Origin of the sequence: Pseudomonas sp. rhizo66, from assembly GCF_031931925.1 — a bacterium.
GTDB lineage: Bacteria > Pseudomonadota > Gammaproteobacteria > Pseudomonadales > Pseudomonadaceae > Aquipseudomonas.
This window is the reverse complement of sequence record NZ_JAUJWZ010000009.1, coordinates 1-115,343: the sequence shown is the minus strand read 5'-3', so window position 1 is coordinate 115,343 and position 115,343 is coordinate 1. Positions and strand designations below refer to the sequence as shown.

Here is a 115,343-nt window from a genome sequence, read left to right as displayed (position 1 = left end):
CGTGATGGCAATGCGTCATCACGCTGCTCAAAAAGTTCAACGATTATACAAAAATATAAAGTTGTACAAGTTTTCGCAAAATTAATAGCATCCCTCCAGACACCTTTGCTGAAACGATAAATCCAGCGTGCAGACGCTCTGTTTGCGACGTGACGGGTTTGTCTGCCGGTGCTCGCGTCGGGTTTGTTTTCGACGCTTCAACAGCATCGGCATTTGCATTTCAGGGACAGCTGGAGCGTCCCGTATTACGCCTTGGATGACGACCCCCGAATGTCTGGACGGTGACTGCGGTTGCCGGAGATCTATTTTTTTGTGCCCGGCGTTTCGCGTCTGGGCGTTTGAGGCTGAATATGGCAGTTGCATCGAATTTCCTGGGTGACATCAAGGTTTCCCGCAAGCTAGGAACCGGCTTCGGCATTCTTCTGCTGGCCGTTTTGGCGGTTGCCTTCATTGGCTATAACAGCAACAGCGTGCTGGTTGATCGTTTGAGTACGACGCGTCTGATCGGCACGTTGAATGACGCGACGCAAGATATGCGGCTGTCCGAGAAACAGTACGAAGCCGCCGCTGACGCAGCGTTCGCCGAGTCCTATAACGCTCAGCTGAATGTCTTGCAGGGTCTTGTGAGCAAGGCGCTGGACACGTTGACCCGTGCTGAGAACCAGCAAGCCCTGAAGGCTTTGCAAGCCACGATTGTTGCCTACGATCAGAAGGTCAAACGGTTGATCGCTGCCGATCAGTCGACCACGGATGCCCTGAAACCGCTGACGGCGCTGTCGGACAAGTACGCGCAAACTTTTGCCGGCATGCTTGAAGGCACCACGACCAGTGCACTGGCGTCTGCCGATGGCGAACGCGTTCGGGAGCTGCGCACGGTGGCCGATTTGCGCAATGGCATGACCACGTTTCGCCTGATGTTGCGTCGTTACATCGCGGTGCCCAACGACGTGAACAAAAAAATGATGATGGAGACCATCGATAGCTTCTTGAGTGATATCACCAAGGCGCGCACCAGCCTGCCGACGGCCCTGTCGAGCCAACTGGAGGAAGCGCACGCCGGCATGCGTCGTTATCGCGAAGTATTGGTGGAAGTGGCCGGGCTGTTTGAGCAGAAGCAGACCATGCGCGAGCAGGTCGACCAGGAAAGCAAGGCGATGGACAAGATCATGACTGGCCTGATGGACACCCAGCAGCGCCTTGCGCGTGAGGATCAGCATTCTGCCTTTATCCAGATGGCCGGATTGACTGTGTTGGCGCTGGTGATCGGGCTGTTTGCTTCGGTGGTCATCTCGCGCCAGATCACGGCGCCGCTGGCGCTGACGGTTGATCTGGCTCGACGTATAGCCAAAGGCGACCTGACGGTACAGGCCAAGTCAAACCGCAAAGATGAGTTGGGCGATCTGCAGAATGCGATGCAGGACATGGCGCAGAACCTGAACACGCTGGTGCAAGGTATCGGCAATGGCGTGACGCATATCTCCACCTCTGCGGAAAAGCTTTCGGCCATGAGCGAGCAGACCAGCGCGGGTGTGCGTCAGCAAAAAAGCGAAGTGGATCAAGTCGCCACGGCGATGCACGAAATGGCCTCGACCGTGCAGGAAGTGGCGCGTAACACCACCGATGCCTCCGCTGCCGCGACCCTGGCCGATCAGCAGGCGCGCCACGGCAGTACGGTGGTGAAGCAGGCGACGATGCAGATCAGCGAACTTGCTATGGCCATTGAAGAGTTGGGCGGTGCGATGAACGTGCTGACTCAGGACAGCGAGCAGATCGGCAAAGTCATCGATGTGATCAAAGCCGTCGCCGAGCAGACCAATCTGCTCGCGTTGAACGCCGCGATCGAAGCGGCGCGGGCGGGGGAGCAGGGCCGTGGTTTTGCCGTGGTGGCAGACGAAGTGCGCTCGCTGGCGCAGCGCACGCAGGACTCGACCAAGGAAATCGAAGCGCTGATCGTCACCCTGCAACAAGGCACGCAAGCGGCCGCGACGCTGATGGCTTCCAGCCGCGAGCGCACCCTCGATACGGTGGAGTTGGCGCAGAAGGCCGAATTGGCGATTACCGAGATCAACCAGTCCATCGGTACGATCCAGGAAATGAGCCTGCAGATCTCGGCCGCCGCCGAGCAGCAAAGTGCCGTGGCCGACGAAATCAACCGCAGTATTGTCAGTGTGCGTGATGTGGCTGATCAGTCGGCTGTCGCCAGCGAAGAAAGTGCGGCGGCGACCATTGAGTTGGCGTCACTGGGGCAGGACCTGCAGCGAATGACCGCGCATTTCCGCACCTGATCTTTTCAACTTGGCGCACGCGGTGCCTTCAACTGTTCAGGCGCCGCAGGGCTACAGTTATCGCCTCGTTTGCAGATAACCAAGGCCAGCAGCTGTTTTATTTATCGCCATGGAAGGTTGCACGCCGTCATCAGGTGGTTCATGACCGACTTTCCAAAATCATTCGCGTCTCCCGGAGGCTGCCAGGGCTGTAAGAACAAAGGCGTGCCGGACATGGATTTCGCCTTCGCTTTTCAGCCCATTGTGGATCTGCGTGATCAAACGACGTTTGCCCATGAAGCCTTGGTTCGTGGCGTGAACGGTGAAGGCGCCTTGTCTGTCCTGGAGCAGGTGGACGATCAAAACCGTTATCGATTCGATCAACTGTGTCGTGTGCGGGCGATTTCCACGGCGGCTGAGTTAGGCATGACGCAGTACCTGTCGATCAATTTTCTGCCGAATGCCGTTTACCGCCCGGAAGTGTGCATTCGCAGCACGCTGGAAGCGGCGCGCACTTACGGCTTTCCGCTGGAGCGGCTGATCTTCGAAGCCGTGGAAGGCGAGCACGTTGAAAGCAACAAGCATTTGATGAGCATCTTGCGTGAGTATCGTGAGTTTGGTTTCAAGACAGCGATCGACGACTTTGGCGCAGGCTATTCCGGCCTTAACTTGTTGGCGGATTTTCAACCGGACTTGATCAAGCTGGATATGGCGCTGATCCGCAATATTCACCGCGACCGGGTGCGCCAGACCATCGTGCGTAACGTGGTGAACATGTGCAGAGAGTTGGGCGTGGAGGTGATCGCCGAGGGCATAGAAGATGCTGAGGAAAGAGACTTTCTCGCCGATTGCGGCATTTATCTGATGCAGGGCTACTGGTTCGCCAGGCCTGCCTTCAAATCCATCGCGCAGATCCCGACAAGTGCGTGGCTGAAGCGATGATCGCTTTCAGCTCGCGCTGATCCGCTCGATAACTTGGCTCAGCGCCGTACGTTTGTTGAGCCATTCAGTGTTGGTAGTCCCCCTGTCGATGAGCAAAGTTTCATCTTGCCGTGTGTGGCGCAGGCCTAGGATGTTGGCACAAGATCATCGCTTTTTATCCCGAGGGAATCGTGCCATGCGCCTGAATGTCGTCAAAGTGCTGTTGGTTGCCGCAGCGATATCGGTGTTGAGTGCGTGTTCAGGCGCAGGTGGCTTGACCACTACCAGTTGTTTCTCCGGCGACTGTCAGTCGCCGGAGGGGCGCAACGCCAATACGTTGAAGTTCGGCGGCAACAGTATCGGCAGCAGTCTCAATCAGTACAGCTCCGGCATGTTGCATGACGATTAAGGATTACTGCGCGGCAGGTACGGCGATCCACTCGCTCAGGGTTTGCTGATATTTGCCGGTAACTTTGCTCAAGTGCAGCCACTGATCGACGTACAGTTTCCAGCTGATGTCATCGCGCGGCAGCAGATACGCCTTCTCGCCATATTGCATGTACTGATGCGGATTCACCGCGCACAAGCCCGGTTTGAGTTTCTGCTGATACAGCGCCTCCGAGGCGTCGGTGATCATCACGTCGGCCTTGTTGTCGAGCAGTTGCTGAAAGATCGTCACGTTGTCGTGCAGGGCCAGTTGCGCCTTGGGCAGGAAGGCGTGGACGAAGGCTTCGTTGGTGCCGCCGGCGGGTTCGACCAGGCGCACGTTGGGCTGGTTGATCTGTTCCACCGTCTGGTACTTGCTGACATCGGCGCAACGCACCAGCGGGATTTTGCCGTCAGTGTCGAGGGTGTTGCTGAAGTAGGCTTTTTTCTGCCGTTCGAGGGTGACCGAGATGCCGCCCATGCCGATGTCGCACTTGCCGGCCTGCATGTCCGGCATCAGGGTTTTCCAGGTGGTTTGCACCCATTCGACTTTGACCCCGAGGCTGTCGGCCAGTGAGCGGGCCATGGCGATGTCGATGCCTTCGAATTCGCCGTCGGTGCGTTTGAAGGTGTACGGCTTGTAGTCGCCGGTGGTGCACACGCGCAACTGGCCTTGTTGCTGGATGCTGTCGAGGTGCGAAGCGCTTGGCTCGGCGTGGGCGCCGGCGGCGACGCTCAGCAGGCCGCAGAGGATCATTGTGCTTTTTAGTGTTGTCATTGTGATCGGGCTTCCGGGAAGGACGGTGGCCCAGTGTAGTGAAAGGCTTTGTCGGGTGTCATCCCGGGTCCGGACTCAACGTGCCGAGCCACGCCACCAATGCAACGATCAGCAAGGCCATTGCCAGTTCAACCACCACGCTGCGTCTGAGCGCATTGGCCGCGATGGCATGCTGCCCATCGCGCAACGATTGTTGCAGGGACGGGCCAAGGTGAAAGCGGTTCAATGCCGCCAACACCAACATCCCGGCAAACAACACGACCTTGATCGCCAGCAGCATCCCGTAAGTGCCGAGCAACACGTCATCCAGCCTCGGCCCGACGATGAACAGGTAATTCACTGCACCGGTAATCGACAGTGTCAGTACGATCACCGCGCCAATCCATTCGAAGCGCTTGACCGAAACAACCAGCGAACGAATACGCGATTCATCGATCATTCCCCGCGCCATCAACACCAGCGCCAGCATCGCACCCAGCCATGCGCCCGCCGCGAGCAGGTGCAGAATGTCGCTGAGAAAATGCCAGAACCGCAGCGCGCCCTCGTCCATCGCCCCATGCCCGCTCCACGCGAGAGAGGCGAGGGCGACGGCGCCGGCCATCGATGCAAGCCCTGCGCCGGGCCTGATCAACACCACGATCAGCGCGCTCATCCGCAGCGCCCACGCCAGCCCGACGTCGGTTTCCAGCAACATCATCTGCAGATGCGGCCACAGCGCCGCGAACGTCGCTTCGCCGCTCATGGCGCGGGTCATCAACACCAGTCCGGCGCCTGACAACAGCGTCCCGATCAACGCCATCCCGCGCAACATCGGCCGAAACCGCAGCAGTGTCTCAGCGCTGTACAGCGCAAACAACGCCAGCCCGAACAACAGCAGCAAATCCACATACAACGCAAATCGCAGGAGGATGTTGATCAGTTCAGCCATCGCTCACTTCACTTTGAACGTGACATTGCCGGTGATCGGGTGCGTATCGCTAGACACCGCGCGCCATTGCACTTGGTAGGTGCCGGCGGGCAGCGGCGCGAGCGGGGTGATCAGCATGCTTTTCGGGTCGCTGCCGGCACTGACTCTGGCTTTCATCGGCATCGGTGAGTGGGCCATGCCGGGCATCTCGGTCATGACCAGTTTGGCGCCGGAGAACTGCGTCAACAGGTTCTCGGAAAAGTGCAGTTCTATCTTGCCGGGCGCGGCGCCGTCGGCACCTTCGGCGGGGGTCGACGAGAGCAGTTTCGGGTGGGCCTGGGCGAGGCTGCTCAGGAGCAAGCCGCTGGCGAGTGCAAGGGTGATGTTCAAGGTGCGCATGCAAGACCTCTGGGTTGTTTTCCAATGGGATTCAGAACCACATCCGCACGCCGAGGACGAGGCGCGCTTCGCTGCGATCCTCTCCTTCTTCGCGGGCGTAATCGGCGGTGTTGCCGTAGGTACGGTTCCACGTCACGCCGATGTAGGGGGCAAATTCGCGGCGGATTTCGTAACGCAGGCGCAGGCCCGCCTCGGTGTTGGCAAGCCCGGAACCGATGCCCCGTTGCGCATCGTTCTTGCCGTAGACGTTGACTTCGGCGGTGGGTTGCAGGATCAGGCGATTGGTCAGCAGGATGTCGTAGTCACCCTCGAACCGCAGCGCGCTCTGGCCGCCTTCACCGATAAACGCAGTGGCCTCGGCTTCGAAGTTGTACAGCGCCATGCCCTGCACACCGAACGCGGCCCAGGTCTGCGGCGCGCCGGGTTTGAAGTCCTGCCGCACGCCGCTGACCACGTCCCACCACGGTGATATTGCATGGCCCCAGAGCGCCTGAATCTCGGCGTCTTCAGTCTTGCCGTTGCTGCGTTCGCCTTCGGAGCGCAGCCACAGACGATCGATATCTCCACCGATCCAGCCGGACAGATCCCAGGCCAGCGCGCTGCCGTCATCGGTGTCCTGCCATTCGAGTTTGTCGGCAAGAAAGTAGCTGTTGATCGCGCTGTCGTGGACCTGATGGCCGCCGGGGCTGGTGAACACGGCGGCGCGGTCGGCGTCGGTCAGGGGCGGGATCGGCGTGCGGCTTTCGGTCGGCGCGGCGGGCTGCATCATGCTGTCGTCCATGCTTTGCAGTGCCGAGTGATCCATGCCGGACATCTGGCTGTGATCCATGCCCGGCATGTCGCTGGCGGCCATCGCCGAACTGCCGATCAGCAGCAAGGAAAATGCAGTGAGTCGAGTCATCAGCGGCCCCTTCATTCTTCCACCCGCACTTCGCGGAACATGCCCGTTTCCATGTGGTACAGCAGGTGGCAGTGATAGGCCCAGCGGCCGAGCGCATCGGCGGTCACGCGATAACTGCGGCGCGTGCCGGGCGGCATGTCGATGGTGTGTTTACGCACCTGGAACTCACCGTTTTCGTCTTCCAGATCGCTCCACATGCCGTGCAAGTGAATCGGGTGGGTCATCATCGTGTCGTTGACCAGCACCAGGCGAATGCGCTCGCCATACTTCAGGCGCAAGGGCTCGGCGTCGGCGAATTTGATGCCGTTGAACGACCAGGCGAATTTCTCCATATGCCCGGTCAGGTGCAGTTCAATCGTACGGCTCGGATCGCGGCCATCCGGGTCTTGGAAGCTGCTGCGCAGGTCGGCATAGGTCAGCACGCGACGGCCGTTGTTGCGCAGGCCGAGGCCGGGGTCGTCGAGTTTTGCCGCAGTGCTCATGGCTTGCATGTCCACCAGCGGATTGTCTTTTTCGCTGTCGGGATGGGACTGCATCGGGCCCATTGCCGAGTGGTCAATGGCGCTCATGTCCATTGAGCCGTGATCCATGCCGCCCATGCCCATGTCGTCCATGGTCACCAGCGGGCGAGGATCCTGATCCGGTACGGGTGCCGAGAGCCCGGCGCGAGTGGCGAGGGTGCCACGGGCAAAACCGGTTCGATCCATGGCCTGGGCAAACAACGTGTAAGCCTCGGCGTCCGGCTCGACGATCACGTCGTAGGTCTCGGCCACCGCGATACGCAATTCATCGACGCTGACCGGTTTGACGTGCAGACCATCAGCCGCCACCACAGTCATTTTCAGCCCGGGAATGCGCACGTCGAAATACGTCATGGCTGAGCCGTTGATCAGGCGCAGCCGCAGCTTTTCGCCGGGGCGGAACAGCCCGGTCCAGTTGTTATCCGGCGCGTGGCCGTTCATCAGGAAGGTGTAGGTGGCGCCACTGACGTCGGCGATGTCGGTGGGGTTCATCTTCATGTCTGCCCACATCTTGCGATCGGCGACGGTGGCGCCCCAGCCTTTCTCGCTGACGTCATCGAAGAAATCGCCGACGGTGCGTTTGTGGAAATTGTAGTAGTCGGATTGTTTTTTCAGGGTCTTCAGCAGGCTGGCCGGGTCTTCGTCGGTCCAGTCACTGAGCATCACCACGAACTCGCGGTCGTAGTGGAACGGCTCAGGCTCCCTGGCGTCGATCACCAGCGGCCCGTAGACGCCGGCCTGTTCCTGCAAACCGGAATGGCTGTGATACCAGTAGGTGCCGTTCTGTCGCACCTTGAATTGATAAACGTACACGCCACCCGGTTCGATGCCGTGAAAGCTCAGGCCCGGTACGCCGTCCATGTTCGCCGGCAGCAGAATGCCGTGCCAGTGAATCGAGGTGCTGGCGCTGAGCCGGTTACGCACCCGCAGCGTCACGGTGTCGCCTTCGCGCCAGCGCAGCAACGGGCCGGGCAGGCTGCCGTTGATGGTCATCGCCGTGCGTGGGCTGCCGGTGAAGTTGACCGGGGTTTCGCCGATGAACAACTCGAACTCGCTGCCGCTCAGTTCATGCAATTGACCGGGGGCATTCAGCGCCCAGACCGGCGTGCGCCACAAACCGAGGCCGCCAAGCAGACTGCCGGCGGCTAGGCCTTTGACGAAGGTGCGTCGTGAAGGGTTGGAAGGCATGCGCTGGAAATCCCCGTTTGACTCATGACGGGGAGGTTAACCAGCGCCAGCTTTCAGTTGGCTGAGTAGGGGATTACAGTTTTGACAGGTTCAGCCAATTGCTCAATACGGCGTTGGAGTTGGAAGACCTGTGGCGATAGGTGAATCGGCTTGAGAATGGCTGAGCGCAAGTGATCCCAGCCAACGACGTGTTCAGCACGCTGCTGCCAGCTGAGTATCGGCGCAAGCCCTGGACGCAACGGTTTCTGAGTGACCTTGCTATTACGTGTGGCGATGCACAAGCGGGTGTAGCGAGGCAGGTCATACAGGTTCAATCGCTGCAGGTCTCTGCTGCACAGCAGCAAGATGTCGCCAAAGGCGAACAATGGAAACGCCGTGACTTCGACCTTTTGTTTTTCATTGAGTCGGGTTTGCCACTGCCGGTTATCGACATCGCTCAGACTGATGTTTTCGTCGAGTATGAAACGCGCCGGCGGTTGACGGATGGCCAGTTTTCCAGCGGCTGCATAGGTGATGCTTGGCATCGCACTTGGCCATAGCAGTAGAAACCCGCAGAACAGCACCAACGCGGCTGCGAATCCATTGGTCATCCGCGTGTAGACATGACCTTTGCTGATGTAAAAAATGAAAACCGGGATGAGACTGAAAACGAGTGTGCCCAAGCAGAACGAGCCGACTACCACGAGTGCGTGAGGGGTGTCTTCGCCGACGTAGGTTGAAATAATCAGTAATGCCGGCAGCGACGCAAAAAACACGGCGAAGACGATGATCAGGCCGATAAAGATTCGAAAGCCGTTTTTCTTCCAGGCATTCATTCCCTTGGTGTTTTTGTTGAAAATCTTTCGAAAGGGTTTGCGAAGGAAAAGTGCGAAATAGGCGATTTCAGTAACCAGAAAAACGATCGCCATCGAACTCTCTGCACTGAATCTGTTTGAGAACATGAAAAGCAGAACAGTGAATGCACAAAAGCCCAGATAAAAGGGCACCAGCAACCAACTGGCAATCCGATTGTGTTTTTTGGGTACTTTTTCGAACATCGACACGGTGAGGCCGTAGAAGCAGGCGCTGCTGGAAAGGACGACCAGATAACCCAACATGATGGCTACAATCAGAAGTAGCCAGATGGCAAGCACCGACTTGGCATCGATACCGGCCAGGAAAAGATCCGTACGACCGATCGCGCGCGTATACGCATACAGCGCATAGATTGCCAAACCTGCACCAAGGAAGCCTAGAGTAACGGTGATCTGGCTCCAGTAATCAAGAATACGTTTCAAATTGCGCTTGAAGAACTGCGTAGACGTTGGTGCGGTTGAAGCATCCATGCGATCGGGATTTCCATCGGGTTTGATTGGTGGTTCTGTAACGACAAATGGCCAGATTTCTTTAGAAATCTGGCCATTTGTCCTTGTTCTTTGCTCAGGGCAAGAGGCTTTGTCAGTGATGGAGAGAGTCTAAAGTCCCAACCCTTCCTGCACCGCCAGCAACAGATTATTTTCGGTCAGCGCGATGGCATCCAGCTGCTGGCCTGTTTCAATCGACTGCACCCACCAATGGCTCTCACCGTGCTCATCTACGGTGCGCAGCAGATAGGTGTCCGTGGCTGACGGGATAATCTGCACCCGGCCTGCGCCATCCTCGGTAAACCGGGCAATGGGATCAAATGTCAGACTTTGATGATTGGCCTCGATCACCAGTTGGTCGATGGCGTAATCGTGGGGCTCACCATCGGGTGAGGTTTCGCAAACGTGGGTCGGATTGCGCCGAATCTTCAGGCCGACTTCGGTGACCGGCTGCAGCCACGCCTCGATGCGGTGGTACAAGTCGTACACCTGCGCCGGCCAGCAATCGATCTCCAGCGCGGCATCCGCGTGGGTGTGCCGGGTTTGCTTGAGTTTGGCGGCGAGTTCGTCTGCTTTACTCATTTCGGATCCCTTGGTTTGATGTCTGCCTGTTAATCGTAGACCTTTCAACGGCGTACGACGTTGCCTTGCGTCATGCGCCTGCAACACAAGCGTGTCGAAATCAGCGCTGGCCAAGTCGGGTCATGATCGAAAACCACGGACGCAGGCGTCCCAAGGAGCGGGTGGATGAAAAAGCTGTTTACAATTTTGGCAGTGATTGCGCTGACGGCCGGTAGCATCGGTTTGAGTTCGGCACGCCAATCGCAGTCGAGCAAGATCCAGGCGGAATCGGTGGCAGGGGTATTCGATTACTACCTGCTGACGCTGTCCTGGTCGCCGACCTTTTGCCTGACCCATAAAGATGACTCGCAGTGCACGGGCAAGGGCTACGGCTTTGTGCTGCACGGCTTGTGGCCGCAATACGCCAAGGGTGGCTGGCCGCAATCCTGCCCGCCGCTAACCACGCTGAATGCGGCGCAAACCAGCAAAGGCCTGACACTGTTCCCGACCAAAAAACTGCTCGACCACGAATGGGCCAAGCACGGCACCTGCAGCGGCCTCGGCGCGATGGGTTATCTGGATGAAGCGGACAAAGCCGTTGGCGCGGTGAAAATTCCGCAGGAGCTGCAACCGCTCAGCTCTTCGTATTACTTCGAAGCCCAGGAAATCGCTGACCTGTTCCGCAAGGCCAACCCGGGAATCCCGGCCGATGGCATTGCGGTCATTTGCAGCGGCCCGGAACTGTCGGAAGTGCGCGTGTGCATGGGCAAGGATTTGCAGTTCGGCGCCTGTGGCAAAGGCGTGAAGACCCAGTGCCGGGCGGGGGATATTCGCGTGCCGCCGTCGCGTTGAAGTGAGCGGTTTCCATGCATTGAAAAGGCGCCTGATCGGGCGCCTTTTTTCGCCTGAAGGTTTGAAGCGCCTGGAAAATTCCCGCATGCTTGCGCGCCCCAAAAGGATGACCCGCAACATTGCAAGGAGCTGTTCATGAGCGGAAAACCCGCCGCCCGCGTCACCGATCCAACCGCCTGCCCACTGCCGGGACATGGCACCAATCCCATAGCCAGTGGCTCGCCGAATGTGAATTTCGACGGTCTGGCGGCTGCGCGAATGACAGACAAATCTGCCTGCGGCAGCCCGATTAGCGGCGCTGTGGCTTCGACGGTGTTCATCAATGGCTTGAACGCCGCCACGTTGGACAGCACCGGTGGTCACGGCAATGTCGTCATCGGCGGTTCAGGCACGGTGATCATCGGTGACACGGTGACTGCGGCGCCCTTCAGTGGTTTGCTGCCGATGCCGGTGCATTTCACGGACAGGTTGAAACTGGTCAATGACGTGACCGGTGAGCCCATGCCTGATCATCCTTACGTTATTCAGCGCGCTGACGGGCGTCTGGAACATGGAGTGTCTGACGCGAACGGATTCACCCACCAAGTCAGCTCGCATCTGCCGGAAACCATCAAGTTGTTTTTGGAGGAGTAAGGCATGACTGCTGAAACGGTAACGTGCGCGAAGGGCAACAATTACAGGCTGCACAAGGAACATGCGCTGACAGACAAGAAAGATGTCAGTGACAAGCCTGTGCCAGTGGAGAGTACCAAGGCGATTGTGGTTTTTATCGGAGGTGCGGGAGATAAGGAGAGTTATTATTTTTCGGGGCCTTATGAAAACATCCAGGATGCACGACGTGCATTTGATAGGCGCACTGAGACATTAAAGGGACAAGGAAAATATAAATCGGAATGGTTGGGTTACAACGAAGTCAGAGGAAAGCAGGACATTCAACGGCACGTGCTAAGCCTTATTCCGTATAAAAGCTGTCCCGTCTATATCGTGGGCCATAGCCTCGGCGGCTGGAATGGTGCGCACCTGTCCAAAATAATGTCGGATTGGGGTTACAGGGTTCAGATGCTGATCACCCTGGATCCTGTGGGTGAAGGGGCTTTGGTTTGGCTGGGCTCAGACATTTATCGCGAACGTCCCACGCCAGTTTCGGTTGATTGGATCAATATCAAGGCAACACCTTCCAAGAGAGACCCATCAGACGGGGTCGCGGACTTCGGGGAAAAATGGATGATCTCCTGCGGACCGTCAATTAACGTAAATGTCGACACCAATCACGCTAACGCACTGGGATTGCTAAACGCCCCAATCGCTGATGGTAAATCTGCAAGTGACTTGTTGTTTGATTCAATCATGAAGGAGTTTTCGTGATGTATAGATTGTTCCTTTGTATGGTTCTGGCTGTCTGTTCGGGATGTGCAAAGGACCATTCACAGCCTCCGGCAAATTTGAGTTATGTGTCCGTAGATAGGTCGAGTTCCCTTTTATATGTCATCAAATATCAATCCGATGTGGATGTTTTGAACCTGTTTGGGCGGGGCGAAAGGCAAGGGATGGCTTCGGGGACATTGAGGTGCGCGTTTGCGGATGACCACGATTTTTCGGTTGGCAAAGCTATTCAGTTTTCTGCAGTGGGGCTTGTAGATTCTGATATACGCGAAAACGGCAACTCCGAATTCTCCTTTTCGACCAGTACATTTATCACTGAAACCTCCAGCGACCGAAGTACGGAGAGAGATCTGTCAGTGGCAGAACTGAACCACCTCCTTGCCAACAAACAACAAATCCCCTGCAAAGTCGTCGTCACCGCCTACGGCTACAAACCCTACTACTCAAACACCATGAACATTCCCGTCGCGGATCTGCTGCGGGAAATCAACAAACCCTGATAGCAGAGGCGGGTGGATTTCAGGCGAATCCCCCCGCATCCATCCCCAACTTCCCACGCAAAAACTCCACCAAGCCACGCTGCAGCCCGCTCAACACACCCTCACGGCTGACCAACGCCAATTCCGTCGGCGCCAGTTCCGGCAAATCCGTACACACCTGACCGCGATCCCGAAAATGCCGCCGTTTCCCGAGGTGATCGAAACCCTGCGTGAATTGAAAACCACGGTGTGATCGTTGCCGCCCCGACCATCGCCGAAGCCTGGGACGACCTCTATTACCTGGAGCGCGCCGCCCAGGTGCAACTGCTGGCGATGGCCACGCAACGCGAGCTGAAACCGGTGCCCCACGCCATTGCGCAGTGCGCTTGTGAGCAGATGCGCGAGGGCGATCCACAGAGTGCGCGGGCGCATCTGCACAGTGCGATGCGGCGCCTGGCCCTTCACAACTGACTAACCCTAAAGAGGCTATCGAAAATAAATCTGCGAACAGCGATCATCCAAATGCGCTGGGCGCCGATATACCTGGGCGGGAGCGGGGCGTTTGCCCCGTAGATTCCGGTGGGCTACGCTCACAAACATAAGGGTTCCCCGCTGGCGCCCTTGTCGTACCTGCCCAGGACTTGCTTTTGCCTATCCCCATTCACGATCCGTACCAAGCCCCCGGAGGCACCCTTAAACGCCTGCCGCTGCGCAAAGCGGCGGTGCTGTTTATCGTTGCGGTGGCGTTGTGCCTGTCCGGTTTGCTGTACCTGCAACTGGAGCAATCGCGGCGCCAGGATCTGGCCGTGGCGAAAGTGGCGTCGAGCAACCTGACCCGGGCGATGGCCCAGCAAGCTGAAGACACCTTCCTGGCTGCCGATCTGGTGATGACCAGCCTGGTCGACTGGATTCAGAATGACGGTTACGGCGCAGCGCAGAAGCCGCGTCTGCAGAAAACCTTCGCCCGGCGCGTGCAGCAACTGGAACAGTTGCACGGCATTTTTCTCTTCGACACCCAGGGCCAGTGGGTGATTACTTCGTTCCCCGATCTGCCCCATGGCAACGGCGTGGCGGATCGCGAGTATTTCAAGTTCCACCAGCAGAACGCCTCGACGCTGGCGCACATCGGCCCGGCGATTCGCAGCCGCGAGAACGGCGAGTGGGTCATCCCGATTTCCAAACGCGTCAATGATCACGCCGGTAATTTCCAGGGTGTGCTGATGGCAGGGATCAAGATGGCGTACTTCGACCGCTTCTTCGAAAGCTTCAGCCTCGACGATCAAGGCATCATGTTTCTCGGCTTGAGCGACGGCACCTTGCTTGCCCGCCGACCGTTTGATGAAAGCCTGATCGGGACGTCGCTGGCGCAGGGCCAGATCTATCAAACGTTGTTGCCGGAGGCGGCGGCCGGCACGGCGATGATCGATTCGGTGGTCGATGGCACTGTGCGGTTGTACGGCTATCGGCGCCTGTCGGCGTATCCTTTGGTAGTCTCGGCGGCGACGTCGCGCGACACGATTCTCAAGGGCTGGTACGAGCGCGCGTTCCAGTCGAGTTTGATAGTCGCGCTGGTGATTCTCGGCGTCGGCCTGTTTGGCTGGGTGTTCATTCATCAGGTGCGTGCCGGCGAACGGATCGAGAAAAACCTGCGCAAGGCCCAGCGCGCACTGGAGCAGATCGCGACCCACGACAGCCTGACCGGGCTGGCCAATCGACGTCTGTTCGAGCGATCCCTGGAGATCGAATTCGCCCGTGGCGCGCGGCAGGTGAGCCCCGTCAGTCTGATCATGCTCGATATCGATTTCTTCAAGCGCTACAACGATGCCTATGGCCACGTGGCCGGGGATCATTGTCTGACCCAGGTCGCTCAGGCGCTGCAGGCTTGCTGCCAGCGCAAGTCGGATCTGGCGGTGCGTTACGGTGGCGAGGAGTTTGCTGTGCTGTTGCCGGACACCGATATCAACGGTGCGCTGGCGATCGCCGGGCAGATTCGCCGCAGCGTGATCGACAAGCACATCATCCACAGCGGCTCGCCGACCGGGTATCTGACGGTGAGTCTGGGCTGCTATTCGTTTATCCCGAGCGGCAATGACAGCCTGGAAGTGTTTATCCAGCGCGCTGATGCGGCGTTGTATCAGGCAAAAAATGCCGGGCGCAATTGCGCGGCGGTGTTGTCGCTGGACAGTGAACCTGCCGAATTGATGCGCTCAGACCGCTAACCCAGAGCCTGGCACAAACCCTATGGGTGAGAGGGGATTGTGTGATTGTCGCAGGAACCTGTGGGAGCTGGCTTGCCAGCGATAAAGGTCGGTCAGTCAAGGAAGATGTTGACTGTGCTGACGCTATCGCTGGCAAGCCAGCTCCCACAGTGATTTTCATCAAGCCAAGGTTATGTGAATACCCATACAACCGAGGGTTTTCACCACGGGTGGCTCTTGTTCGTTCAGCCGCCAGTGCCACCGCCCGCACCGCCAGTCCCGCCACCCGCCGAACCGGTGCCGCCACCAGCCCCCGAGCCCGAACCGCTGGCCCCGCCATTGGTGCCAGTCCCGGAACCCATGCCCGAAGAACCGCTGCCACCGGAAGGCGCCCCTGGCGTGTTGTCGGGCGGCGTGGTTGTGCTGGTCGGTCCGCCGGATTTTGTGCCGGTAGCGTCAGCGCCGTCGTTGACGGCGAAGCTCGCGGTCGATGCCGTGGCCAGCAACCCGGCGAGGAATAACGAAGTGAGTTTGCGCGTGATCATGATCCGTCTCCACAAAGGGTCTGTACCTGACATTGGTCTGATGCGCCGAACCCTTGGTGCCGAATGGCTGACGAGCGGTCAGCGGGAGAACCGAGTGGCCTCCTGATCTTCGGCCATATTGGCTATTTGTCGAACCGGGTGGGAGGGCTAACGTAGCCACACATTCACTTGTTACCCGGAGCTACCATGCAACCTCGTGCCGATTTCTACACCGCTTCCCCTGACGCCCTGAAAGCAATGATGGCCCTGGAAACTGCCGTTTCGAAGCTGCCGCTGGAAAAGACCCTGATCGAACTGGTCAAGCTTCGTGCTTCGCAAATCAACGGCTGCGCCTTCTGCATCGACATGCACACCACTGATGCGATCAAGGGCGGTGAAACCCCGCGTCGCCTGTTCGCGGTGACCGCCTGGCGTGAAGCGCCGTTCTTCAGCGACCGCGAACGCGCCGCGCTGCTGTGGACCGAATCGCTGACGCAACTGAGCCTGACTCACGCCCCGGACGAAGATTACGACGTGGTTGCGGAGCAGTTCACGCCCAAAGAAATGGTCGACCTGACCGTGGCGATCAACACCATCAACAGCTGGAACCGTCTGGCGGTGGGCTTCCGCAAAATCCCGCAGGCTTAAGCTTCAACGCATAACCCCTGTGGGAGCGAGCAGGCTCGCTCCCACAGGGGGCAATGGGCATGGCGAGTTGCTCACTTGAGCCAGTGGCCCGGTGTGCTGCCAGTCATCGATTTAAAGAAGGCGATGAAGGCGCTGTCGCTGGCGAAACCCGATTCGAACGCGCAGTAACTCAGGCTGCGCCCGGTGGCGAGCAATTCCATCGCGCGCATCAAGCGCCACTGCTGGCGCCATTGCTGATAACTCATGCCGGTTTCGCGCTGGAAGATTCGCCCGATGGTGCGGCTGCTGGCGCCGATCTGTTGTTCCAGCACTTGCAGCTCCGGCGGCAGCCGTTCGGGCGTTTTCAGCAGTGGCGCCAGGCGTTTGTCCCGAGGTAATGGCAACAGCATCGGCTGCTGCGCCGCTTCAGCGATTTCGCTCAGGCACAGGCCGAGCAGGTGGGCGAGTTTGCCTTGCTGCCAATCGCTGGCGAAATCCGCCAGCGCCATCGGTTCCAGCACCGCACGCAACAACGGGCTGACTTCAATCACGCAAACCTGCTGCGGCAGTGCGCTGCACAGTTCGGCGATCAAGTAGATCGAGCGGTAATCGACGCTTTGCTGCATCACCGCGCGATGGCTGACACCCGGCGGAATCCACGCTGCCCGCGATGGCGGCAGCAGGCACAGTTGCTGCGCCAGGGTAATCCGCGTGCAGCCCTGGCGCGTGTACAGCAGTTGCCCGCGTTGATGGCGGTGCAGGCCGGAATCGTGATCGCCCAAGGTCGAGGCGATACCTATCACTGGCGCGTCATAGCGATCTGCATCAAACGTTGCGTGGGCGTCGAGCCAGGCCATGGGTTGTCCGATTTCAGCGATAAATTGGCAGGATCTGGATAATACGCCAGTCAGCGATTCTTAAACTCCTCGGCGGTTTATGAGAGGAGTGATGAAGGATGCACAACAGAAATTTCTTGCTACTGACGATTGCGCTGCTGATGTTCCCGCAAATCGCGCAAACCCTGTACAGCCCGGCGCTTGGTGATATCGGGCGGGTGTTTAACGTTGGCCCGCAAGCCGCCGCGCAGACGTTGTCGGTGTATTTCCTCGCGTTTGCCGTCGGGGTGGTGGTGTGGGGACGTTTGTGTGATCGCATCGGTCGACGCCCGGCGATGCTCGCCGGTTTGGCGATCTACGCCGCTGCCACACTTTTCGCTCTGCGGGTCAGCACGTTCAACGGCTTGTTATTGGCGCAGATGTTGGCGGCGTTCGGTGCGGCGGTAGGCTCGGTGGTCACCCAAACCGTGCTGCGTGATCGTTACAACGGCGTAGAACTGGCGCAGGTGTTTTCCCTGGTGGGCATCGCGCTGGCGGCCAGCCCGGCGCTCGGCTTGTTCAGCGGCGCCAGCCTGGTGCAGGCCTTCGGGTATCGCGGTGTGCTTGGCGCCTTGTTGTTATTGGCAACGCTGTTGTGGTTGTGGAGTTGGTACACCTTGGCGGAAACCCGGCCACAGCCAACTCTGCATGTCGGTCTGTTCGAAACCCTCGGGCGCATGCTGGGTGATCCGGGTATCTGGCGCTCGGCACTGTGGATCGCTTCCTTCAACGTGGCGCTGTTCAGCTATTACAGCCTGGCTCCGTTCATGTTCCAGCGATTGGGTGTGGACGCCAGTGTGTTCGGTTACAGCGGTGTGATCCTCGCACTGGGCTCAGGTTTTGGCGCATGGCTCAACCGACGTTTAATAACGGCCGGGATCAAGGCATTGCAGCTGATTCGTCTCGCGGCAGGCATCGCTTTGCTCGGTGGAGTAGGGGTGTGGTCGCTGCAAGGCAGTGTCGCGTTCGTACTGCCGATGCTGCTGGTGGTGTTGGCGTTTGGCCTGGCGATCCCGAACATTCTTGGTTCTGCCCTGACCGATTACGATGATCGGTTGGGCACCGCCGGGGCGTTGTTGGGCTTGATGTATTACCTGCTGATCGGCGCCGGGCTGATGCTCGCTGGCTGGTTTCAAGCCCTCGGGGAAACCCTGATAACGTGCAGCGCCGTGGCGTTGCTGCTGACAATAAAGCCAGGCAAAGCAATTGTTTAAGAAATGTAAGCGCTGTAGGAAGCGTCTTGCTTTTGTGTGGGATGGCTCCGACTATCACGATCATTGATGACATGGCATTACGCCATTTGATGATCGCAAGGAAGTTGCGTGCCGTTTCCGTTTTGCGCTGTTTTTCGTCGTTGTTCCACGCGTTGCCCGCTGCTGTCGGCCTTTGTGTTGAGTGTGTGTGTCTCCTCGATTGAAGCTGCCGAACCTGTCGCGCCGGGCCAGGAAGTGCTGCGCCAGCAGCAACAGCAACAACGCGATTTGCAACAACTGCAACTTGAGCAAAGAAAGCGGCAGTTGCAGCGCGGCGCGTTCGGCCCGGCGCCGGTCACCCCGGCCATACCGCCAACCGTCAGCGCCGATGAGCGTTGCTGGCCGCTGAGCGGTGCGCGCATCGGTGGCGTCACGCTGATCGACAGCGACAAACTCAACGCGCGGATCAAACCTCTGCTGACGCCGTGCATGGGCGTCGGCCAGATCAATCATCTGCTGGCGACCATCACCGCGATCTACGTCGACAAGGGTTACATCGCCAGCCGCCCATACTTGGTCAGCGCGCCGGCAGCGGGGCAGTCGCTGGATATCCGCATTGACGAAGGCTACATCGAGTCCATCGAACTGGCCGATCAGAGCTTGCCGGTGTCCCTCGGCGGGGCGTTTCCGAACATGCTCGGCGAGCCGTTGAACCTGCGCGATCTGGAGCAAGGCCTGGATCAATTGAATCGCCTGCGCTCGATTGATCTCACCGCCGACATCGCCCCTGGCAGCCAGCCCGGTGCTTCGCGGATCATCCTGCGTTCGCGCACCGCCGCGCATTCGCGCTGGGCCTTGAACGCGGGGTTCGACAACCTCGGCAGCGCCAGCACCGGACGGGATCGCGACACGGTCAGTCTGAGCTTCGACAGCCCGCTGCAACTCAACGACTTGTTGAGCCTCAGCGTCAGCGACACCCTTAATCAGGGTGACCGCTACAGCCGCAACGCCAGTCTGTATTACGCGATCCCTTACGGCTACTGGACCTACAGCGTGTTCGCCAGCCACGCCGAATACCGCGCGCCGTTCAAACTGCCGAGCGTGACCTTTCACAGCACCGGCATCACCGATCAACTCAGCCTGCGCGCCGACCGTGTGTTGTGGCGCGACCAGAGCCGTCAGCTCAGCGCCAACCTGCAACTGGCGCACAAGGATGTCGACAGCTACTTGCAAGACGTACGCCTCGGCATTCAGAGCCCGACCCTGACCGTGGCCGAGGCCGGACTCAATCTGTTCTGGCTCGACCGCGCGGTGTGGAACCTCGACGTCAATTACGCCCAAGGGCTGCGCTGGTTTGGCGCCGACGATGACTCGCGGCATCAGATCAACAACCTGCCCAAGGCGCAGTTTCGCAAGTACCGCGCCGGCCTCAGCCAGTGGCGCAATGGTCAGCTTGGCGCGCAGGTCTGGCAGTGGCAGAGCCAACTCAATGTGCAGTACAGCCCGGACCCGTTGCCGGCCATCGAACAGTTGCTCGGCACCGACGATTCGGCGGTGCGCGGCTATCGCGTCAGCAGTGCTTCCGGCGCCAGCGGCGCGATCTGGCGCAACACCTTGCGCTTGCCGCTGCGCAGTGAATGGCCGCTGCAGATCACCCCGCGCGTGGGCCTCGATCATGGCTGGATCAAGGCTGATCACGGTGCGCAGGGTCAACGCCTGAGTGGCGCCAGTGTCGGCCTGAATCTGGGCTGGAAGAACCTGCAAGTGGACGTCGATTACCAACGCGCCCTCAACACCACGAGCGGTTTGCAGCACGAGCCGCAAACCTGGCTGATGCGAGTCGGCCTGCAAATCTGAACAACGCAGTGAACAAACAGCCGTCGGAGCTGAGCGCGTCAGCCACGGCCAAGACTAAACGCGCGACGTGATGCCGTACTCACATGGAGACGTTTTTATGCCAGCACACACCTTTGCATTTCATCTTTCGCCTCGGGGCAAATTGCGCTGGGCGATTGCCAGCCTGTTCTTCGCCGTGCACCTGCCGAGCGCGCTCGCCGGCGGCGTCGTGGTCGCACCTGGCCCCGGCGGCACCGCGCAATTGCAGACCCAGGGCGGTGTGCCCATCGTCAACATCGTCGCGCCCAACGGTTCGGGCCTGTCGCACAACCAGTTCCTCGACTACAACGTCGACCGTCAGGGCTTGGTCCTGAACAACGCCTTGCAGGCCGGGCAATCGCAACTGGCCGGGCAATTGGCAGCCAACCCGCAACTGCAAGGTCAGGCGGCGAGCGTGATCCTCAACGAAGTGATCAGCCGCAATCCTTCGGCCATCAACGGTGCGCAGGAAATCTTCGGTCGTCCCGCCGATTACGTGCTGGCCAACCCCAACGGCATCTCGGTCAATGGCGGCAGCTTCATCAACACGCCGAATGCCAATCTGGTAGTCGGTCGCCCGGAATTGAATGACGGCAAACTGCAAAGTCTGAACAGCCGCGACGCCAGCGGTCAGTTGCAGATTCACAGCGGCGGTCTGCGTAACGGCGAAGGTTCGATCAACCTGATCGCGCCGCGTATCGACAGCCAGGGTGCGATCACCGCGCGCGATCAGTTGAATCTTACGGTCGGGCGCAATCAGGTCGACTACGCCAGCGGTCAGGTGAAAACCGTGGATCCAGCGGGCAACACCGCTGATCAACGCATCGACGCCAGCCTGTTCGGCGCGATGCAGGCCGGGCGCATCAATATTGTCAGCACCGCCGAAGGTGCCGGCGTGCGGGTGGGCGCGGTGCAAGTCGCCGGGCGTGACGGCGTGCAGATTCGTTCCGCCGGTGACTTGAGTATCAGCGGTGAAGCCGTGGCCAACAGCCTTGACGTGACCCGTGCCGGTATCCGTAGCAGTCAGGGCGATGTCGGCTTGCACAGCGGCAAGGATCTGACCTTGGCCGCTACTGACGTCAGCGCTCGCGACGTCACCGTCGAGGCGAAACGCAACCTGACTCTGTCCACGGTCGAAAGCCGCAAACTTCAGGAAAAGCGCGAAAACTGGAACAACAGCACCATCGGCATCACCTGGGAAACCTACGACCGTACTCAGACCGACAGCGAGTCGCGTCAGCACGGTAGCCAGATTATCGCCAGTCGCGACACCAGATTGTTGTCCGGTAAAGACACCGAACTGAAAGCCGCCAAGGTCGAAGCGACGAAGCATCTCGACGTGCACAGCGGCGGCGATCTGCGCTTGAGCGCCGCCACTGAAAGCCACACGCAAACCGATCAAGGCAACCACCGCAAACACCTGTGGAAAGCCGATTGGAACAGCAGCAGCGAAGAGCAGCGCAGTGTCACCAGCCAGTTGAAGGCCGGCAACATTGCCCTGCAAACCGCCGCGTTGTTGCGCTCCGAAGGCGCCGAGTTGAGCAGCGCCGGCGACGTGCAACTGGCCGGTAAGCAGGTGGAAATCACCACCGCCACAAGAACCGATCGCAGCAGCGACAACCGCTATTCCGGTGACCTGGTCGGCGGTGGTTTCTTCGGCAAGACCGGTGATGCCGACAAGGGCAAGACCCAGCATCAGGGCAGCAAGGTCAACGCCAGCGGCAAGTTGACCGTCAAGGCTGACGACGTGCGCATCAGCGGCAGCCAAGTGCGTGGCGGCACCGACGCCAGCGTGATCAGCGACAAGGGTTCGCTGGTGATCGACGGTGTGCAGGACACCTCGCACAGCAACAACCACGACAAGGACAGCAAATTCTTCGGCATCACCAAGGACGAATCGCGGCAGAACAGCCAGGACAGCAGCACCGTGCGCAGTGAACTGGTGTCCGACAGCAACCTCAAGCTCAAGAGTGCCAAGGACATCGAGGTGGCGGGCTCGACGGTCAAGGCTGACGGAGCACTGACGGCCGACGCAGCCGGTGACGTCAATGTGCATTCTGCGCAGAACACGTCTGACAGCAGTTCCACCACGCAAACCCGTGGCTTCGATGCGTACGCCAAAGAGCAAACGCCCGAGCAGTATCGCGCCGGGATTCACTACGAAGACAAGCAACAAACCGTGACCCGCAACGATGTCACCCAGCAAGGCTCCAGCCTCAGCGGCGGCAGTGTGCAGGTGAAGGCCGGCGGTGACGTCACGCTCAAAGGCGCGGAGGTCAAATCCACCGCCGGCGACACGACGTTGAGCGGCAAAAATGTCTCGTTGCTCGCCGAAGCGGACAGCCACAAAACCACCACCGACACCTCCAGCACCGGCGGTGGTTTCTACTACACCGGCGGCCTCGACCGCGCCGGCAGTGGCGTCGATTTCGCCCACGGCACGACGCAGGATTCGATCGGCAAAACCACCGCGCAAACCACTAGCGTGCAGAGCAACGGCGGCCTGACCATCAATGCCGACAAACTCGCCACCGAGGGCGCGCAGCTCAAGGCTGGCAACGGTCTGAATATTGCCGCCAACGAAGTCGACAACCGTGCGGCCAGCAACACTGACAGCAGCACGCATAAAGAGAGCAACTGGTCGGCGGATATCGGCGCTAACGTCGAGTACAAAGACATCGTTCGGCCGATCGCTGGCGCGGTCAAGGACGTGCTCAACGGCAAGGTGCCGGACAAGGACTCGCTGGCCAGTCTCGGTCAGCCGAATGTCGGTGTCGACGTTGCGGTCGGTCACGGCAGTGCCAGCAACACCGAGCAGAGCAGCAACGCCGTGGTCAGCCGTTTTGACGGCGGCTCCGTCGATGTGAAAACCACCGGCACGCTGCACGACCAAGGCACCCAATACAACGCCAGCGCCGGCCAAGTGAACATCAGCGCTGACCAACTGCTTGCCGACGCCGCGAGCAACACACACAACAGCAGTGCCAACGCGGTGGATGCCGAGGTCGACGTGCGCGTCTACACCAAGACCGGTGAAGACGTGAATGTCGCCGGCAGCGGCGCGGGTGGCAGCAGTGCGTCGAGCAAGGACAGCTCCAGCGCCGTGGTCGGCGCTTACGCCGGCAGCCAGGGGGTGAACATCAAGGTCGGCGGCGATGCGCAGTTCGAAGGCAGCCGTTTCGACGGCGGGCAGGGCGGTGTGAGCATCAAGACTGGAGGTGATCTGGCGCTGAATCAGGCCAATGACCGGCAGAGCAGCAATGACAGCAGCCTGCGCGGCAATGGCTCGCTGACGGTCGGCACCTTGCCGGGCACCGATGGCACCAACGTCGATCTCGGCGCCGGGTTCCAGCTCGATCACACCGGCAAGCAAAGCACTGACACCCAGGCCCATGTGGCGAGCATCAGCGGCAACGGCCCGGTGCAGTTCAGCGGCGGCGGCAATCAGGTTCTGCAAGGCACGAAAATCGACAGCGCTGGCACCATCGATCTGCACGCCGACGGCAAGCTCGATCTGCAAGCGGCCACCGACACCCACACCGCCACCGGCAGCAACCTCGGCGGCGGCTTGAAGGGCGGCGGCAGCAAAACCAGCAGCGAGAAGAGTCGCGATCAGGGCGGCAATCTGAGTGGCAACTTCAATATCGGTCGGGTCAACGAGGATTCGAAAACCCTTACCGGTGGTCAGCTCAGCAGCCAGACCGGCGTCGTGTTGAGCGGGGAATCGATTCACCTGCAAGGCACTCAGGTCGGCGCACCGAACGTCAGCATTGATGCGCAGAAGGGCGGCTATGTGCAGGAGTCGGCGCAGTCCACCGTGAACCGCAATAACTGGAATGTCGCGCTGAATGCCGGCGGTAACTTGAGCAGCAAAAAACCGACCGCCGAGGATGAAAAAGCGAGCAGCGATCACGGTTTCAATGCCGGGGCCAAGGTTGGCGTGGATTACCTGCAGGGCAGCACCCAGCAGAACAGCCAGATCAAGGCTGACAGCGTGGTGTTGAACAGCGCCGCGGATGCACAACTGGCGGGGGCGCGGATCGACGCTAAAGATGTCAGCGGCAAGGTCGCGGGTGATCTGACCGTTGCAAGCCGTCAGGATTCGAGCAACCACGCCAAGGTCGATGTCGATCTGGGGCTGACCGCGAAGAAAAATCCACCGAGCGACAAGGAAAAACTCGCCGGCACCGACTACAAACCGACACTGAAAGCGCAGGGCGAATATGCACACAAGGACAGCGTTGCGCAGGCGTCTGCGATCAGTGCCAGCCAGGGCGTGAACCTCGCAGTGGGCGGCGGCACGCAACTGACTGGCGCGCGGATTTTGGCAACGCAAGGCAAGGTTGATCTGGGGGACTCGAAGGTCGTCAGTACTGACCTGAACAACCTCGATTACAGTGTGACGGCCGGGTTGGAATTGCCACAGAAGAAGGAAGAAAACGCACCGAAGGTTTCCCTTGAAAACGGCAATCTGAAGGTCGGCCCCGTCACGCTGAGCGGGCATCTGAACGGCCAGTCCCTGCAAGCGGGGATCGACGAAAGAGGCTAAACCCGAAGGGTGGTGGTTGTGGCGCATCGTCATCCACCACCACCCCTGCGGGAGCGGGTCAGCCCGACTCTCACTCAAGCATGGTGAGCTCAAAAAGCAGCAGTGTTCATGACGTGCATCGGTGCCAGTTGCGAAGTTCAATTACACAGAATAGTGTGGCGACTCAGAGCAACTCCAGGGACAGGAACGTCACGATGGCAACGGAAACGGATTTCGCACTGCAGGAACAAATGATCGGCTGGCGTCGCTGGCTGCATCAACATCCGGAAGCGGGTTTTGCCGAGCGCAAGACCAGCGCTTTCATCGCAGAGATATTGCGCAGCTTTGATTTGCAACCGCATATCGGCATCGGCGGTACGGGTGTCGTCGCAACCATCGAAGGCGAGCGACCAGGTATCGAGATTGCACTGCGCGCCGACATGGATGCGCTGCCCATCCAGGAAGAAAACACCTTTGCCCATCGCTCAGTCCACGACGGCTGGATGCATGCCTGTGGCCACGACGGCCATAGCGCCATGCTGTTGGGCGCTGCCCGCCAATTGGCGGCAGATCGCAGTTTCGCCGGCAAAGTGCATCTGGTGTTTCAGCCGGCCGAGGAAATCGGCACGGGTGCGAAGGCGATGATGACGGCGGGTCTGTTCGAGAAATTCCGCGCTGAGTGCGTCTACGGTCTGCACAACTGGCCCGGTCTTGCGACCGGTCGATTCGTGGTTCACCACGGTGCGGCGATGGCGGGGGCGAGGCCGTTCGAAATGGTTGTCAGCGGTTGTGGTTGCCATGCGGCGATGCCTCACCAAGGCGCCGATCCGTTGCTGGCCGCGGCCCATTTGGTGACTGCGTTACAGAGCATCGTCTCGCGCAATATCGACCCTGCCGATGCGCTGGTTCTCAGTGTCACTCAGTTCCACGCCGGCGATACCCACAACATCGTTCCCGACACTGCACGGCTGGGCGGCACCATGCGTTACTTCCGCCGCGAGGCCGGCGAGATCGCATCGCGTCGAATGGCCGAGATGGTCGAGCAGTTGGCCGCCGGGATGGGGGTTCGAGCGTCGCTGAAGTTTTTCGAGTTCGGCTCGCCGCCGCTGATCAACAGCGCCGTGCATGCGGATCATTGCGTTGCTGCTGCCAGTGCTGTTGCGGGCCGCGAAAACGTGGGTACCGGGGTCGCACCGAGCATGACCGGGGAGGACTTCGCCTTCATGCTCGAGCGCAAACCCGGTGCCTACATCTGGATCGGCAATGGCTCGGCTGAAGGCGGCTGCTCGTTGCACAACCCGCGTTATGACTTCAATGACGAGATCATGCCACTGGGCGTTGCCTATTGGGTTGCGCTGGTCCGCCAACGCCTGCAGCCAGTCGAACGTTAACTGCCCACAAGTCCGGCCCTGAGGCGCAGCAGGGCCTGGCGCATGACCGGTTCCTGATGAACCAGTGCAATGCGCACGAACGCTTTTCCGGGGTTGGCACCCTTGGCGTCTTCATGACACAGGTAGCGACCAGGCATCACACGCAAACCCTGTTCGCTCCAGAGTCGGCGCGCGACCTCTTCACCATCGCCGACCGCCAGCCACAGGAAAAACCCGGCATCGGCGCGACGGTAATCGGGTACTGCGGTGAGGTACTCGTCGGCCAGATCCCAATTGCACTGCAGTGCCTGTAGCTGACGCTGCACATGAGTTTCATCGTGCCAGAGCGCTGCGCCCGCGCTGCACACCGGCCAGGCCAGTGAGACTCCGCAACTGCGGTTGAAGCCGGCATAAGCAGCGACGCTGGACGGATCGCCGGCAATGAAACCACTGCGCAAACCCGGTGCCGCCGAGCGCTTCGAGAGGCTGTGTAAAACCACGAACGGGCAGGGCGCAACCGCATCGGCTTCCACCAGGCTGAGATAGCCGGGGGGTGGTGAGTGCCGGACGAGATCGGTGTAGCACTCGTCGACCAATAACGTCGCCTGGGCGTGAAAGGCCATGTGGCTGAGGCTGATCAATGTGCTGGCAGGCAGTATGTTGCCCAGCGGATTGCCAGGGTTGCACAGCACCAGCGCCGCGATGCTGTCACCGGCCTGATCCAGTTGGTGGGCGAGACTGGCCAACAGGTCAGCGTCGTTCACGTCATAAAACAGTGCTTGCGCACCGGCGGCATCGGTGGCCGCGACATACGTCGGGTAAAACGGATTGGGCAGGACCACTACTGGTGCTTTTACGCCACGTGCCCGTGCACGGGTCACGGCGAGCGCGATGCAGGTGGCGACGGCCTGTTTGGTGCCCGGCGTAGGTTCGATGGCGATACGGTCTTCTTCGAGACAGGCTCGCACGCCGAAGCGACGTCGTAGCCAATCACTGTAGGCTTCACGCAATTGCGCAGTGCCGGACAGAGGCGGGTAGCGCGTCCACTGGTCGAGTTCGCACAGTGGCGCCAGCAGTGGTGTCGGATCCCCAAGCCGGGTTTCGCCCAGGTGCAGGGCGATGACCGGCTGCCCGGTCGCGGACGGCAGGTCATCCAGCAGGCTTTGCAGTCTGGCGAAGGCATTGCCTGCGGCGGTCATCGGCTTAGCTCTCTGACCAGATCGTTGAGCGAGGTTTTGGATCGGGTGCGCTCATCGACATATTTCACGATTACCGCACAGGCCAGGGATACTCCCGGCAATTTCGGGTCAGCGCGGTTACCGGCGATCACCACCGCATTGGCCGGGACTTCGCCGAAGCGCACGTCGCCGGTTTCGCGGTCGACGATCGGGGTCGAGGCGCCAAGGTAGACGCCCATGCCAATTACCGCACCGTTACGCACGATCACCCCCTCGGCGACCTCGCTGCGGGCACCGATGAACACGTTGTCCTCGATGACCACCGGATTGTTGCCGATCGGTTCGAGCACGCCGCCCAGACCCACGCCACCGGAAATATGGCAACGTGCGCCGACCTGCGCGCAGGAACCGACAGTCGACCAGGTATCGATCATGGTGCCTTCGCCGACATAAGCGCCGATGTTGATAAAGCAGGGCATCAGCACCGCACCCGGAGCGATGTACGCGCCCGCTCGGACCACCGCGCCGGGCACTACGCGGATACGTGCGTCGCGGAACGCGGCGTCATCCCAGTGCTCGAATTTGAGGGGTAGTTTGTCGTAGCTTTTCGGCCGCCATGGAGCGGTTTCGCCCACATGGTTTTCGCGGGTGAGGAACGACAGCAGGATGAGTTTTTTGACGAACGTATCGGCGACCCACTGGCCGTCTTCCAGGCGCGCTGCGCGCAGTTCACCACTTTCCAGTCTGGCGAGGCCGTCTTCGATGACTGGCACCAGCGCCAGCAGCTCGGCAGACGTTAGTTGCGAACGCCGTTCAAAGGCTTCTTCAATCAATGCACGGTTACTCATTTAACGATCCTTGTGAGGGTTGAAGACGTCGACGGGTTGCCATTGAACCGGGCCGGTATGGTCGTCGAAGGTTTCCGCGCGACGGATTTCCACGACATCGCCGTTGTCAGTCAACATCAGTTCTGCCGGGCGCAGCCGGCCGTTGTAGGTAAAACCCATGGCATGGCCGTGGGCGCCCGTGTCATGAATCAGCGCCAGGTCGCCGATGGCCGGCGTCGGCAAAGGGCGATCGATGGCGAACTTGTCGAAGTTTTCGCACAACGCGCCCACCACATCGAACACGCCTTCAGGGCGTTGGCTGGCGAAAGGTAAAGTCAGGTGGTGGTAGGCACCGTACAGTCCGGGACGCATCAGCGCGGACATCGAGGCGTCGAGACCGACGATTTCCCGGCCTTTGCTGCAGCGGTTGATTACCCGCGATACCAACACCCCATGCGGGCCGGTAATGAAACGGCCCAACTCCATCAGGAGTTTCGGCGTGTTACGCGGGAAGGCTTGCTTGAGCGCTTGTTTCAGCGCGGTGGCGTAGGCGTCCAGATCAAGTGCCTGGTCATCGGTGCGGTAAGGAATCCCCAGGCCCCCACCGATATTGATGTACTCGAATTCGATGGCGGCCTCGCGCGCTACACGTGCAGCCACTTCGATCACTTGCACACCGGCCTGCACCGCAGCCTCCAGTGACAGCTCATTCGCGCACATCATGCCGTGGATACCAAAACGTCGGGCACCCAGGTCATAGGCCTGGCGATAGCTTTGCACCAGATCGGCATCGGGCACGCCGAATTTCGATTGTTGTGCGTTGCCCATCTGTGATGAGCGGGCGATGACCCCATGAGGTGAAACGCGGAACCCGACAATCTCGGGCAAAGTCGCCACTCGGTCGAGCATGCTGCGGTCATCGAAGGTAATCAGGGCTCCGGCGTCGAGCGCCATCTGGTATTCGCCGAGCGCGGTATTGTTGGAGGTGAAGACAATGTCGTCGCCCCGCGCACCCAGTCGTTCGGCCAGCATCAGCTCGACCGGCGAGGAGCAATCCAGCCCGCTGCCCTCTTTGAGCAGCAGGGCCAGAATCGCTGGAGTGGGCAGCGCCTTGACCGCGAAGTACTGACGAAACGCGCTGTCGGCGAAAGCCTGCGCGACGCGTCGATGAGTCTGGACGATGGCGCGCTCATCGTAGAGATGAAAGGGCGTCGGGTAACGTGTCGTCAACTCATCAAGCAGGGGGAGCAAACGTCGGGCGAAGCTTTCGGATATTGGCACAGCAGGTTTCTCCTCGCGGCGCAGGGGGCGGACGGGTCAGGGCACCAGAGCGACGCACATGGTGCGATTGCGCAGGCCACTGATCGGGCGCGTGTAGGGAAAGTAGTACGACTCCTGGATCTCGAAGCCGGCTTCAATCAGTGCATCACGCAGGTAGTCCCTGGAAATGAACCAGAAACCATCGACCTTATCGTGGGCAGCAAACAGCGCCTCGGGATCGCGTGGCGAGTCATTGGAGAACACCAGAACCGTGCCGGAGTCCAGGTTCAGTTCCTTGAGCTTGTCGAAGGTCGGCTTGAGTTCCAGTTCGGGATGGAACAGGTGTCCCAGCAAGCCATCGGCGTAGACCGACTTGACCCCGGCGAGGGAGCCGGGCTCCAGCTTGAAAAAGTCGACCTTGTGCGCATCGACGCCTTTTTTGCGACTCAGGGTCACGGCTTCGTCGTTGAAGTCGATGGCCCTGACCTGACGCTTGGCCTCCACCAGATCGCCCTCGACAAATCCGTTGCCACAGCCAATGGAGAAAATCGTTGCACCTTCCTGGGTGAGCGATTTCAGCTTGAGACCCAAGTGCGAGCGATATTCCGGGCTGTAGGTAGACGGTGTAATCGAGTCGTTGAAGGCTCCACCCTGTTCCCAGATCTCATAGATGGTGGCGTTGCTGTCGCCAAACTTACGGTAGGTGCCGTAGTAATCTGTCACCTGTTGGAGGTCCTGCATCGGCTTCGTCATCTCTGTCTCTCCTTGTCTAGAGTCGGGCTTGCGCGCGAGTTGCGTCGCAGTCCGTGGGTACACGCACAGGCTCTTGCACGTATTCGATGGACTGCGCCGGCGCGTTGGCCAGCGCAGTAACCAGTGGCTGCAACGGCTGGGGCCGTGCGGGTCCGTAGCACTGGTAAAAGGCAACGGCCGCCGCAGGGTCGCCGCCGAGCAGGGCATCCGCCAGCACTCTGGCCAGCGAACGCAAACCGGCCAGCAGGGCACCGTGATCGACCACCAGTTGTGGATGCTGCGGGTCATCCTGGCGCAGCGTCAGGGCACCGAGCTGGACGAAGTACGACAGCTGCAGGTACATGCCGTCGCAATCGGGAAAAAGGCCAAGTCCGCGGTTGAGGTAGCGCAGGCATTCGCTCAGGTAATACTCAATCACCTGCTCGGGCGGAATCTGCAGGGCAGGCGCCCACACCTGGGCCAGAATGAGGATGCCGTAGACATCCGCTGCCACCTCTTGCAGCACCACCGATGCCCAGCGGTCGGCACTGTTCAGCGGGGTGTAATCGGTGGCCGGGCGATGGACGAAATGGCCCAGCTCATGGCTGAGCACGCCCAATGCAGGTATGCGTCGCAGGTGTTCGCCAGTCGGGTCATAGTGTTTGCCGGTCGACAGGAACTGCCGGGCCAGTGGTGCCGCCAAATGCTCGACCATGGCCGCGTGGGTATTGGCGAAATAGTAGGTTTTCTTGAACGGCGAACGTTTGACGCCTTCATCTTCGGGCAGGAAGTAGGCGATATGCTTGGGGTGCAGATTGCCTTCACCGGCCATGAAAAAAACATCGGTGGCGGCGAAGGCCGGCAACTCACCCAGGCGCAGGTTGGTGTGCAACTGCTTGAGGTAGGCGGGGATCTGATCCACCAGGCTCATGGCCAGTTCCACGTCCTCTTGTCGCGCTTGATTGCGTCGGCAGCCAAAGGCTGTCGGCAGCCCACCAAGTTGCTTGCCGTACCAGGTGGCAATCTGCCCGGCGACCAGGGAAACCTCTTCTTGCAGGCCGGCGAGGGTCTTGAGTATCTCGTCGTTGTAGCCGTGCTCAATGGCCTTTGTCCTGAGCTGTACAGCTTGGCGATCATGAGCTCGCTCGAGGTCGTTTTCCAGCGCACGCAGCGCTTGCGCCACGGCGCCGGGGTCGCTGAAACGGGTGCGTTCTGCCACGCCATGGAGCTTGGCGCTGCGCCATTGATCATCGACTGCGGTCTTCAGCGCCTCCAGTCGTTCTAGCCAGGCAGCGTCTTGACGAGGGTTAGCCGGCGCAAGATCAAGCAGAGTCAGGTTGTAGTTGCTCGCTGGCGGCCAGAAAGGACTGCGATAACCGCGGTAGGAGGTGGCCTTGGCAAGATTGCCCGAATAGTCGAACCGATTCACGCTCATTACTCCCTCTACGTATTGATGTACGGCAGCGCACACTCAGCCTGCAGACAGGCGCAAGTAAGCACGTACTCAGTAACTGGACGATGTTCCGGGCGGGCATGACTAATTATTCACGGCGCATGTCGGTAACAGCGCGCCAAGTGCGTTGATTAGTTAGGCTTTGCCTGGAATGACTGGCTGATCGAAAGCCGTGCTGGCACTAACGTCCAGGTGCAAAAGCAACTGGACGACGCAGCAATAAAGACGTGTAGAAGACTGGCAGATGAATATCCATATACATTCCTTGAGTCACATTCCATGTGAAGGTGTGGCACACAGGGCACCACGCTGCTTGCCGTGGAGCATAACAGCGAATTTTTTTTTACGACAAGTAGGAAGAATTAAAAAAAACTCAAAGAGATCAAGTAATCGCTTTGGCAAAACAAAAAACTCTTTAAATTTTATGCAGTTGGTTGCTGAATAATTTTTTGATTGATTTGTTTTGAACTCTCGGGACAGGCTGTGTTACGCGCGTCCTGATGATAAGGAGCGGAAAAATGGCAAATTAAGTTGTGCGCTTTTTTAGTGCGGCAATCTCTTTATTGTGTCGCTGCGCGCCGAAATGGTGCGCTTGCGAATGGCTTGGAGTTTGCGCAAATTACTTTGGGTAATAAGCACCTTCAATCAGGTTATTTGTCATTAACAAGGCACTTGTCAGGAATGTATTGCTTGAAGTAGCTTGTGCTCCGGCTGAACAGACATATTGAAATTCGAAACGTGCAATTGTTTTTGTCAGTCCGTGCGGCACATTGATCTACATGGAACAGGCTTCGTCAATAAAGGCGTGGCCCGTAGGTAATTCGACAAGGAGTGTTATATGAGCGGCATGGCCGGTTGGGTCGACCTGCGTCACGGTGTTGGGCAGCAAGCAAACATTCCTCGTTCGAAGGTCGCCGAAATTGTCTCGGCAATGGTCGTTGCAATGTCCGGGCGTGGACCGGACGGGCATGCGGTATGGCTGGGACCTGAGGTTGCATTGGGACATTGCCGTACAGTCACTTCGCATTATGACTGGGACGAGCAACCGTGGATTGGCGAGATTCACGGCGCCACCGTGGCAATCATGTACACCGGACAGTTGTACAACGCTCCACAGTTGCAGCAGCAACTCGCTGGTTTCGCCCCGGCACCCGATCGCTGGTCCTACGCTGAAATCATTCGCCGTGCCTATGCCCAGTGGGGAGTCGGGTTCGTCGAACGCCTCGAAGGCATGTTTGCCATAGCGATCTGGGACGGCCAGAAGCGCCAGTTATTGCTGGCGCGAGACCGCCTCGGCTTGCAACCGCTCTACTACACACTGAATGACGGCGGCATCATTTTTGGCAGCGTGCCTACCGCCATCAAAGCCCATCCCCAATTTACCGCCCGGCTGGACACCAGCGCGCTAGCGATCGTGCTTCAGCCGCGCATGGCGCTGCCCGGCGAAACCCCGTTGCAAGGCTTGCGCGAGTTGCCCCCCGCCAGTGTGCTGACCTTCGACGAACGTGGGCATGAATTGCATCGTTACTGGAAACTGGAAAGCGCCGCGCATACCGATGATTTCGAGCAGACCAAGGACCGCGTCCGCGAATTGCTGGAGGGCGTCGTGGCGCGCCAGTACGTGCATGACGTGCCTTGCGCGGCGATGTTGTCCGGTGGCATCGATTCCACGTCGGTCGCCGCGCTGGTCATGAAGCAACTGGCAAGCCAGGGGGGCGGCGCAGCACTCGATACCTTCTGCCTGAAGTTTGACAGTGACGAGGATGCCTTTACCTCCACCGAACTGCGGCCTGACATCGATGCACCCTTCGCCGCGCTGGCTGCCGAATACATGGGAACCCGTCACACGACACTCAGTGCCACCATGCAGGATCTGCTCGGTGTCATTCCGGCGACGCGCACGGCCCGCGGCCTGCCTGGCTGGGGGCAGTTCGATGCCTCAATGTACCTGCTGTTCGAACGCATGCGCGGCAATTGTTCCGTGGCGCTGACTGGCGAGGCTGCCGACGAGATCTTCGGCGGCTATCCTTATTATTTCAAACCCGAGCTGTTGGCCCGTCCTCAGTTCCCGTGGCTGGGCGATGGGCCGAAGCTGGCCCATTATCTGTCGCCGAGCCTGATCAGTGCACAGCGTGTGGCAGATGACGAACGTGCCCGTTATGACTATTGGCTGAGCCAGGTGCCGCGCCTGCCCGGCGAAAGCGGCGAGGCGGCGCGCATGCGCGAGGTGCTGTTCCTCGGCATGTCCGGCCCGTTGTCGGTGATTCTGGATCGCAAGGAACGCATGAGCATGTCGCAAGGCCTGGAAGTGCGTGTGCCATTCTGCGATCCGGAACTGATCCAGTACGTGTGGAACGTGCCGTGGGAAATGAAATCCCGTGGCGGCGTGAAAGGTTTGCTCAAGGCTGCCATGCACGACATCTTGCCGCCGACTACCTTGAACCGGAAGAAAAGCGCGTACCCGCATATTCAGGACTCTGAATATGACCGGGCACTGATCAGCGAAGCACGCTGGATTGCGACTGATCCCAAATCGCCGATTGCCTGGATGTTCGATACCCCGCGCCTCAGTGCACTGATCGAGCAGATCGCTGCGAACCAGCTCAATGCTTCGATGCTGCCGGGCGGCGCCAGTCCCGCGCATTTGCTGATCCAGTTGGTGGAGATGAATCGCTGGATCGTCGACAACGGTATCGCGGTGTAAGACACGGTCAGCACGGAAGTCTGACCCCATGAAGACCAAGGAGGCAGCATGCTTGAGTTAGTTCCTGTTACCGAATTTATCGGCACCGAAGTCCGTGGCATCGACGTTAACGCCAGGCTCAGTGACGACACGATCGAGGCGCTTTACAACGCCTGGATCAGCAGCACCATCCTGCTGTTTCGTGGCCAGTCGATGAGTCCCGATCAGCAACTGGCGTTCAGCCGCAATTTTGGTGAGCTGGTCAGCTATACCCGCTCGCAGTTCAGCGAACAGACCCAGCCGGAAATCCTCATCCTGTCGAACATCACCAAGGACGGAAAACTGATCGGCTCGCCGGTCAGCGGTCGGGTCTGGCACACCGACGGCCATTATCTGGACGTGCCGCCGGCCGGCTCGATGCTGCATGCACTGGAAATCCCGCCGGAAGGCGGCGACACGTGGTTCGCCAATATGTTTGCCGCCTATGAAGCATTGCCCGAAGCGGTCAAGGACCGTATCGAACACCTCAAGGTGGTGATCAGCCGGACTCAATCTCGGCCCTACAATTACCCTGACCGGCCCGCGCCATCTCCCCAGGAACTGGCTGAGTGGGTCGACGTGCCGCAGCCGTTGGTGCGTCGCCATGAAGTCAGTGGGCGCAAGGCGCTGTATGCCGGCGGCAATGTGCCGTGGCGGATCGAAGGCTTGCCGCTGGAGGAAAGTGCGCCCCTGGTGACGTTCCTGCAGGAGTTCTCGGTGCAGCCGCGATTCACCTATCGGCATCGCTGGACGCCGGGCGACATCATTCTTTGGGACAACCGCAGCGCCATGCACAAGGCCACGGTGTATGACGACAAATATCGTCGCCTGCTGCACCGCACCACCATCGGTGCACGCACCGCCGACAATCAGGACAGGAACCGACGGGCATGAGCGAGTATGACTACATCATCGTCGGCGCCGGCGCGGCTGGCTGCGTGTTGGCTGCACGTTTGAGTGAAGATCCGGCGATCAAGGTGCTGCTGCTGGAGGCGGGGGCCGAACGCCGCAGTCCATTGCTGTCGATCCCCGTCGGTGAAGTGCTGCTGATGGGGAATCCGAAATACGACTGGTGCTTCGAGACCCGCCCGGACCCGACGCTGGGTGGACGCCGTCTGCAGATTCCACGGGGGCGCCTGCTGGGCGGATCGAACCTGATCAACGGGATGATCTTTGTCCGGGGGCAGCGCGAGGACTATGACGAGTGGGCCAGTCAAGGCAACCCGGGCTGGACCTGGGACGAAGTGTTGCCGTACTTCAAGCGCCTGGAGTCGAGCGTGGACGTCGGCGGCGAGAGTCGTGGCCAGGACGGGCCGATTCATGTGGCATTGCCACGCGAATATGACGAGTTGTGCGATGCCTTTCTGGCAGCAGCCGGTGAAGCCGGGTATCGGCGCAATCGCGACTACAACAGCGGCGATCAGGAAGGCTTCGGCTATTACCAGGTCAACCATGATCAGGGCCGTCGTTCCTCGGCCTATGGCCGCTACCTGTTGCCGGCGCGCAAGCGGGCAAACCTGACGGTGATTACCGAGGCTGCGGTGCAAAAATTGCTTCTGGCAGGCAAGCGCTGCGTGGGTGTCGAGTACCTTAACGGTACGCTGCAATCGGCCACTGCCCGGCGTGAGGTGATCCTCAGTGCCGGCGTCATTCAGTCGCCGCAGCTGCTCGAATTGTCCGGCATTGGTGCGCCAGCGGTACTGGAAAAGGCCGGCGTACCGCTGCGGCATGCGCTGCCCGGCGTGGGTGAGAACTTCCGCGATCACTTCGCGTCCCGACTGAAATGGCGCATTCGCCAGAAGATCACTTTTAACGAACGCACCCGTGGCTTTGCGTTGTTCAAGGAAACGCTCAACTACGTTTTTCGCCGTCGCGGGGTGCTCAGTTTACCGATTGCTCTGGGCCATGGTTTCGTCAAATCGCGGGAAGAAGAGCCACGGCCAGACTTGCAGTTTCATTTCGCCCCGGCCAGTTACGGCCCTGGCTCCAGTCGTCGTCTGGACACCTTGCCTGGCATGACGGTGGGCCTGTATCCGTTGCGGCCCGAATCCACCGGCAGTATCCACATTTGCTCCAGTGACCCTGGCGTGGCACCGGTCATCGAGTCGCGCTTCCTTGAGCATGAGGACGATCGCCGGCGGATGATTGCGGGCATGCGCATCATCCGCGAGATTGCTGCGCAAGCGGCCCTGCAGCCCTACTGTGATCACGAGTTGTCCCCCGGCACTCAGGTCGCCAGCGATGAAGAGTTGCTGGCGTATGCCCGTACTCAGGGTGACACCTCTTATCACCCCGTGGGGACCTGCCGCATGGGCAACGATGAGCTGGCCGTGGTCGATCATCGGCTGCGCGTGCGCGGGCTCGACGGTTTGCGGGTGATCGACGCGTCGATCATGCCGACGATGGTGTCGGGCAATACCAACGCCGCTTCCCTGATGATCGGTGAAAAAGGTGCTGCCATGGTGCTGGAGGATTACGCATCGCCGCCGACCACCGGGCAGACGGGATACAGCATCGACGAGGGTGACCCCGAGGAATTGCAGACCGCCGAGCTGTTGCAACGCTCGGAGGATTACGCGCGCTCCCTGTACCCGGATGAAAGCGTGCACATGCTCGACGTCGCACAGCTCAAGGCTCCGGGGGTGAGCTTCGTGGTCGCCCGCGAGTTGCATAGCGGCGACGTGTTGGGTTGCGGTGCGGTGGTGGCGATCGGCGAAGGGCAGGCAGAACTCAAGCGCATGTTTGTCGCCGATAATGCCCGACGCCGTGGCGTGGGCGCGCGGTTGCTCAAGCGGCTTGAACAGCTCGCCCATCGCAATGGTGCCCGAACCTTGTTGCTGGAGACCGGGGTCAGCCAGCCGGAGGCCATCTCGCTCTACCGCCGCGCAGGCTTTCGCGATCGCGGCCCGTTCGCTGATTACCGGGAAGACCCGCTGAGTGTATTCATGGAGAAGACCGTCAATGAACAAGCCTGAAGTCAGCCTTTCCGGCATGGCCACGCCCGTCAGCCGCGGCGTGGTGCGGGCCGGCATTCTGTATGTGGCGGCGTTTCTGATACTGGCCAACGCCAACGCGGTGTTCTCGGGCAATCTGCTGCAGCAACTGCATCCGTTCACCTTTCTGTTCTGGAGCTTTGTGATCACCAGCGGCTTCTTTCTGTCGCGGTTGTTGCTGAGCTCCGGTACCAAAGGCCTGGCAATCGGTGCCGATGCCGCCGGCCCGCTGACCGTCCTGAACTTCACCAGCGCCCTGAACTGGATCGGCTACTTCTATGCTCTGCGCTACATCGAACCCGCCATCGTCAGCGCCATCATGGGCGGGCTTGGGCCGGTGAGTACGATTCTGCTGGAGCGTATCGTTCGGCGGCGTCAGTTGCCGCTTTACACCTATGCGGTCGCGGCGGGCATTCTTTCCGGCACAGCGTTGCTGGCGTGGGCGTCACTGGTGGGGTTGGCGGGCATTCGCCCGATCAACTTCAGCGACACCGTTATCGGCCTCGCCGCCGCAGCGGCGGGCGGAGCATCCCAAGCGCTGAACACCATCGCGACCAAACAACTGGGCGAGCGCAGTTGGACTGCCACTCGGATCATGGCGCATCGGTTCTACCTGCTGATCATCGTCGCGGCAATGCTTGCCTGGAGCGGTCCCGGCTTCGCGTTTGCCTCAAGTACGCAATTGGGGGGGCTGGCCATTGCGACGCTGCTCGGGGTCATCATTCCGTTGTGGCTGCTGCAGCGCGGCATTCTGCTTTCTGAACCCTTTACCGTGGCGGCGTTGTTGGCGTGGGCGCCGTTGCTCACTTACGTCTTTCAAGTATTCGATGCCCGAATTCAGTGGTCGATGACCTCTGCTTTGGGCTGTTCCGTGATCGCTCTGGTTACGGTGTTTGGCACATGGATGAAATTCAAGGGAGACAGCAAATGACACAAGCCAAGGAAAAAATCCTCGTTGTAGTCGATGGTTATTCGTCCGGCTCACAGTTGCCGACACTGATGGCCGAGTCCGGCTGGAAGTGCATTCACGTGAGCAGTTCGCCCAATCCGCCGGAGTACTATCTGCGCACCTACCACAAGGACGAATACATAGCGCACTTCGAGTACCACGGTGATATCCAGCGCCTGGCCGATGAGATCAATGCCTTGCACCCGAGCGCCGTGCTGCCGGGCACCGAAAGCGGGGTGATTGTCGCTGACCTGCTCGCCGCAGCCTTGCAACTGCCGGGCAACGATCCGTCCACCAGCCTGGCACGCCGCGACAAATACACCATGCACGAGCGCCTCAAGGCCGCCGGCCTGCGCAGCATGGATCACTATCTGGCCCGCGACCGCGATGCGCTGAGTCAGTGGGCCGCCAGTGGCAGCTGGCCGGTGGTCATCAAGCCCCAGGCCAGTGCCGGGACCGACTCGGTGACTTTCTGCGCCGATCAAGGTGAACTCGTCGCCAGTTTCGACAAGCTCTTCGGCACCGTCAACCAATTGGGCGAGCGCAATGATGCGGTGCTGGCGCAGCGCCTGCTGGTAGGGCCGGAGTATTTCATCAATGGCGTCAGCGGCCATGGCAAGCATGTGATCACCGAGATCTGGCGCGCCGACAAGCTGCCGGCACCGGACGGTGGCTGGATCTATGACCGTGCCGTGCTGTTCGACCCGACGTCGCCCGAAATGAAGGAAATTGTCGAGTACGTTCACGGCGTACTGAATGCTTTGGGTATCCGCTACGGTGCCAACCACACCGAGTTGATCGTGACCGAGGCAGGCCCGACCTTGATCGAATGTGCCTCGCGTCTGTCCGGGGGGCTCAATCGTCCGGCGGCCAACTATGCGGTCGGCGCCAGTCAGCTGGATCTGGTGGGCAAGCTGGTCAGGGAAGGGGAGTCGGCCATCGACTCCATCGTCGATGCGCAGCAGGGTCACCATTACCCGCTGTGGCAGGTGCAGTTCATCTCCAGCCAGGAAGGTGTTGTCACTCGTTCCTCCTACGATGAGTTGCTCAAGACCCTCAAGAGCAAAGCCTGGCTGCAGCGTGCGCCGAAAGAAGGCGACGCCGTGGTCAAGACGGTCGACTTGTTTTCCAGCCCCGGCATCGTCTTCATGAGCCATGCCGACAGCAATGTACTCCATGACGACTATCAGACCGTCCGCGAATGGGAGCGCACCTCGCGCCTGTTCAGCGTGCAGTAAGCCTGCGGGAGTGACCGTGCACCAGGCCTGAACGGGTCTGGTGCTTATCCGCACCCAAGCATTTCGTGCGCGCGGGCCTGCGCGTCTACGTCTGGAAGAGCATCGCCATGAAGCATACGGATTCGCCGCGGCAGCAGCGCAGGATACTGCTGGCTGTAGGAATAGGCACGACCCTGGAATGGTTCGATTTCACCTTGTTCGCGATCTTTTCCCTGCACATCGCCAAGACTTTTTTTCCCGCCCAGGATCAACTGATGTCACTGTTGGCGACCTTCGTCACCCTGGCGGTGGGCTTTGTGGCGCGACCGCTTGGCGCGTTTCTCATCGGCCGCTACGCCGATCGCCACGGGCGCAAGAAAGCGCTGATCCTGACCATGAACATGATGGCATTCGGCACTGTGCTGATTGCTTTTTGTCCTGGCTACAGCGTGCTGGGCTATGGCGCCACGGTGCTGCTGGTGGCGGCGCGGATTGTTCAAGGGCTGGCGGCGGGTGGCGAGATTGGCAGCGCGCTGGCCTACTTGTGCGAATCGGCACCGGCCTCGCGGCGAGGCTTTTTCACCTCGATCCAGCAGGTGGCACAAGCCGGCTCGTTTTTATTGTGTGGCCTGTTCGCGAGCATTCTGGCGACCGCTTTGACGCCTGAGCAACTGGGTAGTTGGGGTTGGCGTGTGCCGTTTGTCCTGGGGGTACTGATCTACTTCGTCGGTGTATATGTGCGTCGCACCATCGACGAAAGCAGTGCATTTCAGGCACATGCCCGACAGGGTATCGAAGTACCGGCGAAAGAAATCCTCCAGCACTGGCGCAGCCTTGTGCTGGGTATTGCATTCGTTGCCCTGTGGACGGTGTGCACCCAGTTGATCAACTTCATGCCGGCTTACGCCCAAGCCATGCTCAATCTAGACGCCGGCAAGGCTTATTACGGCATCACCCTGGTCGGTTTCATCACTTTGCTCAGTCCACTGGGCGGTTGGTTGTCGGATCGTTGGGGGCGTTACAACGTCATGCTGCTCGGGGCGTTGGGGGTGTTGCTGCTTGCGTATCCGGCATTCCTGGCGCTCAAGCAAAATCCGCAGGACAGCGGATTGATGCTGTTGCAGGCGGGTCTCGCGATGCTGATGGTGCTGTACGCCGGACCGGCATCGGCGGCGTTGGCGGAGTTATTCCCGGTGGCCGTGCGCTCGACCGGCATCAGCGTGGCCTACGCCAGTTCGGTGGTGCTGTTCGGCAGTTTTACCCCGACGCTGGTGACCTTGCTGTATCGCCACACCGGTGATCCGATGATGGCGGCGTACTACCTGCTAGCGGCGGCGCTGGTGAGCTTTGTCGCGTTGATGGTTGCACGTCAGCGACAGGCTGCAAACACCGCTCGGGATTTTCACGACCAGGCCGCTTGAAATTGACAGATCGTTCAAAGCCTCTTGCCTTTTTGGAAGAGGCTTTTTGGGTTTGGCGATAACGATCGGTCGACTTCGTCGGTACCGCAAGGAATGCATTGCTTCGCCTTAATACGAAGCATTACTATTCACGCCCCTTTCCTCAACATGCCGTCCAAACCCCCATGCGTCCCCGCAGACCCGGCTTTTTCGAGCACTACGAAGAGTTGATCGGCACCTGGACTCGTCGCCTGCGCAATCGCGCGCAGGCCGAGGATCTGGCGCACGATACCTTTGTGCGCGTGCTTGAGTCGGATTCGGCGGCGGTGCAGCAGCCACGGGCGTATTTGCACCAGACCGCGCGCAATATTGCGGTCGACGGCTATCGGCGGGAGGATCGGCGCGGCGTTATGGAGTCGGAGGCTGTCGATCACAGTGTGTCGTCGTCCGGCGACCCGGAGCATTACATGCATGCGATCCAGTTGGCCGACTCCATCGAGCGGGCGCTCGGCGAGCTGCCGGTCAATTGCCGCAAGATCTTTGTCTGGCAGAAGATCGAAGGCCTGACCCAGGCCGAAATCGCCGAACGCCTGGGGCTGTCCAAGAACATGGTCGAAAAGTATATGATCCGCACCCTGCGCCATTTGCGTGATCGACTGGACGGTTTGCAATCGTGAATGTGCATCATGGCAAAAAGATCGCAGCCTTCGGCAGCTCCTACAGGGGGCTGTGTGTCTTTATATTCCCGGCCAAACAGGACATTCCATGATGGATACGCGTGCTTGCGCGTGCGGGCAAACAACGGTGCGCGATGACGCGGCTCGCTGGTTTGTGCGATTGCAGGAGCCGGCCGTCAGTGTCGACGAGCAGCAGCGCTTCGACGCCTGGCTGAATGAACATCCGCAGCACCGTGACGAATTCCAGTTGCTGCAGGGCTTGTGGTCGGCCGCCGATTTGCTCCCGGCGCCGCGCCTCAAAGCCCTTGTTGAAACCGCGCCGAGGCGCCGCAAACGTGGTCCGTTGCTGTGTTATGCCGTGGCTGCCAGTGTGCTGGCGGTGGCGCTCGGGCTGGGCTTGTTCAGTGGTTTGAATCATCCGGGCGGCTACCGCGCCGAGTTCGTCACGGCGCTGGGCGAGCGCAAACATGTGGCGCTGCCGGACGGTTCGGTGATCGATCTGAACAGCCGCAGCCGCTTGCTGGTGCGCTTTGAACAGGATCGGCGCCTGATCGAGTTAAGTGAAGGTGAGGCGATGTTCAGCGTCGCGCACGACACTTCGCGACCGTTCGTGGTCGAGGCCGGCAGTGGCAAGGTCACGGTCACCGGCACGCGTTTCGATGTGCGCCGCGATGTCACGCAAACCCGCGTGGCGGTGGAGCAGGGCACGGTGAACGTGCAGGGCCGCGATGCGCCGGAGAGTCAGTTCATCAGCCTGACCGCCGGTCTCGGCACTGATGTCGATGCGCAAGGCAAAGTCGCCGCAGCCTATGCGGTCAACCCGGCGCAGCTGACGGCGTGGCGCAGCGGCAAACTGGTGTTCAACAACGCCAGCCTCAGTGAAGTCGCCGCCGAAGTCTCGCGTTATCGCGAGAAACCGTTGACCGTGGCCAATCCGAGCGTGGCCGGTTTGCGCCTGACCAGCGTGTTTAACGCCGACAACACAGATGCTTTGCTCAAAGCCTTGCCGAGCATCCTGCCGGTGGCCGTTCGCACCCTCGCCGATGGCAGTCAGGAAATAATCGCAAAATAAAATTCAGGTTTTTTTCGAGTTCATCGTCTTCCTGTTCAACTGCAACTGGTTTGCATTAACAGCCGCACACTCTTGCGATCCACAGGACTACGTACGACGTGAACAAACCCACTGCCAACAACAAAAAATCCCCTTGGCTGCCGCTGGCCCTCGCGCTGGCGGTCAACGCTGCCGTGCCGCTGACGTTCGCCGCTGAAGCCATTCATATCCGTGCGCAGCCACTGGGGCAGGCCCTGAGCGAACTGGGCCAGCAGACATCGCTGCAAGTATTTTTCAGCCCGGATCTGGTCGCCGGCAAACAGGCGCCGGCAGTCGACGGTGATATCTCGCCGGAGCAGGCATTGCGACAATTGCTGCAGGGCAGCGGTCTGGATTATCAGATCAATGAAGGTTCGGTGACGCTGTCGCCAGCCGCAACTTCCACCGCCGGCAATGGCCCGCTGGAATTGGGCGTCACCGACATCAAAGTAGTAGGTGATTGGCTCGGCGATGCCAATGCCGCCGTTGTGCAGAACCACCCCGGCGCGCGCACAGTGATTCGCCGCGAAGCCATGGTCGAACAAGGCGCGATGAACGTCAGCGATGTGCTCAAGCGCGTACCGGGCGTGCAGGTGCAGGACTCCAACGGCACCGGCGGCAGCGATATTTCCCTCAACGTCGGTGTGCGCGGTCTGACCTCGCGCCTGTCGCCGCGCTCCACGGTGCTGATCGACGGCGTGCCGGCGGCGTTCGCCCCGTACGGTCAACCGCAACTGTCGATGGCGCCGATTTCCTCGGGCAACCTCGACAGCATCGACGTGGTACGTGGCGCCGGTTCGGTGCGTTACGGGCCGCAGAACGTCGGCGGGGTGATTAACTTCGTCACCCGCGCGATCCCGGAAAAAGCCACCGGTGAAATCGGCACCACCCTGGAAACCACCCAGTACGGTGGCTGGAAACACATCGATACCGCGTTCCTCGGCGGCACCGCCGACAACGGCATGGGCGTGGCGCTGCTGTATTCGAGTGTCAACGGTAACGGCTACCGCGAGCGCAATAACGGCAACGACATCGACGACGTGCTGCTCAAGACGCACTGGGCGCCGACCGATCAGGACGATTTCAGCCTCAACTTCCATTATTACGACGCCACGGCCGACATGCCCGGCGGTCTGACGCAGAAGCAGTACGACGACAAACCGTACGACTCGGTGCGTGACTACGACCAGTTCACCGGCCGGCGCAAAGACGTGTCGTTCAAGTGGATCCGTCAGATCGACGAGCGCACTCAAGCGGAAATCCTCACCTATTACACCGACAGTTTCCGTGGCAGCACCATCGCCGCCCGCGACCAGAAAACCCTCAGCTCATACCCGCGTTCGTATTACACGCTGGGTATCGAGCCTCGGGTCTCGCGGGTCTTCGATGTCGGCCCGACCACGCAGGAAGTCAGCGTCGGTTATCGCTACCTGAAAGAGGCGATGCACGAGTCGTCGAGCCGCGTGGCGCTGGTCAACAACCAGCCGGTGCTCACGCCGACCTCCGACGGCCATGTGTTCCAGGACCGCACGGGTGGCACCGAGGCCAACTCGGTCTACCTCGACAACAAAATCGATGTCGGCAACTGGACCATCACCCCCGGCATTCGCTTCGAACACATCAGCACCGACTGGCATGACCGCGCCGTGCTCGACACCGCCGGCAGACCGGTACAGGCGAAAAACCGCAGCATCGAGAGCAACGAACCGTTGCCGGCGCTGAGCGTGATGTATCACCTGTCGGACGCGTGGAAACTGTTCGCCAACTACGAAACCTCGTTCGGCAGCCTGCAGTATTTCCAGCTCGGTCAGGGCGGCTCGGGTGATCAGACCGCCAATGGTCTGGAGCCGGAAAAAGCCAAGACCTACGAGATCGGCACGCGCTACAACGATGACGTGTGGGGCGGGGAAGTGACGCTGTTCTACATCGACTTCGACGACGAACTGCAATACATCAGCAACGACGTGGGCTGGACCAACCTCGGCGCGACCAAGCACCAGGGCATCGAAGCCTCTGTGCATTACGACATGGCGGCGCTCGATCCACGCCTCGACGGTTTGACCGCCAACGCTGGGTTCACCTACACCCGTGCGACCTACGAAGGTGAGATTCCGGGCTTCAAGGGGCGTGATCTGCCGTTCTATTCGCGTCAGGTGGCAACGGTCGGTTTGCGCTATGACATCAACCGCTGGACCTACAACCTCGACGGTTTCGCTCAATCGAAACAGCGCTCGCCGGGCACCGGTGTGAATGCCGACGGCAGTTTCAACGGCAACTACATCACCGAAGGCACGGCGGACGGGCAGTATGGCGACATCCCGGGTTATGTGACCTGGAACGTGCGTGGGGGTTATGACTTCGGGCCGCAGGTGTCGAATTTGAAACTGGGCGCCGGGGTGAAGAACATCTTCGACAAGCAGTACTTCACTCGCTCCAGCGACAACAACTCGGGGATGTATGTCGGCGCGCCGAGGACGTTCTTTGTGCAGGCCAGTGTAGGTTTCTGATAGACCGCATCAGCTTCTTCGCGAGCAGGCTCGCTCCCACATGGATCACTGAGGTTCTGTGGGAGCGAGCCTGCTCGCGGAGCTTTCAGACTTTCAGGACTTTGCCGCCAATGGCCACCGCGACCAACAACACCGCCATCAAGCCAAAGGCAAAACTCAAACTGCTGGCATGCGCCACAAAGCCGATCACCGCCGGCCCCGCCAGAATCCCTGCATAACCCAGTGTGGTAATCGCCGGCACCGCGATGCTCTCCGGCATCACCGTCTGCTTGCCCACCGCCGTGTACAGCACCGGCACGATGTTCGAACAGCCGGCGCCGACCAGCGCATAGCCGACCAGTGCCGCTTCCCAGTTCGGTGCAAACGTCGCCAGAAACAGACCTGCCGCGGCCAACAGACCGCCAAACAGAATGATCCGCGTTGCACCGACCATCCGCACAATGCGATCACCCATCAGGCGTCCGGCGGTCATGGTCAGGGCAAACGCCGCGTATCCCAATCCCGCATAAGCGGTGTCGATCCCGCGCTCCTGCGCCAGAAACACCGCGCTCCAGTCCAGCGCCGCGCCTTCGGTGAGAAAGACGATGAAGCACATCCCGCCGATAAACAGCACGATGCCGTGGGGGATGGCGAACGCCGGTCCAGAGCTTTCACTGCCGTAAGGCAGCATGTGCGGAACGCACTTGAACAGCGCCGCGATCAATACCACCACCACTACCAACATCGCCGCCAGTGGCGTCAAGCCAAGGCCGAGCAGGGCGCTGACACCCGCCGCGCCGACAATCCCGCCGAGACTGAACAAACCGTGAAAGCCCGACATCATGTTCTTGCCACTGGCGCGTTCGACGATGACCGCTTGCAGGTTTACGGTCGAGTCCACCGTGCCCAGGCCAGCGCCGAACATGAACAGCGTGGCGATCAGCGCCGGGATCGACGACACCGTTGCCAGCAACGGCAGCGCCGCGCAGATCAACAACGTGCCGCCGGTAGCGACACGACGACAGCCGAAACGTGTGGCCAGAATCCCCGCCAGTGGCATCGCCAGAATCGAACCGACCCCGAGGCACAACAGCAATAACCCCAGCGTGCCTTCATCCAGTCCGGCGCGCGCCTTGGCGTATGGCACGAGAGGCGCCCACGCAGCGATACCGAGTCCGGCGATAAAAAAGGCGATGCGCGTGGACATCTGTTGCAGGCGTCCGGGGACGAAGGTGTCTTGGGGGTTGAGGCTGGTCATATCGATCCTTGGCAAAAAACATCGCGTCCCCGAATGACAGTGATACGGCGACGAGGTTCGATCGCCAATCTTTCGAGGAGGTAAAGACAACATCCTACCCTGTGGGAGCGAGCCTGCTCGCGAAGGCGCAGTGTCAGCGCAAAATATATCGACTGACACACTGCCTTCGCGAGCAGGCTCGCTCCCACAAGGGATTGCGTTTTACAGTGGCCTTCTTCGGCGACAGGGACAAACACTGATGACGCAATTCTACGATGCACGGGGCAATATTTATGGCGTGGTGTCTGCGCAAGCGCTGCGCGCAGAGGGCATTGCTTTGCCCGCCAGCGCCACTGAATGCGCGGCTTCGCGTCAGTCGTGGAGCAGGGCTGCGATCAAACTCTGCTGTGACTGGCCCGAAGGCCAACGCCCGGCAAACAGCAAATCCCACCGCAGCGACGGCCTGCTGATCGGCCCGTTCCAGGCATCGCCGCCGTTCGACGTGTTGATCGTCAACACCGACGGCACCCTCGCCGAGCGCAGTGGCAATGGCCTGACGATTTTCTCGCAGGCGCTGACCGAGCAAGGCTTGATGCCGGAGGAGGGCGCGTTGTTGCGCGTGCATCATGACAAGGGCGACGCGCTGCCAACGTTGGTGAAACCGGCTGAAGTCGACGGTGTTCAAGGTTTCTGGCTTGATCTCGGCCAACCCGGTTTCGGGCCGGATGCCGTCGGTGCACAGGCCGTTGAAGGCATTGCGTTCAACGGTCAGGACGTGAGTCACGTCCAACCCTTGGCACAACTTGAACCTGCCTGGGTACACAGCCAGTTTGTGCGTATCGGCAACCCGCATTGCGTAACGCTGCTCAGCGATGCATCGACTTTGCCGAGCAACGAGCAAATGCGTGAATCACCGCTGAACGAAGGGTTGACCGACATCGCCTACGCCCTGCCCACCGGGGCCGGAGATCCATGCCCGGCCGGCGTCAATCTGCAATGGGCGGTGCTGGAGTCACCACAGAAAATCCTCGCCCGAGTGTTCGAGCGCGGCGAAGGGCCGACCGCCTCATCCGGCACCAGCGCCAGTGCAGTGGCATCGGCGGCGTGGCGGGTGGGCTGGGTTGCCGCAGGAGAAGTGCAAGTGGTCATGCCCGGAGGTACGGCGCCGATTTTGCTCGAAGAAGCGCACGGAGAATTGCTGCGCGTCAGACTGTTCGGTACGGCGCGGTTGATGGACTGAATTCAAAACCGCCATCGCTGGCAAGCCAGACTCCCACAGGGTTTTGTGGTGAACACAAATAGTATGTTCAAACACATAACCCTGTAGGAGTGAGCCTGCTCGCGAAAGCGGTCTGTCTGACGCGATGATGCCGAATGTGCCGACCTCTTCGCGAGCAGGCTCGCTCCCACATTGGATTCAGGTGGGCACGAATAATGTGTTCACACAAAACCCTGTGGGAGCCTGGCTTGCCAGCGATGAGGCCCTCAGAGTTAGCCCGTCAGTGAGCCTTGAACAAAGTCACCGACATCACCTGATCACCCTGTACCGTCAACCGCAGCAGTGCCAGTGGCGACGGTTCAACCTCAAAGCATTCAACCAGCACCGATTGTGCCGAACTGGCCTGCACCGCCAGTCGCCCCGCATGTTTCAACTGGCGTTTGACCGCTGCACTGACAGGAATCGGTGCATGCCCGGCGCGCACTTGCTCACAGAAGGACAGCGCGATTTCACGGGGTGTCGGTGCGGGCGGTGAGGTCAGGCCGGCTTCCTCGAACAGTCGATTGAGTTGCTCCGCCGCGCTGACCGCCCGAGGAAACCCCGCGAATGCCGACGCCTGCAACAGCACTTCGGTCATTTCACCGGGCGCCAACCCCGAGGCCAGGCCTGTCTTTAAGTGCACACTCAGCGGCGGGCCGACCATCCCCGAGGCGACGATTGCTGCAAACGACTCTGCTTCACGCAAACGCGGATCGAGGCCGGGGCGCGCATGCAAATGCCCGTAAACCACACCCACTGCCAACTCGCCCAGGGCGGGCACGGTGTGAAACAGCGCATCTAGTCGAGCGCCGCCATCGGGTACAAGTTCGGTAAAGATATGTCGGCCTCCGTGGTACAGCGTGGCCATGGGCGAAGGTTTGTTGTTCATGAAAAATCCTCAAGCAAATGAGGATGGCGGCTGATCAACTACGCACGAACTTCAGCATGAAAAAGCGTACATCCGGTAGGGGGTGCGGCCCGTTGCGATGGCGGCCTTCACACCTTAGCTCAATGCTTGCGGGCGCGAACCTGTTAGTTCTTACAGTTTACGGATGCCTCAATCGCAAAGACTCCAGCTGTGTCGATGCCCGATCAGTATTCGGAGGCGAGTACCTTGCCAGCGTGTGCAGGGTGAGCGCCGACAAGTCGTAATCAAAAACGTCCGGCTGTGTCGCTGACATCGCCGCTGGTGAACGAATTGTTCGGGCCGGGTTGCCAGTAGACCGGCGAACCATTCTGTCCGCGCACAACGCATTTCCATTCGAGCGCCTGCTGCCCTGGTACTTCGATGTTCGTGCTCCAGCGATTGCCGGCGGAAGTCAGCGCAATCCCGTGCAGCGGATCCCACGCCCCCAGCTCCAGTGATGAGCCAACGGCGTAAACCCCTTCACCGGATTGCGGGTTAGCATTGTCGCAATGAAGGCTAATGTTGACTGCTGCAGACTGCACGGGTGTGCTCCAGATGCGAATATCACCGTTGTCCCAGGTCAGCGTCGGTACCCCCATGCCTTCGGGCAATCGTTGCAGGTCGGATTTGAGCGCTATCACCAGCGTGCCACGCGCTCCTGAAGTGGTCCCCACCAGCCCCGAATACTGGGTGTTGAAGCGGATAGGCGAGTCGGCCCGGATAGCAGCATGTTTGCGAAGTTTGATGAGTTGACGGATCAGCTGGTCGCGCTGCCAATCGTACATATGCGGCCAATAGACCGTCGGCGTTCCGGGGCTGCTGAGGATATAGGCGTAAGCCAGATTGACCAGCGGATCGGGCAGCGCCCAATGATGTTGGCCGCCATTGGCGCCGGGCGAATAGCCGGTGTCATGATTGTCAACGAACGTTACCGCAATCGCACGCCAGGCAGGGTCCGGATTGCCATTCAAGCCGTGGCGCCATTGGGCGATAGAGCCATTTTGCATGCGTTCCTTGAGAGCAAAATCGAACACCGCGCAGTGCGAACGATCAGACCAGTCCTTGAGTACATCCTGCCAACTGGCTGAACGGCGCCAGTCACCTTGCGGATATTCGTCGGGGCCTTTCCAGTTTTCCCCGACGCAGAACTGCTGGCTGCCAAAAGCGTTCATCCAGCGGTCGATTGTCTCCGGAGCGTAACCTCGAACGAAATCGAAGCGCAGGCCCTGGGCACCATAGTTGTCACGCAGATTGATGAATTCGTTCTTGAACGCATTGAAAACCTTGGGGTTGGCAGTATTCAGGTCTGCCGCGCCATCCATGAATGCATCGCCCTCATCACACTGGAGGCAATCATGGCGCCATTCATTGCTCCCTCGGGGAAACATGGACTGGTTGACCCTATCGTCATTCATGTGATTGGGCACCACGTCGTACACGACTTTAACACCGGCAGTGTTGAGTGCCGCCGCGGCCTGTTTGAGTTGTTGATCGCTGCCATAACGGCTGTTTTTGTCGAAGCCGCTCCAAAAATAGCCCTCGCCACCACCGGATTTGCCAGTCGGTTCGCTCCAGCTGGAGGTGTCAGTCCAGACGGGTGGCAACCAGATCAGCGTGAACCCGTCGCCGCTGATCGTGGACGCGTGTTGTGCAAGAACGGAGTACCACGCTACGGCATTACGGCTGGAATTCCAGTGAAAGCCCTGGAGCATGATTTCTTCGCCGCTGCCATTTCGCATCGTGGCGTTCGTCGCGAAGGTCACATTTAGCGTCAGGCAAAGCCATAAAACCTGGGTGAACAGTAAAAGGCGCTTCATGGTTGTCCTCCTGAATCTGTTGATTCCAGAGGACACTGTGAGTCTGTTCGTAACGTGTGTCGCCTGTCAGATCTGACAGGTTTGCTCGATTATTTGGCGATAAAAGTCTCGCCAACCATAACCTTGCACACGATCGATCAAGTGTTCTTTATTGAAGAGTGCCAGTCGGCGCCCCAAGGACGCCGATGTCGGTACCTCAGACGAACTCCACCACCGGCATCTGCCGCTTCATCAACACCTTGCCACCGCGAATCGAATACAACGGCAGCCCCTGACTGCGGATCACCTCGTAATCGCTGTCCGCCGACAAGATCAACAAGTTCGCCGGGCGCCCCTGTTCCAGGCCATAACGCTCGCCCAGGTGCATGGCCTTGGCGCTGTTGTCGGTAACCAGATCCAGCGCGCTTTGCAGGTTGCGATAACCGAGCATGTGGCAGATGTGCAATCCGGCCTCAAGCACGCGGAGGATGTTGCCGTTGCCCAGTGGATACCACGGGTCGACGATGGAATCTTGACCGAAACACACATTCATCCCCGCTTCGAGCAGTTCATTCACACGGGTCACGCCCCGGCGTTTCGGGAAGTTGTCGAAACGTCCTTGCAGATGAATGCTCTCGGTCGGGCAGGAGACAAAGCTGATCCCGGAATGGCCGAGCAAACGGAACAGTTTGGCGCAGTAGGCGTTGTCGTAAGAACCCATCGCCGTGGTGTGGCTGGCGGTGACGAGCGCGCCCATGTCGCGACTGCGTGCTTCTTCGGCGAGCACTTCAAGGAAGCGCGAATGCGGGTCGTCGGTTTCGTCGCAATGCACGTCGACCAGGCAACCGGTGCGCTCGGCCAGGTCCATGAGGAACTTCACCGAACTCACACCTTGATCGCGGGTGTACTCGAAATGCGGAATCCCGCCGACCACGTCCGCGCCCATGCGGATCGCTTCTTCCATCAGCTCGCGACCGTTGCGGAACGACTCGATGCCTTCCTGCGGGAACGCGACGATTTGCAGATCAATCAGGTGACGGCTTTCCTCGCGCACTTCGAGCATGGCTTTGAGCGCGGTGAGTTGCGGGTCGGTGACGTCGACGTGGGTGCGTACGTGTTGAATGCCGTGAGCGGCCAGCGCCTGAATGGTTTTCTTGGCGCGGGTCTTGGTGTCTTCTTCGGTGATGGTGACCTTGCGTTCGCCCCAGCACTCGATGCCTTCGAACAGCGTGCCGCTCATGTTCCAGCGCGGCTCGCCGGCGGTGAGGGTGGCGTCGAGGTGAATGTGCGGCTCGACGAAGGGCGGCACCACCAGATTGCCGCCGGCGTCGAGGTCACCCGGGCCAAGGGTCGGCGCTTCGGTCTGCCGGGCGATGCTGCGGATCAGGCCGTCTTCGAGGTGTAATTCGTGCAGACCTTCCTGGTTGCGCAAACGGGCGTTGATGATGTGCATCAGGCGAATCCTTTTTTATAGATCTTGTAGTGGCGCGCTGGCGCGGCGAGCGCCGAGCACGCCGGTGACGATGACATACGTTAGCGCGGCAGCGGCGATCCCTACCAGCGGCGCGACCCACGGCGAGCTGAACGCAGCGACGGTGCCGACTGCATAAGCCCCGAGGCCCGGCCAGTTGAACGCCGGCAACCGTGCGTCGGCCAGACGCGGATAATGCCCGCGCCAACGGAAGAAAAAGTCCGCCATGATCACCCCGCCAATCGGCGGAATCACCGTGCCGAGCAGAATCAGGTACGGCACCAGCATGTCGTACATGCCCAGCAGCGCGAGCAGGGTGCCGATCACCGCACCGGCAAGGGTCACGGTTTTGCGCCGGCCGGTGCGCAGCAGGTTGCAACCGGCGACGGCGAAGTTGTAGATGGTGTTGTCCTGGGTGCTCCAGATGTTCAGCAACAGCATGGCCATCGCGGCCATGGCAAAGCCTTGCAACAGCAGCACTTCCACCACGTCCGGCTGTTGATAGACGATGGCGCCGTATGCGCCGATCAGCACCATCAGACCGTTGCCGATGAAAAAACCAATCAGGCTGGCCAGCACCGCCACGCGCGCCGAACGTGAGAAACGTGTCCAGTTGGTCGCCTGCGTTGCGCCGCTGACGAAGGTGCCGAACACCAGGGTGATCGCCGTCGACCAGTCCAGCGAACCGCTTGGTACGACGCTGAGCAAACCCTCGAACCCGCCAACTTTCACCGTCGCCACCCACATCGACAGCATTAGCAATAACATCATCGCCGGCACCGCGATGTACGACAGAATCTCTAGTCCGCGATAACCGACATAAGCCGTGGCGCAGAACAGCAGACCGAACAGCACCATCAAGCCGAGCACCGTGCCTTCGTCGAGATTGAAATATTTACCGATCACAACGGCAGCCGTGGCCGTGCCCCAGGCGTACCAGCCGATCTGGGTGAAACCGAGGATCAGGTCGCTGAGCTTGCTGCCGACTTCGCCGAAGCAGAAGCGTCCCATCAACACCGAGTTGAGGCCGCTTTTGAAGGCGATGTAACCCAGACCCGCCGCATACAAACCCAGCAGCAGGTTGCCGACGACAATCACCGCCATCATCTCGCCAAAACTGAACGCCACACCGAGCTTGCCGCCGGCAAACATGGTCGCGGTGAAAAACGTGAAGCCGAGCAAGACCATGGCCGTGGAGGCCAGGCCTTTGCGCGCATGCATGGGGACTTCGCTGAGCGGGTAATCGTTGCCGGGATCGTTCTGCGTCATGGGGCGGTCCTTGCTGGAATGGAGGAGACGCGGGGGAGGGTTGCAGTGGTCGTGCCAAATGCCGGGTGGCGCGGGTTATGTATAGACGAGTCGCGTCGGCAGGCGCGAAAACAGTGCACCTGAACAGACCGAGGCCCAATGTAGGAGCTGCCGAAGGCTGCGATCTTTTGATCTTGTTTTAAAAAGCAAAATCAAAAGATCGCAGCCTTCGGCAGCTCCTACAGGTGGATAGGTGTTGGGTCAGAGAAAGCGCAGCAGGGCGGCGACAATGGCTTCGGGGGCGTCTTCCTGAACGAGGTGGCCGGCGTCGGGGATCGGGTGGAATCGTGCCCCCGGGATCATCTGCTGTAACGCACGACCACGTTCGATGGGAATCCACTGATCCTGCTCACCCCAGAGAATCTGCACCGGGCAGCGGATCGTCGGATACAAGCTTTCCGCTTCACGGGTATAGCGCTCATCCATCTGCGCAATCTGCCGATAGAACGCCGCTTGCCCCGGATCGCCCAGCCACGGCTGCACGTAGGGCGCCAGCTCTTCATCGGCAATCTCGCGGTGAATCGCCCCGCGAATATAGGTCGGCACGATGGCGCGCTGGATGTAATCGGGCAGGCCGCTGAACGCCGCTTCATGCTGACGCACATGCTGCACGAACGGCGAACCCCAAGGTGACAATGCCACTGGATCGATCAGGGTCAGGCTGCGGTAATCCTTGCCGTTGAGCAGGTGTGCACGCAGCACAGTGGCGCCGCCGAAGTCGTGGGCGACGACGTCAGGGCACTTTAGATTCCAGTGATCGAGCAGTTGCGCCAGCAGTTGGTTTTGCACGCTGAGGGAGACGTCGGCGTCGGGCTGTTCGGAACGCCCGTAGCCCAGCAGATCGAAGTAGTACACGCGATGCGTGGCGAAAAAGTGCGGTGCGATCCGGTGCCACACGTATGACGAAAACGGCGTGCCATGCACGAATACCAGCGGTGGGCCGTCGCCGCGTATGGCGTAGCGAACTTGTCGGCCGTTGAAGTCAAAGACCTGATCCAGCAGCCAGTCTGTCATGGGCCTGTCCTCTTGGCGGGGTCGGAGCCGAAAAGCATAGGCGTAAAAAAACAGCCGTGAAGGCTGTTCTTTATTTCCCGGACAAAACACCAATCTCTCTGTAGGAGCTGCCGAAGGCTGCGATCTTTTGATCTTTGTTTTTAAGATCAAGATCAAAAGATCGCAGCCTTCGGCAGCTCCTACAAGGGAGATCTCTCCCAGGTTACTCGCCGCGATAGATGCAACCGCTGGTGCAGGTCTCGTGAATACGGATCGCGCTCAGTTCCGGCAGCAACGGCTTCATTTCATTCCAGATGAATTTGGCCAGCACTTCGCTGGTCGGGTTTTCCAGGCCGGGAATGTCATTCAGGTAGTTGTGATCCAGACGCTCGTACAACGGCTTGAAAATCGCCTTGATTTCGGAGAAGTCGCGGATCCAGCCAGTGTGCGGATCGAGGTCGCCGCTGAGGTGAAGCGCCACTTTGAACGAGTGACCGTGCAGACGCCCGCACTTGTGGCCGTCCGGGACGTGCGGCAGGCGGTGGGCGGATTCGAAAGTAAATTCCTTGAAGATTTCCACAGTATTTTCGGCTCTGTTCAGATGGCGTTCGCCGCAGCGATTCGGGCAGGCGGCGAGTTTACCAGCTTGTGTTTGGCCGTGCTGACTAAAGGGTCAGCAAGCGCTCGGCGAGGCGACCATTGGCAGTCAGTTCAAGGAATTCATCGCCGAGGCGACGGCTCTCGTCCATCGCCGCGTGCCAGTATTTCTGCCGGCTCGGCGCATCGCCCATAAAGCGCTTGAAGTCGTTGCGGTCAGGCAGTTTGCCGTAGGGCAGGCGCGCCAGATATTCCCTGGACGGAGCGAGCAGCAGAACGTCTTGCAAGCGCTCCACCGAGGCCTTGCGCCATGGCAGGGTCTTGTCGAACCAGCCCGGAATCACCCGGTCGGTGAAGTGTGGATAGAGCACGATGCCGTCGCCGCTGTAGGGCAGGTCGAGGTGATAGTCGAGCAGCCCGCCATCGCGGAAAGTGCCAGCACCGGCGCCCGGCAAATCACGCACACCTTCCATGACCATCGGGATCGACCCCGAGGCGAGCAGGGCCTGCCGCAGGTTGCCGGCATTCAGCGCGACGAAGCGCGACGGGAAGTCGTTCAGTGCATTTACCGGCGGTGCGAGGCGCGGGTCGTGGATGATCAAGCGTTCGAAGTGTCGCGACAGACGCGCGCGGCCGCGCAAGTTGTCGGCGATCACCGAGCCCAGTGCCAGGCCCAGTCGACCACGATGGTCATCAGCCAGACGTCCCTGACTTTTCACCACCATGATGTTCAGGCGGTAATGCGCGTTGTCGAGGATGCTCGCGTCGCGGCCGTCGAGCAGGTCATTGAGCATGCGCTGCGAGCTCTGACTGATCTCGGCCATGGTCACGCCTTTGTTGAAGTTTTGCTCGGCATAGAGATGACCGAGGCGGCGAATGCCTTCTGCAGCGTCTGGCAGGCAAGCGCTGGCGAAGCGCCAGGAACCGACCGAAGCGCCGATCAGCGAACGCTCACGCGGTGCACTCGGCAGCCATTCACCGAACAACGCCAGATCCAGCCCCTGAATCCCCAACGCCTTCGGCCCACCGGCAGCACCGGGCAGGGTGCCGACGTCGGCGGCATTCAAGCCTTGGGCACGAATGCGCGCCATGGCACGCGGGCCGGCCTTGAGGGTGAGGGCGGGGAATTTGATGTGGATGGCGGTCATACCGGTCTCGATCGTTAGCAAGCGAACAATTATAAGCACATGTTACAAAATCCTGTAGGAGCTGGGGCAATGATGGCAATTCAGTTTCAGTTAAGTTCATCCCGCTAAGGTGCCCACCGTAAAGCAACACATAAAAATACGGAGACCCCATGAAAACCCTGACTGCCCTGTCCACTGCCGCGATCATCGGCTTCACCGCCAACCTCGCCCACGCCCGCGATCTCGGCCCCGACGAAGCCCTGCGTCTGCGCGACGCTGGTACTATCGTCTCCTTCGAGAAGCTCAACGCCACGGCGCTGGAAAAGCACCCGGGTTCGACGATCACTGAAACCGAGCTGGAAGCGGAGTACGGCAAGTACACCTACCAGATCGAAATGCGTGATCCTCAAGGGCTGGAGTGGGATCTGGAATTAGACGCGGTGACTGGGCAGGTTCTCAAGGATCATCAGGAAAAGTAATGAAGGTTAATGTTCGCGCCACCCGCCGTACGGCATTGGCGCTGGTGATTTTCTGCTCGTCAGCAATGGCTCGCGACCTCGATCAGGACGAGGCTCTGAGTCTGCGTGAGAAGGGCGTGATCTTGCCGCTGGAGCAGGTGCTGCAGCAGGCAATGGATCGCTATCCCGGCGCAAAACTGCTGGAAGTCGAGCTGGAAGAAAAACACGACGTCTACATTTATGAAGTCGAGTTGCTGACCGTCGAAGGTGTCGCCCGTGAGCTGCACTTGAAGGCCGATACCGGTGAACTTGTGAAAGACAAGGAAGATTGATCGATGCGTTTGCTTTTGGTGGAAGACCACGTACCGCTGGCCGACGAATTGCTCGCCAGCCTGCAACGGCAAGGTTACGCGGTGGATTGGCTGGCGGACGGACGTGATGCGCTGTATCAAGGCAGCAGCGAGCCGTATGACCTGATCATTCTCGACCTTGGCCTGCCGGGTGTGCCGGGACTTGAGGTGTTGGCGAAATGGCACGCCGGCGGTCTGGCGATTCCGGTGCTGATCCTTACCGCGCGCGACTCCTGGGCCGAGCGCATCGAAGGTCTGAAGGCCGGTGCCGATGATTACCTGACCAAACCGTTCCACCCCGAAGAGTTGCAGTTGCGCATTCAATCGCTGTTGCGCCGTTCCAAAGGCCAGGCCAATCAGCCGACATTGCAGGCAGCCGGCCTGCATCTGGATGAGGGCCGCCAGTGCGTGGTGCGCGACGGCGCCGATATTCAACTGACCGCCGCCGAGTTCCGCCTGCTGCGGTATTTCATGCTGCACCCGGAGCAGATCCTCTCTAAAAGCCACCTCGCCGAACACCTTTACGACGGTGAAACCGAGCGCGATTCCAACGTCCTCGAAGTGCATGTCAATCACCTGCGGCGCAAGCTCGGCAAAAGCGTGATCGAAACCCGTCGCGGCCAGGGTTACCTGTTCGGCGGGCAAGCTTCGTGAGGTCGATCCAGCGCCGCTTGAGCCTGGGTCTGATCAGCGTGATGGTGGTCGTTGGCGTGGTGGTCGCACAAACCAGCCTGTGGTTGTTCGAGGTGGGTTTGCAGCGCTACCTCGAAGCTGGCCTGCGCAACGACAGTGAGAGTCTGTTGGTCGCGTTAGTGCGTGGCCCGCAAGGTTTGCAGCTGGATGAACGGCATCTGTCGCCGGCTTATCAGCGGCCGTTTTCCGGGCACTATTTCCGCATCGATTTTGCCGACAGCCACTGGCGTTCGCGCTCGTTGTGGGATCAGGACCTGCCGCTGCTCGACCATCCCGGTCTGCACAGCAATCTGCAACTGGGGCCGGACGGTCAGCAGTTGCTGGTGCTGCGCTCGGATTATCGGCGTCTGGGCCAGTCGATTTCGATCAGCGTCGCGCAGGACTACACGCCGGTGCGCGAGAGCTTCCAGCGCATGCGCCAGATCGGCCTCGGCCTGGGTCTGGCGGCGTTGTTGTTGATTTTGTTCTTGCAGCGATTGACCGTGCGCCGTGCGTTGAAACCGCTGGAAAAGGCTCGCGAACAGATCGCGCAATTGCAGCAGGGCCAGCGTTCGCAACTGGATGATCAGGTGCCGGTGGAACTCGAGCCGTTGGTGGCGCAAATCAACCATTTGCTCGCGCACACTGAAGACAGCCTCAAGCGTTCACGCAATGCTTTGGGCAATCTCGGGCACGCGTTGAAAACGCCGCTGGCGGTGTTGTTGAGCCTGGCCTCCAGCGAAAAACTCGATGCGCATCCCGAGTTACGCAAGGTGCTCAAGGAGCAGCTGGAGCAAGTGCAGCAGCGGCTCAATCGCGAGTTGAACCGTGCACGGCTGTCCGGCGATGCGCTGCCGGGTGCGTTGTTTGATTGTGATGCGGAACTGCCGGGATTGTTGGCGACGCTGAACATGATTCACGGCGAGCATCTGGCGCTGAGCTATGTCGCCCCGGCGGGATTGCAACTGCCGTGGGATCGCGAGGATTTGCTCGAATTGCTGGGGAATCTCTTGGACAACGCCTGCAAGTGGGCGGATGCCGAAGTGCGCCTGAGCGTGATCGAACGTTCGGATGGCTTTGCCCTGAGCGTCGAAGATGACGGCCCGGGGATTCCCGAAGAGCAGCGCACTGAGGTGTTCAGCCGGGGCACGCGGCTGGATGAGCAGACCCATGGGCATGGCTTGGGGCTGGGGATTGTGCGCGACATCGTCGACACGTGGGGCGGGTTGCTGGTGTTGGGCGAGAGTGAGTGGGGCGGGTTGAAAGTGGTGATCGAGTTGCCTCGGCGGTGAGCCTCTAAAAGCCCCTCACCCTAGCCCTCTCCCGGAGGGAGAGGGGACTGACCGAGGTGTGTGTTCGAGGTACACCGACGTGAGATACCGAGCCGAACTCAGGGTTTGAAAGCATCATCGTGATCTGAAATATGGAGCCGAACTCAGGTTTTGAATGGCGTGGAGATCGGCTCCCTTTCCCCCTCGCCCCCTTGGGGGGAGAGGGCTGGGGTGAGGGGGGAATCCCACTGACACCCCACAACCTGCGAATCAAACCCGAAACTGATCCATCAAACTCTGCTGCTGATTCGCCAGGCTATTGAGCGACTGACTCACCCGCGCCGATTCATTCGCCTGTCCGGACAACGACTCGGTCACATCGCGGATCGTCGCCACGTTGTTATTGATCTCCTCGGCCACCGCACTCTGCTCTTCAGCGGCACTGGCAATCTGCAGGTTCATGTCACTGATTACCGTCACCGCATCGCCGATCTGACGCAGCGCGGTTACCGCTTGGCCAACCTGTTCGACACTGCCCTGAGCCTGACGATGGCTGTTGCCCATCGAACCGACCACATCCTGCGTACCGGTTTGCAGTTGCTCGATGACCTGACGGGTTTCTTCCACCGACTCTTGCGTGCGGCGGGCGAGGTTACGCACTTCGTCGGCGACCACGGCAAAGCCACGTCCGGCTTCACCGGCACGGGCCGCTTCGATCGCGGCGTTGAGCGCGAGCAGGTTGGTCTGTTCGGCGATGGCCCGAATGGTTTCCAGCACCGCGCCGATTTTCTCGCTGTTGGCCGCCAGCCCTTCGACTTGCACCATCGCCGCACTCATGTCGGCAGCGAGGGTGTCGATGCTCGCCGTGGTGCGATCGATCACGGTCAGGCCCTGACGGGTCGCGCGATCAGCATCCTTGGCGGCCTCGGCAGCCTGCGCGGCGCTGCGTGCGACGTCTTGCGCGGTGGCGCTCATCTCGTGGGACGCGGTGGCGACCTGATCGACCTGGCGGTATTGCTGTTCCATGCCGGCGCTGGTCTGAGTGGCGATGGCAGAGGACTGGTCGGCGGTGTTGCGCGCGTCCTGCACCGAGCGTTTCACTTCGGCAATGATCGGCTGCAACTTGTCGAGGAACTTGTTGAACCAACCGGCCAACTGGCCGAGTTCGTCCTTTTTGTCGTAGGCCAGACGGCGAGTCAGATCGCCTTCGCCGCTGGCGATGTCTTCCAGCATGTGCGCCACACCGAGGATCGGTCTGGTTACGCTGCGCGCCATCAGCCACACCAGCAGCAGGCCGACCAATGCGGCCAACACACCGAGGCTCAATTCGATCAAGGTGCCGGAGGTGTTGCTCGCATCCAGTTGTTGCTTGAGCGCTTCGGCGCGGCTGACCAGGACTTTTTCCGGCACATCCAGCAACACGCCCCACGATGGGCCGCCGGGAATCGGCTGGAACGGCGACAGCACTTTCAACTGGCCGTTGCTGTGCAGGCTGCTGACGCTGGTGCTGGAGGCGAGCTTGCTCAACAGTTCGGCGCCGCTGAGCTTGTCGACGGCATCCAGACGCTGACTGAGTTTGCCAGCATCCGGGCTGTAGCCGGCGAGCAGGCCGGCAGGGCTGATGATGCTCACCGCGGTCTGGCCGTCATAAAGCTTCTTGCTCGCGCCCTGGCTGATTGCTTGCAGGCTGTTGAGGTTGATGTCGACCGACAGCGAGGCGATGACTTTGCCGTTGACCATCAGCGGGAAGACGATGCTGGTCATCAGCACTTTTTGCCCGTCGATCACATAGAAGTACGGTTCGATCACGCACGGCTTGAGCGTGGCGCGCGGGCAGGTGAACCAGGCGTTGGCCGCCTGACCACTGGGGCCAGTGCTGGTGTCGGTCATGTCGCTTTCCGGCAGGGCCATCGAGGTGACGTTGCCCGGCGTCGGTTGCGACCAATACAGGGCGAACCGGCCCTTGTCGTTGCTGCCCAGTTCAGCCTGACCGGCAAACAGTTCATCTTTGCCGTCCAGCGCATTGGCTTCGAACACCAGCGACAGGCCGAGCAGGTCAGGATTGGCTTGCAGCGCCGATTTGACCTGGCGGGTCATGTCTTCGCGCAGGTCGAAGGCATCAAGGAAACGCTTCTCGGCCTGCTCGCGCAGGAACAGCACCTGCCGCGAAAAGCCGTGGCCGTACTGATAGGCGTCCATGAACTGCTGGCGAATGCCGGCGGCCTGCACTTCACCTTGCGACTCGATGCGCGCTTGCGCCGACTCAGTGAGCATCTCCATGCTCGAAGCTTTCACCAGTTCAGAACTGTGCTCCATGCGATACAGCGAAAGACCCACCAACAGGGTCACGATACCGGCCAGGCAGAGGCCGGCGAGCAGGGTGATTTTCCATTGGATGGAAAGTTGTCTGAGCGACATGGAGACGTCCTTATTCGATAAATATCTGAGACTTTGCACTGTAACGGCCCAAGAGCAGCTTTCTTGAGCTCCGAGCCGCAAGCTGCAAGCGAAAAAACGCAAAAGCTTGCAGCTTGTGACTTGCAGCTTGCCGCTGCTTCATTCACAGTGCGCGCCCTTCTAATAAGACCCTCTTTGCAAATCCGCCGGTCAACCTGTGCGGACTCATCCTGTCTGACGGTGTGTTTTCCACCGCAGTGTTTTTTGAGGTAGTGAAATGAATGCAGTCATAGCGGCGGTCGGCGTCATGCTGATTCTCAGCTTGTCCCGCGTGCACGTGGTGATCGCCCTGATCGTCGGCGCATTGGTCGGCGGCCTGACCGGTGGTCTGGGCATCGACGCCACGCTCAAGGCGTTCAACAGCGGCCTGGGCGGTGGGGCGACGGTGGCGTTGTCTTACGCCTTGCTCGGTGCTTTCGCCGTGGCGATTGCCAAGTCCGGCCTGGCCCATGCGCTGGCCGACAAGGCCCTGGCGATGGTCGATCGTCAGCACGCGACCGGCGGTGGCAGCGTCAAATGGCTGTTGATCGGCCTGTTGTGGGTGGTGGCGATTGCCTCGCAGAACATTCTGCCGATCCACATCGCGTTCATTCCGCTGCTGGTACCGCCGCTTCTTTATGTACTGACCAAGCTGCAACTTGACCGCCGCCTGATCGCCTGCGTCATGACGTTCGGTCTGATTACCCCGTACATGTTTCTGCCGGTGGGTTTTGGCAACATCTTCCTCAATGAAATTCTGTTGGCAAATGTTGCGCGCAGCGGTGTCGACATCAGCGGTATCAATGTCACCCACGCCATGGGCATTCCCGCGCTGGGCATGGTCTTCGGCCTGGCCATGGCGTTCATCACTTATCGCAAGCGGCGTGTCTACGACCTGGCGAAGATCGAGCAGGTCGAGCAAGTGGCGGTGCAGTACAACCCGCTGAGCCTGATGATTGCCGGTGTGGCGATTGCCGCTGCGTTCATCGTGCAACTGTTGTTGGACTCGATGATTATCGGCGCGCTGGTCGGTTTCCTGATCTTCTCGGTGTCGGGCATTGTGAAGTGGCGCGAGACCGATGACCTCTTCACCGAGGGCATGAAGATGATGGCGATGATCGGCTTCATCATGATCGCCGCCTCCGGGTTCGCCGAGGTGATGAAGGCCACCGGCGAGGTGCAGACCCTGGTCGAGTCGTCGGCGTCGTGGATCAATCACAGCAAGGGCGTCGGCGCGTTGTTGATGCTGCTGGTCGGATTGCTGGTGACCATGGGCATTGGTTCGTCATTTTCCACGGTGCCGATTCTGGCGGCGATTTTCGTGCCGCTGTGCGTGCAACTGGGTTTCAGTCCGATTGCGATTGTCTGCATCGTCGGCACCGCCGGTGCGTTGGGCGATGCCGGTTCGCCGGCCTCGGATTCGACCCTCGGCCCGACCTCCGGTTTGAACATTGACGGTCAGCATCACCACATCTGGGACACCGTGGTGCCGACGTTCCTGCATTACAACCTGCCGTTGCTGGCGTTCGGCTGGGTGGCCGCGATGGTCCTCTGAACCCCAGCGGTGATCGTTCCCACGCTCTGCGTGGGAATGCCTCTTGTGACGCTCTGCGTCACGTTGTTGGACGCGGAGCGTCCGGGGTTGCATTCCCACGCAGAGCGTGGGAACGATCCTCATACCGAAGCTCAACTTTTGCTTGCGCGTGCCGTTAAAGCCTTTAACCACGCCAATAAAACCAAAAGAGTGAGCCCCTACAATGCGCCTGAGCCTCAAGGCTAAAGTCCTGTCCCTCGCCGTTCTCCCGGTGTTGCTCTTTGCGCTGGTCATCAGTCTGACCACGCTGTTCATCCTCCAGGAACAGGCGCACAAAGAGGTCGAACAGACCCGCGAACGCCTGCTCGGCGACGCCAAAGCCACCCTGCAAAGTTACGTCGCCGTGGCCATGACCACCATTAAGCCGCTGTACGACGCGGCCGCGCCGGGTGATAACGAGGCCCGCGCCCAAGCGATCAAACTGCTCTCCGGCATTCGCTACGGCAAGGACGGCTACTTCTTCGGCTACGACTCCGAGACCGTGCGCCTGTTCAAGGCCAACGACCCCGAAGGCGTGGGCAAAAGCTTCAAGGACAACCGCGACCCGAACGGCGTTTACGTCAACCGCGGCCTGGTGAGCGTGGCGAAGGACGGCACCCACTATCTGCAATACAGCTCGCCGCTGCCGGGCAACGCCAATGTGCTGGTGCCGAAACTCGGTTACACCGAATACCTGGCCAAGTGGGACATGGCCGTTGGCACGTCGGTCAACCTCGACGGCATCGAAGCGCAAGTGGCGCTGGTCGAAGCGCAGGTGCAGGAACGCATGCAAGGCGTGGTGCTGAGCATCGTCGGCGTCGCGGTGGTGGTGCTGTTGGTGATTGCGGCGGCGGGGATGCTGTTGGCCAATACCATTTTGCGCCCGTTGACCCTCATGAAAGCCAACCTCGACGACATCGCGGCGGGTGAGGGTGACCTCACGCGTCGGCTGAACATCACCAGCCAGGATGAACTGGGCGAACTGGCCGGCTCGTTCAACCGCTTCGTCGACAAGATTCATGGCCTGGTACGGCAGATCACCGAGATGACCACGCAACTGACCGGGCTGGTGACGCAAGTCTCGGATCAGGCCCAGCGTTCCGATCAGGCAATGGAGCGTCAGCGCCACGAGACCGATCAGGTCGCCACCGCGATCAACGAGATGTCAGCTGCCGCCCAGGAAGTGGCCAAGAGCGCGCAGAACGCCGCCGTCGCCGCGCAACAGACCGACGAAGAAGGCCAGAGCGCGAAACGCGTGGTGGCCGGCAGCATCAAGCAGATTCATGCGTTGGTCGATGACATCCGCAGCAGTGGCGTGTCGCTCGACAGCCTGCAGCAGGACGTGACGTCGATTGTCGGCGTGCTCGGGGTGATCCGCTCGATCGCCGAGCAGACCAACCTGCTGGCGCTCAACGCCGCGATTGAAGCGGCGCGGGCTGGTGAGGCCGGGCGTGGCTTTGCGGTGGTGGCGGACGAAGTGCGGGCACTGGCCAGCCGTACGCAGATCAGCACTCAGGAAATTCAGGGCATGATCGATCGTTTGCAGGCGGGCACGCAGCAAGCGGTGGAAGCGATGCGCCGTTCCAGCGAAGCGGGTGACGGCACCTCACAGCAAGCCAATCAGGCCGGTGCTTCGCTGGATGCGATGGCCGAGCTGATCGCGACGATCAATTCGATGAACGCGCAGATCGCCAGTGCGGCGGAAGAGCAGACGGCGGTGGCCGAAGAGATCAACCGCAGCGTGCATCAGATTGCGGTGGCGGTGGACAGCGTGGCCGATGAAACGCAGTTGGGCGCGCAGACGTCGCGCAGTCTGGCGGAGCTTGGGCAGCGTCTTGACAAACTGGTCGGGCAGTTCCGGATCTGACAGCCTGAAAAGCCCCTCACCCTAGCCCTCTCCCAGAGGGAGAGGGGACTGACCGAGGTGTCTTGCGCCATACATCGACCTGAAAGATTGAGTCGATTATGGATTCGGTAAAGCTGTTTCAGGTCGGCGTAATTCCACAGCATCCCCCAATCAGTTCCCTCTCCCAGAGGGAGAGTGGACTGACCGAGGTGTCTTGCGCCATACATCGACCTGAAAGATTGAGTCGATTATGGATTCGGTAAAGCTGTTTCAGGTCAGCGTAATTCCACAGCATCCCCCAATCAGTTCCCTCTCCCGGAGGGAGAGGGGACTGACCGAGGCGTATTGCGTTGTACATCGACCTGAGAAATCGAGTCGATTATGGATTCACAGCAGAGCTTTCAGGTCGGTGCATTCCTGCAATATCCCCCAATCAGTCCCCTCTCCCTCTGGGAGAGGGTTAGGGTGAGGGGCTTTTGATTTTCAGCTTTCAGGGACGATCCCAGTAAGGCACTTCACCGAAGCACTCGACAAAGAAATCAATCACCGTGCGCACCTTCACCGACAACCGCCGGCTCCCCGGCCACAACACCGCAATCTGCTGCGGCTCCAGACTGTTCGATACCTGATATTCCCCCAACACCGGCACCAGCGTGCCGTCGCGCACTGCTTCGCCAATCAGCCATGACGGAAACATCACCAGCCCCAAACCCTGTTCGGCGGCCTGGGTCAGGGTGTCGGCGTGGTTGCCGGTGATCGGGCCTTTCACCGAGTATGGCGTCCAGTCTTCGCCATCGCGGCGGAAAAACCAGCGCTGCTGGCCGGCCGCGCCTTTGTAAGCCAGGCACTGGTGTTGCGCCAGATCTTCAGGTTTCTGCGGCGTGCCGTGCCGCTTGAGATACGCCGGGCTGGCCGCGACCTGAAAGCGATGCGGCGCGAGAATCCGTGCCTGCATGCTTGAGTCGTGCAGCGGGCCGATGCGAAACAGCAGGTCAGCGCCTTCCTGCAACGGGTCGACGTAATGGTCGGTTTGCTGGATATCCAGTTGCAGCTTCGGATAGCGCGCGCACAACTGGCCGAGCCACGGCGTCAGATGCCGCTGGCCGAACACCACCGGGGCGTTGATGCGCACCAGTCCAGTGGGTTCGCTTTGCTGTTCCTGCAAAGCCTGCTCGGCTTCCTCCAATTGCACCAGCACCAGCCGCGCATGGTGACCGAGCATGCGCCCGGCTTCGGTTGGCGTCACCGCTCGGGTGTGGCGATAGAGCAATTGCTGATTGAGCGCCTGCTCCATCAACTGGATCTGCCGGGAGATCGAGGAGGGCGCCACGCCTTCGCGGCGGGCGACTTCGGAAAAACTGCCGTGATCGAGCACCGCGACAAACAGCCTTAGCGCCTTGAATCCGAGTTCGTTAAGCCCGTGCATATCATCCTGCTGTGCGAGTTACGCAAAAGTGTTGTCCGGATGCTCCCATTTATCGCACAGCGGCGCCAGCCGATAATCCGCGCCATCGTTTACTTGAGTGGAATGTTGTTTATGCAGACGTTGGATGAGGTGAGCGTCAGCGCACCGGCGACGAAATCGGGGCTGCGCTTGTTGCTGCTGCCATTGGTGATTCTCGCGGGCATGGGCTTGTCGGTGGAGGCGGGTTTGCTCGGGCCGTTGGGCGTGCAGGTCGGGCATCTGTGGGCGACTTTGAGCATCTTTGGTGTCGGCTCGGCGATTCTGTTTTTGCTGCTGTTGTTCGCCGGCCCGCAAAAAGGCCCGGCACTGACCGATCTGCCGCGTTGGCAGTTGATTGGCGGTTTTCTGGGGCCGATGTATGTGGTGGTGCTGACGTTGGCCACGCCGCATATCGGCATTGCCATGACCATGATCGCGATTCTGTCCGGGCAGGTCGGCAAGAGTGTGTTGATCGACCACTTCGGCTGGTTCGGGGCGACGCGCAAGAAGGTCAATGCCGAGCGGTGGCTGGCGTTGGGGTTGATTGTGGCGGCACTTGTTCTGATTGCGCGGGGTTAAGTGATGAGTCTGGTTATTTTGTTGGCGGTGGTGGTGTTGGCCGGTGCGGTGTTGAGTGTGCAGGCGGCGATCAATGGGCGTCTGGGCGAGAGCGTTGGGGTGTTGCGCAGTAGTTTGCTGACGTTCGTTGTGGGTGCCGTGACGACGGGGTTGTTGATTTTGTTTTTTGAGCCGGCGCATGCGGTGAGCCTTTTGGATGTGCCGAAGTGGCAGTTGACCGGGGCGCTGTTTGGTGTGGTCTACATGATGGTGATGGTCGGGGCGGTGCCTGTGGTGGGGACGGCTGTGGCGACGGTGGCGGTGATTGTCGGGCAGTTGGGGATGGGGATGTTGATTGATAATTTTGGCTGGCTGGGGAATCCGGCGATTGAGCTTTCTTCCAGTAGGATTTTGGCGATGGGGTGTTTGGGGTTGGCTTTGGTGTTTATGTATAGGAGTTCGCGTCGGGTTGGGTGAGTTGGGTTGGGTTGGGTTGAGTACATATCCGTTGCTGCGGTCACGGCTACTTAGGGTTCCGCCCTTACGGCGGGTCACTTTTTCCAGGGGCGCCGAAAAAGTAACCAAAAAGGCTTGCTCCTGCGTGCGGCCCGCTCGCTAAAGCTCGGGGTTCCTTCGCTCCGGGATCGATCCGGGCGCAGCGCCTACGGTTTGCTTCGCTGCACCTCCTCTCGCTGTGTTTGGCTGCGCCAAACGGTCGCTGCGCTCCCACGCCCGGATCAATCCCTCCACTCAGCCTTCCGACGTCGCCTTACAGATCAAAAGCTGCAGCCGAGCTAACGCTCATCCTGTTGAGTGGTGGAAAAGCGTGCGGTCGGCTTTGGGTTTGCGTTGTTGCTGCCCCTCACCCCAGCCCTCTCCCGAGGGAGAGGGAGCCGATTTTTGGGCTTTTCAAAATCTGAGTTCTAGTCGGTATTTCATGTCGGCGTACCTCTCCCAAACACCTCAATCAGTCCCTCTCTCTCTGGGAGGGTGAGGGGCCGATTTGTTTGCTTTTTTGAGCCTGAGTTCGACTCGGTATCGCACGTCGGCGTAGCTCGCCCAAACACCCCGATCAGTCCCCTCTCCCTCCGGGAGAGGGCTAGGGTGAGGGGCTCTTGATCTGGCTTTTGATCTGGCTTTGGCTTCTGATTTTTTGCCCCATCGGCAGGCCGAGCGGAGGTGTTCATCCGGGGGTAGGCGCGCAGCGCCGTGCGGCGCAGCCGCATACATCGAGAGGAGGTGCAGCGAAGCAAACCGTAGGCGATGCCCCCGGATGGACACCGTAGTGAGGGAACACTGAGCCTCAGCGAAGTGCCGTACGCCAGGGGCAAAGCCTTTTGCTTACTTTTCGGCGTTTGGAAAAGTGAGTCGCTGTAAGAGCGAAACCGCCAGCGGCAACACCCGCAGCAACGGATATGCCCCCAATCCCAATCCCAAACAAAATCAAAAGATCGCAGCCTGCCGCAGCTCCTACACTGGATGTTAGGGCTTGCCCTTCAAGCCCCAGACAACCACCACCCAAGGAGTCTGTCCCATGCCTGATAAAAAATGCGATTGCCCCGCTTGCAAGTGCACGATCAAAGAAGGCGATCATTCCTATGCAGTTCACGGCAAACACTATTGCTGTGAAGCCTGCGCCCACCACCACAAAAGTGGCGAAGAGTGTTCAACCAAGGGCTGTAAATGCGCTCACGGATGACGAGCGACACATAAAAAAAGTGGAGCCTAATCAGGCTCCACTTCCAGTTTCAGACTTTTATCATCCCGTCGCTCGAAATGCCTCACCGTGCCTTGCAGCGTTCGTCCCTTGACCTTGACGACAATGATCTTCGCCTGATCCAGATCATCCGGAACCGGCGCCTTTACGCACAAAGTGAACCGATAAGGGTCATCGGGAACCGTTTCCAGCCCGACCTCGCAATCCACCGTTTTGGTGATTTGGCCGAAGAAGGTGGTCAGCCCGTAATCGAGTCGGGCCGGGTGATAAGTGTCGTTCATCGGGCGATTCCCCTTTTACGGTCACGGCGACGGGTTCAGTTGGTCGGTCGCCACACGACGTTTTCCACGCCGAATTTTTCTGCCATCGGCTTGCTGGTCTTCTGCACCTTCTCACGGCCAAAGCGCGGGATGCGACCGACGCCGGCGTCGCAGCTCGCCCAGTGCCACGCCTCGACGTTGTCCATCTTGTCCGATCGGATAATGAAGGACTTGGGCGTGCCGTGAAGGGTGTATTCGATGACATAGAGTTTTGCGTTGTTCATAAAGCCCGTATTCCTCCCTGTAGTATTAGAGGGATCGCGGCGCACCGGGAAAATTCATTCGGATTGTCCGACGGTCTCTATCGTTGGCGACGCCGTGGCGCACTGGTTACCATGGGTGTCCCGCCAACCCCAATGAATGCTCGCCATGGCCCTTGCCGCTCCGCCTGATCTCAGTGACACCGATGTGCCCGTGCAACCGCTGGCGCGCACCTATCCGCGCGGCTTGTTTATCGAGCCGCACGAGCATGTCTGGGGTCAGTTGCTGTATGCGATGAGCGGGGTGATGTGGGTCGAGACCCCGCACGAGGCGCTGGTGGTGCCGCCACAGCGTGCGGTGTGGTTGCCGCCCGGGGTACCGCACGGGATTCGGGTGGTGTCGGATCTGCAGATGCGCAATATCTATCTGCGCCCGGCGCTGGCGGCGACGCTGGATCAGACGGTGCAGGTGATCGAGGTCGGTGGTTTGCTGCGCGAGTTGATTGTCGGGCTGGTGGAGCAGGGCGACAACGGTGAACCGGCCTACTACGAGGCGTTGGTCGGCCTGGCCTTGCTGGAGCTGAAACGCGCAAGGCGTTCGCAATTGAAGATCCCCATGCCGGATGATTCCGACCGGCGTCTGATGAACCTGTGCCAGGCAGTGATGGCGGCACCGTCGCTGGAGATTCCGTTCGAGCAGCACGCAGAAAATGCCGGGGCCAGCGTGCGCACCCTGGCGCGGTTGTTCAAGGACAGCCTCGGCATGGGCTTCGCCGAGTGGCGGCGGCAGGTACAACTGGCGACGGCGGTGGCGGCGTTGATTCAGGGCGTGGCGGTGAGTGTGATTGCGCGCGAACTCGGCTACTCACCCAGTAGTTTCAGCGACATGTTCCGCCGTGAACTTGGCGTGGCGCCCTCACAATTTACGCTGTAACGACGCTATATCCTGAACCTGCACAGAACCTTGTGGGAGCTGGCTTGCCAGCGATGACGTCAGCACATCCAGCATCATCGTCTTAGACAATCCGCTATCGCTGGCAAGCCAGCTCCCACATGGTTTTGTGGCGACTGCGCCAGGTTTGTCCGAAATTCAGAAGTCCTTGGCCGATGCCATCCCGGCCGATTCCCTAGACTTTGCCCATTCCCTTCAAACGGCAGAGTTCCTCTCCATGAACTACCTGATTTCGCTGGCCATCGGTCTGGGCGTCGGCCTGTTGTACGGCGCGCTGGATTTTCGTTCCCCCGCGCCACCGGCCATTGCGCTGGTCGGTCTGCTCGGCATGCTCGCGGGTGAGCAGTTGTGGCCGATGGGCCGGCAGCTGGTCGCGGGTTGGTTGTCCTGAATTCTTTTTCTCCTTCGGTGGATGTCCTCATGAAAGCACTGCAATTCGATAAAACCGGCGACCTGTCTGCCCTGCGTTATGTAGAGGTGCCAACCCCGCTACCCGGCGCAGGCGAAGTGCTGGTGCAGATCAAGGCTGCCGGTCTGAACCCCAGCGATGTGAAAAATGTTCTCGGGCGTTTTCCGTACACCACGCTGCCACGGATTCCCGGTCGGGATTTCGCCGGGGTCGTCGTCGAAGGACCGCAGGCGCTGATCGGCCAGGAAGTCTGGGGCACTGGTCGTGAGTTGGGCTTTTTTGCTGATGGCTCCCACGCGCAGTTCGTCAAACTGCCGGCCAATGGCGTGGCACACAAACCTTCGCACTTGAGTTTCACCCAGGCCGCCAGCCTTGGCGTGCCCTACACCACGGCGTGGGATGCGCTGGAACGTAGCCTGGTAACCACCGAAACACGCTTGCTGGTGATCGGCGGCGGTGCGGTGGCGACGGCAGCATTGGCCCTGGCGAAAGTGCGTGGTGCGCAGTTGCTGGCAGCGGCGCGACGCCCGGAGCAGGTGGCGCAATTGCAGGCGCAGGGTTATCAGACACTCCAGCTGGATAACCCTGAAGACCTCGGCGCGCAGGTCAACGCGGTGTATCGCGGCGGTGCCGATGTGATCTTTGACACCACCGGCTTCTGGCTGCCGGCGTCGGTGGCGGCACTGGCCACTTTCGGCCGGATCGCGATTATCGCCGCACCGGTGGACGGGCATGTGCAATTGCCGGCGCTGGCCTTGTATCGCAAGGGCGGTTCGGTGGTCGGGATCAATTCTTTGCTGTATGGCGTTGAAGCCTGTGCGGCGATGCTGGAGCAGTTCGGTCGGTTCTTCGATGAAGGCTTGCTGCCGCTGCCGCAGGGGTTGGTCGAGGCGCCGTTGGCCGAAGGCCTGACGCGCTACGCCAACGTCAATCAGGGCGGCGGCGATAAGATCATCCTTATTCCCTGATACACCTTAAATCTCATTGACACCCGGCAACCTGTGGGAGCTGGCTTGCCAGCGATAGCGTCAGTTCAGGTTAGTTCTTCCTCGCCTGTTCCGCCGTCATCGCTGGCAAGCCAGCTCCCACAGGGATCTATGTTGGTCTTAAGAAGCAGGGACGCCGTTTTCCCACGCCGACCAGTTTTTCAGGATGTCCTGCACCAACGGATTCCCCGCGCGATAGAGGTTCTCCAGCGCTGGCACGAAACCGCCCTGATCAGCGTATTTGAGCAGGTTGTCCACTTCACTGCCGCCCGGCTCAGGGCGATCGAAATCGGAGCCGGCACGCACCACGGCCAGACGTTGCACGTCGACCAGACCTTCGCGACTGGCGCGCAGCAAGGCCTCATAGGTGGAGTTGTCTTCCTGCTGCGTCGTGCAATATTCGCCTTTGTTATCGGTCAACAATTTGGTCCAGACCTCGGCCCGTTCGCTCAGGCGCGTGCCGGAAAACCAGGTGTTGCCCGCCAATGTGTCGCAGCGTGTCACCACCGGTGGTTGATTCGCTGGCGCCGACGGATATTTCAGACGCCACGCCGCCGACTCCTTGCTTTCGCTCAGCTCGACCTTGTGGCTCAGGGCGAAGGCTTTGGCCTGCAGTTTCGGGTTGAGTTCGAAGACCTCGGTCTTGTAGTCCAGCGGCGGTTTTTCGTTCGGGCCCTTGGTGTTGATGCCCAGATAACCGGTCGGCCAACTCGATGGCGCATCGCGCGAATCGATCTCCCATTGCGTGCCGAATTCCACCAGATAATGCGCCCACGCGGCGGTGCCGATGGTCCCGTGTTTCGGGCTGATGCCGGCGATACCGGCGATCAGGAAGTAACTTTTGCGCAGGTCGAATTTCGGCGACAAGGCCAACGCCAGAGTCGAGGCGGCGGCGTTGGTCTGGCCCATGCCAGTGGTCAGCAGGCACACCTGCTGCGCATTGCAGCGGATGCTCGGGTACTCGGCGGACAGGCCCGGCACACGGACTTCCTGCTTCAGTTCCAGGCGATCGATCCAATGCTGCGCCTCGGGGGCGAACATGGTGATCAGCATGACTTTCGGTTGAATTGGCGCCTCGACCGCCCATGCGGTGGAGGAGAGCAGGGCCGCACCGGCCAGGGTCAAACGCATCATTGCTTGCATGGAAAACTCCTTGATTCAGAACTGATAACCGACGCCGGCGTAGTAACCCCAGCCGTTGGAACGTGCGCGGAAATTGCCGTCGCCAAAATTCAGCTCGCTGCCGTCTTCCCAGTTGCCGCCGTTGTGGAAATAACGGCCGACCAGGGTGAAGCGCAAATGGGTGAACGAGTAGAGCAACACGTTAGTCGCCACCGTCGCATTGGCGGTGCGCGCCGGGTTGTCCTTGTGCATGTCCGAGCCGAAATCGAAGTTGGTGAAACCGATGTAGGTCAGCGAGGCGCCGTTGCTGAAAGTGTCGATCGGCACGATGTACTTGAGCTGGGCGCGGTAGCCGTCCCACGAGTATTCATTGCTGGCGCCATAGTTTTCCCACTGATAGCGCCCGTACAGGTTGGCCGACAGATTGACCCGCGAATGGGTGTCGATGTCGGTGCCGAAACCGCTGTAGAGGGTGTTGGCGCGGTTCTCCTTGCGGCTGCCGTGGTCGTAGATCCAGTCGAACGCCACATACCATTCCTTGAACGGACCGATGGCCAGGCTGCGGCCGGCGAGATAGTCGATGGAGATGCGCGGTTCGTGCTCCATGAACACCGGCGAGCCGTGATCCCACACGCCTTTGTCGTGGCTGTTGCCGATGTTGAAGATCTTCGGAATGTCGATGTAGCCGTACAGCTCGAACGGACCTTTGCGGCCGAAGTACTCGTATTCCAGGTAGATGTCGTCGGCCGGTTGCGGGCCGAAGCTGATGTCTTTGCTGCCGATCAGGGTCAGGTCCTGGTTGTACCAGTCTGAGAGGTACGCGCCTTTTTTCGGCGGACTGGCTTCGGGGCTGAGGGCTTCGCCCTGGGCGGATTCCTCTTTGGTTGCCGGCTGCGCCAGTGCGCTATGGCTGAGAAGTCCGGTAACGCCGGTCAGTAGCAGGGAAACAGCAAGCGTGCGCGCAAAAGGTGCGCGAAAAGATGAGGCGGCGTGCATTCAAAGTCCTTTTTTTGCGGATCGAGGCCCGTGTTCCGTGGGCTTGTACGGTTTTGTTACGAAAACGTTGGTATTGACGTTACGCAAACGTTTGCACAAGCCGTACCAGTTTTCTCAATGCTCTGAAATTTCAAAGGTTTCAGCTTATTCGTTGATGGGGTGGTCAGGTACGGTTTTGCGCATCCCAAGTCCCCTGTGGGAGCGAGCCTGCTCGCGAAGGCTGAATATCTGAAAAGTAGTTCTCAGCTGACCCACCGCTTTCGCGAGCAGGCTCGCTCCCACAGGTGTTGTATCACCTTCAAGAGCAGTGCTGGCTGGCTGAAACGCTCATTCCAGACCCCTCTAGTATTAAAGTATTAACACCATTTAATCCGTGCCCCATTGCCGGGCGTCTACTAGCTTTGTCCCCAATAACGCGGTTTTGTGATGACCGTCGCAGTCTTGATTCGCGTGTCGAATAAGCCCGGTGATTGTGCACGCCCTCAAGGAAGAAATTGGCCACGACAAGGAGTAGCCCGTGGAAGCAAGGTTTGGTGTCGCCCTCGTTTCGCGTTTTTCCCCACTTTCCCTTGCTGTGCATCTGAGCGTCGCCGGACTGTTGTTCGGCGGCGTCAGCGCACCTGCGTTGGCCACATGCTCCACGGCAGGTTCCACCGTGACCTGCACCGGCGTGCCGAGTCTGCCGCTGTTTCTCAACAACTTCTCCAGTGCCACCAGCGGTTTGACGGTCAACGTCAACAGCGGCGCGCAGATGAACGCGACCCTCGGCGGCCATGTGATGGACCTGACCGGGGTGAACATCTCCCTGAACAACTCCGGCACGATTGACCCGGCGCTGCTCGGCCTGGTTTCAGTGTTGAGCGGCGGTGCATTTATCGGCACGGGGGCGACGAGTACGGTCAGCGTGCTCAACAACGCCAGCGGGATCATTCGCGGCACGGGCATGTTGCTTGGCCTCAACCTGACCAGCATCGACGGCCTGGCCATCGGCGTGAACAACGCCGCTGCCGGTACCACCAGCATCACCAACAACGGCACCATCACCTCGACCGGTTTGTCGGTCGGCGGCATCACCCTCGCCGACACCCCGGTAGTCGGCGTCTACGGCGGCTCGCAGGTCAACATGACCAACAGCAGCACCGGCGTCATCAACGGCCGGATCGCGTTCGAGACCTCGGCGGCGGGCAACACTTTCACCAACGCCGGTGCGATTACCGGCGGTGTGTCGATGGGCGCGGCGAGCACCAACACCTTCACGGCGGTGACCGGTTCCAGCGTCAACGTCGGTGACGGTGTACAGATCAGCGTCGGCCTCGGCGGTTTGATCGGCATCAACCTGACCTTCGCCCCGACCGGCACGGTCGATGGCGGTGCGGGCGGCACCAACAGCCTGATCCTGCAAAACCCGATCGGCGTCGGCGGCGGCACCACGGGCGTCGGCACCGCTTCGAGCGCGACCTACGTCAACTTCAACAACCTGACCCTCAACAGCGGCACCTGGACCTTGCAGGGGCCATTGGTCAGCGGCGCAACCACGCTCAATGGCGGTGTCGCCCAGTTCAACAACAACGCCACATTCGGCAGCGGTGTCTTGACCTCCAACGGCGGGATCCTCCAGGCCAGCAATGCCGGGTTGAACGTCAGTAACCTGATTTCCCTCGGCGCGGGCGGCGTGACCGTACAAGGCACTAACGCCACCACCCTGAGCGGCGTCATTTCCGGCAGCGGTGGCCTGACCAAGGTCGGTTCCGGGCAACTGAGCCTCAGCGCCGCCAACACCTACCTGGGCAACACCACGCTCAACGGCGGCACCGTGCAGTTGGGCAACAATCTTGCGCTGAGCACCGGCACCCTGAACGTCACCGGCGCGACTACCCTGAGCGCGCCTGGCACGATCAGCCTGAGCAACGCCATCAGCCTCGGCGGCACCTTGACGGCCGGCGGCACGGGGGCGTTGACCCTCGGCGGTTTGATCAGCGGCAGCAGTGGTTTGACCAAGACCGGTACTGGCAGCCTGACGGTCAGTGGCGCCAACACCGGTTTCACCGGCACCACCACCCTGAGCGCCGGCAGCCTGTTGGTGACCAACAACGATTCGCTGGGCAGTGGCGCGCTGAACACCGCCGCCGGTACCAGCCTGGACAGCAGCACCAACGTCACCCTGGCCAATAACATCGCGATGACCGGCGCACTCAACGTGCTCGGCAGCAATGCCCTGACCCTCGGTGGTGTGTTGTCCGGCACGGGCGGGATTACCAAATCCGGCAGCGCCAGCCTGACCCTGAGCGGCAACAACACCAACAGCGGCAACACGCTGCTCAATGCCGGTAGCCTGTTCGTTGGCAGCACCACCGCGCTGGGGACTGGCGCGTTGAGCGCGGCAGCGGGCACTACGCTGGATGCGACTGCCGCAGTGGCATTGGCCAACGCCGTTGCGCTGGCGGGCGGGGTGACCATCGGCGGCACTCAGGCATTGGGCCTGAGCGGCGTTGTCAGCGGCGTCGGCAGCCTGATCAAGAATGGCACGGCGGATCTGACCCTCAGCGGCAACAACACCTTCTCCGGTGGCACTGCGCTCAATGCCGGTACGCTGATTGTCGGTTCCAATACGGCGCTGGGTACCGGTGCCCTGGCCGCAGCGGCAGGCACCAAACTTGACGCCAGCAGCACGGCCGCGTTGACCAATGCGGTGACCCTTGGCGGTGATCTGGAAGTGCGTGGCAGCGCTGACCTGACGCTCAGCGGTGTGATCAGCGGCAGTGGCGGGTTGACCAAGCGCGGTTTTGCCAACCTGATTCTCAACGGCGCCAACACTTATCTCGGCGGTACCACGCTGGCCGGCGGCACACTCACTGTGGGCAACGCGGCCGCGTTGGGCAGCGGAGCATTGAATGTCATCGATGTGTCAGCGCTGGACAGCAACACCGCTGTCAACCTGAGCAACAACATCAACCTCAACAGCAGTACCTTGACCCTCGGCGGCAGCAGCGGTCTGACCCTCTCCGGTGTCATCAACGGCGCCGGTCAACTGATCAAGAACGGCGCCGCCAACTTGACCCTCAATGGGGTGAACACCTTCGCTGGCGGCACCACGTTGAATGCCGGCAGCTTGACTGTCGGTAACGCCGCGGCGCTGGGCAGTGGCGCACTGACCGTCGCCGGGGCCAGCACCCTCAACAGCAGCACCGCGGTGACCCTGAACAACGCGATCACCCTCAACGCCAACCTCACCGCGGGTGGCGCCAATGCGCTGACCCTTGGCGGGGTGATCAGTGGTGGTAACGGTTTGATCAAGACCGGCGCATCCAGCCTGACGCTCAACGGCAACAACACCTACACCGGCACCACGGCGCTGAATGCCGGTTCGCTGGTGGTCGGCTCCAACAGCGCACTCGGCACCGGCGCGCTGAACGCCTCGAACGGCACCACGCTGGATGCCGGCACGGCGGCGACGCTCGCCAATAACGTCAACCTCGGCGGCACTCTGACCATCGGTGGCAGCAATGCGCTGACCCTCGGCGGCGTGGTCGCCGGTATCGGTGGGCTGACCAAGAACGGCGCGGCCGACCTGACCCTCAACGGTGCCAACACTTATTTTGGCAACACCGCGTTGAACACCGGCAAACTGATTGTCGGCAGTAACACTGCGCTGGGTTCCGGTACGTTGAACGCGGCGAACAACACCACGCTGGACGCCAATACGGCCGTCAGCCTGAACAATGCCGTGGCGCTGGCCGGCGCATTGAACATCGGCGGCACGGCGGACCTGACCCTGACCGGTCTGGTCAGTGGCGCTGGCAGTCTGGTGAAGGACGGCGCGGCCAATCTGATTCTCAACGCCGCTAACAACTACCTCGGCGGCACCACGCTGAACGCCGGTACGCTGACTGTCGGCAACAGTTCGGCGTTGGGTTCCGGGGCGCTGACCGTCGCTGGCGCGGCAACGCTGGACAGCAATTCGCCGCTGGTCAGCCTCAACAACGATGTCGCCCTGAATGCCGCGCTGACCGTGGGCGGTACGCAGAACCTGACCCTCGGCGGCGTCACCAGCGGCACTGGCCAACTGATCAAGGACGGAGCGGCCAACCTGACCCTCAATGGCAACAATACGTTCAGCGGCGGCACCACCCTCAATGCCGGCACCCTGACCCTGGGCAATGCCAATGGTCTGGGCAGCGGCGGCTTGACCGTCGGCGGTGCGGCGACTCTGGATAACAGTGCATCGTTTGGCATCGGCAACGCGATCACGCTGAATGCCGGACTGACCGTCGCCGGCAACAATGATTTGAGCTTGAACGGCATCATCGACGGTGCCGGCAGCCTGATCAAAAACGGTCTGTCTGATCTGACTCTGGCCGGCAACAACACCTTCACTGGCGCGCTGAATATCGTCTCGGGCAGCGTCACCACGCTCAATACCAACGCGTTGGGTAACACCTCCGGCGTCAACATCAGTGCCGGCGCCGGGCTGAATCTGGGCAGTGACGCCAGCCTCGGCGCACTCACCGGCAGCGGCAGTGTGCAACTGACCGGCAGCAATACCCTGACCGTCGGCAGCGGCAACGTCACCAGTACGTTTGACGGCGATCTCAGCGGCAGCGGCGGCCTGGTAAAAGTCGGCACCGGCACTTTGAACCTCACTGGCATCAACGGCATTACCGGCAATACCGCGATCGATGGCGGTATCGTGAACCTGAGCGGTTCGCTGGGCAGTGCACAACTCAACGTCAATACCGGCGGCACCCTGACCGGTACCGGCTCGGCGCTCGGCGCGGTGAACATCAACAACGGTGGGCATCTGGCGTTGTCGTCAGGCAACACCTTGTCGGCGAGTGCTCTGACGCTCGCGGCCGGAAGCAACGTTGATGTGGCACTGGGTACACCGTCGACCGCGTCGCTGATGAACGTCGGCGGCAACCTCACCCTCGATGGCAATCTCAATGTCACCGATGCCGGCGGTTTCGGTGTGGGTGTGTATCGCTTGTTCAACTACACCGGCAGCCTGACCAACCTCGGTCTGGATGTCGCCAGCGTACCGGTCGGTTACGGCCTCGGTGATCTGCTGGTGCAAACCGGCGTGGCCAATCAGATCAACATTCAAGTCTCGGCACCAAACGTCAACATCCGTTACTGGGACGGCAGCCAGACCATTGCCAACGGCGTGGTCGATGGCGGCAACGGCACCTGGAATGCGGTCGGCACCAACTGGACCGATGCCAACGGTCTGGTCAACCAGCCATGGGCCGGCGACTTCGCGGTGTTCCAGGGCAGCGCCGGCACGGTGACGGTAAACGGCACGCAAGCGTTCACCGGCCTGCAGTTCGTCACGGATGGCTACAACCTGGTCAACGGCGCGGCGGGGCAACTGACGGCGGTCAACGGCACTGGTGGCACCACGGCAGTGCGGGTCGATCCGGGCGTCACCGGTACTATCGGCGTCAATATCGATGGCAGCGGCATTCTCAATAAACTCGACGCCGGCACCCTGGTGCTCAATGGCACCAACACTTACAGCGGCGGCACCCAACTGGACGGCGGCAAGATCATCGTCGGCAGCAACACCGCGCTGGGCAGCGGTACGCTGACGGCCAACGCCGGTACGCAACTGGACAGCAACACTGCCGTGACCCTCGGCAATGCTGCGACGCTCAACGGCAACCTCACCGTGGTCGGCAGCAATGCGTTGACCCTCAACGGGGTGATTGGCGGCACCGGCGGGCTGATCAAAAACGGCACGGCAAACCTGACCCTTGGTGGCAACAACGCTTTCCTCGGGCCGGTGGCGCTGAATGCCGGCGGACTGGTTCTGGCGTCGAACTCGGCGCTCGGCTCGGGCACGCTGAATGCAGCGGGCGGCACCACGCTGGATGCCAGCACCGGGGTTTCGCTGAACAACGCGGTCAACCTCGCGGGCAATCTCGGCATTGGCGGCACGGCGGATCTGACCCTGGCCGGCACGGTCAACGGCGCCGGCAGCCTGAGCAAAAACGGCGCGGCCAACCTGACCCTCAGCGGCAACAACAACTTCCTCGGTGGCGTCACCCTTAATGCGGGCACCCTGACCGCCGGCAGCAACTCGGCACTGGGCCTGGGCAACCTGACCGTTGCGGGCGCCTCGGCGCTGGACAGCAACAGCGCGCTGAGCCTGGGCAACAACGTCGTGCTCAACGCCAATCTGAGCAACACCGGCAGCAACAACCTGACCCTGGCGGGCGTGGTCAGCGGTGCGGGCGGCTTGATCAAGAACGGCGCGGCGAACCTGACGCTCAACGGCGTCAACACTTACACCGGCGGCACCACGTTGAACGCCGGTACGCTGACCCTCGGCACCGGTTCGGCATTGGGCAGCGGTGCGCTGACCGTGGCCGGTGCTTCGAGCCTCGATAACTCAGCGCCACTGGTGCTGGCGAACAACGTCAACGTCAACGCGAATCTGGCCCTGGCGGGAAATAACAATCTGACCCTCGGCGGTGTTATCGCCGGCGCCGGCACGCTGAGCAAAAATGGTCTGGCCGACGTGACCCTTAGCGGCAACAACATCTTCAGCGGCACCTTCGATGTGGCGTCCGGCAGCCTGACCACGCTGAGTGGTGCGGCGCTGGGCAACAACGCCACGGTCAATCTCGCGGGCGGCGCGGCGCTGAATCTCGGTGCATCGGGCAGCCTCGCCAGCCTCACAGGCAGCGGTACTGCACTGATCGGTACCGGCAACACCCTGAGCCTCGGTGGCAACAACGTCAGCAGTACCTTCGCCGGCATCCTCAGCGGTGACGGTGGCCTGAGCAAACTCGGCAGCGGCACCCTGACCCTCAGCGGTATCAGCGACCTGACCGGCGACACCAACGTCAACGCCGGCACCCTGCAGGTCAACGGCTCACTGGCCAGCGGCAATGTGCTGGTCAACAACGGCGGCACCCTCGGCGGCAGCGGCACCTTGACCGGCGCGGTGACCGTGGCCGATGGCGGTCATCTGGCGGGCGTCACCGGCAGCACCTTGTCGGTGGATTCGCTGGTGTTAAACGGCAACGCCAACTTCGACGTCGGCCTCGGCACACCGGTGTCCGGTGGCGGTAATGCGCTGGTCAATGTCGGCGGTAACCTGACCCTCGACGGCACGCTCAACGTCAGCGATATCGGTGGATTTGGCAGCGGCGTCTATCGGCTGATCAACTACACCGGCGGCCTGACCGACAACGGCATGTTGATCGGCACCGTGCCGGGCAGCGTGACGCCGGGCGACCTGACCCTGCAAACCGCGCTGGCCAATCAGATCAACCTGCTGGTCACCGCACCGGGCGTCACCGTGCAGTTCTGGGACGGCAATCAGCTGGTGGCCAATGGTTCGGTAGAGGGCGGCAGCGGCACTTGGGGCACCGGCACCACTAACTGGACCGACGTCAACGGCACCACCAACCAGGCGTGGGGCAACAGCTTCGCGGTGTTCCAGGGCGCGGCCGGCACGGTGACCGTCAACGGCGCGCAAACCATCACCGGCCTGCAGTTCGTCACCGACGGCTACAGCCTGGTGAACGGCACGGCGGGCTCGTTGAACCTGGTCAACGGTTCGCTCGGCAATGCCACGGTGCGGGTCGACCCGAACGCCACGGCAACCCTCGGCGTTGCGCTCAATGGCAGCGGCACGCTGGGCAAATACGACAGCGGTACGCTGGTGCTCAACGCGGCCAACGGCTACACCGGTGGCACGGCGCTGAACGGTGGCAAGATCGTGGTCGGTAACAACGCGGCGCTCGGCACTGGTGTGTTGACCGCAGCTGACGGCACCGTTCTGGACAGCAATACCGCCGTTACGCTGGGCAACGGCGTGGTCGTCAACGGTGGCCTGACCGTTGCCGGTTCCAACGCCTTGACCCTCGGCGGTGTGGTCAGCGGTGCGGGCAGCCTGATCAAGACTGGCGCATCGAGCCTGACCCTCAACGGCAGCAACACCTACAGCGGTGGCACTCAGCTCGCGGGCGGTTCGCTGATTCTCGGCAACAACAGTGCACTCAGCAGCGCTGCGCTCAATGTGACTGGCAACGGCACGCTCGACAGCACCTCGGCGCTGCAATTGGCCAATGCCATCAACCTCGGCGCGCAACTGACCCTCGCAGGCAGCCAGAACACCACGCTGCTCGGTGCGGTGACCGGCACCGGCAGTCTGCTGAAAAACGGCAGCGGCGATCTTGTGCTCAGCGGTGCCAATACCTACAGCGGCGGCACCACGCTGAACGGCGGGACGACGCGTGGTGACACCAGTAGCCTGCAAGGTGCAATCGTCAACAACGCGACCCTGACCTTCGAACAAAACGCCGATGGCAGCTACACCGGCAACCTCACTGGCGCCGGTACGCTGAACAAAACCGGGACCGGTGATTTGCTGCTGACGGGCAACAACGCCTTCACCGGCAACACCTCGGTGCAGGCCGGCAACCTGATCGTCAACGGCGTGCTCAACAGCGCCAACGTCAACGTCGCCAGCGGCGCGGGCATCGGCGGTGGCGGCCAGTTCGGCGGCGCTGTGCAACTGGCCGCCGGTGCGACGCTGGCCGGTGGCGGCACGGCAACTCCGTTGTCGGTGGGTTCGCTGGCGCTGTCGTCGGGGACTAACCTGGACTTCAGCCTCGGCTCCGCAACCAGTTCGACCACGGTGGTCAATGTCGCGGGCAACCTGACCCTCGACGGTACGCTCAACGTCAGCAATGCCGGCGGTTTCGGCACCGGGGTCTATCAACTGTTCAGCTACGGCGGCAGCCTGACCGACAACGGTATGGTGTATGGCAGCCTGCCGGTGTCGGCGGCCAACCTGACCCTGCAAACCGCCATCGCCAATCAGGTCAACCTGCTGGTGCAAGGCACGCCGGGTGAGGTGCAGTTCTGGAACGGCGGCAAAACCAATCCGGATGGCAGCATCGGTGGTGGCAGCGGTGTGTGGGGGCCTGGGACTAACTGGACTGATCCGAATGGCACGCAGGCGCTCGCTGCGAACGGACAGTTCGCGGTGTTCGGTGGCCAGGGCGGCACGGTGACGGTACAGGGCAACCAGAACTTCACCGGTCTGCAATTTCTTGCCAATGGCTACGGCCTGACGCCGGGTGCCGGTGGCGCGCTGACCCCGGTCAATGGCGCGGATGGCAGCCTCGCGCCGGTGCGCGTGAATGCCGGCGGGAGTGCGGAAATCTCCGCGCCGCTGGTGGGCACGGGTGGCATCGAGAAGCTTGATTCCGGCACGTTGGTCTTGAGCGGTGCCAACACCTACAGCGGCGGCACCACGGTCAGCGGCGGTACGCTGGTCGGTAACACCACGAGTTTGCAGGGCAATATTCTCAACAATGCTTCGCTGCTCTTCGTGCAGAACTTCAGTGGCCAGTTCAACGGATCGTTGCGCGGACTTGGCGCGATGCTCAAACGCGGTACCGGCACCTTGCTGTTGAACGGTGATAACCCGTTCAGCGGCACGGTCGCGGTCGAACAAGGCGTGCTGCAAGTCGGTAGCCGTGCGGCGCGGGCGTCGCTGGGCGGGCAGGTGACCGTCGCCAGCGGCGCAGGGCTGAGCGGTAACGGCAGTGTCGGCTCGCTGCTCAACCAGGGTGTGGTGACTTCCGGCGCCGAAGCCGGAACCCTCAGCGTGGCCGGTAACCTGACCAACGCGAGCGGCGGTGTGCTCGTGCTGACGGTCAGTTCGCCCACCGCGACACCGTTGGCCGTCGGTGGCACCGCGACGTTGGGTGGCGCCTTGCAGGTCAACTCGCTGGCACCGTTTACCGGCAACACCACGTACTCGCTGATCACGGCGGGTGGCGGAGTGAATGGCACCTTCAGCGCAGCGGACCTGCCGCAATACGCGTTCCTCAACAGCGCACTGGTGTATGACGCCAACGCGGTGAACCTGGTGGTCAGCCGCAACGGCAATTCGTTCGCCGATGTCGCCGCCACTGGCAACCAGTTCCGCACCGCCACTGCGCTGTCGAACAACGGCCCGGCAGGCGCGGCGTTGCAGAACGAGATCGTCAACCTCAGTGTCGCCGGTGCGCGTAATGCCTTCGACAGTCTGTCGGGTGAGATCCACGCCAGCACCGCCAGCGCCATTCTCGAGGATTCGCGTTATGTGCGTGACGCGGTGAACGATCGCATGCGCCAACCGTCGTGCAGCGCAGCGGATGATCCACGCCGTGCACTGGCGCCAAGTGACAACCAACTGAGCAGCAATGGTTGCCACGGCGAAATGGTCGGCTGGGCGCGGGCACTCGGCGCGTGGGGCGAGTCGGATGGCGACAGCAACGCGGCGAAACTCGACCGCAACCTCAGCGGCTTCATGCTCGGCACCGACAAGCAACTCGATGATCAGTGGCGCGTGGGCATGGCCGCCGGTTACACCCGCAGCGACCTCGACGCCCATGATCGTCGCTCGGATGCCACCGTCGAAAGCTACCACCTGGCGGCGTACCTCAACTCGCAGTTCGATGCCCTGGCCGTGCGCCTCGGCGCGGCTTACAGCTGGCACGACATCGAAACCAAACGCAACGTCAGCGTCGGCAGCTACAACGACCGCTTGAAAGCCAACTACGACGCACGCAGCGCCCAGGTGTTCGGTGAAGTCGGGTACACCATTGACGCCGGCGGCATTGCACTTGAACCGTTCGCCGGTCTGGCCTACGTCAACTACGACACCGACAAAGCCAAGGAGAAAGGCGGAGTAGGGCGCCTGGAGGCCGATGCCGATCAAGACATCACCTTCTCGACCCTCGGTGTGCGCGCCGGCAAAGTCATTACCCTGGCCAACGGCGGGCAATTCACCCCGCGCGCGGCGCTCGGCTGGCGCCATGCATTTGGTGACACCAAGCCTGACGCTGATCTGACCTTCATCGACGGCGGCGCTTCGTTCAGCACCCAAGGCGTGCCGATCGCCAAGGACAGTGCCATCGTCGAAGCAGGTGTCGACTTCCAGATCAGCCCGACCGGCAAGCTCGGGGTCGGCTACTCGGGGCAACTGTCGAACGACAGCAACGATCATGCGATGACCATCAGCTTCAGCCTGGGCTTCTGATTTAGGGGCGAAGCACTTTTAGCCGCCCGCGAGGGCGGTTTTTTTTCAAGATCAAAAGATCGCAGCCTTCGGCAGCTCCTACAGTGGGGATTTGCGTTTCCCTGTAGGAGCTGCCGAAGGCTGCGATCTTTTGATCTGTTGGCTTTCGGTCCGGCCGTCCGCGCTCTGCTAGAATCGCCCCCATCAACAGCCTGAGACTCCCCCATGAGCGAGCCGATTCGTCTGACCCAATACAGCCACGGCGCCGGTTGCGGCTGCAAGATTTCCCCGCAGGTGCTGGAAGTGATTCTGGCCGGCAGCGGCGCACAGAACCTTGATCCGAAACTGTGGGTAGGCAACGCCTCGCGCGATGATGCGGCGGTGTACGAAATTGATGCCGAGCGCGGTGTGGTCTCGACCACCGACTTTTTCATGCCGATCGTCGATGACCCGTTCGACTTCGGCCGGATTGCCGCGACCAACGCGATCAGCGACATCTATGCGATGGGCGGTGATCCACTGATGGCCATCGCCATTCTCGGCTGGCCGGTCAATGTGCTGGCGCCGGAAGTGGCACGCGAAGTGATTCGCGGTGGTCGTGCGGTGTGTGATGCGGCGGGGATTCCGTTGGCGGGCGGGCATTCGATCGATGCGCCGGAGCCGATCTTCGGCCTCGCCGTCACCGGTCTGGTCGAGAAGCGCCACATGAAGCGCAACGACACCGCCACCGCCGGTTGCCTGTTGTACCTGACCAAACCGCTGGGCATCGGCATCCTCACCACCGCCGAGAAGAAGGGCAAATTGCGCGCCGCCGATGTCGGTGTGGCCCGCGACTGGATGTGCACCCTGAACAAACCCGGCAGCCGCTTCGGCAAACTCGCCGGCGTTACAGCGATGACCGACGTTACCGGTTTTGGCCTGCTCGGGCATCTGGTGGAAATGGCGGACGGCAGCCAAGTGACCGCACGCATCGCCTATGACCGGGTGCCGCGTCTGGACAGCGTCGAGTATTACCTCGATCAGGGCTGTGTGCCCGGCGGTACGCTGCGCAATTTTGACAGCTATGCGAGCAAGGTTGGACGCGTGCAGGAGCTGCACAAACGCGTGCTCTGCGACCCGCAAACCAGCGGTGGTCTGCTGATCGCGGTGACGCCTGAAGGCAATGAAGAATTCCTCGCCGTCGCCGCCGACCTGGGCCTGAACCTTGCGCCGATCGGCGAACTGGTTGAGCGACAGACGAACGCAGTCGAGGTGATTTGATGCTCCGCGACTGCACTGACTACCGAGACATTTTCCTCAACGACCGGCCGCTGATGGACGCCCGTGCGCCGGTCGAGTTTCACAAGGGCGCGTTCCCCGGCGTGATCAACCTGCCGCTGATGAACGATGTCGAACGGCAGAAGATCGGCACCTGCTACAAACAGCAGGGTCAGCAGGCCGCCATCGAATTGGGTCATCAACTGGTGTCTGGCGCGGTGAAGGCCGAGCGCATCCAGGCCTGGGCCGATTTTGCCCGCGCCCATCCTGACGGTTATCTCTATTGTTTTCGCGGCGGCCTGCGCTCGCAGATCACCCAGCAATGGCTGCGTGATGAGGCCGGCATCGACTATCCGCGCGTCGGCGGTGGTTACAAGGCGATGCGCAGTTTTCTGATCGACACCCTTGAGCAGGCCATCGCGCAATGTGATTTCGTTCTGCTCGGCGGCATGACCGGCACCGGCAAGACCGAAGTGCTGGTGCAGCTACCTAATGGTCTGGACCTGGAAGGGCACGCCAATCATCGCGGCTCCAGCTTCGGCAAACGCGCCACCGGGCAGCCGTCGAACATCGATTTTGAAAACCGCCTGGCCATCGACATCCTCAAGAAACGTGACGCGGGGTTTGCACAGTTTGTGCTGGAGGACGAGAGCCGGGTGGTCGGCAGTTGCGCCTTGCCACTGCCGCTGTATCAGGGCATGCAGCAGTACCCGATGGTGTGGTTGGAAGACAGTTTTGACGATCGTGTGGAGCGGATTCTGCGTGATTACGTGGTGGATCTGTCGGCGGAGTTCTCCACGGTACATGGTGAGGAGGGCTTTACGCTGTTCTCGGAACGCCTCTTGGAAAGCCTGAACAACGTGCAGAAGCGCCTGGGTGGCGAGCGCCATCGACGGATGCTGATTTTGATGGAGGACGCGTTGATCGAGCAGGGGCGCAGCGGGGCGGTGGACTTGCATCGCGGCTGGATCGAAGGGTTACTGCGTGAGTATTACGACCCGATGTATGTGTTTCAGCGGGAGAAGAAGGGCGGGCGGATCGAGTTTGCCGGGGAGCGTGGGGCGGTGCTTGAGTACTTGCGAGCGCGGGTGAATCAGAAGGTTTGATAGTACTTTTGCTGGCCTCATCGCTGGCAAGCCAGCTCCCACAGGTATTGCGGATGTATATGGAATTTGTGTACACCCTGGAACCCTGTGGGAGCTGGCTTGCCAGCGATGGGGCCGGTTCAGACAGAAGATGACTCAGGTCGGGCAGGTTTCCTTGCCATGATCCAGACCCTGCTTGTAGCTGTGGCTCTGCAGACTGGCCTTGCCGTTGTGCCAGGTCAGCGTCAGCACGTACAGCGAGTCAAAATCGTTGCCCGCCCAGTCATCGGTGATGTTCTGTTTCTCGCCGACCGCTTTGCCCGCCACTTTGTTGATCAGCTCCGGCAGATAGCCGTGGGACCAGGCGGTGTAGATCGTCGAGTTGTGATACTTGTCTTCCAGCAGTTCGCGGGCCAGATCGCTGGTGTCGTTGGCCGAAAAATCGATATTCACCGGCAGGCCGAGCTTGATCGCGGCGGGGCTGATGGTCATCAGCGGGCGAATGTAGCTGTAGGAGTTGTCCAGCTCGCCTTCCTCGACATTGCGCGTCGGGTTGGCGGCGAACACGTAATCGGCCTTGCCGAATTTTTCCGGCAGCAGCGTCGACAGGTCGATGGCGCGGTTCAGACCCTGACAGTTGAGCTGGCCGAGGCCGCCCTCGGGTTTCTCCGCGTGGCGCAGGAACACCAGCGTCTGCGTGCCGTCCACCGGTTGCGCGCGGCTTTCGCTGGACTCCAGCGACAGGAACAGCGCACTGACGGCCAGCAGGGAAGGCAGGGCCACATACGCGCGGTGTTTGAAACGTTTGGCGAATCGCATAAGGATCGTCATGAGATAAAAAGTTCTTCAGCAAATTCGGTTAAGGCTGACAAACCTCTACACCGCGGGCTCCCAGCACCGGGTGTTTTCCCTGTCTTGAACGGCTTCCTCTGCAACAAAGGCATAGCTCAGAGTCCCCTGAGGGCCGTTTGGTTCGATCGTCCGAGTGCGCAGCACTCTAACGGCAACGTTCAGCGGCCTTGGGGCAGGTTAGCGACAGGATGTTACGGTTCGTGCAGCCGCTGCCCAAGGCTGCGATCTTTTTGCAGACTGCAAAGCCTCAAGATCAAAAGATCGCAGCCGGCGCAGTGCCTACATTATGATCTGGCTTTAATTTGTGACTGGATGCTTCCCATGACCGATCTGTCCGCGTTCCCGATCACCCAGAAATGGCCGGCGCAGTACCCTGACTGGATTCAGCTCTATTCCTTGCCGACGCCCAACGGCGTCAAAGTCTCGATCATGCTCGAAGAAATCGGCCTGCCGTACGAGCCGCACAAGGTCGCTTTCGACAGCAACGATCAGTTGTCCCCGGAATTCCTCTCGCTGAACCCGAACAACAAGATCCCGGCAATCCTTGATCCCCATGGTCCCGAAGATAAGCCGCTGGCGCTGTTCGAATCGGGGGCGATCCTGATTTATCTGGCGGACAAAAGCGGCCAGTTGCTTGCGCAGGAAGGTGCGCAACGCTACGAAACCCTCCAGTGGCTGATGTTCCAGATGGGCGGTATCGGCCCGATGTTCGGCCAGCTCGGCTTCTTCAACAAATTCGCCGGCAAGGACTACGAGGACAAGCGTCCGCGCGATCGTTACGTCGACGAAAGCAAACGCCTGCTCAAGGTGCTCGACGGCCGGTTGGAGGGCCGCGACTGGATCATGGGCGAGCGCTACACCATTGCCGATATCGCGACGTTCCCGTGGGTGCGTAACTTGATCGGGTTTTATGAGGCCGGTGATCTGGTCGGCATCAGCAACTTCCCGAATGTCACCCGTGTGCTTGAGCGTTTCCTCGCGCGCCCGGCCGTGGTTCGCGGCCTGACCATTCCCTCGTAATTTTCGGACTACACACATAACCCTGTGGGAGCTGGCTTGCCAGCGATGACGCCGGCACAGTCGACATCTATGTTGACTGAACCACCGCCATCGCTGGCAAGCCAGCTCCCACAGGGATTTACAGTGTTCTGAAAGATTGTTACACCCCCGGTAATGCACTCTTGATTGATCCAGGTTTGTACGCCAACCCCCGCAAGGCATAAGCTTCGCCCCCTACGACTTTCGTCTCATCTGCCGTTTTCAGGAAAGGCCTCCATGTCCAGTCAGTTCCCCGAAGCACGTCCCCGCCGTCTGCGCCGCAATGCGAGCCTGCGCAGCCTGTTCCAGGAAACCGAGTTCAGCCTGAACGATCTGGTGCTGCCGATTTTCGTCGAAGAAGACATCGATGACTTCGTGCCGATCAAGAGCATGCCCGGGGTGATGCGCATTCCCGAGCGCAAACTGGCCGGCGAAATCGAGCGCTATGCCCGCGCCGGCATCAAGTCGGTGATGACCTTCGGCGTGTCCCATCATCTGGACAGCAACGGCAGCGACACCTGGCGCGAAGACGGGCTGGTCTCGCGCATGTCGCGCATCGCCAAAGACGCTGTGCCGGAAATGATCGTGATGTCCGACACCTGCTTCTGCGAATACACCGATCACGGCCACTGCGGCGTGATGCACAACCATGAGGTCGACAACGACCAGACCCTGATCAACCTCGGCAAACAAGCTGTGGCAGCGGCCCGCGCGGGTGCCGACGTGATCGCGCCATCAGCTGCGATGGATGGACAAGTGCGGGCGATTCGCCAGGCGCTGGACGCGGCCGGTTTCACGCAGATTCCGATCATGGCGTACTCGACCAAATTTGCTTCGGCACTCTACGGCCCGTTCCGCGAGGCCGGTGGCAGTGCGCTGAAAGGCGACCGCAAAAGCTATCAGATGAACCCGATGAATCGCCGCGAAGCCCTGCGCGAGTCGCTGCTCGACGAGCAGGAAGGCGCCGATGCGCTGATGGTCAAACCGGCCGGCGCGTACCTCGACATCATCCGCGACATCCGTGAGGCCTCGAACCTGCCGCTGGCGGCGTATCAGGTCAGCGGCGAGTACGCGATGATCAAGTTCGGCGCGCAGGCCGGGGCAATTGATGAGGATCGCGTGGTGCGTGAAAGCCTCGGCGCGATCAAACGGGCGGGGGCGGATCTGATCTTTACTTATTTTGCGATGGATCTGGCATTGGCCGGGATCTAAAGACCACCGCACAACCCTGTGGGAGCTGGCAAGCCAGCTCCCACAGGGGCTCGTGGTGTTTTTGGGTCAGGGGCAGTTGAAGTAGGGCCGGATGCCGTGATCGTGGAAATAGCGTTCAATCACTTTGGGGTCGGCGCTGTTGTCGGCAATCGCCACATAGGTATCCGGGCGCAGCAGATAAAAGCCGTTACGCCCCAATCCTGCGGTTTCAAACGCCGGGCGCCAGTCGAACACGTGCAGCGGCAAGTGGTGTTCATTGCACCAGGCAATCATCTCGTCACTGGTGTCGCCATACACATGCACTTGCCAGCACGGCTGGCGTAGCGGTTGGTAATTATCCCCCTCACCATCATGCGCCCACGGCAAGCGGTCACCACCGTGCACATGGCCGGCCGCGCCCTGGCTCAGCGGCATTCCGCGATAGTTGAGGGTGACTTGCGACACGGTGCGAAAAAGGAACTCGCGACTGGCCTCGAACGAGGCCATTTTCGGGATCAGAAACGGCGCCACGCGCATGCGCAGCATGTCCGCCATACGTCCTTCGGCGGTGACGAAGCTGAAGACCTTGTCGGTGGTCGACACCAGTCGGCGGGCGAAGGCGATGCGTTCGGTTTCGTAGCTGTCGAGCAAGCCTGGCTCGGCGCCGCCGCTGAGCACGGCGGCGAGTTTCCACGCCAGATTGATCGCATCGCCAATGCCGGTGTTCATGCCCTGACCGCCCGCCGGGCTGTGCACATGTGCGGCATCGCCGAGCAGAAACGCGCGGCCACTGCGAAAATGTTCGGCCACGCGGTGATGCACACGGTAGGTCGAGAACCAGTGCACGTCTTCGATGTGTACTTTCAGGTGTTCGATGGCGCGGCTGCTGACATCGGAGAATTCCAGGCTTTCGGCGCGATCCGCGCGTTCATCACGTACCGTGCCGATCAACCGCGCACGACCTTCGCCGGCCAGTGGAAACACGGCGAGAAAGTCCGCTTCATCCAGATCCAGATGCAACTCACCGTTCATCGCCGGGCCGCTGGCCTTGACGTCGGCGACGTAGAAAATCTGCTGATAAGTGCCACCGGGGAACCCGGTGTCGAGGGTTTTACGCACTACTGAGCGGGCGCCGTCACAGCCGGCCAGATAACAGGCCTGGCAGATTTCCTGCTCGCCATCGGGCAGGCGCAAATGCGCGGTGAGGCCGTCGCCGTTCTCTTCGAAACTTTCCAGCGTGGTGTCGCGTTCGACGGTGACGCCGTAGTCCTCGAGACGCTCGATCAGCAGCCGTTCGTGTTGATCCTGCGGGAAGATTTCGACGAACGCGTAGGGCGTCAGACCTTCGCCGATGCGATTCAGCGGCAATTGCGCGACCGGTTTGCCGTTGACCCAGAAATTCGCCGCCGCCACCCGATGGCCGTTGCGCACCACGGTGTCGGCCAGGTCCAGTTGCCGGTACAACTCCAGCGTGCGCGCCTGCACTGCCAGCGCCCGCGACGTGGTGCCAGGGGTAGAGGTCTTGTCGATGATCCGCACGCGCACGCCGAGTTTGCTCAGCCACAGGGCCAGCACCAGCCCGGTGGGGCCGGCGCCGATGATCAGAACGTCGCTGCGGTTCATAGGCCTGTCCTCCGATTGCTGTGCAGCAAGTATGGATCAGAAGGAGAGGGTGGCCAGTTGATCGGCCAGACGGAAAACGGCCCCATGGTGGTGGGGCTGTGTGGCCGTTTTCAGTGCTCGGCGGGAGATTTTGGTGAGAGTGAAATTTACCCCCTCACCCCAGCCCTCTCCCCCAAGGGGGCGAGGGGGAAAGGGAGCCGATTTGGGGCCGTTCAAAAGCTGAGATCGACTCGGTGGTACACGTCGGCGTAACTCGAAAGAACACCCCAGTCAGTCCCCTCTCCTTTAAAAAACGAGGGGGAAAGGGAGCCGATTTGGGTGCCTTTCAAAACCTGAGATCGACTCGGTGGCACACGTCGGCGTAACTCGAAAGAACACCCCGGTCAGTCCCCTCTCCTTTAAAAAACGAGGGGGAAAGGGAGCCGATTTGGGTGCCTTTCAAAACCTGAGATCGACTCGGTGGTACACGTCGGCGTAACTCGAAAGAACACCCCGGTCAGTCCCCTCTCCCTCCGGGAGAGGGTTAGGGTGAGGGGCTTTTCAGCCTTAGAAATCGATAGTACCGGACAACTTCGCCACCCGCGGTTCACCCTGGGTCAGATAACCACCCTGAGCCGATTCCCAGTACTTCTTGTTCGCCAGATTCTCTACACCCAGACGCACGGTCACGTCTTTCTCCGACACCTTGAACGCATAACGTGCTCCCGCATCGAAGCGGTTCCAGGTCGGCAGGCTGAGGTTGTTCGCCGCGTCAGCGTATTGACCGCCAGTGCGCAACATCCGCGCATTCAGCGCTACGCCTTGCAGGCCCGGCACGTCCCAGTCGGCGCCGGCGTTGAACTGGAAGGTCGGCACACCGATCGCACGGTTGCCGTCGTTGGCACCGTTGAGGGTGTTCTTCAGTTCGGTGTCCATCAGGGTCAGTCCGCTGATCAGGCGCAGGCCCTGGATCGGCTCGCCGAACACGTTCATTTCCACGCCTTTGTTGATCTGCTCGCCTTCACGCACGTAGGTGCAGGTGGTCGCACTGTTGATTTCGCAGTAACCGTCGCTCGGCTGTTCGATGCGATAAACACCGAGGCTGGCGCCGTAAGTGCCCATGTCGACTTTCACCCCGACTTCGGTCTGCTTGGAGCGTGCCGGTGCATAGACTTCGTTGCCGTTGGTCACGCGGAATCCGCCGGAGCTGGTCGGCGAAGTCGGGCCTTGGGCCAGGCCTTCGATGTGGTTGGCGTAAAACGACACATGGTCCCACGGCTTGAACACCACGCCGTACACCGGCGTTGTAATCGACTCGTCGTAGCTCGACTTGCGGCCGCCGCTGCCCCAACTGGCGTAGTTGTAGCCTTGCACCACCAGTTGCTGACGACGCAGGCCGGCGGTGACCAACAGGCGATCGTCGAAGAAGCCGAGGGTGTCGGAAATCGCCACGCTGCGGTTGAAGGTCTTGCCGGTGATGCCGGGATCATTCAAGTCGCCGCCGGCAAAGTTGCCCACCGGCGACGGCGTTTGCACCGGGTGGTAGATGTTGTTGGCGTACCGGGTCAGGTCGAAATCATAGGCGCTGCGCTGTTCGGCCCAGATGCCGGTCAGGCCGAAGTTGAGCTTATGGCTGACCGGGCCGGTGTTGAATTTACCGTTGAGGCCGGCCATCACGCTGGTGTTGTCTTCGTCGTGCGGAATGAACGAGCCGGTGGTGAAAGAGGCGCCGTTGTTACCGACCAGTGTGGTCGAGTTGTAGCGCCCGACTTCGCGGGTGTGCTTGGCGCCGCCGGCCGCATAAGCGGTCCAGTTGTCGTTCAGATCGTATTCGGCGCGGAGCATGCCGAAGGTGTCTTCGATGTCGGTATAGCCCCACTTCGGCGCGTAGTTGGTGTCGGCCGAGGGGGCGTCCGGAATGTGTGTGGCGGTGCCGAGGTTGACCGAGTTGCGGCCACCGTTGACGCGTTCTTTCTGATAGGCGAAGTCGCCGGAGATACGCAGCGCGTCGCCACGATAGTCGAGATCGATGGCAAACAGTTTCGAGCGTTGGTTCTCGTGATCGATACCGGTGTCGCCTTCGCGCTGGGACAGGTTGATCCGTGCGCCGAAGCGGTTGTCTTCACCGAAGCGCTGGCCGATGTCGAAGTGATGACCGATGCGGCCTTCGCTGTTGATGTCGGTGGTGTAACGCCGCAGCGGCACGTCGCCGGCGCGTTTCGGTTGCAGGTTGACGCCGCCGCCGATGCCGGAGCCGGTCGGGGTCACGCCGTTGATAAAGGCATTCGGGCCTTTGAACACTTCCACGCGCTCCAGGGCATCGGTGGAAATGATCTGCCGGGGCAGCACGCCGTACAGGCCGTTATAGGAAATGTCGTCGCCGTTCAGTGGCAAGCCGCGGATCATGAAGACTTGCGCCTGGTTGCCGTAACCGGACGCCTGACGTACCGACGAATCGTTGCGCAGCACATCGGCGACGTCTTCGGCCTGCTGATCCTGAATCAATTGTTCGGTGTACGACGCGGCGCTGAACGGCACGTCCATCATGTCCTGATTACCCAGCACGCCGAGTTGACCACCACGGGCGACCTGACCACCGGCGTAGACCGGGGGCAGGGTGTTGGACGTCGGCGCCTGGGCGTTGATGTTGACGTCGTCCAGCACCAGCGCTTTGTTGGCGCTTTCGGCAGCGTGAGCGGTGACAGTCAGGGAGCACAGCAGGGCGAGAAGCGTCGGGCGAAACGGGACGGCGAGTCGAGCTGAAGCGGGCATGTGGATACCTGGAGGCGCACGGCCGGTGAGAAAAATAAGGGCGGCGCGGGAACTCCTTGCGCAAATGCGACTCCAGGCGCAAATGATAGGTTTTCTCAGTAACGGTTTGCAATCAGTTTGTCATCACTCCTTCAAAACCCGCATTCCTGTGTAGGAGCTGCCGCAGGCTGCGATCTTTTGATCTTGTTTTTAAAATCAAAGTCAAAAGATCGCAGCCTGCGGCAGCTCCTACACGGATTGTGTATGGTGGTTCTGGCTTACTGGACTGGATGAAGTTACATGTACAACTTTCGATTACCGATCACCCTCGCCGCACTGCTGGTGCTCGCCGGTTGCGCGGGGCAGCGCGGCCAGGAACCGGTGCCCCGTGCGCCCGCTGAGGTGAAGGCCGAGATCGTGCGGCTGATGCCGGCCAAGACCGCGGATCGGCAAGGCTGGGCCACCGATATCTACGCCGCGTTTGCCGCGCAGAACATCAGCCCGACCACGCAGAATCTGTGTTCGGTGCTGGCCGTTGCCGAGCAGGAATCCACCTTTCAGGCCGACCCCACGGTGCCAGGCCTGGGCAAAATCGCCCGCGACGAAATTGATCGCCGTGCCGCCAAAGTGCACATCCCCAGCCTGTTGGTCAGTGGTGCTCTGCAAGTGCGCTCAACCAACGGCAAAACCTACAGCGAACGCCTGAACGCGGCGCGCAGTGAAAAAGAACTCAGTGGCATTTTCGACGATTTCATCGGCAGGGTGCCGATGGGGCGGACGCTGTTTGGTGGCTTCAACCCGGTGCACACCGGCGGGCCGATGCAGGTCAGCATCGAGTTTGCCGAGCAGCACGCCAAGGATTATCCGTATCCGGTGGACGGCACGATCCGCCGTGAAGTGTTCAGTCGCCGTGGTGGTATGTATTTCGGCATTGCGCATTTGCTCGGCTATCCGGTGAGTTATCGCGAGCCGCTGTACCGGTTTGCCGACTTCAACGCGGGCTGGTACGCCAGTCGCAATGCCGCTTTCCAGAATGCGGTGAGCCGCGCTTCGGGCATTCCCCTGGCGCTGGATGGCGACCTGATCCGCTACGACTCGATCATGCCCGGTGGTACGGAACTGGCGGTGCGCACGCTCGGCAAGTCGCTGGGCATGCGCAACCCGACCATTCGCGATCAATTGGAGAAGGGCAAAACCCTGGAGTTCGAAGAGACCAAGCTCTATCAACGGGTATTCGAACTGGCGGAGCAAGCGGAGGGGAAAAAACTGCCGCGTGCGGTGTTGCCGGGGATCGTGCTGCAGAGTCCGAAGATCACCCGCAAACTGACAACAGCGTGGTTTGCCAAGCGTGTGGACGAGCGTTACAAGCGCTGCATGGCCAAGGCCGGATAAAACTCACAGACATAAAAAACCCGGCTGAGGGAGCCGGGTTTCTCTGGGGTGTTGCGCTTGCCGCTAGTCATCAGGCAACGCGGCGTTCAATCAGACGATCCGAACCACCTTCAGCGACGCGGCGTTCAATCAGACGATCCGAACCGCCTTCAGCGACGCGGCGTTCAATCAGACGATCCGAACCACCTTCAGCAACGCGGCGTTCGATCAGACGATCCGAGCCACCTTCAGCGACGCGGCGTTCGATCAGACGATCCGAGCCACCTTCAGCGACGCGGCGTTCGATCAGACGATCCGAGCCACCTTCAGCCAAACGGCTTTCGATCAGTTTGTCCGAACCGCCTTCAGCGATCATGGTGTGGGCCGGGGTAGCGGCGAAAGCGTTGATAGCGAAGACCGAGAAAGCGATGCCGAGAAGAGTCTGGCGTTTCATGATGGTGTGCTCCGGGGTGTTGTTGGTTGGTATGGAGCTGATGTTACGCCGGAGATTTTTTATGAGAACTTCATTGCCGTGATGGTGAACATCGATGCCGATGATGGTTGCCGAAACCCGCAGATCAGAGCCTTACAACACCTTCACAGCGCGCCCGATCGCCTGAATCGGCCCGGTCGGTTTGCCGATTGGCGAGCCATTGGCGCCTTCCAGCGTCAGTTCGAACAACTGGTTCGGTTGCAGCGGCGGTAACTTGTCCAGCGGTACCGACAAAGCCTCGCCGGGTTTGACCAGACCCAGCGAAACCGGCCCCTGCCAGCCGTCAGCTTTGGTCCAGAATTCCAGCGCCTTGTCCGCCGGCACTTCGACCACACCCAGCGGAATCAGCTGGATCTCCCGCGAATTGCTCGCCTGAATCACCCAGCCCGGGGCCTTGTCCTGCGGCGCGACCAGCACCACCAGATAACTCGGTTTCGGCGTGGTCTGGGTCAGCAGGATCGAGCCCAGAATCAAAGTGGCGGCCAGTCCGGCAGCACTCAATCCGCGCCAGAGCGGCAGCAGATTCCACCATGACGTTGACGGTGCTTCCCGCGTCAAGCGCCCGATACTGCGCTCAATGCGCTGCCACAACTGCGCCGACGGTTGTTGCGGTTCGGCCAGATCCGTCAGGTCCAGCAGACGCCGTTCCCAGGCATCCACCGCTGCGCGCAATTCGGGATCATTCGGCAAGCGCCGTTGCACCTCGCTGCGCTGTTCGAACGACAGTGTGCCGAGCACATATTCGCCGGCCAGTTCGTCCCGTTCTTGCGCTGATTCACTGGTCATCCCATGCACTCCCGCAAGGCATTGAGGCTGCGCTTGATCCACGCTTTGACCGTGCCCAGCGGCGTGTCGAGGCGCGCGGCAATCTGCGCGTGGCTGTAGCCGTTGACGTAAGCATGCAGGACGCAACTGCGCCGTTGTGGCTCCAGTTGTTCAAGACAATGGTGGATGCGCGCCGAATGCGCATGGGCTTCGAAGCTGGCATCGTCCGCAGCGGTTTCGTGGGCTTCGCTGAACGGCGTTTCCCGGTCCTGATTACGTAACAGGTTCAGCGCCAGATGCCGGGTCACGCTGAACATCCAGCCACGCGCCGAACCGCGCGCCGGGTCGAATCCCGCTGCGCCGTTCCAGATCTTGATGAAGGCCTCATGAACAATGTCCTCCGCCAGTGCTGTGTCGCGCACCAGCCGCTTGGCCACGCCGAGCAGACGCGGACCTTCCTGCACATACAAATCGCGCAGGGCCGAACGCTCGCCACGGGCACAGGCAGCGAGGCGGGCTTCGTAATCGAAAACGGATTCGGCTAAAGGCATGTCGTGCAATCTAGCTCATTTTCTGCATTACAACGCAGAACTCTGTGGGAGCGGGCTTGCCCGCGATGGCGGTGTATCAGTGACATAAATGTTGACTGACGCGACGCCATCGCGGGCAAGCCAGCTCCCACAGGGGGCAGGGTGAGCCTGAGAGATCAGTTCGCCGCCCAGAAAATGTAATCCGCCTGGTACTTCACCACTTCCTGCTTGCCCTTGTTCGCGGTCGTGCATTCACTGCCCGGCGCCACGCCGCCCTTGAGCGCGACACGCTGGATGTAACTCACACCGCTCATCGCGCCTTTGCCCTCGGCCGGATTGGCCTTGACCAATTGATAGGGCAGGTTGCCAGGGCTCGAAGGCGCCACGGCCAGTTGCGTGCCGGTGACTTTCGAACCGTCCTTGGCCTGCCAGGTGGCCGGTGGGCCGAAATAGGTGCCGACCTGCTTGCCACTGCGATCATTGAGCACTGCCTTCGGGCCGACGAACGTCCACTCGGTCTGCCCGGCCGCGTTGGGCTTGTCGCGGCACTCATAGGTGATCTCGCCGACGCCGGTGGTTTCCATGGCGATCTTGTGGCCGTCCGGGACTTTGATCGCGTCGGGATAGCTGCTTTGGGCGAAGGTCGTCGAGGACAGGGCGAGCAAACCGGTGAGGCCAATCAGCTGGGTGATGTTCATCAGTGTTATCTCCGAAAAGGGTAAACCGCTGACAGCCGAAGAGGGCTGTTACAGGGACTACCCGTGACGGAGGCGTTTGGATGCAGTGCCTGAAAAATATTTTTTCTGGATCACCTCTATACCTGTGGGAGCTGGCTTGCCAGCGATGGCGCCGTGTCAGCCAACATCGATTTCTCTGATGCACCGCAATCGCTGGCAAGCCAGCTCCCACAGGGTTCCTTATTGGGCTTGAGGCCGGAAGCTTTCAGGAGTTCCTGGGTGTAGGGATGTTGCGGCGCGGCAAAGATGCCCTGCGAGGAACCCTGCTCAACCACCTTGCCATCCTTGATCACCATCAAGTCATGCGCCAGCGCATGCACCACCGCCAGATCATGGCTGATGAACAAATAGGTCAGCCCATGCCTGATCTGCAGTTGCCGCAACAACTCCACCACCTGTTTCTGCACCGTACGATCCAGTGCCGACGTCGGTTCATCGAGCAGAATCAGCGCCGGTTCCAGCACCAGTGCGCGGGCGATGGAGATGCGCTGGCGCTGGCCACCGGAAAACTCGTGGGGATAACGATGGCGGCTCTGCGGATCGAGGCCGACTTCCTCCAGCACTCGGATCACCGCCGCCTCGCGCTCGGCCTCGGTGCCGATACCGTGAGTCAGCAAGCCTTCGGCAATGATCTGCTGCACTGACATCCGTGGGCTGAGGCTGCCGAACGGATCCTGGAACACCACTTGAATCTGCCGTCGCAATGGCCGCATCAAGCGCTGATTGAGCAGGCTCAGTTGCTTGTTGCCGAAACGAATATTGCCCTCGGATTCGACCAGGCGCAGGATCGCCTGACCCAGCGTCGATTTGCCCGAACCCGACTCGCCAACGATGCCCAAGGTCTTGCCGCGTTGCAGGGTGAAACTCACGCCGTCCACGGCTTTGATGTAATCCTGCTGGCGACTGAACAACCCTTTTGGCAAAGGAAACCACACCTTCAAATCATCAACCTCAAGCAGGTTGTGATCGTATTCACTGGGCACTGGCGCACCGCTCGGTTCCGCCTCGATCAACAAGCGACTGTAAGGATGCTGCGGCGCCCGAAACAGCGCTTCGCAATCGGCCTGCTCAACGATTTCGCCATGGCGCATCACGCACACCCTTTGCGCGATGCGCCGCACCAGATTGAGGTCATGGCTGATCAGCAACAGCGACATGCCCAGCCGCTGCTGCAATTCGATCAGCAGTTCAAGAATCTTCTGCTGCACCGTCACGTCCAGCGCCGTGGTTGGCTCGTCGGCGATCAACAGTTCCGGCTCGTTGGCCAGCGCCATGGCGATCATCACCCGTTGCCGCTGCCCCCCCGAGAGCTGATGCGGATAAGCCTTCAAACGCAGCAAAGGCTGGCGAATACCGACCAGCTCCAGCAGCTCCAGAGTCCGTTCACGGGCAGCGCGGCCCTTCAAACCTTTGTGAATTTCCAGCACTTCGCTGACCTGTTTTTCCACCGTGTGCAAGGGATTCAGTGAAGTCATTGGCTCCTGAAAAATCATCGCAATGCGGTTGCCGCGCAAGCCGCGCATCTGCTGTTCGCTGGCGTGCAGCAAATCCACGCCGTTGTAGCGGATCGCGCCGCTGCTGCTGACGTTCTTGCCCGGCAATAAACGCAGAATCGAATGCGCGGTCACCGACTTTCCCGAGCCGGATTCACCGACCAGCGCCAGGCATTCGCCACGGCGAATATCCAGGTTCAAACCGTGCACCACTGCCTGCCCGGCGAAGGCCACGCGCAGATCGCGGATCTCGATCAAATGGTCGTTCATGTCAGCTCCTCGGATCAAAGGCATCTCGGCACGCTTCACCGATGAAAACCAACAAAGACAAAATCAGCGCCAAGGCAAAAAACGCCGTCAGCCCCAGCCACGGCGCTTGCAGATTGCGCTTGGCCTGACCGATCAGTTCGCCCAGCGACGCGGTGCCGGCGGGCATGCCGAAGCCGAGAAAATCCAGCGCGGTCAGCGTGGCGATAGCGCCGGTCAAAATGAACGGCAGGTAGGTGAGGGTGGAGGTCATCGCGTTGGGCAGGATGTGCCGGCACATCAGTTCGTTGTCAGTCAGGCCCAGCGCTCGCGCGGCTTTGACGTACTCGAGATTGCGCCCCCGCAGGAACTCGGCGCGCACCACATCGACCAGCGCCAGCCAGGAAAACAGCGCCATGATCCCCAGCAACCACCAGAAACTCGGCGAGACAAAACCGGACAAAATGATCAGCAGGTACAGCACCGGCAACCCCGACCAGATCTCCAGCAGCCGTTGCCCGAGCAAGTCGACCCAACCGCCGTAATAACCCTGCAACGCACCGGCAACGATGCCGATCAGTGCACTGATGCCGGTAAGAATCAGCGCAAACAGAATCGAAATCCGCGTGCCGAAAATCACCCGCGCCAACACATCGCGCGCCTGATCATCGGTGCCCAGCCAATTGCTCGATGACGGCGGACTCGGCGCCGGTTCGCTGAGGTCGTAATTGACCGTGTCGTAGCTGAACGGGATCGGCGGAAACAACATCCAGCCGCCCTGATCCTCAATCAGCTTGTGCACATAACTGCTGGCGTAATCCGGTTGAAACGGCAGCTCGCCGCCGAAATCGGTTTCCAGATAATCGCTGAGGATCGGAAAGTAGAAAGCGTTGTGATAGCGAATCACCAACGGTTTGTCGTTGGCGATCAACTCGCCGCCCAGGCAGATCAGGCACAGTCCGATAAACAGCCACAGCGACCAGCGTCCGCGCCGGTTGGCCTTGAACTGCGCAACACGACGCTGGCCGAGAGGAGAAAGTGTGAACATCAGGCAGTCCTCGCCGAGAAGTCGATGCGCGGGTCGAGCAGGGTGTAGCAGAGATCGCCGATCAGCTTGATCAACAGGCCGAACAGGGTGAACAGAAACAACGCACCGAACACCACCGGGTAATCGCGCGACACCGCCGCTTCGTAGCTCATGCGCCCGAGGCCGTCGAGGTTGAAGATGGTTTCGATCAGCAGGGAGCCGGCGAAAAACACTTCGATCAGCGCCGACGGCACACCGGCCACCACCAACAACATGGCGTTGCGGAACACATGGCCGTAGAGCACGCGGCGCTCGGTCAGGCCTTTGGCCCGCGCGGTGATCACGTACTGGCGGCTGATCTCGTTGAGGAAGCTGTTCTTGGTCAGAATCGTCAGCGTGGCGAAGCCGCCAATCACCAGCGCCGTCACCGGCAACACCAGGTGCCAGAGGTAGTCGCCGACCTTGCCCAACGTGCTGAGGCTGTCGAAGTTATCCGAGACCAGCCCCTGCACCGGAAACCAGTTGACGTAGCTGCCGCCGGCGAACACCACGATCAACAGAATCGCGAAGAGGAACGCCGGCATCGCGTAGCCGATGATGATCGCCGTGCTGCTCCAGACATCAAACGCGCTGCCGTTCTTGATCGCCTTGCGAATGCCCAGCGGGATCGAAATCAGGTAGGTGATCAACGTCGCCCACAAGCCCAGCGACAGCGACACCGGCAGCTTCTGCACAATCAGATCGGTGACCTTGGCGCCGCGAAAGAAACTGCTGCCCAGATCCAGCTGCGCGTAGTTTTTCAGCATCAGCCACAGGCGTTCGTGCAGCGGTTTGTCGAAGCCGTAGTGGTGTTTGATCTCCTCGATCAACGCCGGGTCGAGGCCACGGCTGCTGCGTCCGGCACCGCCAACTGCAGCGACTTCGCCACCGCCGCCCATGCTGTGCCCGCCGAAGCCCTGCAAGCGCGCAATGGCTTGCTCCACCGGCCCGCCCGGCGCGGCCTGCACAATCAGAAAGTTCACCACCAGAATGCACAGCAGCGTGGGGATGATCAGCAGCAAACGTCGACTCAGATAACGCAGCATGTCACTGGCCTCCCGCAAGCTGAGTGTGCATCTGTTGCGTGGTCAGCGCCTTGGCCGACACCTCCCACCAGGTGTTGAGGCCTTCGTCGTATGCCGGTTGCACGGCTGGCATGCCGAAGCGGTTCTGATACACCGTCGGTGTGCCTTTGGAGTAGTAGTTGGGAATCATGTAGTAACCCCATTGCAGCACCCGGTCGAGGGCGCGGGCGTAATGCACCATGGCATCGCGGCTGTTGGCCTGGACCAGCCCGTCGATCAGTTGATCGACCGCCGGGTTGGCCAGCACCATCGAGTTGGAACTGCCGACCTGTGTGGCACTTTGCGAGGCGTACAGGCTGTACAACTCGCGGCCGGGGGAGACGATCGGGTCGCCGCTGCGCGGGAAACTGGTGACGATCATGTCGTAGTCGCGGGCGTTGAGGCGGTTGATGTATTGCGCCGAATCGATCCGGCGCAAATTCAGGGTGATGCCGATCTGCGCGAGGGTGCGTTTGAACGGCAACAGCATGCGGTCGAAGCCGCCCTGACCGTCGAGAAAAGTGAACTCCAGCGGCTCGCCGTCAGCGTTGACCAGACGATTGTGTTGCGGCGTCCAGCCGGCCTCGGCGAGGAGCTTCAGCGCTTGCAGTTGTTTGTCGCGGATATAGCCGCTGCCATCGGTTTTCGGCGCTTCATACACCGTGGTGAAGACCTCGTCGGGAATTTGCCCGCGCAGTGGTTCGAGGATCTTCAACTCTTCGGCGTCGGGCAGGGCGGTGGCAGCCATTTCACTCTTCGGCCAGAAGCTGTTCTGGCGCACGTAAAAGCCGCGCATCATCTGCTTGTTGGTCCACTCGAAATCCCACAGCAGGCTGATCGCCTGACGCACGCGGCGATCCTGGAAAATCGGGTTCTGCAGGTTGAACACGAAGCCCTGAGCGGCGGTGGGTTTTTCCGGCGCCAGAATCGACTGCTGCAAGCGCCCGTCACGCAGTGCCGGGCTGTCGTAGCCGACCACGTAACCGGACGAGGAAAACTCGCGGTTGTAGTCGAACGCGCCGGCCTGCAGCAGTTGGCGGGCGACATCGGTGTCGCCGTAGAAATTCACCGTGAGGGTGTCGAAGTTGTACATGCCGCGACTGACCGGCAGGTCCTTGCCCCACCAGTCCGGATCGCGTTGGAAGCTGATGCTGCGCCCGGCGTCGACCTTGCTCACCCGGTACGGGCCGCTGCCCAGCGGTGGCTCGAAACCGCCGCCATTGGCGAAGTCACGGGTTTGCCACCAGTGCTTGGGGACGATGCGCATCGTCGCCAGATCCAGCGCCAGGGTGCGGTTGAGGTTGTTCTTGAAGGTGAAGCGCACCTGTCGGGGGCCTTCGATCAGCACGTCCTGGACATCGGCGTACTGCTGGCGATAGCTCAGGCTGCCTTTGGTCATCAGCAGGTTGAAGGTGTAGCGCACGTCTTCGGCGGTGATCGGCGTGCCGTCGGCGAAACGTGCTTTTGGATTGAGGGTGAAACGCACCCACAGTCCATCGGGGTCGCGCTCTATCTGCTGCGCGACCAGTGCGTAAACGGTGTAGGGCTCATCAAGCGAACGGAACGCCAATGGCGAATACACCCAGTCGTTGACCTGCACCACGGAAATGCCCTGATCGGCGTATGGGCTGATGTAGTTGAACCCACCGATTTCCATCGACGCACGGCTGAGCGAGCCGCCCTTCGGCGCCTTGGGATCGACGAAATCAAAATGCTCGAAGTTCGCCGGATACTTCGGCGCCTCGCCGTACACCGTCAGCGCATAACTGCCAGCGGCCAGCGCCGAGGTGCCGGTGCACAGCAGCGCACTGCCCAAAAGCAGGCCTGCCATGTTGCGCATGAGTCTCATGAAGTCACTCCCCAAAATCCCTGAATGGTCACGGAACCCTTGTGGGAGCTGGCTTGCCAGCGATGGCGTCGTGTCAGTCGACATCTACTTCACTGACACACCGCCATCGCTGGCAAGCCAGCTCCCACAGGGTTTTGCGGTGCTCGTTCTTTAGAAGTGGTAAGTCATGCGCGCAAACAAAGTACGGCCCAGCGGGTCGGTGTAGCGCGGGTCATAGCCGCTCTGGAAGTTGTAGGCCTGGTTGGAGAACGGCGGGTTGCGGTCGAACACGTTCTTCATCCCGGCATCGACATCCAGCACCTTGTTGAAGGTGTAGCCGGCCGACAGGTCCCACACCGAATACGACGCCACGCGCGCGTGGGTGTCGCGGTCGTAGTCGTTGTAACCCGTGGTGAAGCGGTTGGTCAGTGCCGCCCGCGCCGCGCCGAAGGTCCAGCTGCCGGTGAGATTATGCTTCCAGCGGGCGATCACGCCGTCACCCTGGAAGTCGCCGACCTTGTCGGTGAACGGGCCTTTGATGGTGCTCTGGAAGTCGTACTCGTCAACATAGGTGCCTTGCAGGCCCAGACCGAACTGACCGTACGGCGTGTTCGGGAAGCGATAATCCAGCGACACATCGACACCGTTGGTTTCGACGATGCCAAGGTTGGCGTTGCCGGTGACGATGTAGTTGAGCGTGCCGTCGGCGTTGCGCACGAAGCGGTCCGGGTAGGAACCGGCCTGATCAAACACAGTGGATTCCGGGAACGGCTGGATCTGATTGGAAATGTGAATCCACCAGAAATCCAGACCCACCGACAGGTTGTTGATCGGCTGATAGACGAAGCCGAGGGTGACGTTACGCGCCTTCTCCGGGGCCAGATCCTCGTTGCCGCCAATCTGATTGAGGAACTGCTGACCGCAATCGCGGCCGCCGTTGCCGCCTGGTTGCACGACGCCGCCGGTACACAGCACCGGGTCGTTGTAGTAACCCTGAGTGAAAGTGATGCTGCGCGGCGAATACAGCTCGTACAGCGACGGCGCACGGAAACCTTCGCTATAGGCGCCACGCACCACCAGCTCTTTCAACGGCTGATAACGGAACGAGTATTTCGGGTTGGTGGTGCTGCCGAAGTCGCTGTATTTGTCGTGACGCACGGCGGCGGAGAGTTCGAGGCTGTCGAGCACCGGCACGTTGATTTCGGCGTAGGCGGCTTTGACGCTGCGGTCGCCTTCGACGCTGCCAGCCGGGTCGATGCCGAGGCTCTGGATATCGCCGGCGAACGACTCGAAATCCTGGTGGAATTTCTCTTTGCGATACTCGCCACCCAAGGCCAGACCGGAAGGTCCGGCGCCGAACCAGTCGCCGATTTCACGGCTGATGCGCCCGTCGAAACCGGCCACACGGCCCACAGCAGTGGAATAGGCGCCGTGGTACGCCGCGTTGTCGATGTACTGCTGACCGGCCGCCGACTGCGGGCCGAACGGATTGAGCAAACCACTGGCCAAACCGTTGATCATCGCCTGGTCGCTGACATAACCGCTGGTGACGCTGGAGACGATTTTGTTCTGGTTGTACGAGGCGCCGACGTTGTAATCCCAGCCGCCGACCAGACCATCGAAACTGAGCAGGAAGCGCTGGCTGGTGTTCTGGTCTTTCGATTCGCGTGGGCCGGCAGCGGTTTCACGCCAGTTGACGTCGACCGGTTGCGTCGGGTCGAGGGCGAAATCGGTGGGTGCCGGGGTGATGCCGTTGCCGGGGTAGTAGGGCGATGAGCTGTCGAGGCTCAGACCGGTCAGTGGCGCCGGGCCAACCGCCGTGGCGTTGTTGTTGCGCGACCAGAAATATTCGAGGTTGACGTTGTGATCGTCGCCGAGCTTGCCGGTGGTCTTGCCGAAGAACGAGGTCTTCTCGGTCTGCGGCACCAGATCGATGTATTCGCGGGTGCTGAAGCGGCACAAGCCGTCGCGGGCGATCAGGTTGGGGCCGTTGCAATTGCTGTTGGCCAGTGGGTTGGTGGCGTTGCCGTTCTGGCTGTAGTTGCCGGGAAACGCGGTGCCGGAGGTCTGATCGAGACCACGGCCGGGGGCGTAGTCGGTGGCGAAGGAGCGGTCGTTGGCGTCGAGGTTCTGCTGCTTGTTGTAGTTGAATACGCCGAGGACGTTGAAGCGGTCCTCTTCCAGATCACCGTAGCCCCAACTGGCGCTCATGTCTTTGGTCTGGCCGCCGCCGCTGTGGGTCGGGGTTTCGCCGCCGAGGGTCAACTGGCCGTCGGTCAAAGATTTCTTGGTGATGAAGTTGATCACGCCGCCGATGGCGTCGGTGCCGTACAGGGCCGAGGCGCCGTCGCGCAGCACTTCTACACGTTCGATGGCGGCAAACGGGATCATGTTCAGATCCACCGCGCCGCCGGCCGAGTTGGTCCCGGACAAGGCGTTGTTGGCCAGGCGTCGGCCGTTGAGCAGCACCAGCGTTTTGTTCGCGCCGATGCCGCGCATGTCGGCGAACGAGGCGCCGCCAGTCGCCGCGCCCACGGAGCCTGCGCTGTTGTTGATCGACTGGCTGCCGGTGATGCGCTGCACCAGTTCGGCGGTGGTGGTCACGCCCTGTTTGCGCAGCTCATCGGCCTTGAGAATGGTGATCGGCACCGCCGTTTCCGCATCGACCCGGCGAATCGCCGAACCGGTCACTTCCACCCGTTGCAGTTGCGTCGTCGGCGCAACCACCGCCGCAGCCGCCGGGATGCTGGTGTTGTCGTCCTCGGCCGCCTGCACAGTCCCGGCGCCCATCCCCATGGCCACCAGATACAGCGGAACAAAACGGTGACGAGAAATCGTTGCCACCAATGGTTTGAGCGTGAAGCGTGGAGTGTTCATCAGCATGGTTGTTTCCGACTTTATCAGACGTTATCGAATTGGCCTTGTGAGCCCCTCATTGCTCCGCTTTCGGTGATACCGCGTGCGGAAAACCACTTTCTTCAAGCAAGCCGATCCCCTCCGAAGACGCGTGGCGTTTTTTCGGTCGGCTGGTTGCGACGGGAGTCAGCGAGCGGTGCCGGGTGCGTCTCTCAAGGCGCGCCCGGCACCGCACTCAGTGGGTGGTCATCACCGATATTTTGGTAATGCCCGAGCGTTCGATGGACGCCATGGCCTTGGCCACCTGGCCGTAATTGACGGCGGAGTCGGCCTGCAGCTGCACGCGCACTTCGCTGTCCTTGGCCTTGACCTCCTTGAGGCTGGCCTCCAGCGATTCCGGCGCCAGTTCGGTCTTGGCCAGATAGAACTTGCCGTCCTGATCGACGCTGACCACCACCGGATCCTTCTTTTCGGCGGGGGCGACGGCGTCGGTTTTCGGCAGGTTCACTTTGATCGCGTTGGTCATCAGCGGCGCGGTGACGATGAACACCACCAGCAGCACGAGCATCACGTCGACCAGCGGCGTGACGTTCATTTCACTGAGCACTTCATCGCTGTCTTGAGTGGAAAAGGACATCAGATGGCCTCCCGCACGGCGGCTGTGGTTTTGCTGGCGATGGCCTGACGGCTGATGGAAAACGCACTGCGCGAGGCGAGGGCGTCGAAGTCGTGGGCGAAGTCATCCATGTCTGCCGAGGCGAGCTTCAAGCGGCGCAGGAAGAAGTTGTAAATCAGCACTGCTGGCACCGCGACGGCGATACCCACGCCAGTGGCGATCAGCGCGTGACCGATCGGCCCAGCCACCGCTTCCAGGCTGGCCGAGCCGGTTTCGCCGATGCTTTTCAGCGCTTCCATGATTCCCCACACGGTGCCGAACAAACCAATGAACGGCGCGGTGCTGCCGATACTGGCGAGGATCGCCTGGCCGTTTTCCAGCGAGCGGCGTTCCTTCTGGATCTGCTGGCGCAGGTTGCGCTCCAGGCGATCCGAGCGATTGATGGTGTGCGCCAATTGCTGGGTGGTGCGCGGCGAATCTTCCACCAGTAGCGCTTCGAAACCGCTGCTGGCGATACGCGCCAGCGAGCCCGGATACTGACTGGCGTGTTCGGCGGCGGTGAGCAGATCCGGTGCGCCCCAGAAGGCCTTGGTGAATTGTTTGTTCTGCGCTTTCTGCCGCAGGTACTGCGCCGACTTGACCAGCAGGATCGCCCAGCTGACCACGGAAAACAGCACCAGGCCCCAGAGCACGCCGGGGACAATCATCGAAGACAAATCGTTCATGGTGACACCTCGCTTGCATTATTCGGTTGTGCGTTGATTGAGCGTTCGGTTATTGCGGCAATTTGAAATCGATGGTCTGGGTGGCGAAGCCGTCGATCGGCGTGTCACCGCGTTTGGCCGGAATAAATTTCCAGTTCTTCACGGCGGCGACGGCCGCGTCATCCAGTTGCGGCTTGCCGCTGGATTTGGTCACCGTCACCGTGCCGGCGCGACCATTGGCGAGCACCTGAATGCGCAGCACCACGCTGCCCTCCCAGTTGCGCCGCAGCGCCAGCGACGGGTACTCCGGCGGTGGGTTGCCGAGGCTGGCGAGACCGGAAATCGCTGCCGATTCCTTGACCGGAGCGGGTGCGGCGGCGGGGGCCGGTGGCGCGCTCGGTGTGGTCGGCGCCGCAGGAGCGGCCGGTTGTGCCGGGGCGGGTGGCGCTTTCGGCGGCTCGACCTTTTTCACCGGTTTCGGCTTCTCGACCGGTTTCGGTTTTTCGATCGGCTTGGGTTTCTCCACCGGTTTGGGCGGTGGCTTGACCGCGTCCTCGTCTTCCACCGGTTGTTCCGGTTCCGGCGGTGGCGGAGGAGGCGGTGGTGGCGGTTCCGGGGTGGGCGGTGCCGGTGGCGTCGGGCTGGTCAGCTCGACGGTCATTTCCGGAATCTGCGGCGGCGTCGGTAGTGGTTCCGTCCGCGATTGCTGGAGAAACCACCAGGCGCCGCCGTGTATCAGCGCCGACACCGCCACCAGCAACACCATCTGCTGTTTATTCAGACCGCCGGGTTGCGAGGTATTGGCTTTGAATACCGGCCTGCCCGGTGGCGGCGGGACTGGCGCTTCCCGCAACGGCCCCGGCAGGGTTCTGTGCTTTACCGCATCGTTCATTAAAGCTCCCTCGGGTTGATGAAGGGCAATAAGGTGCCGTCCGAACATCCAGGGGATATTCGAGTGGGTGGGTGCAACTTTCTTCAAGGTGTGCAGAAGCCGATAGTTCAACTATCCGGTAAACAAGGCTTGTGCAAACTTACTGGCTTAGCGCCATCGACTATGAGTATTCATTAGCCATTCCCTGATGTTGTTCTATGGAGGAGCTGCTGAAGGCTGCGATCTTTTGATTCTGTCTTTAAAGATCAAGATCAAAAGATCGCAGCCTTTGGCAGCTCCTGCAATTGATTGCTCGAACTCTGTTTAGCAACCGCTGTGCCAAATGTTGCTGGAATGTAGGTGGCTTATTTCATTGATGTTACCCATGTCGCATTTATATAAGTTTTGCCATCGCCGTGGTTTTTCTCTGGCGCAAGCGTTCCCGTAACTCCGCTTGGCGGAGCTTTTTCAGAGGCGAGTCAGGCTCTACGCGGTATCACGCTGATCAGCGGGATAGAGCGGCGGCTTGGCTGGCGGCCGGGGCACTTGCTGGTGCGCGGCGGACAGATTTGGTGCGGGTCAATGTTTTAGCGGGTCACGGCGTATGTTCCTTGTTCTTGTTTAAATGAAATCAATGTTTGCAGTACTGAATAGTTTCAGTCGCTGGAGCCGTTTTGGTGCACTTGTAAAGTCGCTGGAAGTTATTGTTCGACAATCCCGCCTGCATTCATTTAATGCAGCGGTCGTGCAGTAACTTTTCCAGTTGTATTTAAAAAATAAATAGCACGCCAATGCCGGCGAATAAGTCATTGCCGGTCACAGGGCGCGGTCATGGAGTCAGGTAATAAAGTAAAGGCGTTGGCCGCCGGGACTGTTCGAATGAACTCGGCGTTTTGTACAAACAAGCAAGCAGAGGCTGATGCGGCAGAGCGTTTGAAGATTCACGCGGTGAACTCCTTGTTGCCAGCTCGGATACGCGAACTTTTGGTTCGGTATCGCACCTTACAAGAACGCGGATAGCGTTCGATGATTGCTCTTGGTGCGGGATGGGCACCGCCAGCGCTGTTTTGCGAAGTTTGAATTCGCAAGTCGCGAGTGCATGGGAAAACCGTGCCAAAACCGATACACAGGCAGATTTTTTCTACAGCCACGCTACAGCCATCTACCCTGTGGCAATGGTCTTTTCGGGGGGATTGGATATGTACCAGCTCTACGGGCACAGAAACTCAGGCGCAGCCGCCATCGAAGCGGCACTGGAACTGTGCCAGATCGCTTACCGCTTCATTGATATCGAAGCCAGCGCCGAAGCGGCCGAGGCGCTGGCCCAGCTCAATCCACTGAAGCAGATACCGACCCTGCAACTGCCCGACGGCAGCGCCATCACCGAAAGCGCGGCGATCCTGATTCATCTGGGCCTGGCGTTTCCCAAGTCCGGCCTGCTGCCTGCCAGGGCGGAGGATCGCGACCAGGCCATTCGCGGTCTGGTCTACATCGTCAGCAACTGCTACGCGACAATCGGTGTCATCGATTATCCGGAGCGCTGGCTGCAGATGCCCGACGAAGCCTCGCGGCAGAATCTGATCGCTGGTGCGCGTGCGCGTTTGCACTGGAGTTGGGAGGTGTTTGCCGATCAGTTTTCCGCCGAGCTGTATCTGGATGACGAAACGCCGGGAGCGCTGGATGTGCTCGCGGCAGTGGTGACACGTTGGGCGGGCAGCCGCGAGCATTTGCGCCAGACACGACCGGGGTTTTATGCGTGGTTGCAGCGGATTGACCGGCATCCGGTGCTGGCGCCGGTATTCGCCCGGCATTGGCCGTCGTGATCGACGATGATCGTTCCCACGCTCTGCGTGGTAACGCAGCCCGGGACGCTCCGCGTCCCAATGCGTGACGCAGAGCGTCACAGGAGGCATTCCCACGCGGAGCGTGGGAACGATCAGGAGGAGGGGGATTATTCCCCGCGAATGTACTGCTCCAGTTGCTTGATCAGCTCCGCCTGTTCGGCAATCGCTTCCTTGACCAGGTCACCGATCGACAGCAAGCCGATCAACTTGCCGTTCTCCACCACCGGCAAGTGCCGCAGGCGTTTGTCCGACATGATGCCCAGGCAGGTGTCGACGGTTTGATGGGTGTCGACGGTGATCACGTTCGCCACCATGATGTCGCGCACCGGCGTGCCCACGGATGAGCGGCCATGCAGCACCAGTTTGCGCGCGTAGTCCCGTTCGCTGATGATGCCGACCACTTTTTCGTCTTCGACCACCAGCAAGGCGCCGACGTTTTTTTCGGCCATCTTCATCAGTGCTTCGAGCACCATGTGATCAGGTTTGATCTGGTGCACTTCCTGATTTTTCTGATCTTTGAGCTTGAGCAGTTGGGCGACGGTCTTCATGGCGGTTACTCAGGTGTTGTCGTTGTTCTCCAAGCATCGTAGACGCAAGCGCGCAGGGCAAGGTGGCAAAGCGGCAGATAACACGCAAAAAACGTCATTTGCGGAAAAAACACCCAGTCCGCCTGCGAAAGATGAACCTGTGGCGAGGGGGTTATCTCAGGAAGGGCAGCGTAGAATGCCCCTCTGATTCAATTTCTGAGGTTGCAGTGGTGGATTTACCGCAGGGCTTCGTCCTGACCCGACATTGGCGCGATACCGCTGCTGGCACCGAAGTCGAGTTCTGGCTGGCGACCGACGCCGGGCCGCGCCGTGTGCGTCTGCCGCATCAGCCGTCGGTGGCATTTATCCCCGCTGAGCAGCGCGATGCGGCCGAACGCCTGCTGCATGACGAAAAGAACGTAGAACTGCGCCCGCTGGCGCTGCAGGATTTCGAGCATCGCCCGGTGCTCGGTCTGTATTGCCAGCAACACGGCCAGTTGATGCGTCTGGAAACCGCGCTCAACCGCAACGGGGTCGACGTCTTCGAAGCCGACGTGCGCCCGCCGGAACGCTATCTGATGGAGCGTTTCATCACCGCGCCGGTGCGGTTCAGCGGCACGTCCGATACTGACGGAGTGTTGCTTAACGCCCACCTCAAACCTGACCCGGATTACCGACCCAAACTGCGGCTGGTCTCGCTGGACATCGAAACCACCGAAACCGGCGAGTTGTACTCCATCGCCCTCGAAGGCTGCGGCCAGCGTCAGGTGTACATGCTCGGTGCGCCCAACGGTGACGACAGCATCGTCGACTTCGACCTCGAATATTGCGACTCACGCACCATCATTCTGAAGAAACTCAACGACTGGTTCGCCCGCCACGACCCTGACGCGATCATCGGCTGGAACGTCGTGCAGTTCGATTTGCGCATCCTCCACGAACACGCGCGGCGTCTCGGTGTGCCGCTGAAGCTCGGCCGTGGCGGCGAAGAGATGCAATGGCGCGAACACGGCAGCCGCAATCACTACTTCGCCTCGGCGGCGGGGCGGCTGATCATCGATGGCATCGAATCGCTGCGTTCGGCGACCTGGAGCTTTCCGTCGTTCAGTCTGGAAAACGTCGCCCAGACGTTGCTCGGCGAAGGCAAGTCCATCGACAACCCGTACCAGCGCATGGACGAAATCAACCGTATGTTCGCCGAGGACAAACCGGCGCTGGCCAAGTACAACCTCAAGGACTGCGAGCTGGTCACGCGGATCTTCGCCAAGACCGAGTTGCTGACCTTTTTACTCGAACGCGCCAGTGTCACCGGACTGCCGGCGGACAGAAGCGGCGGCTCGGTGGCGGCGTTCACGCATTTGTACATGCCATTGATGCACCGCCAGGGTTTCGTTGCGCCGAACCTCGGTACCAACCCGCCACAAGCCAGCCCCGGCGGGTTTGTCATGGACTCGCAACCGGGGCTTTACGAGTCGGTGCTGGTGCTCGATTACAAGAGTCTGTATCCGTCGATCATCCGCACGTTTCTGATCGATCCCGTGGGGCTGATCGAAGGTTTGCAGCACCCGGACGATGCCGATTCGGTGCCGGGTTTCCGAGGAGCGCGGTTCTCGCGCACCCGGCATTGCCTGCCGGCGATCGTCGCGCGGGTGGCCGAGGGGCGGGAGACTGCCAAACGCGAGCACAACGCTCCATTGTCGCAGGCACTGAAAATCATCATGAACGCCTTCTACGGTGTGCTCGGCTCCAGTGGCTGCCGCTTCTTCGATACGCGGCTGGCCTCATCGATCACCCTGCGCGGTCACGAGATCATGTTGCGCACGCGCAAGCTGATCGAAGAGCAGGGCCACGCGGTGATCTACGGCGACACCGACTCGACCTTCGTCTGGCTGCGTCGCCCACACGGGCAGGAAGAGGCGGCGAACATCGGTCATGCGCTGGTCAAGCACGTCAACGATTGGTGGCGCGCGCATGTGCGGGACGAATATGGCCTGGAAAGCGCCCTCGAGCTGCAATTTGAGATTCACTACAAACGCTTTCTGATGCCGACCATTCGTGGCGCGGAGGAGGGCAGCAAGAAGCGCTACGCCGGCCTCGTCACCCGTGCCGATGGCAACGATGAAATGGTCTACAAAGGCCTGGAAACCGTGCGCACCGACTGGTCGCTATTGGCCCGGCAATTTCAGCAGGAACTCTACGAGCGGATTTTCCAGCGCAAGCCCTATCAGGATTACGTGCGCGACTACGTGCGCAAAACCCTCGCCGGCGAATTCGACGATCGCCTGGTCTACCGCAAGCGCCTGCGCCGCACCCTCGACGATTACGAGCGCAACGTACCGCCCCACGTGCGCGCGGCGCGGCTTGCAGACGATTACAACGCGCAACACGGGCGCCCCCGCCAATACCAGAACGGTGGCTGGATCAGCTACGTCATCACCCTGGCCGGTCCCGAACCGCTGGAAGTGCGCCGCGCCGCCATCGACTACGACCACTACATCACCCGGCAACTGCAACCGGTGGCGGATGCGATTCTGCCGTTTGTCGACGACGATTTCTCAACTCTGATCGGTGGGCAACTGGGACTGTTTTGAGTCGAGCAACTGCAACGTCCATTCATCGAGGATGCCGTGGAAGTAGCGCTCCAGCGCCTGATTGAACACGCTGTCTGCAGCGGCAAACTGCGCGAACAGGGTCATCGAGGAATGAAATTTCAGGTCATCGGGATGGCCGAAAATCTCCGCAATCGAACGCTGGCGCACCTTCAACACTAACTGCGTGCACGTACGCAGGCGCGCGCCGAGCAGTTCGTGAGCCAGATACGCCCGGGCTTCCTCGGCCGAACCGATGGCGTAGCGCCGGGACATTTCACTGCCGCCCAGACCGGCGAGCTGCGGAAACACAAACCACATCCAGTGGCTGCGTTTGCGGCCCTCATCGAGTTCGCGCTGTACGCGCTCGAACACCGGATCCTGGGCCTGGATAAAACGTTGCAGGTTGAACGGGTCGTACCGATCAGTGCTTCTCATCGCGAAGCCCTCGCCAGTTGGTGGCTCAGACCATGGCCAGCCGTTGCTTGCGTTGTGGCGCTTTAAACACCTGGTCCAGCGCCGCCAGATCCCCGGCTTCCAGTTGCAGTTGCGCGGCGAGTGCATTGAGTTGCACGTGTTCCGGTCGCACAGCCTTGGGAATCGCAATCACACCATCCTGACGCAGAATCCACGCCAGCGAAACCTGTGCCGGGGTCACGCCATGACGAGCGGCAATGTCTTTCAACACCGGCTCGGCAAGCATCGCGCCGCCCTGGCCGATCGGACAGTAGGCCATCAGCGGCATGCGCTGATGTTGGCACCACGGCAGCAGATCAAATTCGATGCCGCGCTCTTCAAGGTTGTAGAGCACCTGATTGGTGGCACAGGCCGAACTCGACAGTTCTTCAAGATCGTCGACATCGAAATTCGACACGCCCCAACGGCCGATCTTGCCGTCCTCGCGCAGGCGTTCGAAGGCTTCGACGGTTTCCTCCAGCGGATACTGGCCGCGCCAGTGCAACAGATAGAGGTCGATGTAATCGGTGCCGAGCCGCCGCAGACTGCGCTCGCAGGCCTGCGGGATGCCCTTGCGGCTGGCGTTGTGCGGGTAGACCTTGCTCACCAGAAACACCTGGTCGCGCAGGCCGGCGATGGCCTCGCCGACCACAGTTTCGGCACCGCCCTCGGCGTACATTTCGGCGCTGTCGATCAGGGTCATGCCCAGCTCTATACCCGTGCGCAGCGCCGCCACTTCACGCTTGTGCGCCGAGCGGTCTTCGCCCATGCGCCAAGTGCCCTGACCGATGACTGGAACCTGGACGCCGGCCAATTCGAGGGTACGCATGCAAACCTCCTTGCTGAATGTGTCGATACCTTTTAGTGGGCAGCAGGATAGCGCAGGGGTTCAATAAGCAAAGAGATCGCGGCCTTCGGCAGCGCTTTCCTTATGGGTACCGGTTTCCCATGCAGGAGCTGCCGAAGGCTGCGATCTTTTGATCTGGCGCTCTTCTTTATCCATCCACGTACAAGTGCGCAAGAAGTTGCGCAGTGCCTCGCCTGTTTTGACCCGGATAAGTCTCTACAGGCCGCGTAGCTCGTGGCCTCCAGCCAGGTGCGCAACTTCTTGCACACCACTGCGCAAGAAGTTGCGCACTTTCCCTTGTTTTTCATTGGCTTGATCACAGGAAAAGATCAGTCGATGAGCTCGGGGCCTTGATCTGTATGGGTTGCATAAAAGCTGGCATGAAGTTTGATAGCGCATAGCCATCCTTTTCAGGCAATGGTGCCTGAGAGGTATGTCTTTCAAGCAAGGAGAGCATCCCATGGCAACACCAGCGTACATGTCGGTTACCGGCGAAAAACAAGGCCTGATCACTGCCGGCGCATTCACCGCCGATTCCGTT

89 protein-coding genes and 5 pseudogenes are annotated in these 115,343 nt (G+C 60.6%); 47 read left to right on the top strand and 47 right to left on the bottom strand.

Annotation, left to right across the window (positions count from 1 at the left end):
* Window positions 1–350 precede the first annotated feature (350 nt).
* The 4 genes and pseudogenes from QZR14_RS28080 to QZR14_RS13000 all read left to right on the top strand — a co-directional run.
* Window positions 351–1,427 (top strand): annotated as a pseudogene (locus tag QZR14_RS28080) (methyl-accepting chemotaxis protein); the annotation flags it as partial.
* Entirely contained in the window at window positions 1,413–2,285 is an 873-nt protein-coding gene (locus QZR14_RS28075) for a methyl-accepting chemotaxis protein (RefSeq protein WP_442967404.1), read from the top strand. The pseudogene QZR14_RS28080 and the gene QZR14_RS28075, both read left to right, overlap by 15 nt.
* A gap of 141 nt (window positions 2,286–2,426) precedes the next feature.
* Entirely contained in the window at window positions 2,427–3,206 is a 780-nt protein-coding gene (gene rimA / locus QZR14_RS13005) for a S6 modification regulatory phosphodiesterase RimA (RefSeq protein WP_250607018.1), read from the top strand.
* A gap of 175 nt (window positions 3,207–3,381) precedes the next feature.
* On the top strand, window positions 3,382–3,594 hold the full coding sequence (locus QZR14_RS13000) for a hypothetical protein (RefSeq protein ID WP_250606932.1): 213 nt from the start codon (window positions 3,382–3,384) through the stop codon (window positions 3,592–3,594).
* Between the two features lie 3 nt (window positions 3,595–3,597).
* On the opposite strand, the gene QZR14_RS12995 is transcribed toward QZR14_RS13000, so the two are convergent.
* From QZR14_RS12995 to QZR14_RS12965, 7 genes are all read right to left on the bottom strand, one after another.
* Window positions 3,598–4,389, bottom strand: a complete 792-nt coding sequence (locus tag QZR14_RS12995; protein WP_311996780.1) for a transporter substrate-binding domain-containing protein — start codon at window positions 4,387–4,389, stop codon at window positions 3,598–3,600.
* A gap of 58 nt (window positions 4,390–4,447) precedes the next feature.
* Window positions 4,448–5,317, bottom strand: coding sequence for a copper homeostasis membrane protein CopD (gene copD, locus QZR14_RS12990; RefSeq protein ID WP_311996779.1), 870 nt, complete (start codon window positions 5,315–5,317; stop codon window positions 4,448–4,450).
* Window positions 5,318–5,320: 3 nt separating this feature from the next.
* Window positions 5,321–5,695 carry a copper homeostasis periplasmic binding protein CopC gene (gene copC, locus QZR14_RS12985; RefSeq protein WP_250606929.1) on the bottom strand — a complete coding sequence of 125 codons (375 nt, stop codon included), beginning with the start codon at window positions 5,693–5,695 and terminating at the stop codon, window positions 5,321–5,323.
* Window positions 5,696–5,726: 31 nt separating this feature from the next.
* On the bottom strand, window positions 5,727–6,596 hold the full coding sequence (locus QZR14_RS12980; protein ID WP_311996778.1) for a copper resistance protein B: 870 nt from the start codon (window positions 6,594–6,596) through the stop codon (window positions 5,727–5,729).
* Window positions 6,597–6,607: 11 nt separating this feature from the next.
* Window positions 6,608–8,305: a copper resistance system multicopper oxidase gene (locus QZR14_RS12975; protein WP_311996777.1), complete on the bottom strand. Its 1,698-nt coding sequence runs from the start codon at window positions 8,303–8,305 to the stop codon at window positions 6,608–6,610.
* Window positions 8,306–8,358: 53 nt separating this feature from the next.
* A complete protein-coding gene (locus tag QZR14_RS12970; protein WP_311996776.1) occupies window positions 8,359–9,630 on the bottom strand; it encodes a hypothetical protein in 1,272 nt (423 codons plus the stop codon).
* Between the two features lie 129 nt (window positions 9,631–9,759).
* On the bottom strand, window positions 9,760–10,230 hold the full coding sequence (locus tag QZR14_RS12965; protein ID WP_250606924.1) for a hypothetical protein: 471 nt from the start codon (window positions 10,228–10,230) through the stop codon (window positions 9,760–9,762).
* Between the two features lie 165 nt (window positions 10,231–10,395).
* Between QZR14_RS12965 and QZR14_RS12960 the strand changes: the two genes are divergently transcribed.
* The 6 genes and pseudogenes from QZR14_RS12960 (at window position 10,396) to QZR14_RS12935 (ending at window position 15,142) form a co-directional block, all read left to right on the top strand.
* On the top strand, window positions 10,396–11,061 hold the full coding sequence (locus QZR14_RS12960; protein WP_311996775.1) for a ribonuclease T2: 666 nt from the start codon (window positions 10,396–10,398) through the stop codon (window positions 11,059–11,061).
* Between the two features lie 135 nt (window positions 11,062–11,196).
* On the top strand, window positions 11,197–11,694 hold the full coding sequence (locus tag QZR14_RS12955; RefSeq protein WP_311996774.1) for a PAAR domain-containing protein: 498 nt from the start codon (window positions 11,197–11,199) through the stop codon (window positions 11,692–11,694).
* Between the two features lie 3 nt (window positions 11,695–11,697).
* On the top strand, window positions 11,698–12,426 hold the full coding sequence (locus tag QZR14_RS12950) for an alpha/beta hydrolase (RefSeq protein WP_250606921.1): 729 nt from the start codon (window positions 11,698–11,700) through the stop codon (window positions 12,424–12,426).
* Window positions 12,426–12,944 (top strand): hypothetical protein, encoded by a 519-nt coding sequence (locus QZR14_RS12945; protein WP_250606920.1) that lies wholly within the window; start codon window positions 12,426–12,428, stop codon window positions 12,942–12,944. Before QZR14_RS12950 ends, QZR14_RS12945 begins: the two co-directional genes overlap by 1 nt.
* A gap of 213 nt (window positions 12,945–13,157) precedes the next feature.
* A pseudogene (locus QZR14_RS12940) lies at window positions 13,158–13,394 on the top strand (class II aldolase/adducin family protein); the annotation flags it as partial.
* A 176-nt stretch (window positions 13,395–13,570) separates the two neighbouring features.
* On the top strand, window positions 13,571–15,142 hold the full coding sequence (locus QZR14_RS12935) for a sensor domain-containing diguanylate cyclase (protein WP_311996773.1): 1,572 nt from the start codon (window positions 13,571–13,573) through the stop codon (window positions 15,140–15,142).
* A gap of 224 nt (window positions 15,143–15,366) precedes the next feature.
* Here the strand turns inward: QZR14_RS12935 and QZR14_RS12930 are convergent, their stop codons facing one another.
* Complete coding sequence (locus QZR14_RS12930; RefSeq protein WP_311996772.1) at window positions 15,367–15,666, bottom strand: hypothetical protein; 300 nt, start codon at window positions 15,664–15,666, stop codon at window positions 15,367–15,369.
* Between the two features lie 186 nt (window positions 15,667–15,852).
* Here QZR14_RS12930 and QZR14_RS12925 point away from each other — a divergent pair, with 186 nt between their 5' ends.
* Window positions 15,853–16,293: a carboxymuconolactone decarboxylase family protein gene (locus QZR14_RS12925; RefSeq protein WP_250606916.1), complete on the top strand. Its 441-nt coding sequence runs from the start codon at window positions 15,853–15,855 to the stop codon at window positions 16,291–16,293.
* Window positions 16,294–16,364: 71 nt separating this feature from the next.
* Here the strand turns inward: QZR14_RS12925 and QZR14_RS12920 are convergent, their stop codons facing one another.
* Window positions 16,365–17,129, bottom strand: coding sequence for an AraC family transcriptional regulator (locus QZR14_RS12920; RefSeq protein WP_250606914.1), 765 nt, complete (start codon window positions 17,127–17,129; stop codon window positions 16,365–16,367).
* Between the two features lie 98 nt (window positions 17,130–17,227).
* Between QZR14_RS12920 and QZR14_RS12915 the strand changes: the two genes are divergently transcribed.
* From QZR14_RS12915 to QZR14_RS12900, 4 genes are all read left to right on the top strand, one after another.
* The gene (locus QZR14_RS12915) at window positions 17,228–18,361 is read left to right on the top strand and encodes an MFS transporter (RefSeq protein ID WP_311996771.1); all 1,134 of its coding nucleotides are present in this window, start codon (window positions 17,228–17,230) and stop codon (window positions 18,359–18,361) included.
* A gap of 108 nt (window positions 18,362–18,469) precedes the next feature.
* Window positions 18,470–20,197 (top strand): ShlB/FhaC/HecB family hemolysin secretion/activation protein, encoded by a 1,728-nt coding sequence (locus tag QZR14_RS12910; protein WP_311996770.1) that lies wholly within the window; start codon window positions 18,470–18,472, stop codon window positions 20,195–20,197.
* Between the two features lie 97 nt (window positions 20,198–20,294).
* A complete protein-coding gene (locus QZR14_RS12905; protein WP_311996769.1) occupies window positions 20,295–24,764 on the top strand; it encodes a hemagglutinin repeat-containing protein in 4,470 nt (1,489 codons plus the stop codon).
* Between the two features lie 194 nt (window positions 24,765–24,958).
* Window positions 24,959–26,134 (top strand): M20 aminoacylase family protein, encoded by a 1,176-nt coding sequence (locus QZR14_RS12900; protein WP_311996768.1) that lies wholly within the window; start codon window positions 24,959–24,961, stop codon window positions 26,132–26,134.
* On the opposite strand, the gene QZR14_RS12895 is transcribed toward QZR14_RS12900, so the two are convergent.
* The 5 genes from QZR14_RS12895 to QZR14_RS12875 are packed head-to-tail and all read right to left on the bottom strand — an operon-like array spanning window position 26,131 to window position 31,545.
* Entirely contained in the window at window positions 26,131–27,312 is a 1,182-nt protein-coding gene (locus tag QZR14_RS12895) for an aminotransferase class I/II-fold pyridoxal phosphate-dependent enzyme (protein ID WP_311996767.1), read from the bottom strand. The genes QZR14_RS12900 and QZR14_RS12895 overlap by 4 nt on opposite strands.
* A complete protein-coding gene (locus QZR14_RS12890) occupies window positions 27,309–28,139 on the bottom strand; it encodes a 2,3,4,5-tetrahydropyridine-2,6-dicarboxylate N-succinyltransferase (protein ID WP_311996766.1) in 831 nt (276 codons plus the stop codon). Before QZR14_RS12890 ends, QZR14_RS12895 begins: the two co-directional genes overlap by 4 nt.
* On the bottom strand, window positions 28,140–29,399 hold the full coding sequence (locus QZR14_RS12885) for a diaminopimelate decarboxylase (RefSeq protein ID WP_311996765.1): 1,260 nt from the start codon (window positions 29,397–29,399) through the stop codon (window positions 28,140–28,142).
* 36 nt (window positions 29,400–29,435) lie between these two features.
* Window positions 29,436–30,131, bottom strand: coding sequence for a class I SAM-dependent methyltransferase (locus tag QZR14_RS12880; protein ID WP_250606905.1), 696 nt, complete (start codon window positions 30,129–30,131; stop codon window positions 29,436–29,438).
* Window positions 30,132–30,147: 16 nt separating this feature from the next.
* Window positions 30,148–31,545 carry a hypothetical protein gene (locus QZR14_RS12875; protein WP_311996764.1) on the bottom strand — a complete coding sequence of 466 codons (1,398 nt, stop codon included), beginning with the start codon at window positions 31,543–31,545 and terminating at the stop codon, window positions 30,148–30,150.
* Window positions 31,546–32,401: 856 nt separating this feature from the next.
* Here QZR14_RS12875 and asnB point away from each other — a divergent pair.
* The 9 genes from asnB (at window position 32,402) to QZR14_RS12830 (ending at window position 45,118) form a co-directional block, all read left to right on the top strand.
* Window positions 32,402–34,267 carry an asparagine synthase (glutamine-hydrolyzing) gene (asnB, locus tag QZR14_RS12870; RefSeq protein WP_311996763.1) on the top strand — a complete coding sequence of 622 codons (1,866 nt, stop codon included), beginning with the start codon at window positions 32,402–32,404 and terminating at the stop codon, window positions 34,265–34,267.
* A gap of 48 nt (window positions 34,268–34,315) precedes the next feature.
* A complete protein-coding gene (locus tag QZR14_RS12865; protein ID WP_250606900.1) occupies window positions 34,316–35,179 on the top strand; it encodes a TauD/TfdA dioxygenase family protein in 864 nt (287 codons plus the stop codon).
* Window positions 35,176–37,260: a GNAT family N-acetyltransferase gene (locus QZR14_RS12860; protein ID WP_311996762.1), complete on the top strand. Its 2,085-nt coding sequence runs from the start codon at window positions 35,176–35,178 to the stop codon at window positions 37,258–37,260. The genes QZR14_RS12865 and QZR14_RS12860 overlap by 4 nt, the downstream gene beginning before the upstream one ends.
* Window positions 37,247–38,209, top strand: a complete 963-nt coding sequence (locus QZR14_RS12855; protein WP_311996761.1) for a DMT family transporter — start codon at window positions 37,247–37,249, stop codon at window positions 38,207–38,209. The genes QZR14_RS12860 and QZR14_RS12855 overlap by 14 nt, the downstream gene beginning before the upstream one ends.
* Entirely contained in the window at window positions 38,206–39,465 is a 1,260-nt protein-coding gene (locus QZR14_RS12850) for an ATP-grasp domain-containing protein (RefSeq protein ID WP_311996760.1), read from the top strand. The genes QZR14_RS12855 and QZR14_RS12850 overlap by 4 nt, the downstream gene beginning before the upstream one ends.
* A 107-nt stretch (window positions 39,466–39,572) precedes the next feature.
* The gene (locus tag QZR14_RS12845) at window positions 39,573–40,865 is read left to right on the top strand and encodes an MFS transporter (RefSeq protein ID WP_311996759.1); all 1,293 of its coding nucleotides are present in this window, start codon (window positions 39,573–39,575) and stop codon (window positions 40,863–40,865) included.
* 164 nt (window positions 40,866–41,029) lie between these two features.
* A complete protein-coding gene (locus QZR14_RS12840; RefSeq protein ID WP_311996758.1) occupies window positions 41,030–41,521 on the top strand; it encodes a sigma-70 family RNA polymerase sigma factor in 492 nt (163 codons plus the stop codon).
* Window positions 41,522–41,609: 88 nt separating this feature from the next.
* Entirely contained in the window at window positions 41,610–42,593 is a 984-nt protein-coding gene (locus QZR14_RS12835) for a FecR family protein (RefSeq protein WP_311996757.1), read from the top strand.
* Window positions 42,594–42,691: 98 nt separating this feature from the next.
* Entirely contained in the window at window positions 42,692–45,118 is a 2,427-nt protein-coding gene (locus QZR14_RS12830) for a TonB-dependent siderophore receptor (RefSeq protein ID WP_311996756.1), read from the top strand.
* Window positions 45,119–45,203: 85 nt separating this feature from the next.
* Here QZR14_RS12830 and QZR14_RS12825 read toward each other — a convergent pair whose 3' ends face one another.
* Entirely contained in the window at window positions 45,204–46,355 is a 1,152-nt protein-coding gene (locus QZR14_RS12825) for an MFS transporter (RefSeq protein WP_311996755.1), read from the bottom strand.
* A gap of 238 nt (window positions 46,356–46,593) precedes the next feature.
* On the opposite strand from QZR14_RS12825, the gene QZR14_RS12820 reads away from it, so the two are divergent.
* Window positions 46,594–47,574, top strand: coding sequence for a diaminopimelate epimerase (locus QZR14_RS12820; RefSeq protein WP_311996754.1), 981 nt, complete (start codon window positions 46,594–46,596; stop codon window positions 47,572–47,574).
* Between the two features lie 259 nt (window positions 47,575–47,833).
* Here the strand turns inward: QZR14_RS12820 and QZR14_RS12815 are convergent, their stop codons facing one another.
* The 7 genes from QZR14_RS12815 to QZR14_RS12785 form a co-directional block, all read right to left on the bottom strand.
* Window positions 47,834–48,481: a carboxymuconolactone decarboxylase family protein gene (locus tag QZR14_RS12815; protein ID WP_311996753.1), complete on the bottom strand. Its 648-nt coding sequence runs from the start codon at window positions 48,479–48,481 to the stop codon at window positions 47,834–47,836.
* A gap of 263 nt (window positions 48,482–48,744) precedes the next feature.
* Window positions 48,745–50,316, bottom strand: coding sequence for a glucan 1,4-alpha-maltotetraohydrolase domain-containing protein (locus QZR14_RS12810; protein ID WP_311996752.1), 1,572 nt, complete (start codon window positions 50,314–50,316; stop codon window positions 48,745–48,747).
* Window positions 50,317–50,512: 196 nt separating this feature from the next.
* A complete protein-coding gene (gene codA, locus QZR14_RS12805) occupies window positions 50,513–51,748 on the bottom strand; it encodes a cytosine deaminase (RefSeq protein WP_311996751.1) in 1,236 nt (411 codons plus the stop codon).
* Window positions 51,749–51,763: 15 nt separating this feature from the next.
* A complete protein-coding gene (gene codB, locus QZR14_RS12800) occupies window positions 51,764–53,035 on the bottom strand; it encodes a cytosine permease (protein ID WP_311996750.1) in 1,272 nt (423 codons plus the stop codon).
* Window positions 53,036–53,275: 240 nt separating this feature from the next.
* Window positions 53,276–54,088, bottom strand: coding sequence for an alpha/beta fold hydrolase (locus QZR14_RS12795; RefSeq protein ID WP_311996749.1), 813 nt, complete (start codon window positions 54,086–54,088; stop codon window positions 53,276–53,278).
* A 202-nt stretch (window positions 54,089–54,290) separates the two neighbouring features.
* On the bottom strand, window positions 54,291–54,647 hold the full coding sequence (queD, locus tag QZR14_RS12790; protein ID WP_007915588.1) for a 6-carboxytetrahydropterin synthase QueD: 357 nt from the start codon (window positions 54,645–54,647) through the stop codon (window positions 54,291–54,293).
* A gap of 85 nt (window positions 54,648–54,732) precedes the next feature.
* Window positions 54,733–55,812 carry a patatin-like phospholipase family protein gene (locus QZR14_RS12785; RefSeq protein ID WP_250606889.1) on the bottom strand — a complete coding sequence of 360 codons (1,080 nt, stop codon included), beginning with the start codon at window positions 55,810–55,812 and terminating at the stop codon, window positions 54,733–54,735.
* A 149-nt stretch (window positions 55,813–55,961) separates the two neighbouring features.
* Between QZR14_RS12785 and QZR14_RS12780 the strand changes: the two genes are divergently transcribed.
* Genes QZR14_RS12780 through QZR14_RS12765 form a run of 4 tightly spaced genes read left to right on the top strand, consistent with a single transcriptional unit; the run spans window position 55,962 to window position 58,563 of the window.
* Entirely contained in the window at window positions 55,962–56,270 is a 309-nt protein-coding gene (locus QZR14_RS12780) for a PepSY domain-containing protein (protein ID WP_250606888.1), read from the top strand.
* A complete protein-coding gene (locus tag QZR14_RS12775) occupies window positions 56,270–56,581 on the top strand; it encodes a PepSY domain-containing protein (RefSeq protein ID WP_250606887.1) in 312 nt (103 codons plus the stop codon). The genes QZR14_RS12780 and QZR14_RS12775 overlap by 1 nt, the downstream gene beginning before the upstream one ends.
* 3 nt (window positions 56,582–56,584) lie before the next feature.
* Window positions 56,585–57,253 (top strand): response regulator transcription factor, encoded by a 669-nt coding sequence (locus QZR14_RS12770; protein ID WP_311996748.1) that lies wholly within the window; start codon window positions 56,585–56,587, stop codon window positions 57,251–57,253.
* A complete protein-coding gene (locus tag QZR14_RS12765) occupies window positions 57,250–58,563 on the top strand; it encodes a sensor histidine kinase (protein WP_250606885.1) in 1,314 nt (437 codons plus the stop codon). The genes QZR14_RS12770 and QZR14_RS12765 overlap by 4 nt, the downstream gene beginning before the upstream one ends.
* A 249-nt stretch (window positions 58,564–58,812) precedes the next feature.
* Here the strand turns inward: QZR14_RS12765 and QZR14_RS28070 are convergent, their stop codons facing one another.
* Together QZR14_RS28070 and QZR14_RS28065 are read right to left on the bottom strand one after the other, a co-directional pair.
* Window positions 58,813–59,568, bottom strand: a complete 756-nt coding sequence (locus QZR14_RS28070) for a methyl-accepting chemotaxis protein (RefSeq protein ID WP_371857720.1) — start codon at window positions 59,566–59,568, stop codon at window positions 58,813–58,815.
* Window positions 59,569–59,670: 102 nt separating this feature from the next.
* A pseudogene (locus tag QZR14_RS28065) lies at window positions 59,671–59,817 on the bottom strand (HAMP domain-containing protein); the annotation flags it as partial.
* Between the two features lie 1,399 nt (window positions 59,818–61,216).
* Here QZR14_RS28065 and QZR14_RS12755 point away from each other — a divergent pair.
* The 3 genes and pseudogenes from QZR14_RS12755 (at window position 61,217) to QZR14_RS28055 (ending at window position 64,418) form a co-directional block, all read left to right on the top strand.
* On the top strand, window positions 61,217–62,533 hold the full coding sequence (locus QZR14_RS12755; protein ID WP_016987944.1) for a Na+/H+ antiporter family protein: 1,317 nt from the start codon (window positions 61,217–61,219) through the stop codon (window positions 62,531–62,533).
* Window positions 62,534–62,735: 202 nt separating this feature from the next.
* Window positions 62,736–63,512: pseudogene (locus QZR14_RS28060) on the top strand (cache domain-containing protein); the annotation flags it as partial.
* An 84-nt stretch (window positions 63,513–63,596) separates the two neighbouring features.
* On the top strand, window positions 63,597–64,418 hold the full coding sequence (locus QZR14_RS28055) for a methyl-accepting chemotaxis protein (RefSeq protein ID WP_442967403.1): 822 nt from the start codon (window positions 63,597–63,599) through the stop codon (window positions 64,416–64,418).
* 469 nt (window positions 64,419–64,887) lie between these two features.
* Here QZR14_RS28055 and QZR14_RS12745 read toward each other — a convergent pair whose 3' ends face one another.
* Window positions 64,888–65,823 (bottom strand): LysR family transcriptional regulator, encoded by a 936-nt coding sequence (locus tag QZR14_RS12745; protein WP_250606882.1) that lies wholly within the window; start codon window positions 65,821–65,823, stop codon window positions 64,888–64,890.
* 111 nt (window positions 65,824–65,934) lie between these two features.
* Here QZR14_RS12745 and QZR14_RS12740 point away from each other — a divergent pair, with 111 nt between their 5' ends.
* From QZR14_RS12740 to QZR14_RS12730, 3 genes are all read left to right on the top strand, one after another.
* Window positions 65,935–66,420 (top strand): DMT family transporter, encoded by a 486-nt coding sequence (locus QZR14_RS12740; RefSeq protein WP_095051024.1) that lies wholly within the window; start codon window positions 65,935–65,937, stop codon window positions 66,418–66,420.
* A gap of 3 nt (window positions 66,421–66,423) precedes the next feature.
* A complete protein-coding gene (locus QZR14_RS12735; RefSeq protein WP_250606881.1) occupies window positions 66,424–66,876 on the top strand; it encodes a DMT family transporter in 453 nt (150 codons plus the stop codon).
* A 1,057-nt stretch (window positions 66,877–67,933) separates the two neighbouring features.
* Window positions 67,934–68,098, top strand: a complete 165-nt coding sequence (locus QZR14_RS12730; RefSeq protein ID WP_250606531.1) for a metallothionein — start codon at window positions 67,934–67,936, stop codon at window positions 68,096–68,098.
* 26 nt (window positions 68,099–68,124) lie between these two features.
* Here QZR14_RS12730 and QZR14_RS12725 read toward each other — a convergent pair whose 3' ends face one another.
* Window positions 68,125–68,397, bottom strand: coding sequence for a hypothetical protein (locus QZR14_RS12725; RefSeq protein WP_311996745.1), 273 nt, complete (start codon window positions 68,395–68,397; stop codon window positions 68,125–68,127).
* Between the two features lie 35 nt (window positions 68,398–68,432).
* Window positions 68,433–68,660 (bottom strand): DUF6555 family protein, encoded by a 228-nt coding sequence (locus QZR14_RS12720; protein WP_250606533.1) that lies wholly within the window; start codon window positions 68,658–68,660, stop codon window positions 68,433–68,435.
* Window positions 68,661–68,796: 136 nt separating this feature from the next.
* Between QZR14_RS12720 and QZR14_RS12715 the strand changes: the two genes are divergently transcribed.
* The 3 genes from QZR14_RS12715 (at window position 68,797) to QZR14_RS12705 (ending at window position 70,965) form a co-directional block, all read left to right on the top strand.
* Entirely contained in the window at window positions 68,797–69,570 is a 774-nt protein-coding gene (locus tag QZR14_RS12715) for an AraC family transcriptional regulator (protein WP_250606534.1), read from the top strand.
* Between the two features lie 235 nt (window positions 69,571–69,805).
* On the top strand, window positions 69,806–69,979 hold the full coding sequence (locus QZR14_RS12710) for a DUF1427 family protein (protein WP_007969534.1): 174 nt from the start codon (window positions 69,806–69,808) through the stop codon (window positions 69,977–69,979).
* A gap of 29 nt (window positions 69,980–70,008) precedes the next feature.
* Window positions 70,009–70,965, top strand: coding sequence for a quinone oxidoreductase family protein (locus QZR14_RS12705; protein WP_311996744.1), 957 nt, complete (start codon window positions 70,009–70,011; stop codon window positions 70,963–70,965).
* A 138-nt stretch (window positions 70,966–71,103) separates the two neighbouring features.
* Here QZR14_RS12705 and QZR14_RS12700 read toward each other — a convergent pair whose 3' ends face one another.
* Both QZR14_RS12700 and QZR14_RS12695 read right to left on the bottom strand, forming a co-directional pair.
* Window positions 71,104–72,126 carry a purine-nucleoside phosphorylase gene (locus QZR14_RS12700; RefSeq protein WP_311996743.1) on the bottom strand — a complete coding sequence of 341 codons (1,023 nt, stop codon included), beginning with the start codon at window positions 72,124–72,126 and terminating at the stop codon, window positions 71,104–71,106.
* Between the two features lie 15 nt (window positions 72,127–72,141).
* Window positions 72,142–73,101: a nucleoside-specific channel-forming protein Tsx gene (locus tag QZR14_RS12695; RefSeq protein ID WP_250606537.1), complete on the bottom strand. Its 960-nt coding sequence runs from the start codon at window positions 73,099–73,101 to the stop codon at window positions 72,142–72,144.
* A 517-nt stretch (window positions 73,102–73,618) separates the two neighbouring features.
* Here QZR14_RS12695 and QZR14_RS12690 point away from each other — a divergent pair.
* The 3 genes from QZR14_RS12690 to mnmH all read left to right on the top strand — a co-directional run bounded on the left by QZR14_RS12690 (window position 73,619) and on the right by mnmH (window position 86,487).
* The gene (locus QZR14_RS12690) at window positions 73,619–84,145 is read left to right on the top strand and encodes an autotransporter-associated beta strand repeat-containing protein (protein WP_311996742.1); all 10,527 of its coding nucleotides are present in this window, start codon (window positions 73,619–73,621) and stop codon (window positions 84,143–84,145) included.
* Window positions 84,146–84,349: 204 nt separating this feature from the next.
* The gene (gene selD, locus QZR14_RS12685; protein WP_311996741.1) at window positions 84,350–85,384 is read left to right on the top strand and encodes a selenide, water dikinase SelD; all 1,035 of its coding nucleotides are present in this window, start codon (window positions 84,350–84,352) and stop codon (window positions 85,382–85,384) included.
* Window positions 85,384–86,487 carry a tRNA 2-selenouridine(34) synthase MnmH gene (mnmH, locus tag QZR14_RS12680; protein ID WP_311996740.1) on the top strand — a complete coding sequence of 368 codons (1,104 nt, stop codon included), beginning with the start codon at window positions 85,384–85,386 and terminating at the stop codon, window positions 86,485–86,487. Before selD ends, mnmH begins: the two co-directional genes overlap by 1 nt.
* A gap of 135 nt (window positions 86,488–86,622) precedes the next feature.
* Here the strand turns inward: mnmH and QZR14_RS12675 are convergent, their stop codons facing one another.
* The gene (locus QZR14_RS12675) at window positions 86,623–87,297 is read right to left on the bottom strand and encodes a histidine phosphatase family protein (protein ID WP_311996739.1); all 675 of its coding nucleotides are present in this window, start codon (window positions 87,295–87,297) and stop codon (window positions 86,623–86,625) included.
* A 342-nt stretch (window positions 87,298–87,639) separates the two neighbouring features.
* On the opposite strand from QZR14_RS12675, the gene QZR14_RS12670 reads away from it, so the two are divergent.
* The gene (locus QZR14_RS12670; RefSeq protein WP_311996738.1) at window positions 87,640–88,338 is read left to right on the top strand and encodes a glutathione binding-like protein; all 699 of its coding nucleotides are present in this window, start codon (window positions 87,640–87,642) and stop codon (window positions 88,336–88,338) included.
* Window positions 88,339–88,593: 255 nt separating this feature from the next.
* Window positions 88,594–89,568, top strand: coding sequence for a porphobilinogen synthase (gene hemB, locus QZR14_RS12665; RefSeq protein ID WP_123451018.1), 975 nt, complete (start codon window positions 88,594–88,596; stop codon window positions 89,566–89,568).
* 66 nt (window positions 89,569–89,634) lie between these two features.
* On the opposite strand, the gene QZR14_RS12660 is transcribed toward hemB, so the two are convergent.
* Entirely contained in the window at window positions 89,635–91,170 is a 1,536-nt protein-coding gene (locus QZR14_RS12660) for an FAD-dependent oxidoreductase (RefSeq protein WP_311996737.1), read from the bottom strand.
* A 546-nt stretch (window positions 91,171–91,716) separates the two neighbouring features.
* Window positions 91,717–93,921, bottom strand: coding sequence for a TonB-dependent receptor (locus tag QZR14_RS12655; RefSeq protein ID WP_311996736.1), 2,205 nt, complete (start codon window positions 93,919–93,921; stop codon window positions 91,717–91,719).
* 279 nt (window positions 93,922–94,200) lie between these two features.
* Between QZR14_RS12655 and QZR14_RS12650 the strand changes: the two genes are divergently transcribed.
* Window positions 94,201–95,292, top strand: a complete 1,092-nt coding sequence (locus tag QZR14_RS12650) for a DUF1615 domain-containing protein (protein ID WP_250606546.1) — start codon at window positions 94,201–94,203, stop codon at window positions 95,290–95,292.
* A gap of 70 nt (window positions 95,293–95,362) precedes the next feature.
* Here QZR14_RS12650 and QZR14_RS12645 read toward each other — a convergent pair whose 3' ends face one another.
* The 12 genes from QZR14_RS12645 to QZR14_RS12590 all read right to left on the bottom strand — a co-directional run bounded on the left by QZR14_RS12645 (window position 95,363) and on the right by QZR14_RS12590 (window position 108,561).
* On the bottom strand, window positions 95,363–95,725 hold the full coding sequence (locus QZR14_RS12645) for a hypothetical protein (RefSeq protein ID WP_311996735.1): 363 nt from the start codon (window positions 95,723–95,725) through the stop codon (window positions 95,363–95,365).
* Window positions 95,726–95,857: 132 nt separating this feature from the next.
* Window positions 95,858–96,550, bottom strand: a complete 693-nt coding sequence (locus tag QZR14_RS12640) for an anti-sigma factor (RefSeq protein WP_250606548.1) — start codon at window positions 96,548–96,550, stop codon at window positions 95,858–95,860.
* Window positions 96,547–97,080 carry a sigma-70 family RNA polymerase sigma factor gene (locus tag QZR14_RS12635; protein ID WP_311996734.1) on the bottom strand — a complete coding sequence of 178 codons (534 nt, stop codon included), beginning with the start codon at window positions 97,078–97,080 and terminating at the stop codon, window positions 96,547–96,549. The genes QZR14_RS12640 and QZR14_RS12635 overlap by 4 nt, the downstream gene beginning before the upstream one ends.
* Window positions 97,081–97,235: 155 nt before the next feature.
* The gene (locus tag QZR14_RS12630) at window positions 97,236–97,757 is read right to left on the bottom strand and encodes a DUF3455 domain-containing protein (protein ID WP_250606550.1); all 522 of its coding nucleotides are present in this window, start codon (window positions 97,755–97,757) and stop codon (window positions 97,236–97,238) included.
* Window positions 97,758–97,873: 116 nt separating this feature from the next.
* Window positions 97,874–99,559 carry an ABC transporter ATP-binding protein gene (locus tag QZR14_RS12625; RefSeq protein WP_311996733.1) on the bottom strand — a complete coding sequence of 562 codons (1,686 nt, stop codon included), beginning with the start codon at window positions 99,557–99,559 and terminating at the stop codon, window positions 97,874–97,876.
* 1 nt (window position 99,560) lies between these two features.
* Window positions 99,561–100,583, bottom strand: a complete 1,023-nt coding sequence (locus QZR14_RS12620; RefSeq protein WP_116256011.1) for an ABC transporter permease — start codon at window positions 100,581–100,583, stop codon at window positions 99,561–99,563.
* Window positions 100,583–101,647: a microcin C ABC transporter permease YejB gene (locus QZR14_RS12615; RefSeq protein WP_108227252.1), complete on the bottom strand. Its 1,065-nt coding sequence runs from the start codon at window positions 101,645–101,647 to the stop codon at window positions 100,583–100,585. Before QZR14_RS12615 ends, QZR14_RS12620 begins: the two co-directional genes overlap by 1 nt.
* Window position 101,648: 1 nt before the next feature.
* Window positions 101,649–103,514, bottom strand: coding sequence for an extracellular solute-binding protein (locus QZR14_RS12610; RefSeq protein ID WP_311996732.1), 1,866 nt, complete (start codon window positions 103,512–103,514; stop codon window positions 101,649–101,651).
* Window positions 103,515–103,664: 150 nt separating this feature from the next.
* The gene (locus QZR14_RS12605) at window positions 103,665–106,376 is read right to left on the bottom strand and encodes a TonB-dependent receptor (RefSeq protein WP_311996731.1); all 2,712 of its coding nucleotides are present in this window, start codon (window positions 106,374–106,376) and stop codon (window positions 103,665–103,667) included.
* Between the two features lie 208 nt (window positions 106,377–106,584).
* On the bottom strand, window positions 106,585–106,986 hold the full coding sequence (locus QZR14_RS12600; RefSeq protein WP_093433931.1) for an ExbD/TolR family protein: 402 nt from the start codon (window positions 106,984–106,986) through the stop codon (window positions 106,585–106,587).
* Complete coding sequence (locus tag QZR14_RS12595) at window positions 106,986–107,672, bottom strand: MotA/TolQ/ExbB proton channel family protein (RefSeq protein ID WP_442967402.1); 687 nt, start codon at window positions 107,670–107,672, stop codon at window positions 106,986–106,988. The genes QZR14_RS12600 and QZR14_RS12595 overlap by 1 nt, the downstream gene beginning before the upstream one ends.
* Before the next feature lie 67 nt (window positions 107,673–107,739).
* The gene (locus tag QZR14_RS12590; protein WP_311996729.1) at window positions 107,740–108,561 is read right to left on the bottom strand and encodes an energy transducer TonB; all 822 of its coding nucleotides are present in this window, start codon (window positions 108,559–108,561) and stop codon (window positions 107,740–107,742) included.
* Window positions 108,562–109,739: 1,178 nt separating this feature from the next.
* Between QZR14_RS12590 and QZR14_RS12585 the strand changes: the two genes are divergently transcribed.
* Window positions 109,740–110,363: a glutathione S-transferase N-terminal domain-containing protein gene (locus QZR14_RS12585; RefSeq protein ID WP_311996728.1), complete on the top strand. Its 624-nt coding sequence runs from the start codon at window positions 109,740–109,742 to the stop codon at window positions 110,361–110,363.
* Window positions 110,364–110,491: 128 nt separating this feature from the next.
* Here QZR14_RS12585 and QZR14_RS12580 read toward each other — a convergent pair whose 3' ends face one another.
* Complete coding sequence (locus tag QZR14_RS12580) at window positions 110,492–110,932, bottom strand: CBS domain-containing protein (protein WP_007918278.1); 441 nt, start codon at window positions 110,930–110,932, stop codon at window positions 110,492–110,494.
* Window positions 110,933–111,141: 209 nt separating this feature from the next.
* On the opposite strand from QZR14_RS12580, the gene QZR14_RS12575 reads away from it, so the two are divergent.
* Window positions 111,142–113,502 carry a DNA polymerase II gene (locus QZR14_RS12575; RefSeq protein ID WP_311996727.1) on the top strand — a complete coding sequence of 787 codons (2,361 nt, stop codon included), beginning with the start codon at window positions 111,142–111,144 and terminating at the stop codon, window positions 113,500–113,502.
* On the opposite strand, the gene QZR14_RS12570 is transcribed toward QZR14_RS12575, so the two are convergent.
* Together QZR14_RS12570 and QZR14_RS12565 are read right to left on the bottom strand one after the other, a co-directional pair.
* Window positions 113,467–113,937: a DUF1810 domain-containing protein gene (locus tag QZR14_RS12570; protein ID WP_311996726.1), complete on the bottom strand. Its 471-nt coding sequence runs from the start codon at window positions 113,935–113,937 to the stop codon at window positions 113,467–113,469. The two genes, QZR14_RS12575 and QZR14_RS12570, sit on opposite strands and share 36 nt — an antisense overlap.
* A gap of 25 nt (window positions 113,938–113,962) precedes the next feature.
* Window positions 113,963–114,784, bottom strand: coding sequence for an aldo/keto reductase (locus QZR14_RS12565; protein WP_311996725.1), 822 nt, complete (start codon window positions 114,782–114,784; stop codon window positions 113,963–113,965).
* 478 nt (window positions 114,785–115,262) lie between these two features.
* On the opposite strand from QZR14_RS12565, the pseudogene QZR14_RS12560 reads away from it, so the two are divergent.
* A pseudogene (locus QZR14_RS12560) lies at window positions 115,263–115,343 on the top strand (Hcp family type VI secretion system effector); the annotation flags it as partial.

Bases quoted from the DNA above. Each gene is read 5' to 3' on its own strand.
- QZR14_RS12785 (WP_250606889.1), bottom strand. From the start codon at position 55,812: ATGACCGCCATCCACATCAAATTCCCCGCCCTCACCCTCAAGGCCGGC.
- QZR14_RS12915 (WP_311996771.1), top strand. From the start codon at position 17,228: ATGCACAACAGAAATTTCTTGCTACTGACGATTGCGCTGCTGATGTTC.
- QZR14_RS12775 (WP_250606887.1), top strand. From the start codon at position 56,270: ATGAAGGTTAATGTTCGCGCCACCCGCCGTACGGCATTGGCGCTGGTG.
- QZR14_RS12795 (WP_311996749.1), bottom strand. From the start codon at position 54,088: ATGACAGACTGGCTGCTGGATCAGGTCTTTGACTTCAACGGCCGACAA.
- codB (WP_311996750.1), bottom strand. From the start codon at position 53,035: ATGACGCAGAACGATCCCGGCAACGATTACCCGCTCAGCGAAGTCCCC.
- QZR14_RS12845 (WP_311996759.1), top strand. From the start codon at position 39,573: ATGAAGCATACGGATTCGCCGCGGCAGCAGCGCAGGATACTGCTGGCT.
- QZR14_RS12660 (WP_311996737.1), bottom strand. From the start codon at position 91,170: ATGAACCGCAGCGACGTTCTGATCATCGGCGCCGGCCCCACCGGGCTG.
- QZR14_RS12895 (WP_311996767.1), bottom strand. From the start codon at position 27,312: ATGACCGCCGCAGGCAATGCCTTCGCCAGACTGCAAAGCCTGCTGGAT.
- QZR14_RS12900 (WP_311996768.1), top strand. From the start codon at position 24,959: ATGGCAACGGAAACGGATTTCGCACTGCAGGAACAAATGATCGGCTGG.
- QZR14_RS12810 (WP_311996752.1), bottom strand. From the start codon at position 50,316: ATGAAGCGCCTTTTACTGTTCACCCAGGTTTTATGGCTTTGCCTGACG.
- QZR14_RS12600 (WP_093433931.1), bottom strand. From the start codon at position 106,986: ATGTCCTTTTCCACTCAAGACAGCGATGAAGTGCTCAGTGAAATGAAC.
- QZR14_RS12700 (WP_311996743.1), bottom strand. From the start codon at position 72,126: ATGCAAGCAATGATGCGTTTGACCCTGGCCGGTGCGGCCCTGCTCTCC.
- QZR14_RS12890 (WP_311996766.1), bottom strand. From the start codon at position 28,139: ATGAGTAACCGTGCATTGATTGAAGAAGCCTTTGAACGGCGTTCGCAA.
- QZR14_RS12755 (WP_016987944.1), top strand. From the start codon at position 61,217: ATGAATGCAGTCATAGCGGCGGTCGGCGTCATGCTGATTCTCAGCTTG.
- QZR14_RS12615 (WP_108227252.1), bottom strand. From the start codon at position 101,647: ATGCTGCGTTATCTGAGTCGACGTTTGCTGCTGATCATCCCCACGCTG.
- rimA (WP_250607018.1), top strand. From the start codon at position 2,427: ATGACCGACTTTCCAAAATCATTCGCGTCTCCCGGAGGCTGCCAGGGC.
- codA (WP_311996751.1), bottom strand. From the start codon at position 51,748: ATGCACATCATCAACGCCCGTTTGCGCAACCAGGAAGGTCTGCACGAA.
- QZR14_RS12880 (WP_250606905.1), bottom strand. From the start codon at position 30,131: ATGACGAAGCCGATGCAGGACCTCCAACAGGTGACAGATTACTACGGC.
- QZR14_RS12610 (WP_311996732.1), bottom strand. From the start codon at position 103,514: ATGAGACTCATGCGCAACATGGCAGGCCTGCTTTTGGGCAGTGCGCTG.
- QZR14_RS12815 (WP_311996753.1), bottom strand. From the start codon at position 48,481: ATGAACAACAAACCTTCGCCCATGGCCACGCTGTACCACGGAGGCCGA.
- copD (WP_311996779.1), bottom strand. From the start codon at position 5,317: ATGGCTGAACTGATCAACATCCTCCTGCGATTTGCGTTGTATGTGGAT.
- QZR14_RS12595 (WP_442967402.1), bottom strand. From the start codon at position 107,672: ATGATTGTCCCCGGCGTGCTCTGGGGCCTGGTGCTGTTTTCCGTGGTC.
- QZR14_RS13000 (WP_250606932.1), top strand. From the start codon at position 3,382: ATGCGCCTGAATGTCGTCAAAGTGCTGTTGGTTGCCGCAGCGATATCG.
- QZR14_RS12565 (WP_311996725.1), bottom strand. From the start codon at position 114,784: ATGCGTACCCTCGAATTGGCCGGCGTCCAGGTTCCAGTCATCGGTCAG.
- mnmH (WP_311996740.1), top strand. From the start codon at position 85,384: ATGCTCCGCGACTGCACTGACTACCGAGACATTTTCCTCAACGACCGG.
- QZR14_RS12860 (WP_311996762.1), top strand. From the start codon at position 35,176: ATGAGCGAGTATGACTACATCATCGTCGGCGCCGGCGCGGCTGGCTGC.
- QZR14_RS12645 (WP_311996735.1), bottom strand. From the start codon at position 95,725: ATGAAACGCCAGACTCTTCTCGGCATCGCTTTCTCGGTCTTCGCTATC.
- QZR14_RS12640 (WP_250606548.1), bottom strand. From the start codon at position 96,550: ATGACCAGTGAATCAGCGCAAGAACGGGACGAACTGGCCGGCGAATAT.
- QZR14_RS12975 (WP_311996777.1), bottom strand. From the start codon at position 8,305: ATGCCTTCCAACCCTTCACGACGCACCTTCGTCAAAGGCCTAGCCGCC.
- QZR14_RS12875 (WP_311996764.1), bottom strand. From the start codon at position 31,545: ATGAGCGTGAATCGGTTCGACTATTCGGGCAATCTTGCCAAGGCCACC.
- QZR14_RS12735 (WP_250606881.1), top strand. From the start codon at position 66,424: ATGAGTCTGGTTATTTTGTTGGCGGTGGTGGTGTTGGCCGGTGCGGTG.
- QZR14_RS12605 (WP_311996731.1), bottom strand. From the start codon at position 106,376: ATGCTGATGAACACTCCACGCTTCACGCTCAAACCATTGGTGGCAACG.
- QZR14_RS12675 (WP_311996739.1), bottom strand. From the start codon at position 87,297: ATGACGATCCTTATGCGATTCGCCAAACGTTTCAAACACCGCGCGTAT.
- QZR14_RS12710 (WP_007969534.1), top strand. From the start codon at position 69,806: ATGAACTACCTGATTTCGCTGGCCATCGGTCTGGGCGTCGGCCTGTTG.
- QZR14_RS12620 (WP_116256011.1), bottom strand. From the start codon at position 100,583: ATGTTCACACTTTCTCCTCTCGGCCAGCGTCGTGTTGCGCAGTTCAAG.
- QZR14_RS12630 (WP_250606550.1), bottom strand. From the start codon at position 97,757: ATGAACATCACCCAGCTGATTGGCCTCACCGGTTTGCTCGCCCTGTCC.
- QZR14_RS12705 (WP_311996744.1), top strand. From the start codon at position 70,009: ATGAAAGCACTGCAATTCGATAAAACCGGCGACCTGTCTGCCCTGCGT.
- QZR14_RS12745 (WP_250606882.1), bottom strand. From the start codon at position 65,823: ATGCACGGGCTTAACGAACTCGGATTCAAGGCGCTAAGGCTGTTTGTC.
- QZR14_RS12725 (WP_311996745.1), bottom strand. From the start codon at position 68,397: ATGAACGACACTTATCACCCGGCCCGACTCGATTACGGGCTGACCACC.
- QZR14_RS12720 (WP_250606533.1), bottom strand. From the start codon at position 68,660: ATGAACAACGCAAAACTCTATGTCATCGAATACACCCTTCACGGCACG.
- QZR14_RS12970 (WP_311996776.1), bottom strand. From the start codon at position 9,630: ATGGATGCTTCAACCGCACCAACGTCTACGCAGTTCTTCAAGCGCAAT.
- QZR14_RS12730 (WP_250606531.1), top strand. From the start codon at position 67,934: ATGCCTGATAAAAAATGCGATTGCCCCGCTTGCAAGTGCACGATCAAA.
- QZR14_RS12995 (WP_311996780.1), bottom strand. From the start codon at position 4,389: ATGACAACACTAAAAAGCACAATGATCCTCTGCGGCCTGCTGAGCGTC.
- QZR14_RS28055 (WP_442967403.1), top strand. From the start codon at position 63,597: ATGACCACGCAACTGACCGGGCTGGTGACGCAAGTCTCGGATCAGGCC.
- selD (WP_311996741.1), top strand. From the start codon at position 84,350: ATGAGCGAGCCGATTCGTCTGACCCAATACAGCCACGGCGCCGGTTGC.
- copC (WP_250606929.1), bottom strand. From the start codon at position 5,695: ATGCGCACCTTGAACATCACCCTTGCACTCGCCAGCGGCTTGCTCCTG.
- QZR14_RS12965 (WP_250606924.1), bottom strand. From the start codon at position 10,230: ATGAGTAAAGCAGACGAACTCGCCGCCAAACTCAAGCAAACCCGGCAC.
- QZR14_RS12695 (WP_250606537.1), bottom strand. From the start codon at position 73,101: ATGCACGCCGCCTCATCTTTTCGCGCACCTTTTGCGCGCACGCTTGCT.
- QZR14_RS12920 (WP_250606914.1), bottom strand. From the start codon at position 17,129: ATGGCCTGGCTCGACGCCCACGCAACGTTTGATGCAGATCGCTATGAC.
- QZR14_RS12715 (WP_250606534.1), top strand. From the start codon at position 68,797: ATGCTCGCCATGGCCCTTGCCGCTCCGCCTGATCTCAGTGACACCGAT.
- QZR14_RS12905 (WP_311996769.1), top strand. From the start codon at position 20,295: ATGCCAGCACACACCTTTGCATTTCATCTTTCGCCTCGGGGCAAATTG.
- QZR14_RS12655 (WP_311996736.1), bottom strand. From the start codon at position 93,921: ATGCCCGCTTCAGCTCGACTCGCCGTCCCGTTTCGCCCGACGCTTCTC.
- QZR14_RS28070 (WP_371857720.1), bottom strand. From the start codon at position 59,568: ATGGAACAGCAATACCGCCAGGTCGATCAGGTCGCCACCGCGTCCCAC.
- QZR14_RS12825 (WP_311996755.1), bottom strand. From the start codon at position 46,355: ATGACCAGCCTCAACCCCCAAGACACCTTCGTCCCCGGACGCCTGCAA.
- QZR14_RS12840 (WP_311996758.1), top strand. From the start codon at position 41,030: ATGCGTCCCCGCAGACCCGGCTTTTTCGAGCACTACGAAGAGTTGATC.
- QZR14_RS12820 (WP_311996754.1), top strand. From the start codon at position 46,594: ATGACGCAATTCTACGATGCACGGGGCAATATTTATGGCGTGGTGTCT.
- asnB (WP_311996763.1), top strand. From the start codon at position 32,402: ATGAGCGGCATGGCCGGTTGGGTCGACCTGCGTCACGGTGTTGGGCAG.
- QZR14_RS12780 (WP_250606888.1), top strand. From the start codon at position 55,962: ATGAAAACCCTGACTGCCCTGTCCACTGCCGCGATCATCGGCTTCACC.
- QZR14_RS12865 (WP_250606900.1), top strand. From the start codon at position 34,316: ATGCTTGAGTTAGTTCCTGTTACCGAATTTATCGGCACCGAAGTCCGT.
- hemB (WP_123451018.1), top strand. From the start codon at position 88,594: ATGTCCAGTCAGTTCCCCGAAGCACGTCCCCGCCGTCTGCGCCGCAAT.
- QZR14_RS12950 (WP_250606921.1), top strand. From the start codon at position 11,698: ATGACTGCTGAAACGGTAACGTGCGCGAAGGGCAACAATTACAGGCTG.
- QZR14_RS12955 (WP_311996774.1), top strand. From the start codon at position 11,197: ATGAGCGGAAAACCCGCCGCCCGCGTCACCGATCCAACCGCCTGCCCA.
- QZR14_RS12960 (WP_311996775.1), top strand. From the start codon at position 10,396: ATGAAAAAGCTGTTTACAATTTTGGCAGTGATTGCGCTGACGGCCGGT.
- QZR14_RS12850 (WP_311996760.1), top strand. From the start codon at position 38,206: ATGACACAAGCCAAGGAAAAAATCCTCGTTGTAGTCGATGGTTATTCG.
- QZR14_RS12570 (WP_311996726.1), bottom strand. From the start codon at position 113,937: ATGAGAAGCACTGATCGGTACGACCCGTTCAACCTGCAACGTTTTATC.
- QZR14_RS12625 (WP_311996733.1), bottom strand. From the start codon at position 99,559: ATGAACGACCATTTGATCGAGATCCGCGATCTGCGCGTGGCCTTCGCC.
- QZR14_RS28075 (WP_442967404.1), top strand. From the start codon at position 1,413: ATGCAGGACATGGCGCAGAACCTGAACACGCTGGTGCAAGGTATCGGC.
- QZR14_RS12650 (WP_250606546.1), top strand. From the start codon at position 94,201: ATGTACAACTTTCGATTACCGATCACCCTCGCCGCACTGCTGGTGCTC.
- QZR14_RS12835 (WP_311996757.1), top strand. From the start codon at position 41,610: ATGATGGATACGCGTGCTTGCGCGTGCGGGCAAACAACGGTGCGCGAT.
- QZR14_RS12925 (WP_250606916.1), top strand. From the start codon at position 15,853: ATGCAACCTCGTGCCGATTTCTACACCGCTTCCCCTGACGCCCTGAAA.
- QZR14_RS12580 (WP_007918278.1), bottom strand. From the start codon at position 110,932: ATGAAGACCGTCGCCCAACTGCTCAAGCTCAAAGATCAGAAAAATCAG.
- QZR14_RS12670 (WP_311996738.1), top strand. From the start codon at position 87,640: ATGACCGATCTGTCCGCGTTCCCGATCACCCAGAAATGGCCGGCGCAG.
- QZR14_RS12945 (WP_250606920.1), top strand. From the start codon at position 12,426: ATGTATAGATTGTTCCTTTGTATGGTTCTGGCTGTCTGTTCGGGATGT.
- QZR14_RS12590 (WP_311996729.1), bottom strand. From the start codon at position 108,561: ATGAACGATGCGGTAAAGCACAGAACCCTGCCGGGGCCGTTGCGGGAA.
- QZR14_RS12585 (WP_311996728.1), top strand. From the start codon at position 109,740: ATGTACCAGCTCTACGGGCACAGAAACTCAGGCGCAGCCGCCATCGAA.
- QZR14_RS12930 (WP_311996772.1), bottom strand. From the start codon at position 15,666: ATGATCACGCGCAAACTCACTTCGTTATTCCTCGCCGGGTTGCTGGCC.
- QZR14_RS12740 (WP_095051024.1), top strand. From the start codon at position 65,935: ATGCAGACGTTGGATGAGGTGAGCGTCAGCGCACCGGCGACGAAATCG.
- QZR14_RS12770 (WP_311996748.1), top strand. From the start codon at position 56,585: ATGCGTTTGCTTTTGGTGGAAGACCACGTACCGCTGGCCGACGAATTG.
- QZR14_RS12980 (WP_311996778.1), bottom strand. From the start codon at position 6,596: ATGACTCGACTCACTGCATTTTCCTTGCTGCTGATCGGCAGTTCGGCG.
- QZR14_RS12635 (WP_311996734.1), bottom strand. From the start codon at position 97,080: ATGCCTTTAGCCGAATCCGTTTTCGATTACGAAGCCCGCCTCGCTGCC.
- QZR14_RS12855 (WP_311996761.1), top strand. From the start codon at position 37,247: ATGAACAAGCCTGAAGTCAGCCTTTCCGGCATGGCCACGCCCGTCAGC.